Source organism: Massilia eurypsychrophila (assembly GCF_002760655.1).
Taxonomy (GTDB): domain Bacteria; phylum Pseudomonadota; class Gammaproteobacteria; order Burkholderiales; family Burkholderiaceae_D; genus JAFCUW01.
In genome coordinates, this window is record NZ_PDOC01000001.1 from 286,820 (window position 1) to 399,940 (window position 113,121).

111 protein-coding genes and 1 tRNA gene (2 of these 112 only partly in view) are annotated in these 113,121 nt (G+C 63.0%); 69 read left to right on the forward strand and 43 right to left on the reverse strand.

Annotated features, from left to right (window positions below; genetic code table 11):
• Positions 1-960 carry the 5' portion of a hypothetical protein gene (locus CR105_RS01355; protein WP_099786626.1) on the reverse strand. The gene continues 552 nt to the left of window position 1, outside the view, so the window shows 960 of its 1,512 coding nt (coding positions 1-960); the start codon lies at positions 958-960; the stop codon falls past the left edge of the window.
• Between the two features lie 282 nt (positions 961-1,242).
• Here CR105_RS01355 and CR105_RS01360 point away from each other — a divergent pair, with 282 nt between their 5' ends.
• The 3 genes from CR105_RS01360 to CR105_RS01370 all read left to right on the forward strand — a co-directional run bounded on the left by CR105_RS01360 (position 1,243) and on the right by CR105_RS01370 (position 6,388).
• Positions 1,243-4,140, forward strand: a complete 2,898-nt coding sequence (locus tag CR105_RS01360; RefSeq protein WP_099786627.1) for a type VI secretion system Vgr family protein — start codon at positions 1,243-1,245, stop codon at positions 4,138-4,140.
• A 46-nt stretch (positions 4,141-4,186) separates the two neighbouring features.
• Positions 4,187-5,392 carry a coiled-coil domain-containing protein gene (locus CR105_RS01365; protein ID WP_131021627.1) on the forward strand — a complete coding sequence of 402 codons (1,206 nt, stop codon included), beginning with the start codon at positions 4,187-4,189 and terminating at the stop codon, positions 5,390-5,392.
• Positions 5,393-5,464: 72 nt separating this feature from the next.
• Positions 5,465-6,388: a hypothetical protein gene (locus CR105_RS01370; protein WP_099786629.1), complete on the forward strand. Its 924-nt coding sequence runs from the start codon at positions 5,465-5,467 to the stop codon at positions 6,386-6,388.
• Here the strand turns inward: CR105_RS01370 and CR105_RS01375 are convergent.
• A complete protein-coding gene (locus CR105_RS01375; protein WP_180288053.1) occupies positions 6,385-7,338 on the reverse strand; it encodes a formylglycine-generating enzyme family protein in 954 nt (317 codons plus the stop codon). The genes CR105_RS01370 and CR105_RS01375 overlap by 4 nt on opposite strands.
• A 270-nt stretch (positions 7,339-7,608) precedes the next feature.
• Here CR105_RS01375 and CR105_RS01380 point away from each other — a divergent pair, with 270 nt between their 5' ends.
• A complete protein-coding gene (locus tag CR105_RS01380) occupies positions 7,609-8,370 on the forward strand; it encodes a hypothetical protein (RefSeq protein ID WP_099786631.1) in 762 nt (253 codons plus the stop codon).
• A gap of 31 nt (positions 8,371-8,401) precedes the next feature.
• Here the strand turns inward: CR105_RS01380 and CR105_RS01385 are convergent, their stop codons facing one another.
• The 7 genes from CR105_RS01385 to CR105_RS01415 all read right to left on the reverse strand — a co-directional run bounded on the left by CR105_RS01385 (position 8,402) and on the right by CR105_RS01415 (position 17,884).
• Positions 8,402-11,179, reverse strand: a complete 2,778-nt coding sequence (locus CR105_RS01385; protein WP_099786903.1) for an Hsp70 family protein — start codon at positions 11,177-11,179, stop codon at positions 8,402-8,404.
• 11 nt (positions 11,180-11,190) lie between these two features.
• Entirely contained in the window at positions 11,191-13,032 is a 1,842-nt protein-coding gene (locus CR105_RS01390; RefSeq protein WP_099786632.1) for an Hsp70 family protein, read from the reverse strand.
• Positions 13,029-13,616 (reverse strand): DUF2760 domain-containing protein, encoded by a 588-nt coding sequence (locus CR105_RS01395; RefSeq protein WP_099786633.1) that lies wholly within the window; start codon positions 13,614-13,616, stop codon positions 13,029-13,031. The genes CR105_RS01390 and CR105_RS01395 overlap by 4 nt, the downstream gene beginning before the upstream one ends.
• Before the next feature lie 338 nt (positions 13,617-13,954).
• Positions 13,955-14,407, reverse strand: coding sequence for an Xre family toxin-antitoxin system antitoxin (locus CR105_RS01400; protein ID WP_099786634.1), 453 nt, complete (start codon positions 14,405-14,407; stop codon positions 13,955-13,957).
• A 109-nt stretch (positions 14,408-14,516) separates the two neighbouring features.
• Complete coding sequence (locus CR105_RS01405; RefSeq protein ID WP_099786635.1) at positions 14,517-16,502, reverse strand: GGDEF domain-containing protein; 1,986 nt, start codon at positions 16,500-16,502, stop codon at positions 14,517-14,519.
• A 47-nt stretch (positions 16,503-16,549) separates the two neighbouring features.
• Positions 16,550-16,867 (reverse strand): hypothetical protein, encoded by a 318-nt coding sequence (locus CR105_RS01410; RefSeq protein WP_099786636.1) that lies wholly within the window; start codon positions 16,865-16,867, stop codon positions 16,550-16,552.
• Between the two features lie 132 nt (positions 16,868-16,999).
• Positions 17,000-17,884, reverse strand: a complete 885-nt coding sequence (locus tag CR105_RS01415; protein ID WP_307189600.1) for a LysR family transcriptional regulator — start codon at positions 17,882-17,884, stop codon at positions 17,000-17,002.
• A gap of 164 nt (positions 17,885-18,048) precedes the next feature.
• On the opposite strand from CR105_RS01415, the gene CR105_RS01420 reads away from it, so the two are divergent.
• Together CR105_RS01420 and CR105_RS01425 are read left to right on the forward strand one after the other, a co-directional pair.
• Positions 18,049-18,594, forward strand: coding sequence for a carboxymuconolactone decarboxylase family protein (locus tag CR105_RS01420; protein WP_099786638.1), 546 nt, complete (start codon positions 18,049-18,051; stop codon positions 18,592-18,594).
• Between the two features lie 37 nt (positions 18,595-18,631).
• Positions 18,632-20,218, forward strand: coding sequence for a 2Fe-2S iron-sulfur cluster-binding protein (locus CR105_RS01425; protein ID WP_099786639.1), 1,587 nt, complete (start codon positions 18,632-18,634; stop codon positions 20,216-20,218).
• Between the two features lies 1 nt (position 20,219).
• Here the strand turns inward: CR105_RS01425 and CR105_RS01430 are convergent, their stop codons facing one another.
• Positions 20,220-20,831, reverse strand: a complete 612-nt coding sequence (locus CR105_RS01430) for a hypothetical protein (RefSeq protein WP_099786640.1) — start codon at positions 20,829-20,831, stop codon at positions 20,220-20,222.
• A gap of 141 nt (positions 20,832-20,972) precedes the next feature.
• Here CR105_RS01430 and CR105_RS01435 point away from each other — a divergent pair, with 141 nt between their 5' ends.
• The 4 genes from CR105_RS01435 to CR105_RS01445 all read left to right on the forward strand — a co-directional run bounded on the left by CR105_RS01435 (position 20,973) and on the right by CR105_RS01445 (position 23,248).
• Entirely contained in the window at positions 20,973-21,236 is a 264-nt protein-coding gene (locus CR105_RS01435; protein ID WP_099786641.1) for a TetR/AcrR family transcriptional regulator, read from the forward strand.
• Positions 21,237-21,524 carry a hypothetical protein gene (locus CR105_RS01440; protein ID WP_099786642.1) on the forward strand — a complete coding sequence of 96 codons (288 nt, stop codon included), beginning with the start codon at positions 21,237-21,239 and terminating at the stop codon, positions 21,522-21,524. It abuts the gene before it with no gap.
• A 133-nt stretch (positions 21,525-21,657) separates the two neighbouring features.
• Positions 21,658-21,993 (forward strand): helix-turn-helix domain-containing protein, encoded by a 336-nt coding sequence (locus CR105_RS27665; RefSeq protein ID WP_131021628.1) that lies wholly within the window; start codon positions 21,658-21,660, stop codon positions 21,991-21,993.
• Positions 21,977-23,248 carry a type II toxin-antitoxin system HipA family toxin gene (locus CR105_RS01445; RefSeq protein ID WP_229413544.1) on the forward strand — a complete coding sequence of 424 codons (1,272 nt, stop codon included), beginning with the start codon at positions 21,977-21,979 and terminating at the stop codon, positions 23,246-23,248. Before CR105_RS27665 ends, CR105_RS01445 begins: the two co-directional genes overlap by 17 nt.
• Positions 23,249-23,415: 167 nt before the next feature.
• On the opposite strand, the gene glmS is transcribed toward CR105_RS01445, so the two are convergent.
• Positions 23,416-25,245 carry a glutamine--fructose-6-phosphate transaminase (isomerizing) gene (glmS, locus tag CR105_RS01450; protein ID WP_099786643.1) on the reverse strand — a complete coding sequence of 610 codons (1,830 nt, stop codon included), beginning with the start codon at positions 25,243-25,245 and terminating at the stop codon, positions 23,416-23,418.
• A gap of 185 nt (positions 25,246-25,430) precedes the next feature.
• Between glmS and CR105_RS01455 the strand changes: the two genes are divergently transcribed.
• From CR105_RS01455 to CR105_RS01465, 3 genes are all read left to right on the forward strand, one after another.
• Positions 25,431-25,883, forward strand: coding sequence for an Lrp/AsnC family transcriptional regulator (locus CR105_RS01455; protein WP_370660663.1), 453 nt, complete (start codon positions 25,431-25,433; stop codon positions 25,881-25,883).
• Positions 25,884-26,016: 133 nt separating this feature from the next.
• Positions 26,017-26,766: an ABC transporter ATP-binding protein gene (locus CR105_RS01460; RefSeq protein WP_180288054.1), complete on the forward strand. Its 750-nt coding sequence runs from the start codon at positions 26,017-26,019 to the stop codon at positions 26,764-26,766.
• Positions 26,763-27,938: an ABC transporter permease gene (locus tag CR105_RS01465; RefSeq protein ID WP_099786646.1), complete on the forward strand. Its 1,176-nt coding sequence runs from the start codon at positions 26,763-26,765 to the stop codon at positions 27,936-27,938. Before CR105_RS01460 ends, CR105_RS01465 begins: the two co-directional genes overlap by 4 nt.
• A gap of 61 nt (positions 27,939-27,999) precedes the next feature.
• Here CR105_RS01465 and glmU read toward each other — a convergent pair whose 3' ends face one another.
• Positions 28,000-29,376 (reverse strand): bifunctional UDP-N-acetylglucosamine diphosphorylase/glucosamine-1-phosphate N-acetyltransferase GlmU, encoded by a 1,377-nt coding sequence (gene glmU / locus CR105_RS01470; RefSeq protein ID WP_099786647.1) that lies wholly within the window; start codon positions 29,374-29,376, stop codon positions 28,000-28,002.
• A gap of 26 nt (positions 29,377-29,402) precedes the next feature.
• Here glmU and CR105_RS01475 point away from each other — a divergent pair, with 26 nt between their 5' ends.
• From CR105_RS01475 to CR105_RS01490, 4 genes are all read left to right on the forward strand, one after another.
• Positions 29,403-30,302: a DUF6279 family lipoprotein gene (locus CR105_RS01475; RefSeq protein WP_099786648.1), complete on the forward strand. Its 900-nt coding sequence runs from the start codon at positions 29,403-29,405 to the stop codon at positions 30,300-30,302.
• A 114-nt stretch (positions 30,303-30,416) separates the two neighbouring features.
• Complete coding sequence (gene rsmD, locus CR105_RS01480) at positions 30,417-31,061, forward strand: 16S rRNA (guanine(966)-N(2))-methyltransferase RsmD (protein WP_099786649.1); 645 nt, start codon at positions 30,417-30,419, stop codon at positions 31,059-31,061.
• Between the two features lie 112 nt (positions 31,062-31,173).
• Positions 31,174-31,671, forward strand: coding sequence for a pantetheine-phosphate adenylyltransferase (gene coaD, locus CR105_RS01485; RefSeq protein ID WP_099786650.1), 498 nt, complete (start codon positions 31,174-31,176; stop codon positions 31,669-31,671).
• Between the two features lie 10 nt (positions 31,672-31,681).
• Positions 31,682-31,948: a YfhL family 4Fe-4S dicluster ferredoxin gene (locus CR105_RS01490; RefSeq protein ID WP_099786651.1), complete on the forward strand. Its 267-nt coding sequence runs from the start codon at positions 31,682-31,684 to the stop codon at positions 31,946-31,948.
• Here CR105_RS01490 and CR105_RS01495 read toward each other — a convergent pair.
• Both CR105_RS01495 and CR105_RS01500 read right to left on the reverse strand, forming a co-directional pair.
• On the reverse strand, positions 31,937-33,127 hold the full coding sequence (locus tag CR105_RS01495; protein ID WP_099786652.1) for a sensor histidine kinase: 1,191 nt from the start codon (positions 33,125-33,127) through the stop codon (positions 31,937-31,939). The genes CR105_RS01490 and CR105_RS01495 overlap by 12 nt on opposite strands.
• The gene (locus tag CR105_RS01500) at positions 33,128-33,502 is read right to left on the reverse strand and encodes a response regulator (RefSeq protein ID WP_099786653.1); all 375 of its coding nucleotides are present in this window, start codon (positions 33,500-33,502) and stop codon (positions 33,128-33,130) included. It lies immediately after the preceding gene.
• A 292-nt stretch (positions 33,503-33,794) separates the two neighbouring features.
• Here CR105_RS01500 and CR105_RS01505 point away from each other — a divergent pair, with 292 nt between their 5' ends.
• A complete protein-coding gene (locus CR105_RS01505) occupies positions 33,795-35,432 on the forward strand; it encodes a methyl-accepting chemotaxis protein (RefSeq protein WP_099786654.1) in 1,638 nt (545 codons plus the stop codon).
• 27 nt (positions 35,433-35,459) lie between these two features.
• Here the strand turns inward: CR105_RS01505 and CR105_RS01510 are convergent, their stop codons facing one another.
• Positions 35,460-35,681: a ChaB family protein gene (locus CR105_RS01510; protein ID WP_099786655.1), complete on the reverse strand. Its 222-nt coding sequence runs from the start codon at positions 35,679-35,681 to the stop codon at positions 35,460-35,462.
• Positions 35,682-35,782: 101 nt separating this feature from the next.
• Here CR105_RS01510 and CR105_RS01515 point away from each other — a divergent pair, with 101 nt between their 5' ends.
• The gene (locus tag CR105_RS01515; protein ID WP_099786656.1) at positions 35,783-36,376 is read left to right on the forward strand and encodes a chalcone isomerase family protein; all 594 of its coding nucleotides are present in this window, start codon (positions 35,783-35,785) and stop codon (positions 36,374-36,376) included.
• Between the two features lie 67 nt (positions 36,377-36,443).
• Here the strand turns inward: CR105_RS01515 and CR105_RS01520 are convergent, their stop codons facing one another.
• Entirely contained in the window at positions 36,444-36,731 is a 288-nt protein-coding gene (locus CR105_RS01520) for a hypothetical protein (protein WP_099786657.1), read from the reverse strand.
• 162 nt (positions 36,732-36,893) lie between these two features.
• Here CR105_RS01520 and CR105_RS01525 point away from each other — a divergent pair, with 162 nt between their 5' ends.
• Complete coding sequence (locus CR105_RS01525) at positions 36,894-37,841, forward strand: LysR family transcriptional regulator (protein ID WP_099786658.1); 948 nt, start codon at positions 36,894-36,896, stop codon at positions 37,839-37,841.
• 2 nt (positions 37,842-37,843) lie between these two features.
• Here CR105_RS01525 and CR105_RS01530 read toward each other — a convergent pair whose 3' ends face one another.
• On the reverse strand, positions 37,844-39,412 hold the full coding sequence (locus tag CR105_RS01530; RefSeq protein ID WP_099786659.1) for a methyl-accepting chemotaxis protein: 1,569 nt from the start codon (positions 39,410-39,412) through the stop codon (positions 37,844-37,846).
• A gap of 175 nt (positions 39,413-39,587) precedes the next feature.
• A complete protein-coding gene (locus CR105_RS01535; protein WP_099786660.1) occupies positions 39,588-40,043 on the reverse strand; it encodes an Lrp/AsnC ligand binding domain-containing protein in 456 nt (151 codons plus the stop codon).
• A 179-nt stretch (positions 40,044-40,222) separates the two neighbouring features.
• Here CR105_RS01535 and putA point away from each other — a divergent pair, with 179 nt between their 5' ends.
• Positions 40,223-43,876, forward strand: a complete 3,654-nt coding sequence (putA, locus tag CR105_RS01540; RefSeq protein WP_099786661.1) for a trifunctional transcriptional regulator/proline dehydrogenase/L-glutamate gamma-semialdehyde dehydrogenase — start codon at positions 40,223-40,225, stop codon at positions 43,874-43,876.
• Positions 43,877-43,912: 36 nt separating this feature from the next.
• The gene (gene ald, locus CR105_RS01545) at positions 43,913-45,028 is read left to right on the forward strand and encodes an alanine dehydrogenase (RefSeq protein WP_099786662.1); all 1,116 of its coding nucleotides are present in this window, start codon (positions 43,913-43,915) and stop codon (positions 45,026-45,028) included.
• Here the strand turns inward: ald and CR105_RS01550 are convergent.
• Positions 45,025-45,798: a 5'-methylthioadenosine/adenosylhomocysteine nucleosidase gene (locus CR105_RS01550; RefSeq protein ID WP_099786663.1), complete on the reverse strand. Its 774-nt coding sequence runs from the start codon at positions 45,796-45,798 to the stop codon at positions 45,025-45,027. The genes ald and CR105_RS01550 overlap by 4 nt on opposite strands.
• A gap of 616 nt (positions 45,799-46,414) precedes the next feature.
• Here CR105_RS01550 and CR105_RS01555 point away from each other — a divergent pair.
• The 9 genes from CR105_RS01555 to CR105_RS01595 all read left to right on the forward strand — a co-directional run bounded on the left by CR105_RS01555 (position 46,415) and on the right by CR105_RS01595 (position 55,118).
• Positions 46,415-47,557, forward strand: coding sequence for an NAD(P)H-dependent flavin oxidoreductase (locus tag CR105_RS01555; RefSeq protein ID WP_307189601.1), 1,143 nt, complete (start codon positions 46,415-46,417; stop codon positions 47,555-47,557).
• 10 nt (positions 47,558-47,567) lie between these two features.
• The gene (locus CR105_RS01560) at positions 47,568-49,193 is read left to right on the forward strand and encodes a GMC family oxidoreductase (protein ID WP_099786665.1); all 1,626 of its coding nucleotides are present in this window, start codon (positions 47,568-47,570) and stop codon (positions 49,191-49,193) included.
• A gap of 109 nt (positions 49,194-49,302) precedes the next feature.
• Positions 49,303-50,073 (forward strand): ABC transporter ATP-binding protein, encoded by a 771-nt coding sequence (locus CR105_RS01565; RefSeq protein WP_099786666.1) that lies wholly within the window; start codon positions 49,303-49,305, stop codon positions 50,071-50,073.
• Positions 50,073-50,780, forward strand: coding sequence for an ABC transporter ATP-binding protein (locus CR105_RS01570; RefSeq protein WP_099786667.1), 708 nt, complete (start codon positions 50,073-50,075; stop codon positions 50,778-50,780). The genes CR105_RS01565 and CR105_RS01570 overlap by 1 nt, the downstream gene beginning before the upstream one ends.
• A 59-nt stretch (positions 50,781-50,839) precedes the next feature.
• Positions 50,840-52,048 carry an ABC transporter substrate-binding protein gene (locus CR105_RS01575; protein WP_099786668.1) on the forward strand — a complete coding sequence of 403 codons (1,209 nt, stop codon included), beginning with the start codon at positions 50,840-50,842 and terminating at the stop codon, positions 52,046-52,048.
• A 156-nt stretch (positions 52,049-52,204) separates the two neighbouring features.
• On the forward strand, positions 52,205-53,089 hold the full coding sequence (locus CR105_RS01580; protein ID WP_099786669.1) for a branched-chain amino acid ABC transporter permease: 885 nt from the start codon (positions 52,205-52,207) through the stop codon (positions 53,087-53,089).
• A gap of 24 nt (positions 53,090-53,113) precedes the next feature.
• Positions 53,114-54,097: a branched-chain amino acid ABC transporter permease gene (locus tag CR105_RS01585; RefSeq protein WP_099786670.1), complete on the forward strand. Its 984-nt coding sequence runs from the start codon at positions 53,114-53,116 to the stop codon at positions 54,095-54,097.
• Positions 54,098-54,327: 230 nt separating this feature from the next.
• Positions 54,328-54,855: an alpha/beta fold hydrolase gene (locus tag CR105_RS01590; protein WP_131021629.1), complete on the forward strand. Its 528-nt coding sequence runs from the start codon at positions 54,328-54,330 to the stop codon at positions 54,853-54,855.
• The gene (locus CR105_RS01595) at positions 54,810-55,118 is read left to right on the forward strand and encodes a DUF1272 domain-containing protein (RefSeq protein WP_099786672.1); all 309 of its coding nucleotides are present in this window, start codon (positions 54,810-54,812) and stop codon (positions 55,116-55,118) included. Before CR105_RS01590 ends, CR105_RS01595 begins: the two co-directional genes overlap by 46 nt.
• A 508-nt stretch (positions 55,119-55,626) precedes the next feature.
• Here CR105_RS01595 and CR105_RS01600 read toward each other — a convergent pair.
• Positions 55,627-56,793, reverse strand: coding sequence for an iron-containing alcohol dehydrogenase (locus tag CR105_RS01600; protein WP_099786673.1), 1,167 nt, complete (start codon positions 56,791-56,793; stop codon positions 55,627-55,629).
• A gap of 118 nt (positions 56,794-56,911) precedes the next feature.
• Between CR105_RS01600 and CR105_RS01605 the strand changes: the two genes are divergently transcribed.
• The 16 genes from CR105_RS01605 to CR105_RS01675 all read left to right on the forward strand — a co-directional run bounded on the left by CR105_RS01605 (position 56,912) and on the right by CR105_RS01675 (position 70,750).
• Complete coding sequence (locus tag CR105_RS01605) at positions 56,912-57,673, forward strand: sulfite exporter TauE/SafE family protein (protein WP_099786674.1); 762 nt, start codon at positions 56,912-56,914, stop codon at positions 57,671-57,673.
• 180 nt (positions 57,674-57,853) lie between these two features.
• Positions 57,854-59,785 (forward strand): tRNA uridine-5-carboxymethylaminomethyl(34) synthesis enzyme MnmG, encoded by a 1,932-nt coding sequence (gene mnmG / locus CR105_RS01610; protein ID WP_099786675.1) that lies wholly within the window; start codon positions 57,854-57,856, stop codon positions 59,783-59,785.
• Positions 59,782-60,438, forward strand: a complete 657-nt coding sequence (gene rsmG / locus CR105_RS01615; RefSeq protein ID WP_099786676.1) for a 16S rRNA (guanine(527)-N(7))-methyltransferase RsmG — start codon at positions 59,782-59,784, stop codon at positions 60,436-60,438. Before mnmG ends, rsmG begins: the two co-directional genes overlap by 4 nt.
• Positions 60,439-60,552: 114 nt before the next feature.
• Entirely contained in the window at positions 60,553-61,323 is a 771-nt protein-coding gene (locus tag CR105_RS01620) for a ParA family protein (RefSeq protein ID WP_099786677.1), read from the forward strand.
• Between the two features lie 23 nt (positions 61,324-61,346).
• Positions 61,347-62,231, forward strand: a complete 885-nt coding sequence (locus tag CR105_RS01625; protein ID WP_099786678.1) for a ParB/RepB/Spo0J family partition protein — start codon at positions 61,347-61,349, stop codon at positions 62,229-62,231.
• A gap of 90 nt (positions 62,232-62,321) precedes the next feature.
• Positions 62,322-62,561 carry a hypothetical protein gene (locus CR105_RS27670; protein ID WP_131021630.1) on the forward strand — a complete coding sequence of 80 codons (240 nt, stop codon included), beginning with the start codon at positions 62,322-62,324 and terminating at the stop codon, positions 62,559-62,561.
• Complete coding sequence (locus CR105_RS01630; protein WP_099786679.1) at positions 62,534-62,872, forward strand: ATP synthase subunit I; 339 nt, start codon at positions 62,534-62,536, stop codon at positions 62,870-62,872. The genes CR105_RS27670 and CR105_RS01630 overlap by 28 nt, the downstream gene beginning before the upstream one ends.
• Entirely contained in the window at positions 62,869-63,750 is an 882-nt protein-coding gene (atpB, locus tag CR105_RS01635) for a F0F1 ATP synthase subunit A (RefSeq protein WP_099786680.1), read from the forward strand. Before CR105_RS01630 ends, atpB begins: the two co-directional genes overlap by 4 nt.
• A 76-nt stretch (positions 63,751-63,826) precedes the next feature.
• Positions 63,827-64,069: a F0F1 ATP synthase subunit C gene (gene atpE / locus CR105_RS01640; protein WP_099786681.1), complete on the forward strand. Its 243-nt coding sequence runs from the start codon at positions 63,827-63,829 to the stop codon at positions 64,067-64,069.
• 71 nt (positions 64,070-64,140) lie between these two features.
• Complete coding sequence (locus tag CR105_RS01645; protein WP_099786682.1) at positions 64,141-64,611, forward strand: F0F1 ATP synthase subunit B; 471 nt, start codon at positions 64,141-64,143, stop codon at positions 64,609-64,611.
• Positions 64,612-64,613: 2 nt separating this feature from the next.
• Positions 64,614-65,147: a F0F1 ATP synthase subunit delta gene (locus tag CR105_RS01650; RefSeq protein WP_099786683.1), complete on the forward strand. Its 534-nt coding sequence runs from the start codon at positions 64,614-64,616 to the stop codon at positions 65,145-65,147.
• Positions 65,148-65,213: 66 nt separating this feature from the next.
• Positions 65,214-66,755 carry a F0F1 ATP synthase subunit alpha gene (gene atpA / locus CR105_RS01655; RefSeq protein ID WP_099786684.1) on the forward strand — a complete coding sequence of 514 codons (1,542 nt, stop codon included), beginning with the start codon at positions 65,214-65,216 and terminating at the stop codon, positions 66,753-66,755.
• Positions 66,756-66,814: 59 nt separating this feature from the next.
• Positions 66,815-67,690, forward strand: a complete 876-nt coding sequence (gene atpG / locus CR105_RS01660) for a F0F1 ATP synthase subunit gamma (protein WP_099786685.1) — start codon at positions 66,815-66,817, stop codon at positions 67,688-67,690.
• A gap of 32 nt (positions 67,691-67,722) precedes the next feature.
• Positions 67,723-69,123, forward strand: a complete 1,401-nt coding sequence (gene atpD / locus CR105_RS01665; RefSeq protein WP_099786686.1) for a F0F1 ATP synthase subunit beta — start codon at positions 67,723-67,725, stop codon at positions 69,121-69,123.
• 30 nt (positions 69,124-69,153) lie between these two features.
• Positions 69,154-69,576: a F0F1 ATP synthase subunit epsilon gene (locus CR105_RS01670; protein WP_099786687.1), complete on the forward strand. Its 423-nt coding sequence runs from the start codon at positions 69,154-69,156 to the stop codon at positions 69,574-69,576.
• A gap of 121 nt (positions 69,577-69,697) precedes the next feature.
• Positions 69,698-70,750, forward strand: coding sequence for a S41 family peptidase (locus CR105_RS01675; protein ID WP_099786688.1), 1,053 nt, complete (start codon positions 69,698-69,700; stop codon positions 70,748-70,750).
• A 52-nt stretch (positions 70,751-70,802) separates the two neighbouring features.
• Here the strand turns inward: CR105_RS01675 and CR105_RS01680 are convergent, their stop codons facing one another.
• The gene (locus tag CR105_RS01680; protein ID WP_099786689.1) at positions 70,803-71,417 is read right to left on the reverse strand and encodes a peptidoglycan recognition protein family protein; all 615 of its coding nucleotides are present in this window, start codon (positions 71,415-71,417) and stop codon (positions 70,803-70,805) included.
• A 144-nt stretch (positions 71,418-71,561) separates the two neighbouring features.
• Between CR105_RS01680 and CR105_RS01685 the strand changes: the two genes are divergently transcribed.
• Positions 71,562-71,999 (forward strand): CoA-binding protein, encoded by a 438-nt coding sequence (locus tag CR105_RS01685; RefSeq protein WP_099786690.1) that lies wholly within the window; start codon positions 71,562-71,564, stop codon positions 71,997-71,999.
• Positions 71,996-72,826, forward strand: coding sequence for a PPK2 family polyphosphate kinase (locus tag CR105_RS01690; RefSeq protein ID WP_099786691.1), 831 nt, complete (start codon positions 71,996-71,998; stop codon positions 72,824-72,826). The genes CR105_RS01685 and CR105_RS01690 overlap by 4 nt, the downstream gene beginning before the upstream one ends.
• Positions 72,827-72,908: 82 nt before the next feature.
• Here the strand turns inward: CR105_RS01690 and CR105_RS01695 are convergent, their stop codons facing one another.
• Complete coding sequence (locus CR105_RS01695) at positions 72,909-74,285, reverse strand: HD-GYP domain-containing protein (RefSeq protein WP_099786692.1); 1,377 nt, start codon at positions 74,283-74,285, stop codon at positions 72,909-72,911.
• Between the two features lie 156 nt (positions 74,286-74,441).
• Between CR105_RS01695 and CR105_RS01700 the strand changes: the two genes are divergently transcribed.
• Positions 74,442-75,035 carry a glutathione peroxidase gene (locus tag CR105_RS01700; protein WP_099786693.1) on the forward strand — a complete coding sequence of 198 codons (594 nt, stop codon included), beginning with the start codon at positions 74,442-74,444 and terminating at the stop codon, positions 75,033-75,035.
• Positions 75,036-75,075: 40 nt separating this feature from the next.
• Here CR105_RS01700 and pabB read toward each other — a convergent pair whose 3' ends face one another.
• Genes pabB through CR105_RS01715 form a run of 3 tightly spaced genes read right to left on the reverse strand, consistent with a single transcriptional unit; the run spans position 75,076 to position 78,264 of the window.
• A complete protein-coding gene (gene pabB, locus CR105_RS01705) occupies positions 75,076-76,896 on the reverse strand; it encodes an aminodeoxychorismate synthase component I (RefSeq protein WP_099786694.1) in 1,821 nt (606 codons plus the stop codon).
• A 22-nt stretch (positions 76,897-76,918) separates the two neighbouring features.
• Positions 76,919-77,497: a nucleoid occlusion factor SlmA gene (gene slmA / locus CR105_RS01710; protein ID WP_099786695.1), complete on the reverse strand. Its 579-nt coding sequence runs from the start codon at positions 77,495-77,497 to the stop codon at positions 76,919-76,921.
• Between the two features lie 38 nt (positions 77,498-77,535).
• Positions 77,536-78,264: a pyrimidine 5'-nucleotidase gene (locus tag CR105_RS01715; protein ID WP_229413546.1), complete on the reverse strand. Its 729-nt coding sequence runs from the start codon at positions 78,262-78,264 to the stop codon at positions 77,536-77,538.
• Positions 78,265-78,298: 34 nt separating this feature from the next.
• On the opposite strand from CR105_RS01715, the gene CR105_RS01720 reads away from it, so the two are divergent.
• Positions 78,299-79,177, forward strand: coding sequence for a TraB/GumN family protein (locus CR105_RS01720; protein WP_099786696.1), 879 nt, complete (start codon positions 78,299-78,301; stop codon positions 79,175-79,177).
• 15 nt (positions 79,178-79,192) lie between these two features.
• Here CR105_RS01720 and CR105_RS01725 read toward each other — a convergent pair.
• Positions 79,193-79,267: transfer RNA gene (locus tag CR105_RS01725), tRNA-Thr, on the reverse strand.
• A gap of 60 nt (positions 79,268-79,327) precedes the next feature.
• On the reverse strand, positions 79,328-80,254 hold the full coding sequence (gene argB, locus CR105_RS01730; RefSeq protein ID WP_099786697.1) for an acetylglutamate kinase: 927 nt from the start codon (positions 80,252-80,254) through the stop codon (positions 79,328-79,330).
• A 155-nt stretch (positions 80,255-80,409) separates the two neighbouring features.
• Between argB and CR105_RS01735 the strand changes: the two genes are divergently transcribed.
• Positions 80,410-80,643 (forward strand): cysteine-rich CWC family protein, encoded by a 234-nt coding sequence (locus CR105_RS01735; protein WP_099786698.1) that lies wholly within the window; start codon positions 80,410-80,412, stop codon positions 80,641-80,643.
• 18 nt (positions 80,644-80,661) lie between these two features.
• On the opposite strand, the gene CR105_RS01740 is transcribed toward CR105_RS01735, so the two are convergent.
• Both CR105_RS01740 and CR105_RS01745 read right to left on the reverse strand, forming a co-directional pair.
• Positions 80,662-81,939 carry an extracellular catalytic domain type 1 short-chain-length polyhydroxyalkanoate depolymerase gene (locus tag CR105_RS01740; RefSeq protein WP_229413547.1) on the reverse strand — a complete coding sequence of 426 codons (1,278 nt, stop codon included), beginning with the start codon at positions 81,937-81,939 and terminating at the stop codon, positions 80,662-80,664.
• A gap of 24 nt (positions 81,940-81,963) precedes the next feature.
• The gene (locus CR105_RS01745) at positions 81,964-82,377 is read right to left on the reverse strand and encodes a ribbon-helix-helix domain-containing protein (RefSeq protein ID WP_099786699.1); all 414 of its coding nucleotides are present in this window, start codon (positions 82,375-82,377) and stop codon (positions 81,964-81,966) included.
• Positions 82,378-82,488: 111 nt separating this feature from the next.
• Here CR105_RS01745 and CR105_RS01750 point away from each other — a divergent pair, with 111 nt between their 5' ends.
• From CR105_RS01750 to CR105_RS01765, 4 genes are all read left to right on the forward strand, one after another.
• Entirely contained in the window at positions 82,489-82,689 is a 201-nt protein-coding gene (locus CR105_RS01750; RefSeq protein ID WP_099786700.1) for a DUF1289 domain-containing protein, read from the forward strand.
• The gene (locus tag CR105_RS01755) at positions 82,690-83,133 is read left to right on the forward strand and encodes a hypothetical protein (RefSeq protein WP_099786701.1); all 444 of its coding nucleotides are present in this window, start codon (positions 82,690-82,692) and stop codon (positions 83,131-83,133) included.
• On the forward strand, positions 83,130-84,050 hold the full coding sequence (locus tag CR105_RS01760) for an MBL fold metallo-hydrolase (protein WP_099786702.1): 921 nt from the start codon (positions 83,130-83,132) through the stop codon (positions 84,048-84,050). Before CR105_RS01755 ends, CR105_RS01760 begins: the two co-directional genes overlap by 4 nt.
• Positions 84,051-84,126: 76 nt before the next feature.
• Entirely contained in the window at positions 84,127-85,080 is a 954-nt protein-coding gene (locus CR105_RS01765) for an NAD(P)H-dependent flavin oxidoreductase (RefSeq protein ID WP_099786703.1), read from the forward strand.
• Positions 85,081-85,124: 44 nt separating this feature from the next.
• Here CR105_RS01765 and CR105_RS01770 read toward each other — a convergent pair whose 3' ends face one another.
• The 8 genes from CR105_RS01770 to CR105_RS01805 form a co-directional block, all read right to left on the reverse strand.
• Positions 85,125-86,384, reverse strand: a complete 1,260-nt coding sequence (locus CR105_RS01770) for a phenylacetate--CoA ligase family protein (RefSeq protein ID WP_099786704.1) — start codon at positions 86,382-86,384, stop codon at positions 85,125-85,127.
• Positions 86,381-86,734, reverse strand: coding sequence for an MmcQ/YjbR family DNA-binding protein (locus tag CR105_RS01775; protein ID WP_099786705.1), 354 nt, complete (start codon positions 86,732-86,734; stop codon positions 86,381-86,383). The genes CR105_RS01770 and CR105_RS01775 overlap by 4 nt, the downstream gene beginning before the upstream one ends.
• Positions 86,735-86,742: 8 nt before the next feature.
• Positions 86,743-87,558: an ABC transporter ATP-binding protein gene (locus CR105_RS01780; RefSeq protein ID WP_099786907.1), complete on the reverse strand. Its 816-nt coding sequence runs from the start codon at positions 87,556-87,558 to the stop codon at positions 86,743-86,745.
• A gap of 80 nt (positions 87,559-87,638) precedes the next feature.
• Complete coding sequence (locus CR105_RS01785) at positions 87,639-88,940, reverse strand: ABC transporter substrate-binding protein (protein ID WP_099786706.1); 1,302 nt, start codon at positions 88,938-88,940, stop codon at positions 87,639-87,641.
• A gap of 50 nt (positions 88,941-88,990) precedes the next feature.
• Positions 88,991-90,049, reverse strand: a complete 1,059-nt coding sequence (locus CR105_RS01790; RefSeq protein ID WP_099786707.1) for a branched-chain amino acid ABC transporter permease — start codon at positions 90,047-90,049, stop codon at positions 88,991-88,993.
• Complete coding sequence (locus CR105_RS01795) at positions 90,050-90,946, reverse strand: branched-chain amino acid ABC transporter permease (protein WP_099786708.1); 897 nt, start codon at positions 90,944-90,946, stop codon at positions 90,050-90,052.
• A gap of 23 nt (positions 90,947-90,969) precedes the next feature.
• Positions 90,970-91,788: an ABC transporter ATP-binding protein gene (locus tag CR105_RS01800; protein WP_099786709.1), complete on the reverse strand. Its 819-nt coding sequence runs from the start codon at positions 91,786-91,788 to the stop codon at positions 90,970-90,972.
• Positions 91,785-93,731, reverse strand: a complete 1,947-nt coding sequence (locus CR105_RS01805) for an AMP-dependent synthetase/ligase (protein ID WP_218968647.1) — start codon at positions 93,729-93,731, stop codon at positions 91,785-91,787. Before CR105_RS01805 ends, CR105_RS01800 begins: the two co-directional genes overlap by 4 nt.
• 166 nt (positions 93,732-93,897) lie before the next feature.
• Here CR105_RS01805 and CR105_RS01810 point away from each other — a divergent pair, with 166 nt between their 5' ends.
• The 10 genes from CR105_RS01810 to CR105_RS01855 all read left to right on the forward strand — a co-directional run bounded on the left by CR105_RS01810 (position 93,898) and on the right by CR105_RS01855 (position 101,401).
• The gene (locus tag CR105_RS01810; RefSeq protein WP_099786710.1) at positions 93,898-94,584 is read left to right on the forward strand and encodes a Crp/Fnr family transcriptional regulator; all 687 of its coding nucleotides are present in this window, start codon (positions 93,898-93,900) and stop codon (positions 94,582-94,584) included.
• 64 nt (positions 94,585-94,648) lie between these two features.
• Positions 94,649-96,466, forward strand: coding sequence for an aminopeptidase P family protein (locus tag CR105_RS01815; RefSeq protein ID WP_099786711.1), 1,818 nt, complete (start codon positions 94,649-94,651; stop codon positions 96,464-96,466).
• Positions 96,467-96,730 carry a hypothetical protein gene (locus CR105_RS01820; RefSeq protein ID WP_099786712.1) on the forward strand — a complete coding sequence of 88 codons (264 nt, stop codon included), beginning with the start codon at positions 96,467-96,469 and terminating at the stop codon, positions 96,728-96,730.
• Between the two features lie 15 nt (positions 96,731-96,745).
• The gene (locus CR105_RS01825; protein WP_099786713.1) at positions 96,746-97,492 is read left to right on the forward strand and encodes an MgtC/SapB family protein; all 747 of its coding nucleotides are present in this window, start codon (positions 96,746-96,748) and stop codon (positions 97,490-97,492) included.
• A gap of 22 nt (positions 97,493-97,514) precedes the next feature.
• Positions 97,515-98,096, forward strand: coding sequence for a DUF924 family protein (locus CR105_RS01830; RefSeq protein WP_099786714.1), 582 nt, complete (start codon positions 97,515-97,517; stop codon positions 98,094-98,096).
• Between the two features lies 1 nt (position 98,097).
• The gene (locus CR105_RS01835) at positions 98,098-98,919 is read left to right on the forward strand and encodes a Rossmann-like and DUF2520 domain-containing protein (protein WP_099786715.1); all 822 of its coding nucleotides are present in this window, start codon (positions 98,098-98,100) and stop codon (positions 98,917-98,919) included.
• Positions 98,916-99,413: a GNAT family N-acetyltransferase gene (locus CR105_RS01840; protein ID WP_099786716.1), complete on the forward strand. Its 498-nt coding sequence runs from the start codon at positions 98,916-98,918 to the stop codon at positions 99,411-99,413. Before CR105_RS01835 ends, CR105_RS01840 begins: the two co-directional genes overlap by 4 nt.
• Before the next feature lie 170 nt (positions 99,414-99,583).
• Positions 99,584-99,946, forward strand: coding sequence for a hypothetical protein (locus CR105_RS01845; protein WP_099786717.1), 363 nt, complete (start codon positions 99,584-99,586; stop codon positions 99,944-99,946).
• A gap of 98 nt (positions 99,947-100,044) precedes the next feature.
• Positions 100,045-100,641, forward strand: coding sequence for an alpha-ketoglutarate-dependent dioxygenase AlkB family protein (locus CR105_RS01850; protein ID WP_099786718.1), 597 nt, complete (start codon positions 100,045-100,047; stop codon positions 100,639-100,641).
• Positions 100,642-100,834: 193 nt separating this feature from the next.
• Positions 100,835-101,401: an outer membrane beta-barrel protein gene (locus tag CR105_RS01855; protein WP_099786719.1), complete on the forward strand. Its 567-nt coding sequence runs from the start codon at positions 100,835-100,837 to the stop codon at positions 101,399-101,401.
• A 66-nt stretch (positions 101,402-101,467) separates the two neighbouring features.
• Here CR105_RS01855 and CR105_RS01860 read toward each other — a convergent pair whose 3' ends face one another.
• The 5 genes from CR105_RS01860 to CR105_RS27675 form a co-directional block, all read right to left on the reverse strand.
• Positions 101,468-101,950, reverse strand: coding sequence for an REP-associated tyrosine transposase (locus tag CR105_RS01860; RefSeq protein ID WP_229413548.1), 483 nt, complete (start codon positions 101,948-101,950; stop codon positions 101,468-101,470).
• 116 nt (positions 101,951-102,066) lie between these two features.
• Positions 102,067-103,734, reverse strand: coding sequence for an energy-dependent translational throttle protein EttA (ettA, locus tag CR105_RS01865; protein ID WP_099786721.1), 1,668 nt, complete (start codon positions 103,732-103,734; stop codon positions 102,067-102,069).
• 325 nt (positions 103,735-104,059) lie between these two features.
• A complete protein-coding gene (gene rarD, locus CR105_RS01870) occupies positions 104,060-104,953 on the reverse strand; it encodes an EamA family transporter RarD (protein WP_099786722.1) in 894 nt (297 codons plus the stop codon).
• A gap of 280 nt (positions 104,954-105,233) precedes the next feature.
• Positions 105,234-105,773 (reverse strand): hypothetical protein, encoded by a 540-nt coding sequence (locus CR105_RS01875; protein WP_099786723.1) that lies wholly within the window; start codon positions 105,771-105,773, stop codon positions 105,234-105,236.
• Between the two features lie 62 nt (positions 105,774-105,835).
• Positions 105,836-107,059, reverse strand: coding sequence for a hypothetical protein (locus CR105_RS27675; protein ID WP_131021631.1), 1,224 nt, complete (start codon positions 107,057-107,059; stop codon positions 105,836-105,838).
• Between the two features lie 660 nt (positions 107,060-107,719).
• On the opposite strand from CR105_RS27675, the gene CR105_RS01880 reads away from it, so the two are divergent.
• The 3 genes from CR105_RS01880 (at position 107,720) to CR105_RS01890 (ending at position 110,871) form a co-directional block, all read left to right on the forward strand.
• Positions 107,720-108,334, forward strand: coding sequence for an HzsA-related protein (locus tag CR105_RS01880; RefSeq protein WP_099786724.1), 615 nt, complete (start codon positions 107,720-107,722; stop codon positions 108,332-108,334).
• An 88-nt stretch (positions 108,335-108,422) separates the two neighbouring features.
• Positions 108,423-110,300 (forward strand): potassium transporter Kup, encoded by a 1,878-nt coding sequence (locus tag CR105_RS01885; RefSeq protein ID WP_099786725.1) that lies wholly within the window; start codon positions 108,423-108,425, stop codon positions 110,298-110,300.
• Between the two features lie 97 nt (positions 110,301-110,397).
• Complete coding sequence (locus CR105_RS01890; RefSeq protein ID WP_099786726.1) at positions 110,398-110,871, forward strand: FKBP-type peptidyl-prolyl cis-trans isomerase; 474 nt, start codon at positions 110,398-110,400, stop codon at positions 110,869-110,871.
• Here CR105_RS01890 and CR105_RS01895 read toward each other — a convergent pair whose 3' ends face one another.
• Positions 110,872-113,121, reverse strand: partial view of an ABC transporter permease gene (locus tag CR105_RS01895; RefSeq protein ID WP_099786727.1) — the 3' portion only. It continues 168 nt past the right edge of the window; only the last 2,250 of its 2,418 coding nucleotides appear in the window; its start codon lies off the right edge, out of view; its stop codon occupies positions 110,872-110,874. It lies immediately after the preceding gene.

Genomic DNA, 113,121 nt, shown 5'->3' on the forward strand with positions numbered 1-113,121 from the left:
GGGAACATCGAACGTCAGCACGCCCTTGTAGTCGTCGCCGCTGGTGACGCGGTGCATGCCGGCACCGCTGGCCGCGCTGGTGGCCGGCGTGCGCTCGGCAAATGCCTTGGCCTGCGCCACAAGCGATTCGCGCGCGCCCGGGTAGGTCTGCAAGTGCTTGACGATGAGGACGGCGTCGACGTTCATGCTGACCGCCGCGGTGACGGCCAGCGCGGCCACCACCCACTGTGCGCGCCGCTTGTACCAGCCGCTGATGCGGTCCATCGAATTGTTGAACCATATCTCGATGTTTTCCTTGAACTTTTCGACGTCGTTCTGGGCATCGTCGAACAGCGCCAGCAAGACCTGGCGCATGCGCTTGTCGTGCAGGCCGTCGATCATTTGCCGCACGTAGCGGCTCTGCATGCTGTCGACCAGGTGCTGGATGTCGGCCTGCGCGTCGGTCACCGTGCAGGGCGCCTTCAGCCGCTCGCCCAGCGCCATCAGGTCTCTGCTGATGGCGTCGGCCAGTTCGGCGTGCGAGTGCGCGGTGATCAGCGCGCGCACCCTTGGCAGCGACTCGGCCAGTTGCAGCCTGAGCGCCTCGACGCTGGTGCCGCCGTCGCTGGCGATGGTGACCAGATGCTGCAGCGTGCGCCGCACCTCCCGTACGCTGCCGGCGCTGTCGTGCAGCAGCGCCATCAGCACGTTGGCGAACGATCGCGAAGCGATGTACGAGGGCCCGGCCGAGCGCGCCGCGTCGGCTGCGGGCGACGGGGCGGTGGAGCCGATCAGGGGATGGGCGTACAGGTCCTGCGCCCACTTCGATCCGAGCAGCCGCTCGATGCCCAGGCGCAGCCACTTGGCGCGCGAGTGCAGCGCGCCGGCGATCAGTTCATTCGAAATCGTGACCAGCATGCTCACGAGCAGGAAGACAAAGATCAGGCCGATGATCGTGTCGAGGATTCCGGAACCAAACATAGAGCCTCCCAAGAGAAGACATCCGATTGCGTGCGCCCAAAGCCACGAATCCGATCCTACGCTTGAGCCTGGCAAGGTTCCTGTTTATCCGCCTGCTTCGCGAGAAAACGCAAAGGTCGGCGATCCGGATTGTTGGCATGCAATGAAGGTGAAGCGCTTCAGTGGATTGACTTTCATCAACGTCACGCTGCTGCCTGCACGCAACAATGCCTGTTCGGCTCTGCGCCGAGAAAACGCAAGCTCACTCGCAAAGTTTTGCACGCACACAGGAGGAGCATCAACGTGGTGCAGTCATTCGCTCGCTTCACTCAGGACACGCGCCTGCTCCGACTCACCACACCGCTCGGCTTCGATACACTGCTGGTGGAATCCATTCGCGGCGACGAAAGCCTGAGCCGCGGCTATCGCTTCGAGGTGGTCGTATTGTCCACCGACGCCACCATCCCGCTCAGGTCACTGATCGGTCAGCCGGCCCTGCTCGAATTGCTGACGGCCATGCCGGCCATGAAATGGCGCCCCATCCACGGCCACATCACCTCGGCACGGCTGGCGGGCGCCGACGGCGGCTTCGCGCGCTACGTCCTTTTCATCGAACCGTGGTCAGCATTCATGGCGTATGGCCGTGACAGCCGGATCTTTCAGGACAAGACTATTTTCGACATACTCGACGCCGTGTTCCAGGGCTGGCCGAGCCTGGGAAAACTGGTGCCAGCATGGCGCTACGATATTGCCGAGCGCGGCGTTTATCCTGTCCGTTCACTCACTTGCCAATATCAAGAATCGAACCTGGCTTTCGCCGAGCGCCTGATGCACGAGGAAGGTATGTTCTATTTTTTTGAACACACTGCCGCTCGTGACAGCGACCATCTGGGCAGCCATACCCTGGTCATCGCCGACCACAACGGCAGCTTCCAACCAAACATGCAGGCCGAGGTGCGCTTTACGCGCCCCGGCGCGGTCATGCGTGAAGACAGCATCGACCGCTGGCAGACGATGTTCCGCTCCGTTGTCGGGGAAGTTGCCATCAGCAGTTGGGATTACCGTTCCCGCGGCAGCCGTCCGGTCAATGCCAGCGCGGAACCGGTTGACGGTGTGCACCGGCTGGTGAGCAACGATGCCGCCGGCGCCTATGCCTACCCAACGTCGGCACACGGGCAGCGCATCGCCGACAGGCATCTTCAAGCGTTGTCGGTGGCGCGCGAAACCTACAACGGCGCCGGTACCGTGCGTACCTCCGCTCCCGGCTCGACATTCACGCTGCGCGATCATGCCGACTTTGACCAGGCCGACGACGACGAAGCGCGCACCTTTTTGATCATGCGGGTGCAGCACCTGGCGCACAACAATCTTAGTGCGGAGCTGCAGTCGACGATCACGCGAGCGCTGGGACCGAGCCCGGTTGCGCCGGCCGATGCCGCGAGAACCGCCATCGGCGACCGGCCACTTTATCGGAACCAGATCGACGCCATCCGCAGCGCCGTGCCTTACCGCAGCAGCAACGTCGACGGCCACGGCGTTCGCTTGCACCCGCGCCCCACTGTGATCGGGCAACAAACGGCGATCGTCGTCGGTCCGCCCGGGGCAGTCACCCATACCGACCGCGACCACCGCATCAAGGTTCAGTTCCATTGGCAGCGCAATGGCGGCAACGACGACCTCAGCCACAGCCGGCTGAACCATCCGGCGCCGGATGGCCACACCGGCGCGCCGGCCGATGATCGTGCCGGTACCTGGGTGCGCATCGCCACGCCGCTGGCGCCGGTTGCCGGCGCCAATTGGGGCGCTGTTGCCGTGCCGCGGGTGGGCAGCGAAGTCCTGGTCGATTTCATCGAGGGCAATATCGACCGCCCGGTCGTCATTGGCAGCCTGTACAACGGCAACGGCCAGGCCGACGCGCAGTACAACCAGCGCTCGCTCGGCGCCGGCGTCGCCACTGGCAACGCGCCAGCCTGGTTTCCCGGCGTGAGCGGCGCGCACGCGCATCCCGCGACGCTATCGGGCATCAAGACGCAGGCAATGAGCACCAGCCAGAATGGCGGCGGCGCCTACAACCAGCTGGTGTTCGACGACAGCGTCGGCCAGGCGCGCGTCGCGCTGCAAAGCCATGCCAGTGCGCACAGCGGCACGGCCGAGCTGAATCTCGGTACGCTGCGCCATCAAACCGACAATCAGCGGCTCGACCCGGTTGGCTTCGGCGCCGAGCTCAAGACGGCGCGCAGCGCGGCCCTGCGCGCCGGCTGCGGATTGCTGCTTTCTACCGATACGCGCCAGGGCGCCAGCGGCGGTCAGCTGGACTCGCGCGAAGCATTGGCGCAAGTCGAGCGCAGCCATCAACTCCAAATGGCCATGGCCAGCACGGCGCAAAAGCACAATGCGGCACTGAAAGACGAGCAGGGGCAAGCTGAACCCGCGCCGGAGAAACTGCTCGCGGTCAGCGCGATAGCGGCCAGCGTTGACGCTCTCAAGGGCGTTGAAGAAAAGGTCACCGCCTATTCCGAGCCCCAGCTGCAACTGTCGAGCGCGGCTGGGATCGCCGCTACGACGCCCGCTGATGCGTTTGTCGCCGCCGGCAACACCAGCAGCATCACTGCCGGGCAAGACATTAACCTTGCGGCGCAAGGCGGCAGCTTCTACGCCATCAAGGCTGGAATCAGCTTGTTCACGTATGGCAAGGCCAGCGCGAAGGATAAGCCGAACCAGGAAACCGGAATCAAGCTGCACGCCGCGAGCGGCAAAGTGAGCAGCCAAAGTCAATCGGATGAAACGCGCATCACGGCCGACAAGACGATCAGCGTTGCCAGCATCACGAAAACCGTTACCGCCGCGGCGAAAGACCATGTGCTGATGACTGCGCAGGGCGCCTACCTCAAGATTGAGGGTGGAAACATCATGCTTCATGCGCCGGGCAAGGTCGAGTTCAAGGCGACCGCAAAAGAACTCGGCGGTCCGGCCAATGGAAACATCGCTGCGCTGGCCTTGCCGAAGAACAAAGACCTCTACAACGAAGCTTTTGTCGTAGTCAACGAGGAAACAAAAGAACCGATGGCCCACGTCCGGTACCGATTGGAATCTGCAAGCGGGGTCAAGATCGAAGGAATCACCGATTCTCTGGGGCGAACGCAGCGTATTTTCACGTCGAAGAGCGAGATGCTTACATTGCATCTGCCTGACGATGAGTGATGCCGCATCTATCGCGCGTCTCTAACCTTCCAAGAACGAGGCCTGCATGAGCACACAACCGCCCCCTGTCGCGTCCGCACTCACGACGACGCCGAACAACACCTATGTCGAAGTCGCTCACACGCTGATGAACGGTGTTCTGGTCTACCGGCCGGACGACAATTCATTCATAGCGCTGTACCCCGACGAATGGCTGATATGCCGGGCAGACGGGCATGGGAACCAGACCGCTATTGAAGAGCTACAAGAAGCCAACCGTGACGTCACAGAAAAGTCCTTAAAACTGCAACATCTGCTGCAACAGCCGAACTCCGCTAAGCGCGATATCGCCCAAGCGAAAGCAGAGCTCGATGTCGCACTGAACATATTATCGATAAAAAGCGATGCCGCGAAAAAACGTGTAGCAGCGATTAAGAGTCAGAAAACGGACGCTAATAAATTAGTCGAGCTATTGCCACTGACCTTGAAGCGAATTGGCGGAAGAACCCACACTCCGGTTTATGTTAGCGGCGAACGACTGAGAACTGCATTGGCCGACAGGCGGGTCTATATGGTCGAGGGCCCCGCTGAACGAAAAAAACATCCCAAGGAAAAGCTCTTCAACGGGACCACATTGAACGCGGATCAAGTTCGAAAACGAATTTCGGACCAAGTACAAGACAAGGCGAAGTTCGAGAAAAAATGGAAACTGGCGCCGAAGGATGCCGATCAGTTCAGCGGTATTTTCACAGACTGGGCCAAGGTCATGGGCACAACCGTGACAGCGTTTTTGGAACGTGAGCAAAAGGAAATTATCGAGGGGATCATCAAAGCCGACAATCTTGATCCCAAGAATCCGTACAGAACAATCGACATGAAGCCGGAGGCCCAGTTCATGCGCTGGTCGGCCGGCGCAGGCGCCGAAGCAACCTTCACGCCATTCCAAGGCAGCCTTTATGACGCACGCGACAGAAACTGGGGACAACGCTTCAAACGCGCCGCGAAGTCGGCGCAGTTTGGCATCAAGGCAAATGCCGAGGCATCGTTTGCGGTCGGTGAAGCCAAGGTTGAAACGACTCTCTACATGCCCCACGCCGCAGGTTGGCATCTGGATCCGACATTTGTAGGTCAACCGTTCGATTTCGGCTATTTTCGCTTTCGCGCCGACCTGACGCTTTACGCGCTCGCAGGCGCGAGCGTCGCGATGGAAGCTGGTGCCGCCCTGTTGATCACCGGCGACAAGCAGGGGGTGCACGGTACGCCACGCAACTAGACGGGTGCGAAAGCGAAGATCGGAGCGAAGGGAGAAGCAAAAGTATTCGCGGGCCTAAAGGAAGGGATTGATTTGGCTGGCGCTTTGCAATGGCTAAACCCGGAAGGGTTCATTGACCCGAAAACTCCCAAAAAAGCCGATGCCAGCAAGGCCATTGCCGCCTACACGGACGTTGCTAGTGTCAGCGCGGGTGTCGCTCTGATTCAAGGCCTAGCAGCGACGTTGGGCTTCGAATGCGATTACCGCCAGGGAAATTTCGTGGTCGCCGCCAAAGCCGGGGCATGCCTAGGTTTGGGTGGCTCGGGAAGCGTTGCAGGCAAGGTGGGCGCTGCACAAATTGGCCAATTTTTCATGTGCATCGCTCATCAGCTGAAGCAAGCAGACTATAAGAAAATGAGTGGATTAATGAAATTGCAAGCGTTCGATACGCTCAATCAGATCTATTACCTTGTTGTCGCAGCTGAACGGCCGCTTGAAAGTTTCGCTGGCGCTAACGCGTTGGAGATCGCGAGGCAGTTTGCAAATGTAAGCCGCTCTATACATCAAGGTGGGGAACAATTCATTCGACAGGTAGAGAAGCAACTGCGATTCGGATGGGGATGGTACTCCTACATGCCGCCAGAATCGCGTGGTGCAATGATAAGAACTGTTATTGATGCCTTCAAGCAGAATGAACAAGGCGGAAATTACGATTTGCGTCAGTTGGCCGCTTATGCCATCAATGAGTTGCTTGCGACCACCCAATCTATCCGGCACTTAGACAACACTTTAGACAGAATAACCGCAGCATTAGGGGAACAGCCAGGGCGCAACCAAGGTGTGCAAATGATCAGCGCAATTGTCGAAGGAACGGCATTTTCGGCTTGCATTAATCGATGCGAAATGCAACTCGCAAGCGCAACGCCTCTGCTGGGCCGGCCATTTCTTCGTAATGACGAGCCGGCCTTCCAACGCGCACAGTTACCTTTGCATCATTCCGGCTATCCACTCGCCTAACGCGCAATGGGTACAGCGCTAACAACACAGCGAAAGTTGTCAACCAGATGGCTTGAATAGCCTGGAAATGGGACCGTAACCCTTTTGTCGTAACTAACTCCGTTTGGATAAGTATCTTCAAGCGGCTGCGGCAGCCGTTTTTCCCGCATAAAAACCATTGCCGCGATTTCGGCCCTTCCCCCAACGCTACCACGCTGCACTTTTCGGATGCCCGTATCGGGGCCTGTGGGATTTCTCTGTGGTGATACCTTGTAGTAATTTTCAACAAACCAGTCATTTACCCACTCGCCGGTGTTCTCCGACATGCCATATAGACCAGCGCGGTTCGGTGGAAAACTACCGACATCAGGCAAGGGCGGTTCCTTTTCACCGTGCTGCCATTCGCGCGGGAAATTTCTTGGCCTTTCGATCTTGCCGTTATCGGTCGCGAACAGCACTTTCCTCCCACCCGACCTAGCCGCATACTCCCACTGCGCCTCGGTTGGCAAATCGAACCGACGATTGGTTAGTTCCTTAAGCCATTGGCAGTACGCCTTGGCGCCGTGCCAGCTTACGCCGGCTGGACGATTTGGCGCCCGTGCCAATATCCCAAAAGGGTCCATGTCGATTCGTTCATTACCCGAAGCGTCGGTAAAAGTGTCAAAATCGTCATACGTTACCTTGTACGCCATCATCGAAAATGCGTCTAACGTCACTTTGTGAACAGGCCGTGAATCCGCCTCAATATCGTAAGGAGCGCCAGAGTCAGTGCCCCAATCCCCCATCACGAAGGTTCCACCTTTAAAGGCGCGAAGAGTGCGCTGCACCTTGTCTAATAACGTCTTCACTCGACGGGACGAATCCGAATCTGCCGCTGGCATAGCCACTGGTGCGCCCGTTTCACCACTCGACGCTGCTGTATGCACAATCGCGGACAGGAAAATTGGGGCGACGAATTTAAGTGTCTGCATTTGGTCAAAACCTTTCATAGCTGCGGAGGCCAGCTGGCGGCCTATGCGTGGTTCTGATGCGCAGGGCAGGCTGGTTATGACTGGACAAAAGACACATTAAATCGTGTCGTCGCTCTACTGCGATGACGCAGCGCAAGACTCCTGCTTAAGAAAGGCCCTTCCAACTATTACTATTACCCGAACCTCCTAAGCTCACGATGGCTGTCTTACGTCAATTCTTCACTGCTGCTGGCAAGCAACAATCGATCTGTCTTTTAATGGAGGGTCGACATGAATAGCGAAGAAGAGAGCCTGATGTTCACGGTGGATGGAGCTATACAAGGATTCCACATTGCTCCCGCCGTTGCGAATTTGTTTTCAGTTATTCAGACAAACAAGAATTTTAATGAAGCAATTTCTGAACTAACGGATACATCCGGTGCTATGTCGAACTCGACAAGAGCGGCTATGTACGACGGCGAGTATGTTGAACATATCGCGTTGCTGATCAATGGCAAACTTGCTATTGGTACATTTGAGTGGTTGCGGGACCTAGAGGTCGGTGACGATGTGACACTTGTCGTCACGACTATTAGCGATGGGCCTCTATTGGTACATGCGATTCTTCGAAAGAATGATCAGCTCCTTTGGACTCCCCATTCCGTCGCTCACACTTGCGAAGGGTTGAAAATCCAAAGCATTAAAATGGGCGATACAGGCTTGGTGTTTTCATGGTCGATGTTCGGTCTCTTTTCCATGATAAGCGAAAGCAGTGGTCCGCATGGACAACAGTTGTTTTGGATAATCGTCGGATCGATAGCAATGATCGCATTTGTAATGACCATGAGTCTAAGAGACATAAACCATTTAGGCGAGAAAGCCGAAAACATTTTTTGTGCGCTCGGCGTTCCAAAGTGGGAACGATTTCGAATAAAGCCATTCTCAATTAGCAACGTACATACTCAATCGGACCCGAATTGGTTAAGAAAGGGGTATATATTTAAATTTGCCGATGCCATGGCGGCGCATAAGAAGAAATACAACTTGCAATAAGACTGTCCCACGTGTCACTCGCCGCGATGAGCTAAGACTTCAAGGTTTCGCCGATCAGCTTCAGCCCTGGCGGCAGCGTTTCGCCCAGCACGCGCCGTTCGGTCGCCTCGTCCAGCGCCACTACTTCTTCCACCATGCGGATCCAGATGGCCGGCGCGGCGACCTGGCGCAGGCGCGCGGCGATGGTCTCGCGCAGCGCCAGAGGCAGGTCGCGCGCGCGGTCGCCCGTCATGCGCGCGAGGTAGGCGGCGGCGAATGCGGCCGGCTCGAGGCGACGCCAGTCGAGTGCGAGGATGGCGTCCAGCCAGGTGGCGACGACATCGGCCGGCACCAGGTCGTCGAGATTGCCGTAGAACGGCTGGCGCGCGCCGATGCGGCCCAGCGCCCACAAGGTGAGGGCGTCGTTCGCCTTGCCCAGGCGCGCCAGCAGCCACTCGCCGATTTCCACCTTGAAGGCCGGCGGTATGCGCTCGAGCGAGGCGCCCAGACGCAGCATGTCGTCGTCGCTGCCGCGCACCAGCGCGCCGGTGTCGTCATCGCCGCCCTCATTGATTTGCAGGTTGGCGGCGAAGTCGTCGAGCAGGCGCCGCTGCTGCTCCGCATCGAGGCCGCCAGCCACGCGCCGCCACAAGGTCCACCATTCGGCCTGCACCTGCTTGTCGGCGCCGTGCGCCACGCCGGCTTCGAACAAGGTCCACAGCTGCTGTAGCCGCCAGTCGTCGAGCGCGAAGCCGAAGCCGGGACGCAGGCAGAAGCCGGCCAGGTTCAGCCACAGGCGTTCGTGTTCGGGCGAGCGGCGCCGCGCCTTGGCACGCAGCCATAAGGCGTCGAACAACTGGCGCAGCAGCGGCGTGCTCCAATTGGCGCGCTCGCCCAGCACCTGTTCGAGCTGCGCGCGCAGCTGCTTCACTTCCTTGGCCGGAACCTGCTGCGCCTTGGCGCCGAAGATGCGCTCGATGTTCGGCAGCGCCAGCGCCAGACGTGCCGCGGCGCCGCCGTCGTCCAATGCTTCATCGCCCACGTCATCGTGTTGGCGCAGGTCGAACTCGAGCAGCCAGCGTTCTGCCGCATCGTCGACGCTAACGCAGTGCATCTCGAGCGTGCCCACTTCGGTCAGCGCACTTGCCAGCTGCACCGGCACTTCGCGGCGCGTGCGTCCAGGCGCCCGCAGCACCATCGCAATGGGCGGCAGGCGGGCGAAGTCGCCATCGTCAAGGTCGACCAGTTCACCCAGCGCGAATGGCGCGCGGCCGGCAGCGTCGGCATTTGATGTGAACAAGTGGAAGCGTACCGGTTCGCCGACACGCAGCGCGAAGTTTTGGGCGTCGAGGCGCAGTTCGTGGCCCGCTTCACTCCCGCGCGGAAGGATGCAGATGGCGCGCCGGGCGCCGCGCTTGCCTTCGTCGAGCAGCAGGAAATAGCTGCGCGCGGCGCCGCCGCCGATCTTCGGCGTGCCGCTGACGCCGGCCAGCGCGTACGCCACCGCGCCGCGCGCCACGGCGACATCCGGATCGTCGTTGTGCAGCACCCGCAGCGGCGCGCCGCGCCATGCGCCGAGGGTTTGCTCGAGCCGCTCGGCCAATGCGCTGGCGCGAAATACGCCGCCGTTGAGCAGCAAGGTGTCAGGCACCGGAGCTGCGCCGGCAGTGGCCTCGCGCACCGCGTCGGCATGCCGGCGCAGGAAGTCGGCGACGTGGCGCGTGATGGCCGGGTCGCGCGCGTACGGCAGGCCGAATTCGACGATGCCGGCGCGCCGCTGCAGCAGCGGCGCGCCGGCATCGACCTGCGGCAGGAAGCCGTCGACGATCAGCCGCTCGACTTCTTCGCGCGTCAATGTGGCCGAGCGCGCGCCACCGATCAGCCGCGCGCCGGCGCCCAGCAGCGTGACGTTGACCTGGTCCGGCGCATCGGCGGCCAGCAGCTGTTCCTTGGCGGCGCGGCAGCGCTCCACCAGCTGCGACAGGCGGCTGGCCGACAGGCGCCCGGCGCTGTCGCCGGCGAGCCGCGATTCGGCCAGGTGCGCCAGCGCCGTGTCCATGTTGTCGCCGCCCAGCATGAGGTGGTTGCCGACGCCGATGCGGGTAACACTGGCATGCCCATCGCGCAGTTCGACCTTGATGAGGCTGAGGTCCGTGGTGCCGCCGCCGACGTCGCACACCAGCACCAGGCGCGTGCCGGCCAGCTCGCTGGCCAGCGTGGCGCGGTGGCGCTGCAGCCAGTCGTAGAACACTGCCTGCGGCTCTTCCAGCAGCCGCAGCGCGGGCAGGCCAGCCGCGCGCGCTGCCGCCAGCGTGAGGGCGCGCGCCGCTTCGTCGAACGAGGCGGGCACGGTCAGCACCAGGTCCTGCTGCTCGAGCGGATCGTCGGGGAAGCGATGGTTCCAGGCCGACCTCAGGTGGCGCAGGTAACTGGCGCTGGCGTCGACCGGCGACACCTTCGGCACGTCCGGCGCGCTACCCCACGGCAGGATCGACGCCATGCGGTCGACGCCCGCATGCGACAGCCAGCTCTTGGCGCTGGCCACCAGGCGCCCCGGCACCTGCGCGCCGAGCTTGCGCGCCAGTGTGCCCACTACCATCGGCTCCGCGGCTGCCCACGGCAGCTGCAGGTCGGCGTCGGCCAGCTCGCCCGCGCCGGCCTGGTAGCGCACCGATGGCAGCAGCGGCAGCGCCGCCACTTCGCCTGGCGCGATCAGCTGATCGACATCGAACAGCGTCACCGGCCCGGCCTGCCCATCGGCGCCCAACGCGGCGTAGGCGAGCACGGTGTTGCTGGTGCCCAGATCGATGCCGACGGCGTACCTGGCCACGCGCGCCGCCACTAGCCGTTGCTGCGCACGTCGAACTCGATCTTCCAGCGGCCGTCCCCGTTGACGGCAGCAGCGGTCAGTTCGAGCGTGCCGGTGTCGGTGGCGACCGCGCGCAGGCGCACCTGTACGACGTCGCCGTCGCTGCGCCCTTCAGGCGGCAAGGTGGCGCGGATTTCGCCGAGCTCCTGCAGCTCGTCAGGCTGCCAGAAGTCGAGCAGGTCGCCAAGCTGGTCCTGGCGCCGCACCGACGAGCCGAAAAAGCGCAGCTGGATCGGTTCGCCGACGACCAGCCCGAATTGCTGGCTTTGCAGCTCGGCCTCGGCGCCTTCCTCCATGCCGAACGGCGCCACGCACAGCGCCTGCATCGGCGGCTCCATGCCGGGTATGGCCGGCATCGCCGACTCGATGGCGACATAGTACGCGCGCGCCGTGCCGCCGCGGATGCGTACACCGTGGCCGCGCCGCACGTAGCCGTAGTAGGCGGCGCCGCGCGCCACCGCCAAATCGAGGTCGGCGCCTGCCAGTGCGCGCGCCGGCGCAGCGCCTTCGGCCGTCAGCCAGCCGTTCAGCGTGGCCAGCGTGCGCTCGGCCAGCAGGGTCGACTTGAACACGCCGCCGTTGAACAGCACCGCGCTCGGATGCAGGAAAGTGGCGTCGGGCGCGTTGGTTCGCACGAAGCCTGCCAGTTCGGTCGTCGCGTCGCGCTGTCGGCCAAGCAGCGCGGCCAGGTGGCGCGTCACGCCGGCGTCCTGCGCATACGGCAGGCCGACTTGCGTCAGGCCGCCGCGCACACGCGTGGCCGGCCGGGTCGACGCCGGCACGTCCGGGAAGAAGCCTTCGACGATGGTGGTGCGCACCTCGTCGGCGGTCAGTTCGGTGCGGATTGCGCCGCCGATCAGCTTCGAGCCGCGGCTCGGCACGACGATCGGCTGCGCCGTCAGTTCGGCGTCACCGAGCAGGCGCTCCTTGGCGGTGCGGCAGGCGTAGCCGAGCGCGCGCATCTGCCACGCGTCGAGCGTGGTGCCGGCGGCGGCCAGCTTGCGCGCCACCAGGTGCGCCAAGGTCAGGTCCATGTTGTCGCCGCCGAGCAGGATATGGTCGCCCACCGCGATGCGGTGCAGCTCCAGCTTGCCCTCGTGTTCGAGCACGGCGATCAGCGAAAAGTCGCTGGTGCCGCCGCCGACGTCGACCACCAGGATGATGTCGCCCGGCTGGACGTCGCGGCGCCAGTTGCCGCCGCTGTTCTGGATCCAGTTATACAGCGCGGCCTGCGGCTCCTCGAGCAGCGTCAGTTCCTGGTAGCCGGCGGCCTTGGCCGCTTCCACCGTCAACTCGCGCGCGGCGGGGTCGAACGAGGCCGGGATCGTCACCGTGATGTCCTGCTGCTGGAAGGGCGCCTCGCGATGGGCGTGGTCCCAGGCCTGGCGCAGGTGCGTCAGGTAGCGGGTCGACGCCTCCAGCGGCGAGACGCGCTGCACTTCCGGCGGCGCGTCGCTCGGCAGGATGGCGCCGCGGCGATCGGCGCCGGCGTGGCCCAGCCAGCTTTTCGCGCTCGACACCAGCCGGATCGGCGTGGTGGCGCCGCGCGCGCGCGCCATTTCGCCGACGACGAAATCGGCCGGCGACGGCCACGGCAAATCGAGTTCGCCTGGCGCCAGTTCGTCGGCGTGCGGCAGGTACAGGAACGACGGCAGCAGCCCGGACGACTCGACCGTGCCTGGTGCGCTCAGCTGAGGTATCTCCAGCACGCCGTGGCGCGTGGCTTCGCCGTCGCTGGCCTCGAGGTCGACGTAGGCCAGCGCGCAGTGCGTGGTGCCGAGGTCAATGCCGATCGAATAGCGTGGCGCGTTCATAGTTCCACCTCGGCCTGCGCCAGCACGGTGGCGTCGTGGCCGCTCGCCAGCTTCGGCAGGCGCACGTCGGTGACGCGCCAGCCGCGGTGACTGAGGTTGCCCTTGAACGGCGCGCTGCCGACGACGTTGCCGGTCAGACGGATGGCGCCGGCGTCGAAGCCGGCGTCGATGATGACGCGGCTGCCCTCCGCTTCGGTGCGCACCGGCGCGATGGTGAAGTGCTCGCGCAGCACCTTGCGGCAGCCTTCGTGGACGATGCGGGCGGCCGCGCCGATGTCGGCGTCGGCATAGCTGGCCAGGTTTTCTTCGGTGAAGTCGATCAGGCGCGCGTCGCGCTGCAACAGCGCCAGCAACTGCAGCGCGGCGTCGGGGGTGGCTACGCGCAGCGGCGCCGGCGCGGGCGCCGCTGCGACTGGCGCCACTGGCGCAGCCGGCGCGGCGGGCGCTTCGTCACGCTTCAGGCGATCCACGCGCGCGGCCACAGCCGCGTTCGAGAGGACGCTGAAGAACACGCCGAAGGCAAGCGGAATACGTTGCAGCAGAGATGGCTGCGAAGTCGGGTGGTCCGGTGTTGCGTTGTTCATTTCTTGTTGCTCCTGGATCGTTAGGCATCGGCCGATTCACGGACCGCGGCGGCGCGCGCGTCTTGTCGTGTCGGAGGTCCATCGCCGGCTGGAAGCGGAATGGCTACTCGGGATGCTGCGTTGCAGTATAAATCATTGATACCGCCGGTGCAGTTCGGATACTAATTGCGAAACGGAGCGGCTCCGATGTGGACGAGTTTTTCCAGAGCGCAGATAGCGACTGATGTTCCGCAGTAAAAGCGCCGGCACGCCAACCGGGTTCCAACGCCCACCGAACTGCGCGGCGCCAGCGCACAATTTATCCAGTGCAAATCTGCGTTGCGAGATGCGCCAAAACCTCACGCAACGCCGCCGCTGCCGATCGCATTCAATACTTGGCGCACTGCATTGGCGCCCGGCTCGGTGTCTAAGAAGTCCATTGGCGCCACGTCGTGGAAAGCGCGATTTGGCGTACGCAGCCATTCCTTGGCGGCCTCGTCATTTTCGAACACATCGCTGGCCATGGCAGCCAGATCGGCCAGACGCCAGATTCGTCCCGACGCCGCTGCATCGAGGTTGGCGCGCTTCTTGACGAGGGTATGGGCCGTGGTTTCGGGCAGGCCAACGATGCCGCGAATCCGGTTGGTCGGCACCTCAAAGTACGCGCACGTGTCATTGATGACGCTGGCTGGCAACCCGGCTCTAATGGCATCTATCGCGCGGTACCGGTCCGCAACAACATCGAGCAAGATGACTTCGAATAAGTTCGCTTTGGTGGCGACAGCGTTTTTTAGGAGGATCTCGCTTGGCATTGCAGCTCTCTCTATCCCATCAACGACTTCCGTTCTGAAGTTCAGAATACGCCGTTCAGGAGGAAGATTCAATGCTCCACCGGGCAGATTTGAGCGAAGTTGACCTGTGCTAGGCAACTCGCAAAGCCCCGTTCACCTGCAGCAGCTGGACTTTCCCCTCGGCCCAATTGATCCGCAGGCCGCGCGCCATTTCTGCCGAGCTGGCCATGACCGCGGCAGTCAGCGCGTACGCCATGTTCCTGCCGTTCTGCTTGGCCATGTACAGGGCCTGGTCGGCCATCAGCACGACTTCCTCCCATTTCATTTCGCGGTCGGACAGGTCCAGCCTCAGCCGGCAGATGCCGACCGACACGGTGACTTCGACCGCCACGCCATCGATGACGATCGGCTTGGCCGAGATGGCGCCAAGGATTCTTGCGGCGATCCCGGCGGCCTCGCTGGCATGGGCGGCCGGCAGCAGCGCCATGAATTCCTCCCCGCCCCAGCGGACAATGACATCGTCGCTGCGAAACAGCGCAGTCAGGCGCGCCGCGGTCGATTGCAGCACCTGGTCGCCGACCGCGTGGCCATAGGTATCGTTGAGCCGCTTGAAGTGGTCGATATCCATCAACATGACCAAGCCGCGTCCCACCGGCGAGTGATAATCGGCCTGGCTCGGCGCCGGGCCGCCAACATAATTTTCGACATAACGGCGATTAAACAGCCCGGTCAGGGAATCGCGATTACTTGTGGTGTAGAGCAGGCGATTGCTCGTTTCCAGAAGCCGGCTGCTGACGCGCAGGCGCTTATATAAAAACAGCATCCCGATCATGCCGGATGCCGAAAGCAGCGCCGCGATGAGCCAGACATTGCGCTGTGCGCGGTCATTCAACGCCTCCAGCGTTTTTACTTCACTCAGTCTGGACAGCGAGGCGATTTTGCCTTTCGCTTTCTCGTCTTCTTTGGCGCGATACAGCGCTTCCGCCGATTCCAGCTGCTGGTGCAGCGCGCCGGCCTGGACGGCTCCGTCGACGTCGCCGGCGTGGGCCAGGACGGAGGCGTAGCGCGGCAAGTAGGCGAGCAGCTGATCGCGCTTGAGCTTCGATGCAAACAGGCGCTCTACCTCCGCTTTGCCCTCGGCGACTTTGCCGGAATAGATGGTCGCCAATGCGTGATTGAAATGGGCGCGTCCTGCCAATTGCGCATCGGCCAACACGGATTCGAGGCCAAGCGCCTCTTCGGACAATGCCGCCGCTTCAGCGTAACGTTTGCTCTTTAATTGCAGGGCGGCGTACTGCACCAGGGTGCGGCCGAGACTCTCGACCAGGCCCAATTCGCGCATCAGCCGGATGCGTTCGGCCATGGCGTCGCTGGCGCGCGTCGTCAGTCCCGCCGCCGAGGCCACCGTATATTCCGTGTCCTTGGCGCGTACCAGCCGCTCTCGATACGGCGAACGCGCGCCAATCAGCAGCAGCCGGTCCACGGCCGCCAGCGCGAGCGGGATGTCGTGTGCGGTAACCGCGACGGCCGCCTGCATCTTTAATACCATGAACACCAGCGCATCGTCGCCGCTGGTGCGCGCCACGCGAAACGCCTCATCCACCGCGATGAGTGCCGCGCCATACTGATGCTCTTCCGATTCCGCTTGTGCTGTCGCTAACAGTGATTTGATTCGTGCGGTGGCGCTGATGTTGGACGGCGAGAATTGGCCGGCACGCCGCACAAACCCATACGCGGCGGCGATTTTTCCCATCCCCCAGTTGCCGTAGACTTGAGAAAGCAGGCCAAGGCACTCGATGCTTTTATCGTGCGTCTGCTTGCCTAGCGCTTCGAGCAACTTGGCATCCTGCAGCGCGCCGCCCGGATCGCCCGCGTAGAATTTTGCGGAGCTTAGCTGCTCGTAGACGACGGCCTGGTGGCGCACCGACAGCGGCGCGTGGGCCGCCTGGATCTTGGCAAGGGTGTAGAGCGCTTCGCGCGGGGCGAGGTAGGCCCGTTCGGTGACAGCGGAAAGTTCACTTTCCAGCGCCGGCAGCGACGAGGCGGTCGCGGACAGAAACGCGCCGGCATACGCCACGGTTGCAACGCAAACTTTGAACCACGCTGGCCGCGGCATACAACCTCGAAGGGCACAATTATTCGACTATTATATCCTTACGGCAACTATTTAAGTCGTGTATTTCGCTCAGCTGTGGACAATAGCGACGCTACGTGGGGCCTTGCACGGTCTGCATTGCCGAAGACGGGCGCGTGGAGTGCATGGGTGAATAGCGCGGTCCAGTTCAGCTTGGCCGAGTATTTTCTTGCATCTAACGCCATGTCGGCGAAGTTGAAAGTGCCGCTTTGCACGTGCGACCGGACAGGAAAGATGTAGCAGGCGAGGCCACGCAGCCGTGGCGTCACGCGGATGCAACGTACCCGGCCGAGTGCAATCGGTCCAAGCAGCGCAAGCATCGCAGTCATCATAAAAAAAAGTTCCATGCCAATCTCCAGTCCAATAAATCCAGGATAGTGAGTTAGGCAAGCCAGGTCCGTGCGGTACAGCGCATACCGTCGGGCGATTGCAGCGACGGGGCACAAGCGTTGCTGTGATCCGACAATTCGTCGTCTACCTTATTGGGTCACTGCGTCCCCGCCGCGCAATTGCTCGACCGCGAGGTCGAGAAAGGCGCGCACCTTGCGTGCATCGTGACGACCTTCGTGATGCATGACGTGAACTGGAACCACGTCAGTCTGATGTGTATCCAGGACCTCGACCAGTCTGCCGTCCGACAGGTGGGGCGCGACCATATACGACAACAGGCACGTAATACCAAAGCCATCGACGGCCGCGATAATCGCTGCGCCATTTGACAGCATGGTCAGCTTCGGCGCCGCGCGGACGACCGTTAACGCGTCGCCATTGGCAAACCGCCAGTTTGGCGAAGGCGTGACGCCATTGGCCGAGATGATTATGTGATGCTGCAAATCGTCCGGGACGGCGGGCGTTCCATGTTCTTTCAAATACGCCGGCGCCGCGCAAACGACGCGGCGGACATGTCCCACGCGGATGGCCTGGTAACTGGAATCCTGCAGTTGGCCGATGCGAACGGCGACATCGACACCTTCATCGAGCATGTTGACAACGCGGTCGTTGAACCTGCATTCCACCTCGGCCTCGGGATAGGCGCGCAGATATTTGAGCACGATCGGGGTCAGGTACATCTGGCCAAACAGGGCCGGTGCCGTGATGACCAGCCGGCCGCGAACGGCGCCGTGCGCGCCGGACGCTTGATCTTCAATCTCGGCAATATCGGCCAGTACGCGGCGGCAGTCTGCCGCATAGCGCGCCCCGACGTCGGTCACGCGCACGACGCGCGTTGTACGCGTCAACAAGCGAACTCCCATGGATGCTTCCAGCTCGCTGATCGCGCGCGTCACCGCTGGCGGTGAGATCTTCATTTTGCGCCCGGCGGCCGCAAAGCCGCCCTCGTCAACGACGGCGACAAACAGGGCCATTGACTCCAATCGGTCCATATTATTCCTGATCCGTTAATAGTTAATTGCGTTTTGAGCTCATTCCCTTTGACGATGCGCTCAATGATACTGCAATCACTCCTTCGCGAAGACGCTGAAACCAGAAGGAGTTTTAACCCCACCCATTCAATCAATCAGGAGTACATATGTCCCGAATCAAAATGATCGATCGCACCACCGCAGACGCAGAGCAAGCAGAGCTGCTTGACGCCATTCAAGCCCAACTCGGCATGGTGCCCAATTTCCTGAAGGTTTTCGCCAATTCGCCGGTGGCCCTGCGTTCATTTCTTGGCCTGTGTGGCGTTGCCAATGGCGGCGCCCTGGATCACCTGACACGCGAGCGGATCGCATTGGCGCTGGCCCAGCAAAACGGCTGCGACTACTGCGTCGCCGCCCACACCGCGATCGGCCGCAAAACCGGCCTGTCGCCGGAAGAAGTACTGGCCGCCCGTGCCGGCACCAGCGAAGACGCACAAGCCGCCGTCGCCGTGAGGTTTGCGCGCAGCCTGATGGAGAAAACAGGAGCGATCGGCGCGCTGGAACTGGCGGAAGTGCGCGGCGCCGGTTACAGCGACGCCGAAATCGTCGAGATCATCATGCACGTCGGCCTGAACTTCCTGACCAATGTGTTGGGCAAATCGAGCCAGGTCGATATCGATTTTCCAAAAGTCGACCTCAAGCTTGCCGCCTGAAGAAATTCCCGCTTAATCGAATTCGGAGGAGCTGAACATGGGCTACGCATATTCCGACATCGCGTTCACCAGCCAGGTGCGCGATATCCAGACCCAGCAGGGCAGTCGCGAACAATATGCCTTCATGGACCGGATGTCCGAGCGTGGCGATCACCTCGGCGGCCGCGAGCAATCCTTCATCGAGCAAGCGGATCATTTTTTTCAGGCTACCACCAGCGCCTCCGGTTGGCCCTACGTCCAGCATCGCGGCGGGCCAGCCGGATTTTTGAAAGTGATCGACGATAAAACACTCGGCTTTGCCGACTTTGTCGGCAACCGTCAGTACCTCAGCGTCGGCAATCTCAAAACCGACGATCGCATTTCGCTGATCGTGATGGACTACGCCAATCAGCGGCGCCTGAAGATCCTGGGACGCGCACACACGACGGAGGCTGTCGATGCGCCCGAACTTGCCGCGCAGCTTGCCGTGCCCGGCTACCGAGGCCGGGTCGAACGCGTCTTCCTCATCGACGTGGAAGGGTACGATTGGAACTGCCCGCAGCACATTACGCCGCGTTTTACGGAGGCGGAAATCGGCACCATGACCGCGCCGCTGCATATTCAGATCAAGCGCTTGAAAGAGCTGTTTGCCAAACCCGTCAAGACGGACGTGCCGGCAGAACTCGGCGCAGGGCCGCTTGGCCTGAAAATTACCGGTGTCCGCCAGCTCGCAAACAATATCCGCGGGTTTGAACTGCGCGCGGTGAATGGCGATGACCTGCCGGCCGTTTCGGCCGGTGCACACCTGGAAGTACCGGTTCGACTGGCCGATGGCTCCTTGGGCACGCGAACCTATTCAATCTCATCGCATTCCGCCCAGCGCAAATATTATGAATTCGCGGTGCTGCGCCAGGCTGATGGCCGGGGCGGATCGGTCGCCGCATATGACGATTTCCGCTTTGGGATGACGCTCAATTGCGCGCTGCCGGTAAATCAGTTCGTGCTCGACGACAGCGACGCTGCCGCGGTCTTTATCGCCGGCGGCATCGGCATTACGCCGATTCGCAGCATGATGCATGAAGCGAAAAGCAAAAACAAATCGTTCGAGTTGCATTACGCCGTGAAGTCGCGGCAAGACGCGGCTTTTCTCGAACAGCTGGAAGCGGAGTTTGCAGGCCACATCAGCGTCTATGCGGCCGATGAGGGCAAGCGCCTCGATATCAAAGCGCTGCTGCAAAACAAGCATGGCGAGCAGATCTACGTTTGCGGCCCGGAACGTTTGATCGACGCGGTGGTGAACGCCGCAAGTGCGCTATCACTACCGCGCAAGAACGTTCACTTCGAACGATTCTCCGCCAAGGCAGTCGCCACCGGCAAAGCGCCGCTTTTCGTGACGCTGAAACGAAGCGGCGTGCTCGTGAATGTCCCGGCCGACAGCACCATTCTCGAAGCCGTCGAGCGGGAAGGCATCAAGGCCGCTTATTCGTGCCGTACCGGCAATTGCGGAATGTGCGCAGTCAAGGTCCTGGAAGGCGACCCCGATCATCGCGACGAAGCGTTAACTGCGGCACAGCGCAATGAAGACAAGTTGATGTGCATTTGCATTTCACGCAGCAAGGGCGAATCGCTGACGCTGGATCTTTAGATCAGCGGGTTCGGCTGTACTGAAACATCAAGCCGGCCACTGCCACATTCCACAACGCGTGAACGCCGAAAATCGCCATGAGACTTGAGGGGGTTAGCAGCACGTTGCCGAGCAGGAGGAACAACCCTGAACCGAGGCCGCCGACGGCGCCAATTGCTGCGCACCACCGCGCCCCTGTCCAACCTGGCGTTGCCGCGAGAGCGTATGACCAGGCCAGCAAGGCAACGCACATTGCCAGCAGCCCCGCTTTCGTCAACACCTGGATGACCGTCCCAATAATGCGCAGGAAAGCATAGGCAATCTGGACCTCGGAATCCGGCGCCGACGCGAACTTCGCCGCAACTTGAGGAACCACGAAGCCATCGAGGAGCATTGCGGCCACGACCAGGCAGCATCCCAGACCATACGCCGTCAACGCCAGCACTACCGCAGGCCGCTTCAGCCCGAGGACTACGCTGAAGGTGGCAAAGCCCGCCGCGAGCATGGCAAGCATGATTGTCAGCACGCCGTGCACCAGGCCATCGGTGAACTGCAGCTCGGCGATCACTGCGAGCGTCTGCTGAACCGATGACGCCTTGATCGCCACCGGGTGATGCGACAAAGCCAGCAACACTAAACCGGTCGTGCCCCCCCACGGCTAGCGCGGCGCGGCGGCAGGCCGATGCGGACGGGAGGTTGGCTGGCAAATACATGGGATTCCTAGCGTTATCCGTTAGCGGACATAACCCTGGGTTTGTCCGTCAAAAAGGACCATATGATCGAAGAATCGCTCGACCGCAGGAGTCAGCGCACGCGCGCGGCGTTGCAGGCGGCGTTCGTGCAGCTTTTACTTAAAGATGGATACGACGAGTTGAAGATTGGCGCGGTCGCCAAGACCGCCAACGTTGGCCGTTCGACGTTGTACGAGCACTATCGGACCAAGCAGGACCTGTTGCGGGGAACCCTGGACGGGCCGTTTTCAATTCTGGCAGCGTTGGTGGAGCCGGATGGTTCGCTCGACGCCGTCGTCAGCTTGTGAATGCATTTTCGCGAGCATCAGCAGGTTGCGCGAGTTTTGCTGACGTGGCCGACGCGGCCCGTGCTCGGTCAGGCGCTCGCCGCGCTGATCCTTGATCGACTCCAATGCGTGGACGCAAGTCCGACCTTGATCCCTCTGGAAATAGCAGCGCGGCAGATCGCTGACGCGCAATTGGTGCTGGTGGTGTGTTGGGTGCCGGGCCGGCCGGTGTGCGACGTGGACGCTATCGCACAGGCATTGAAGGCGACGGCGCGAGCGCTCGCCGCTGCCGCCCGCCCATGGGAATGACGTGCAAGTGACGTGCACATAGATACATCGTTATGCGCCATAAGGTCGCATCTATGCGACATGCTAGAGCACGGCTACGTTCATAGATAAGATCTTATAATATATAATAACCTATCTATGAACGGAGCAAAAGATGCCGAAGAAACTCTCAGGGTCTGAAGCCTGGCCGACACTCGTGCAGGAACGCCTCACTACGTGGGGTAAATGTATCAACACGCAGCGCCTACGTCAGCGTGTTAATGTCGCCGATTTGTCTGCTCGACTGGGTATCTCCCGTACGACGCTGATTCGACTAGAAAAAGGGGACCCAGGTGCGGGGGCCGGAGCATATTTGACAGCTCTTCTTGCGCTAGGCGTCATCGACCAGGCGGCGCCTGCCCCGCCTGCCGAGCTGTGGCAAGGTGACTATGGCCAGCGTGTCAAGTTGAGCCTGCAGGAAAAGGGAGCCGACGATGATGAGTATTTCTAAGCCAGTCTACGTCTATCTGCAGCGGCCAGATAGCGGCGAGTGGGTCACGGTTGGCCGGTACAAGGCAGGCAGACCCGGAGAAGGTTTCTTTAAATATGCCCCCTCTTACATTGATGCAGGGCTTGCTTGGGGCATTGATCCACGAAACTTACCGTTTTTGCCGGGCACTGACTTGACAGCGCCAAGGTATCAAGGCTTGCATGACGTTTTACGGGATGCATGTCCTGATGCATGGGGGCAGGCTTTGCTGCGCCAAGAACACAATCTTCCAGAAGGTGGTCCGCCGTTGCAGTACTTGCTCAAGGCCAGCAATCTCGACCGCTGGGGGGCGCTCGCCGTGGGTTCGAGCCCCAAGCCTCCGGACGCGAAAATGAACAATCCTGGCCTGCCTCAGCTCAATGACGTGGTTGAAGAATTGGTGGCACTCGCAGCGCGTCGTCCAGCCATTCGGCCAAATGTTCGTGCTCGGCTGGTTCGGACCGCTAGCGTTGGTGGTGCCCGGCCGAAAGCCACAGTGCGCGGCGAGCTGGGTCAGTTTTGGCTGGTTAAGCCGGAAATTGCGACAGACCCAGCCAATATTCCCTTGCTCGAACACGCGGCCCAGCAATGGGGAGCAGCAAGTGGATTGAATTTTGCCAAGACTGTCTATCACCCTGCAGAAAGGGGCTGGAGCGCTGTACGGGTTCTACGGTTTGACAGAACTGACCGGCAGCGACACATGTGCGTGAGTGCCGCGTCCTTGTTGCAGGCCGAATATCCCGGGCTCCTGCAGACGGACCGCTGGAGCTACCCGCGATTGGCAGAAGAGCTGCGCTTGGCAGGTGCACCCGTGGAAGACCGTATCGAACTGTTTGGGCGCATGGTATTTAATGCGGTATGCGGTAACGACGATGACCATGTGCGCAATCACGCAATTGTCTATGACGCTGACGAACGCCGCTGGCGGCTCGCTCCAGCGTTTGACGTCGTACCTAACCCGGTTGAAACACCAATGCGCCTTCAGATGCAGCTATCTCAGGGGCGATTCGACATTACTCGGGACGCGGTGTTGACTGACGCACATCGTTTCGGATTCACGGGCGCACCGGAGGCGATAGCCTATCTCGATGACCTGCTGAAGCGCATCACGGCTGGGTTTGATGGAGCGGCACAATGGCTCGACCATGACTGGAAGCAGGTGCTGCAGGAACGTCTGTCTCACCAAGTTTCAATCCTGAGCCGGGGGCAGTCGACTAACGACAGACAGGGAGTCTAGACGAGCTATCGACGATCGCCATCTCCCCGCCGCGTATTACGCAAACATGCCGTCACCCATCACGTCGACCATCCGCTCGCTCACTCATCGAGCGCTATGTGAGAACGAAATAAAGTCGAAGTTAAACGGATCTCCGGCACTGGACTGACGGGCAAGCCACGCTGAACTTACTCGACCGTCACCGACTTGGCCAGGTTACGCGGCTTGTCGACGTCGGTGCCGCGTGCCAGGGCCGTGTGGTAGGCCAGCAACTGCAGCGCCGCCACGTGCAGGATCGGCGACAGCAGGCCGTAGTGTTCCGGCAAGCGGATCACGTGCACGCCATCGCCCGAGGTGATGCGCGAATCGACATCGGCGAACACATACAGCTGGCCGCCGCGCGCCCGCACTTCCTGCATGTTCGACTTCAATTTTTCCAGCAGCGCGTCGTTAGGCGCGATCGTGACGACCGGCATTTCTTCAGTCACCAGCGCCAGCGGGCCGTGTTTCAGCTCGCCGGCCGGGTAGGCTTCGGCGTGGATGTACGAAATTTCTTTCAGCTTCAGCGCGCCTTCGAGGGCGATCGGGTAGTGGATGCCGCGGCCGAGGAATAGGGCGTTTTCCTTGCGCGCGAAGTCGTCGGCCCAAGCCATGATCTGCGGCTCGAGCGCCAGTACGGCGGCCAGCGCGACCGGCAGGTGGCGCATCTGCTTGAGGTACATTGCTTCTTCGTCGTCGGACAGGCGGCCGTTTACTTGCGCCAGGGTCAAGGTCAGCAAGAACAGCGCGGCCAGCTGAGTGGTGAAAGCCTTGGTCGATGCCACACCGACTTCAACGCCGGCGCGGGTGATGTAAGCAAGCGCACACTCTCGCACCATGGCGCTGGTGGCAACGTTACAGATCGTCAGGGTGTGCTGCATGCCGAGGCTGCGCGCGTGCTTCAGCGCGGCCAAGGTGTCGGCCGTTTCGCCGCTTTGGGTGATGGTGACGACCAAGGTGTTTGGATGCGGCACGCTGTCGCGGTAGCGGTATTCGCTGGCGATCTCGACATTGACGGGCACTTTGGCGACCGACTCGATCCAGTACTTGGCGGTCAGACCCGCGTAGTAACTGGTGCCGCAGGCAAGAATCAGCACGCGGTCGATCTGCTTGAAGACTTTGTAGGCGTTGTCGCCGAACAGCTCCGGCATGATGCCGGTGACGCCTTCGAGCGTGTCGCCGATGACGCGCGGCTGCTCGAAAATTTCCTTCTGCATATAGTGGCGGTACGGGCCGAGCTCGGCGGCGCCGGTGTGGGCGTGCACCGTCTTGACTTCGCGCGTGACCGGACGGCCGTCGATGTCGACGATCCAGTAGCGGCCCAGCTGCAGGTCGACCACGTCGCCTTCTTCCAGGTAGATGATCTGGTCGGTGGTGCCGGCCAGTGCCATCGCGTCGGAGGCGACGAAGTTCTCGCCCTGGCCGACGCCGACGATCAGCGGCGAACCCTGGCGCGCGGCCACCACGCGGTGCGGCTCCTCGCGGCAGAAGACGGCGATGGCGTAGGCGCCGTGCAGGCGCTTGACGGCTTGCTGGACGGTATCGAACAGGTCGCCGTTATACATATGGTCGACCAGGTGGGCGATCACTTCGGTGTCGGTCTGGCTGGTGAACACGTAGCCGAGCGCGGTCAGTTCGGCGCGCAGTTCGTCGTGGTTCTCGATGATGCCGTTGTGGACCAGCGCGATGCGGGCCAGTTCTTCGGTCGGCGAAAAGTGCGGGTGGGCATTGTGCGACAGCGGGGCGCCATGGGTCGCCCAGCGCGTGTGGGCGATGCCGGTGAAGCCTTCCAGGCTGGCGTTGCCCATCTGCGTCTCGAGGTCGGCCACGCGCGAGGTGCTGCGCGAACGCTGCAGCTTGCCGTTGACGTGCAGCGCCACGCCGCAGGAATCGTACCCTCGGTACTCGAGGCGCTTGAGGCCTTCGATCAGGATCGGGGTGATATTACGCTGCGCTACTGCTCCGACGATGCCGCACATAGTGACCTCATTTGAAAGATTGACAATGGATGTATCCTAGATGAATCTCTTTGAAATTAGCTGTCTAAATCTGGCATAATATGGAATATTATTTCATCACTTAGTCGTCATGAAATTTAATTTCATTTGATGGCGAATATTTAACGGATAATGTATTTTCAGCCATCGATGATAGATTTATGACAATGGATGACGTGGACCGCCGCATCCTGAATGCGCTGCAGCTTGATTCTTCGCATACCAACGCCGAGCTGGCGGAACTGGTGCACGTGTCGCCGCCAACCTGCCTGCGCCGCGTCAAGTTGCTGACCGAGGCCGGCGTCATCGCGCGCCAGGTCGCCATCGTGTCGCCCGACAAGGTCGGCGCGCGGCTCACTGCGATCGTCGAGATCTCGCTCGACGTCCAGGCGGCCGAGCGCATGGACGAGTTCGAATCGCTGGTGGCCGGCGAGGCGGCCGTGCTGCAATGCTACCGCGTGGCGCCGGGCCCGGATTTCGTGCTGATCGTGCAAGTGGCCGACATGCCGGCCTACCATGCGCTGGCGCACCGGCTGTTCGCCACCCACGCCAATGTGCGCAACGTAAAGACCTACTTCTCCACCTTCCGCAGTAAATTCGAGACCCGCATCGCCGTCTGAACGTTGCTCTTGAGCATCATCAATCGATTCCGGGGCGAAATAGCTTCTACTGTCAGCACTGCGCGGCGGCCATCCTGGACGCCTTCCGCAGGCCAGACAGGGGCCGGCAATGGATGCGATGGTGATAAGCGGCTTGAACACTGGCGGGGCGCGGCCTGGGGGCGAACTGGTCAGGCTGTCGGGTGTGCACAAAGTGTATGGCCGCGGCCTGAACGCCGTGCACGCGCTCAACGATATCAACATGCAGGTGGCCAGCGGCGAAATGGTGGCGATCTGCGGCCCGTCCGGCCACGGCAAGACGAGCGTGCTGAACCTGATCGGCATGCTCGAAACGGCCACCGAGGGCAGCGTGGTGGTGGCCAACCTGCTCGTTTCCAAACTGTCCGAACAGGCGCGCGCCGACCTGCGTAGCGAACTGATCGGTTACGTGTTCCAGTCGTTCAGCCTGATTCCGGTGCTGACGGCGCTGGAAAACGTGATGCTGCCGCTGATGCTGCGCGGGCGCGTCGCCGCGCCGGCGCAGGCCGAAGCGCGCGGCTACGGCGCCGAACTGCTGGCCCGGCTCGGCCTCAAGACCCAGACCCATCGCTATCCGGCGCGGCTCGACGCCAGCCAGTGCCAGCGCATCGCCATCGCCCGCGCGCTGCTCACGCAGCCGCGCCTGGTGGTGGCGGACGAGGCCACGTCGCGCCTCGACAACGGCAGCGTCCGCCTCGTCATGGACCTGTTCGCCTCGCTGCAGCGCGACCATGGCACCACCTTCGTCGTCTCGACCCGCGACCAGCGCCAGCTGAGCCGGGCAACGCGCACCTTGCAACTGAACGAGGGGCGGCTGTCGAGCACGCCGTCGGACACGCGCCGCACCCTGCGGGTGCAAGGATGAGCCCGCATCGACTGGCGCTGCGCACCGTAATGCTGGGGCGCCCGCGCAGCGTGCTGACGATCCTGCTGATCGCCGCCTGCCTGTGCCTGCTCGACCTGTTCGGCGGCAACATCGCCAGCAGCCGCGCGCGGCTCGAGCACCAGGCCACGATCGGCGAGCGGCTCGGCCACCTGACCGTCACCCGCGCCGCCGCCGCCGGCAGCACCTCGTTCGCGCCGGCCGAGGCCAAGCGGATCAAGGCGATGATCGAAACGGTGGCCGGCGTGGCGCTGGTGGCGCCGCAGATGAGCGTCTCCGGCATCGCCTCGACTGGCGAGCGCTCGGCGCTGTTTCACGGCGAAGGCATCAGCGGCAAGGGATCGGCCCAGTACGGCAAGCTGGCGCCCGGCCAGGCCAACGGCATCGCGATCAGCAGCGGCCACGCGCGGGCGCTTGGATTGCGCCCCGGCAGCAGCGTGACCCTGACCGGCGCGGCGGCCGACGCGCCGGCCGCACCGGCCAAGGCGGAGGTCGTCGACGTCTTCAGCGTGACCGAGTTCAACAGCAGCGCGCGCTCGCTGCTGATGCCGTTCGACATGGCGCAGAACCTGCTCGACACCGGGCGCACCGAGCGGCTGGTGGTGACCTTGGCCGACCCCAAGCAGCTCGACCCGATGCGCGCGACCTTGCTGCGGCACCTGCGCGGCGCCGGCCTGGCCGTCGACGTCCACACGTGGCACGAACTGTCGCCCAGCTATATCCATCTGCGCAGCGCGTCGGACCTGACGTTCGACAGCGTGGCCGGCATGGTGTTCGCGGTGATTGCGGCCGCGATCGCCGCGACGATCACGATGAACGCGCTCGAGCGCCGGCGCGAAGTGGCGACCTTGCGCGCGCTGGGCATGCACAGCACCGGCGTGTTTTTCATGTTTGCCGCCGAAGCGCTGTGGATGGCCGCGTTTGCGGTCGTGCTCAGCCTGGTGGCGAGCGGGCTGATCGCGTGGGTGGTGAACCGGGCGGCGCTGTCGTACGCCACCCAGCAGGTGCTGAAACACTCGCCGATGCTCGTCGAGCTCGACTTCCACCGGATGATGATGACGGTGGTGACCGTGATGGCGGTGGCGCTGCTGGCAGCGCTGGCGCCGGCCTTCAAGGCCGCGCGCGGCGAAGTGGCCGAAGGCCTGGCCGCCTAGCACCACGCCCGTCATTCAATTGCACCCGTCATCCCCGCTGCGCGAGAACGACGGGTGTGGCTTACTTCTTGATCTTCACCGGCCGCTGCCACGCGTCGATCGTCATCTGCCTGGCGCGCGAGATGGTCAGCTTGCCGGCCGGCGCATCCTTGGTCAGCGTCGTGCCCGCACCCAGGGTCGCGCCTTTGCCCACCGTGACCGGCGCCACCAGCTGGCTGTCGCTGCCGATGAAGGCGTCGTCCTCGATCACCGTGCGGTACTTGTTGACGCCGTCGTAATTGCAGGTAATCGTGCCGGCGCCGATATTGACGCGCGAACCAACCGTTGCATCGCCCACATAGCTCAGGTGGTTGGCCTTGCTGTGCGCGGCAATCGTGCTGTTCTTCACTTCGACGAAGTTACCGATATGGACGTCTTCGGCCAGGTCCGCGCCAGGGCGCAGGCGGGCGTACGGCCCGATCATCGATTTCGGCCCGACCTTGGCGCCTTCGATATGGCAGAACGGCTTGATCTGGGCGCCGGCCGCGATGCTGGCGTTGACGATGACGTTGTGCGCGCCGACGGTCACGCCATCGGCCAGCTCGACGCGCCCTTCGAACACGCAGCCGACATCGATCGTCACGTCGCGTCCGCACACCAGGGTGCCGCGGATGTCGATGCGCGCCGGATCCATCAAGGTCACGCCTTGTTCCAGCAGTACATTTGCCTTGTTCAACTGGTGACGGCGCTCGAGCTCGGCCAGCTGGACCTTGCTGTTGACGCCGGCCACTTCCCATTCGGCCGAGGGATGCGCCGATACCACCGGCACGCCGTCGGCCACCGCCTTGGCGACGATGTCGGTCAGGTAGTACTCGCCCTGGGCATTGTTGTTCGACAGCGAGCCGAGCCATTCTTTCAGCTGGCGCGTCGGCGCGACGATGATGCCGCTGTTGATCTCGCGAATGGCGCGCTCGGCTTCGCTGGCGTCTTTCTCTTCGACGATGCGCACGATATTGCCGCCTTCGCGCACGATGCGGCCCAGCCCGAACGGGTTGGCCTGCTCGACCGTGAGAATCGCCAGCTTGTCGCTGCCGGCCGCCTCGACCAGGCGGCGCAGCGAAGCCGACGTGGTCAGCGGCACGTCGCCGTACAGGATCAGCGTCGGAGCGTTATCGTCGAGCTGCGGCGCCGCTTGCATCACGGCGTGGCCGGTGCCCAGCTGCGGCTCCTGCAGCGCCGTATCGATGGTTGCGTGCTCGCCATTGTTCTGCAGTTTCACCATCTCCGGCACCGCTGCGCCGCCGTGCCCGTAAATAACGCATAATTTGCTCGGCGCAAGTTCCCGTGCAGTGTCGATCACATGTTGCAGCAACGGCTTGCCCGCTAACGGATGCAAGACTTTTGGCAGCGCGGATTGCATCCGCTTTCCCATGCCGGCGGCGAGAATCACTACATTCATATGCGGTATTTGAAAGAGTTGAATAGATGAAAAAGTTTAACACGAGCGGCACTGTCGCAACCCGCCTTCGCGCGCTGTTTCTGGTTGCCCTGATGGTCACGGCAGCCGGCTGCAGCAGCATCCGGTTTACCTACAACCACGGCGACACGCTGCTGTACTGGTGGCTGAACAACTATCTCGACCTCGATTCGGACCAGTCCGGCTGGGTAAAGAAGGATATCGACAACCTGTTCCAGTGGCACCGCAAGACCCAGCTGAAGGATTACGTCCAGCTGCTGCAAAATGGTCAGCGCCAGCTTGCCGGCAACATTACCCAGGCCGACCTGGCCGGTGACTACCATGACATCAAGGCGCGTACCGAACTGCTGGCCTACAAGGCGCTGCCTGAACTGGCGGACCTGGCGCGGTCGGTGCGGCCCAGCCAGATCGCGCAGATGGAGAAGAAATTTGCCAAGAACAACGAGGACTACCGCAAGAAGTTCATGCGCGGCGACCTCGAAGCCCGGCAGAAGGCGCGTTTCAAGAAGTCGATGGAGCAGTTCGACCTGTGGTTCGGCAACTTCAGCTCCGAGCAGGAAGCGGTGCTGCGCAAGGCGTCCGACGCGCGGGTGCTCGACAACGATGTCTGGCTGGACGAGCGGATCCGCCGCCAGAAGCAGATCGTCGCCGCGCTGCGCAAGATCCAGACCGAAAAGCTGGGCAAGGACGCCACTGTGTCGGTGCTGCACAACCTGGTCAAGGAATTGTTCGGCCGCTTCGAGGCGCCGGAACGCAAGGCCTTCTTCGATACCTATACCGACCAGACCATCCAGCTGATTTTGACGGCGGTGAAGATTGCCACGCCGGCGCAGAAAGCGCACGCGCACAAGCGCATGCAGGGCTGGATAGAGGACTTCAACGTCCTTGCGGCTGACGCGCGGCGATAGCCTGAACGCTGGTGTCAGGTCTGACATTCGTACATTTCAATTGTGAAATGTACGAATGTCAGACCTGACACCGGCATTGTTGCCGCGGTCTACCCCCATGCTATAGTGCCGCCCATGCAAAAAAAGCCAGCCAAAGTCCCGGTCCACCGGCCGCCTCCGCCACAGCACGTGCGCATCATCGGCGGCGCATGGAAACGCACCCAGCTTCCCGTGCTCGACGCCCTCGGCCTGCGCCCGACCCCCGACCGCGTGCGCGAAACCGTGTTCAACTGGATCAGCCACCAGTGGGGCAACGACTGGAGCGCCGCCAACGTGCTCGACCTGTTCGCCGGCAGCGGCGCGCTCGGGCTCGAAGCGGCCAGCCGCGGCGCCCGCTCGGTCGTCATGATCGACACCCACACCCCGGTCATCCGCCAGCTCGACACCATCAAGCAAAAGCTGCACGCCGACACGGTCACCCTGCTGCGTGCCGACGCCCTCGTCAGCGCGCAGTCGATGGCGCTGCGCGGCCAGCGTTTCGACTTGGTCTTCCTCGATCCGCCTTACCAGCAAGACATGCTGTCGAAAACCCTGCCGCTGTGCGTGGGCCTGCTCGCCGCCGATGGCCTGGTTTATGTCGAGTCCGGCGCGCCGCTGCCGTTTGCTGAAGAAGACGGCGACGACACCCCGGACTGGCTGGCGCCGTGGGAAGCAATCCGCGCCGACAAGGCCGGCATCGTGTTCTACCATCTGCTGCGCTTGCGGTCTCAGCCGGCGTAACAACTTGTAAAGACGCTCGCCTAAATGTGCAGACCTTGGTCTGCTCTGGGGCAGATGACCGGTTTTGAGGCATAATGCGCGTTCTATATTGGTGCATCTCTAGGGAGCCGCAATGGTTGTAGCTGTTTATCCAGGAACCTTTGATCCGCTCACGCGAGGCCACGAAGATCTGGTACGCCGCGCGTCCGGACTTTTCGACGGCCTGATCGTCGGCGTTGCCGACAGCAAGAACAAGCGGCCGTTCTTCTCGCTTGAAGAACGCCTCGAAATCGCCAATGAAGTGCTGGGCCACTATCCGAACGTGAAGGTCGAAAGTTTTTCCGGCCTGCTCAAGGACTTCGTGCGCAAGCATGATGCCCGCGTCATCGTGCGCGGCCTGCGCGCCGTGTCCGACTTCGAATACGAATTCCAGATGGCCGGCATGAACCGCTATCTGCTGCCGGACGTCGAAACCTTGTTCCTGACGCCATCGGACCAGTACCAGTTCATCTCCGGCACGATCGTGCGCGAAATCGCCATCCTCGGCGGCGACGTGTCGAAGTTCGTGTTCCCGTCGGTCGACCGCTGGCTGCAGAAGAAAATCGCGTCGATGGCGCCGCCCACGGAGTAGTCGGAACATCATGGCGTTGCTGATCACCGACGAATGCATCAATTGCGACATCTGCGAGCCCGAGTGCCCGAATGACGCGATCTACATGGGCGTCGAGATATACGAAATCGACCCCAACAAGTGCACCGAATGCGTCGGCCACTTCGACGAGCCGCAATGCCAGCAGGTATGCCCGGTCAGCTGCATCCCCCTCAATCCGGCGTGGAGCGAAACGCCGGAGCAGCTGCGCGCCAAATACGACCGCCTGATGTCCGCCAAGGTCGACTCAACTCGCTGAACGGCGGCCTTTGACGGCCAACAGCGACTCGTGGCCGTTCCTGCGGCTCGGCGTCAGGCGCGGCAGCACTACCGAAAACTTCACGCCCGTCTCCTCGTTGGAAACGACCGAAATCTGCCCGCCGTGGGCCCTGACGATTTCTTTCACGACATACAGGCCGAGACCCAGGTTCTGCACCCGCGACATCTTGCGCTCGCTCGGCGGCCGGATTGCAAAGCTTTTAACGGGATCGAACAGCGTCCGCAATTTCGCCACTGGTATGACTTCCGCGTCGTTCCTTACCTCGACCAGCACCTCAGGCTCGCCACCATTAATGGCGACGTGGATGGTTCCTTCCGGCTTGCCATGTTGAATGGCGTTCGAGATCAGGTTGGCAAACGCCTGTGCCAGGCGTGGTCCATCCCAGCTGCCAACCAGTTTGCCCTCGGAAACGTATTCGATCTTGCGGTCGGGGTGGAACGTGCGGGCTTCCTCCACCACGTTCAGGCAGATGTCCTCGAGGTCGACCGTGTAGGGGTCGATGGGAATGCCGTCGCCCAGGTGTGACGTCGAAAAATCGAGCAGGTCGCGCACGATTTCGTCCACGCGTTGCGTGCTGTTGAAAATTCTCAGGCCGACCTTGAGCACTTTCGCCGGCAACGTCTGGTCTTGCAGCAGCACCTGCGCGCCCATGCTGACGGCGCCCAGCGGCGAGCGCACGTCGTGGCCGAGAATGGCCAGGAACAAGCTTTGCGCATCGCGCAGCAGCTTCGTATAGCGGGCCATCGATTCGCTTTGCGCCTGGTCGATCGCTTCGTTAAAGCGCACCATGTCCTCGATCTGGGCAGGCGTCGTGATCGTCACATTGTGCGTCCACAGGCGCAGCACGCTCGACCTGAGGGCCCTGAACTCGGCCATCACCTGGTCGCTATTCAAGCCCGACGACATGCGCGCCGCGGCATGCACTTCGGCCGGCGTGTCGATCGCCGCCACTGGCGCCTGGCCCTTGGACTTGGCGATACTCTCGCTCTCGCCCTGCGCTGTTTCGAGATCGGTCGCGATGACCTTCAGCACAGCTGTCGCATGGTCGCGCAGTTCGGTCCTGTCGGCATCTTCAAGCGGTGCAAGCGTCGCCGCAAAATCTTCCCACTCGGCGAGAATGGCGTCCAGATTGTCTAGAATAAAAAGAGATAATCGCATTTATACCTGCTCGTAACTGTCAGCGGAAGCGCCCAGCAGCTTGCGAACTTCGACCAGAAGGTTCTCCGCCAAAAAAGGTTTTCGCAAGAACGCATCGTAACTCGAACTATTCGCAATTTCACAGCGCAGCGAAGCACTCATGAGCAGAATGGGGAGCGTTGCCGTCGACGGATCGCCCCTGAGTTTTTCGCTCAGCTCCACGCCGCTCATGCCGGGCATGGCGCAGTCCGATATGATCAGCTGGTGCGACTTGCCTTGGATCCGTGCAAGCGCTTCCGCGCCACTGGCCGCGACGCTCACGTCGAACCCATGCGCCTCCAGAAACATCGAGCAGGTTTCCGCCATGCTCTCATCGTCGTCAATTATCAAAATCATTGTTGCTCCCTGTGCCGCCTGGGGTTGTCCGCCGAGGCGTCGGCAGGGGGCCGGTAGTGACCCAGTACAAGTATGTCGATTGCTCAGCAGGAGATCGGTCGGATACCGAACATTGGGACCTGTTCGATCAACGGGCGCGCGCCAGACACCACAGCCGGGCCGCTGTTGCAAATTGAGATTTCTTCGCAGAAATTACCTTCTTCTGAAAGTACTAGGAGGAAAGTAGTGATATATTTACCCAAAGCAACAAATCGCTTGCACCACTTCATTATAAAAACGAGAGACAGCCGCAATGAATATTCGAAACATGGGAATAGGCCAACGCCTGGCGGTCGGCTTCGGCGTCGTGATTGCTCTTTTGATCATGCTCGCCGCTTTGTCCTACCTGCGCATCGGCAGCCTGAATACGGAAGTGACGACGATGGTCAAGGAACGTTATCCGAAGACCGTCATGGCCAACGCCATCAAGGCCGATGTCAACGAGGCCACCCGCAGCATGCTCAACGTGCTGGTCATGAGCGATCCGGACCATATCGGCACGGAGCTGGCCATCATGGACAAGAAGAACGCCAGCGCCACTGCGGCCCTGGCCGCACTGACCAAAAGCACCACTGACCCGCGCGGCCAGGAAATCCTCAAAGGCATCGCCACCATCCGCGCCAAGTTCATTCCCGCCCAGGCCGACTTCATCGCCACGATCAAGGAGGACAAGAAGGAAAGCGCGATGGTGAACTTCATGTATTCGCTGCGTCCCCTGCAGGCAAAGTACTTTGACGAGCTCGACAAGTTCACCGCCTACCAGAATGCCGCCATGGTCGAATCGGGCGACGCCGCAACGGCCGTGTCGAGCCGCACCCAGCTGTTGATCCTGGTGCTGGCCTTGTGCGCGAGCGTCCTGTCGGTGGCCGTGGCGTTCTTCGCCACCCGCAGCATCACCCGGCCGCTGGTCGCCGCGGTCGATATCGCCAAGCGCGTCGCCGACGGTGACCTCAGCAGTGTTATCGACGTCAACAGCACCGACGAGACCGGCCAGATGATGGGCGCACTCAAGTACATGAACGACAGCCTGATCCGCATCGTCGCCGAAGTGCGCTCCGGCACCGAGTCGATCGCCTCGGCCTCGAGCGAGATCGCCAGCGGCAACCTCGACCTGTCGAGCCGCACCGAGCAGCAGGCCGCCTCGCTGGGCCAGACCTCCGGCTCGATGCGCGACCTCACCGCCACCGTCCAGCAGAACGCCGACAATGCGCGCCAGGCCAACACGCTCGCCGCCAAGGCGTCCGAAGTGGCGTTGCGCGGCGGCTCGGTGGTGTCGCACGTGATCGACACGATGGGCTCGATTACGGCGTCGTCGAAAAAGATCGTCGACATCATCGGCGTCATCGACGGCATTGCGTTCCAGACCAACATCCTCGCGCTCAACGCCGCCGTGGAAGCGGCCCGTGCCGGCGAGCAGGGCCGCGGCTTTGCGGTGGTGGCGGCGGAGGTGCGCAGCCTGGCGCAGCGCTCGGCCGCGGCGGCAAAAGAAATCAAGCTGCTGATCGGCGACTCGGTTGACAAGGTGCGCGAAGGCAGCACCCTGGTCGAGCAAGCCGGCGTGACGATGGAAGAAGTGGTGGCCAGCGTACGCCGGGTGACCGACATCATGGGTGAAATCACCTCCGCCAGCCAGGAACAGAGCGTCGGCATTGCCAACGTCAACAACACGATCCTGGAGATGGACGAGACGACGCAGCAAAACGCCGCGCTGGTGGAAGAGGCGGCAGCGGCTGCCGCATCGATGCAGGAGCAGGCGGCCAACCTGGCGCGGGTGGTCAGCGTGTTCAAGCTGGAACCTGGTGTTGCGCTGGCGAAGGTGGCCGTGGATGTGCCCGCTCAGCGCCCGGCGCGCCCGGCACGGCACGAGCTTCGCGCTATCGAGGCGGCCTGAGCGCAGGGTTGCCAGCACGCAGGCCGCTCACCCGGCCTCGTGCCACTTCCCGCTCGCCTCATCCTTCTTGTACTTTTTCTTCACCGCCGTCCACGGCACCTTGTGGGCGGTCACTTCCCGCCCTTCAGCGCCGCGCTCGGCGTATTCGTCGAAAGCACTGTTGAACGCTTCCTTGTAGATCTGCTGTGCATGCTTCGGCAAATTGTCGCGCACGCTGTCGGGCAGGTCGGCGATGGATGAATAAGGCATCTTTGCTCCCTCCTTTTAGTTGGGTTCCTGCGGGAAAGTAGTGATATATTCGTCACAGACTCTTTCGCAGGTCACTTTGATAAAAACATGGAGATAACAATATGGTAACGACGAAACACGGTTTCAAGGGTTTGCTGGCCGGCTTGCTGCTGGCATGCTTCTGTGTGCAGGGCGCCATCGCCGCCGACGTGAACGGCGTCAAGTTTGACGACACCGCCAAAGTGGCCGGCAAGGATCTTGTGCTGAACGGCGCCGGCATGCGCACCAAGTTCATCATCAAGGTGTACGCCGCCGGCCTGTACCTGACGGAGAAAAAGAACACGGTCGCCGACATCGCCAGGCTGGAAGGACCGCGCCGCCTGACGCTCGTCATGGTGCGCGATGTGAGCTCCGAGGACTTCGGCCAGTCCTTCATGTCTGGTATTAACAGCAATGTCGGCGACGCCGAGAAAGCGAAGTACGCCAGCCAGATCAGCAAGTTCGGCGAGATGTTCGGCGCGATCCCTGGACTCAAGAAGGGCGACGTGCTGCACCTGGACTGGATCCCAGGCAGCGGCACCGTGACCGAACTGAACGGCAAGAAGATCGGGGAAGTCGTGCCGGACCTGGGCTACTACAACGCCGTGCTGCGCATCTGGATCGGCGACAAGCCGGCCGACGGCTCGCTCAAGCCGGCGCTGCTTGGCGCGCGTTAAGCGGCTGGACACAAAAAAACGCGGCGCCGGACTAGCCCGGCGCCGCGTTTTTTTTAAGCGGTAGAATCTAGGCGCGTGCCGACAGTGCCCGCAGCTCAGCTGCCTGGCTCGGATCTTGCGATGCATTCAGGATTCGCTGGAATTGGCGCGCATTACTCAGCTGTCTGCGTGCAAGACGCTCTTCTTTGGTGCGGCGCGGACGCACCGTCAACACCAGTGCGCGAGCGATGCCCATCAGCAGTGGCTTGAAGAACATGAGCAAGCCGGCGAGGGCGGACAAGCCCAGCGCTGCACGAAGCAGTGTCAGCACCTGGACGTTGGCGGTGGCTTGAAGGAGAGTGGCAGTAGTAGACAAAATGTTCCAATTGCAATTAAGTGTTGTTGATAGGAACTATAGTGCAACGCAACATATAAAGCTAATTCCAATTTCTGATACCGATTATATTGTTCATGAATGAAGTGATGTACTATTTGACGTCGTACCGACCCCTCCCGCCCACCTACTTATTAGCTGATCATGAGTTTCCTGACGCTTGACCTGAACCTGCTGCGCGTGTTCGACGCGGTGATGACTGAGCAAAACCTGACGCGCGCGGCCGGCCACCTGGCGATGACGCAGCCGGCCGTGTCGAACGCCATCAAGCGGCTGCGCGAAAGCCTCGGCGACGACTTGCTTATCCGCACCGCCTACGGCGTCAAGCCGACGCCGCGCGCCGAATCGCTGTGGCCGGCCGTGCGCCAGGCGCTGGCCGGACTGGAGGCTGCCGTCACGCCCGGCACGTTCGATGTGTCCAAGGCCAACGCAACGTTTCGCATGGCGATGGCCGACGCCACCGCCGCCTTCTGGCTGCCCTCGCTGATGCGCTCGATCGAAACCGAGGCCCCTGGCGTGAATGTGCGCATGGTGCCGCTGACCACGCGCGAGCCGCGGCCGATGCTGCTGCGCGGCGACATCGACCTGGCCGTCGGCTTTTTCCCCGGCGTGGCGGCGCAACTGTCGTCCGACACCAGTTCACCGATCCGCCACGAGCGCTTGTATTCAGGCCGCTATGTCTGCGTGATGCGCAAGAATCATCCGCTCGCCAAGGTCGAGCTCACCTTGGACAACTACGTCGCCGCCAATCACTTGCTGGTGAGTTTTTCCGGCCGCGCCCACGGCCTGTCCGATGAGGCGCTGGCGCAACTGGGCCGCGAGCGGCGCATCCTGCTGACGGTCAACCAGTTCTTCACGGCCGGCCGCGTGGTTGCCAATTCCGATCTGATCACCGTGCTGCCGAAACACCTGATCGCCTCGACCGGCATGACCGATGCGCTGGTGTGGCGCGAACTGCCGTTCACCTTGCCGGCGGTGCACCTGGACATGCTGTGGCACGAGCGCGACGCCCGCAGCCCGGCGCACATGTGGCTGCGCAAGCACCTCGAATCGATGAATACCAGCGCGATCACGGCCGCGACGGCGGACTGAACTTAAGCGGCGCTGGAGCGGTAGCCGACCCGAAAGCCGCCCCAGTGCTGGCCGTCGACGTAGATCGGCGCCGACAGGTCGTGCATCACTTCGCCGGTATCGCGCTTGTAGGTCTGCAGCAGGAACGAGCGCGTATTCGAGCCGCAGCGCGCACCAGTACGGTCGTTGAAGATGCGCTTGGTGCGGTTGTGGATGATGTCGACGTCGTAGTCGCCCGTCAGCGGCTGCGAAAACTTCTTGTTGTGAGTCGGGAAATAGCCCTTGCTGTCGACCGCGCCGGCGTACGCCAGTTGCGGCATGCTGCTCAATAATGCTTCCTGCAAATCCGGCAGCGCGCGGTCGGTGAAGGCGTCGAAGCGGCTGTTGTGCTTGGGCGGATTGGTGTTCGGAATCGCCTTGTAGCGGCGGTCGAACAGCGCTTCGCGGCTGATGGCGCCGGAGCGGATTGCCGCGCTGAACAGGCGGCCGACCTGGTCGGCGGCGCCTTGGGCGGCGATGCGGATCGGGTCGTGCGGCGTCTGCACCGCCGAGTCGCCGAGCGCGCTGACGATCGATTCGGCCTGTTCGGCCAGCGCCATCGCCGAGCGCGCCGCGCGCGGCAATTCGGCATCGGTCGACAGCATGCTGTCGCGAATCTTCGCCAGCGATTCGGTGATCATGCCGGTGGTACCGACGTGCACCCGCGCCGCCGCCGCGATCTGGCCGATTTCCCGTTCCGACACCGCGGCCGACTGCTCGATGCTGCCAAGCAGCGCATGGACGCGCTCGACGTTGCCGGCCGCCAGGCCCACCACCTCGGTCAGCGACACCATGCCGCCGGTCGCCGTCGTCGTCTGCTCGTTAATGACGCGCACCATCACGCTGATCTCGTCGGTCGCTTCCTTGGTGCGCAGCGCCAGCTGGCGCACTTCGCTGGCCACCACCGCGAAGCCGCGGCCGTGTTCACCGGCGCGCGCCGCCTCGATCGCCGCATTCAGTGCCAGCAAGTTGGTGCGCGCTGAAATCTCGCTGATCACTTCGGTGAAGCCGGCGATGCGGCGCGCGCGCTCTTGCAGCTCGGCCATGGTGGCGGCGCCCTGGCGCGCGTCGGTGCGGGCGCTGCTGATGCGCTGCAAGCCCTGCTCGATTTCCGCGCGCCCGGCCACGCTTTCGCTGCGCACCTTCGCCGCCACGGTCGCCGCCTGCTGCGCATTGGCGGCAATCTGGCGCGTGCTGAGGGCGACTTCTTGCGCGCTGGCAGCCACTTCGGCGGCGGTGCGCACGTCGAGTTCAACTTTCTTCTTGACCGAATCGACGAAGTACGATGTTTCCGCCGCGCCGATCATCATGTCGTCGATCGCATGGCCGACCACGTCGATGAAAGCGCGGCTGCGCGCCGCTTCGCTGCCATTGCCGCTGCCGGCGAGCCGGACCAGTGCCAGGCTGGCGGTGCTGGCCAGCAGCGCCGCCGCCACCGGACCGAGCGCGCCTGGCACGGCCTGGTTGATCAGAAAGATGATGAGTGTGCTGGCGCCGGCGGCGCCGGCGAGCACCAGCGCAGGGCGCGCCTTTGCCAATGTCGAATAGTCCATATTCCCCCCGGGTTGTCGCCCAGGGTTGATGCGGGCATGTGCCCATGCCTCTCGCAGCCGCGTAGCGGTAGAGTCACCCTGGTGTCAGATATCCGTTAACGTACAGCATTGCCTGAACAAGCTCAACAGAATTTTCTTAAGGGAAATCTATTTGTGCACGTAAGGCTGCAGCAAGCTATTTGATCGGCAACTTGGTCGTGTTCTTCACTTCTTCCATTACGGCGTAGGTATGCGTTTCACGCACGCCTTTTTGCAGTAAGGTCTTGCCGAGGAATTCGCGGTATGCCGCCATGTCCTTCACGCGCGCCTTGACCAGGTAATCGAAACCGCCGGCCACCATGTGGCATTCGAGCACCTCGGGGATCAGTTGCACGCTATTCTTGAAAGCATCGAACACTTCCGGCGTGGTGCGATCGAGCACCACCTCGATGAATACCAGCAGCGACACGTCGAGCAACTGCGGATTGAGCTGGGCGGTGTAGCCCATGATGTAGCCTGACTCATGCAGCTTGCGCACCCGCTCCAGGCAGGCCGCCGGCGACAGGTTGACTCGGGAGGCCAGTTCGACATTGCTGATGCGTCCGTCGTTCTGCAACTCCGCGAGGATCTTCTTGCTAATCTTGTCCAGCATGTCAGCCTACCCCCAAGATAAATTTAATTTGGTTAAATTGTCTCACCAAAAACTATCTATTGCTAGTCTTCGTTAATACCAGAATAAATCCAGAAGAATCCGCACTACAATCGAATCAATTTTTTGCGCCCCTGATTTTTCGTGCGGCGCTGTTTCCTTCTTCTGATTAAAGAGTTTCCATGCAAAATCCCGCCCCGTCCGCCCCGTCCGCCCCGTCCGCCCCGTTCGCCTCGCTTCAGGCAGAAATCAAGCCTGAACAAACGCCGCTGCGCGCGGCGGTAACCGCGGCCTACCGCCGCGACGAGGCCGGCGCGGTGGAGTCGCTGCTGGCGCAGGGCGCGCGCGCCAACGCCGACGCCGGCGCGCTGGCGCACAAGCTGGTGTCGCAGGTGCGCGAAAAGCGCACGCGCTCGTCCGGCGTGGACGCGTTGATGCATGAGTTTTCGCTGTCGTCGGAAGAAGGCGTGGCCCTGATGTGCCTGGCCGAAGCGCTGCTGCGCATCCCCGACAGCCAGACCGCCGACCGTCTGATCGCCGACAAGATCAGCAAGGGCGACTGGCGCAAGCACCTGGGCGAATCGCCGTCACTGTTCGTCAATGCCGCCACCTGGGGCCTGCTCATCACCGGCAAGCTCGTTGGCACCAGCAGCGAGACGGGCCTGGGTTCCGCGCTGACCAAATTGATCGGCAAGGGCGGCGAGCCACTGATCCGCAAAGGCGTCGACCTGGCCATGCGCATGCTCGGCAATCAGTTCGTCACCGGCCAGACCATCGACGAAGCACTGAAAAACAGCCGCGACAACGAAGCACGCGGCTACCGCTATTCGTACGACATGCTGGGCGAAGCGGCACTGACCGAACTCGATGCGCAGAACTACTACGCGTCGTACGAAACGGCGATCCACGCGATCGGCAAGGCGTCCAATGGGCGCGGCATCAAGGACGGTCCCGGCATCTCGGTCAAGCTGTCGGCGCTGCACCCGCGCTACAGCCGTGCGCAGCATGCGCGCGTGATGGCCGAACTGCTGCCGCGCGTGCGCACCCTGGTACTGCTGGCCAAGCACTACAACATCGGCCTGAACATCGACGCCGAAGAAGCCGACCGCCTCGAGATCTCGCTCGACCTGATGGAAGCGATGGCGTTCGATCCGGAACTGGCCGGCTTTGACGGCATCGGCTTCGTCGTGCAGGCCTACCAGAAGCGCTGCCCGTTCGTCATCGACTACCTGGCCGACCTGGCCAAACGCAGTGGCCGCAAGTTCATGGTGCGGCTGGTGAAGGGCGCCTACTGGGACGCCGAAATCAAGCGCGCGCAGGTCGACGGCATGCCCGGCTATCCGGTCTACACGCGCAAGGTCTACACCGACGTGTCGTACCTGACGTGCGCGAAAAAACTGCTGGCCGCCAGCGAACTGCTGTACCCGCAGTTCGCCACCCACAACGCGCACTCGCTGGCGGTGATCTATACCTGGGCCAGGCAGGACGGCATCAGCAACTACGAATTCCAGTGCCTGCACGGCATGGGCGAAACGCTGTACGACCAGGTCGTCGGCAAGGAAAACCTCGACAAGCCCTGCCGCATCTATGCGCCGGTCGGCTCGCACGAAACGCTGCTGGCCTACTTGGTGCGCCGGCTGCTGGAAAACGGCGCCAACTCGTCGTTCGTCAACCAGATCGTCGACCAGAAGGTATCCATCGAGTCGCTGATCGCCGATCCGTTCGACGTCGCGCGCGTGCAGGGCGGCGTGCCGCATCCGGGCATCGCACTGCCGGTCCACCTGTTCGGCGCCGAGCGCAAGAATTCGTCCGGCATCGACCTCACCAACGAGAATGTGCTGACCGACCTGGCGGCATCGCTGGCCGCGCGCCGCGTGTACGACGCGGCGCCATTGATCGATGGACCTCTGGCGTCATCGGCATGGGGAGAGATCACCAACCCGGCCAACCACGCGGACGTCGTCGGCCATGTGCAGGAAGCAACCAGCGCCGACGTCGAAACCGCGCTCGCCGGCGCCACCGCGTTTGCGATGGACTGGCAGACCACCGAGCCGTCGATCCGCGCCGATACGCTCGCCCGCGTGGCCGACCTGTTCGAGGAAAACTGCCAGGAGCTGATGGCGCTGGCCGTGCGCGAAGCCGGCAAATCGCTGCCGAACGCGATCGCCGAAGTGCGCGAAGCGGTCGACTTCCTGCGCTACTACGCCGCGCAAGTACACGGTTCCGCCAATACGCTGGCGCTGGGCCCGGTCGCCTGCATCAGCCCATGGAACTTCCCGCTGGCGATCTTCACCGGCCAGGTCGCCGCTGCGCTGGCCGCCGGTAACGTGGTGCTGGCCAAGCCGGCCGAACAAACGCCGCTGATCGCGCACCGCGCGGTGCAGCTGTTCCACCAGGCCGGCATCCCGAAGGGCGCCTTGCAGTTCCTGCCGGGCCGCGGCGAAGTGGTCGGCGCGGCACTGACGGCCGACGCGCGCGTGCGCGGCGTGATCTTTACCGGCTCGACCGAAGTGGCGCAGCTGATCAACCGCACGCTGGCCAAGCGCTCGCTCGACGAGTCGAACGAGATCCCGCTGATCGCCGAAACGGGCGGCCAGAACGCGCTGATCGTCGATTCGTCGGCGCTGCCCGAACAGGTGGTGCAGGATGCCCTCAGCTCCGCCTTCGACAGCGCCGGCCAGCGCTGCTCGGCGCTGCGGGTGCTGTTCCTGCAGGAAGAAATCGCCGACAAGACGATCCGCATGCTCAAGGGCGCGATGCAGGAACTGCGCGTCGGCGTGCCGGACCGCCTGTCGACCGACATCGGCCCGGTGATCGACGCAGAAGCGCGCGACAACCTGCTGGCGCACATCGCGCGCACCAAGCTCAAGGCGAAATCGTTCTATTCGCTGCCGCTGCCGGAAGGCCTCGAGGCGCAGGGCACGTTCGTCGCGCCGACGCTGCTGGAAATCGGCGCGCTGTCGGAGCTGACGCAGGAAGTATTCGGGCCGGTGCTGCACATCATCCGCTACAAGCGCGCCGCGCTGCCGCAGCTGATCGACTCGATCAACACCAGCGGCTTTGGCCTGACGCTCGGCGTCCATTCGCGCATCGACGAGACGATCGACTTCATCGCCTCGCACGCCCACGTCGGCAACATCTACGTCAACCGAAATATCGTCGGCGCCGTGGTCGGCGTGCAGCCGTTCGGCGGCGAAGGCAAGTCCGGCACCGGCCCGAAAGCGGGCGGTCCGCTGTACATCAAGCGCCTGCAGCGCGCCGCGCCGCCGCTGCTGCGCCACGAACGCCAGGCCACGCCGGGACTCGACGCGCTGATGGTGTGGGCGCGCACGCACGGCCAGCAGCGCGTGGTGGCATTGGCCGAACAGTACATGCGCACGACCTTGCTCGGCACCACGCTGGCGCTGCCGGGGCCGACGGGCGAGCGCAACACGCTGTCGTTCGCCAACCGCGGCACGGTGCTGTGCGCCGCCAAGCACATCGGCGTGCTGCTCAACCAGCTGGCCGCAGTGCTGGCGACCGGCAACCGCGCGGTGGTGATGGCCGGTTCCGGCCACCTGCTGCCGGAAGGCTTGCCGCCGGAGGTGCGCGACCGCATCCAGGTCATCGCCAATCTCGACGAATGCACTTCTGCGTTCCAGGTGGCGCTGGTGGAGGCGTCCGTCGCCGACGCCCTGCGCACGAAACTTGCCGGCCGGGACGGTGCAATCATCGGCATCGTCGACACCACCGAAGAAGGTGCGATCCCGTTGTGGCGCCTGGTCGCCGAGCGCGCGCTGTGTGTCAACACGACCGCCGCTGGCGGTAACGCAAGCCTCATGACACTGGGTCTGTAATGATGCAGATGTTCGTTTTACAACTTGGAGGAAGACATGATAGTCGGGGTCCCAAAAGAAATTAAGAACAATGAGTACCGGGTCGGCCTGACGCCGCCCAGCGTGCGCGAACTGACCTCGCGGGGTCACCAGGTGCTGGTGCAAAAGAACGCCGGCGCCGAGATCGGCTTGCCTGACGAACAGTACGTTGCGGCGGGCGCGTCGATTGTTGCTACGGCGAAGGAAATCTTTGCCCGCGCGGAAATGATAGTCAAGGTCAAGGAGCCGCAGCCGGGCGAGTGCGCCATGCTCGGCAAAGGCCAGATCCTGTACACCTACCTGCACCTGGCGCCGGATCCGGAACAGACGGCGGCGCTGGTGCGCTCGGGCGCAGTCTGTATCGCCTACGAGACCATCACCGGCGCCGGCGGCGGCTTGCCGCTGCTCGCGCCGATGAGCGAAGTGGCCGGCCGCATGGCCATCCAGGCCGGCGCGGCCCACCTCGAGAAATCCAAGGGCGGCATGGGCTTGCTGCTCGGCGGCGTGCCTGGCGTGGCTGCCGGCCACATCGTCATCATCGGCGCCGGCGTGGTCGGCAGCAATGCGCTGCAGATGGCGGTGGGCACCGGCGCGCGCGTCACCGTGCTCGACAAGAACATGGACCGCCTGCGCCAGCTCGACCTGATTTTCGGCAACCGCATCTCGACCTTGTACTCGAACGCCCACGCGATTGAGGAAGCGGTGCTGTCGGCCGACCTGGTGATCGGCGGCGTGCTGGTACCTGGCGCCGCGGCGCCGAAGCTGGTCACGCGCGACATGATTTCGCGCATGAAGCCGGGCGCGGTGGTGGTCGACGTCGCCATCGACCAGGGCGGTTGCTTCGAGACCTCGCACGCGACGACGCACGCCGATCCGACCTTCGTGATCGATGGCGTGGTGCACTACTGCGTGGCCAACATGCCAGGCGCCGTGGCCCGCACCTCGACCTTTGCGCTCAACAACGCCACCATCGGCCACGCAGTGGCATTGGCGGCCAAAGGCTGGCAGCAGGCCATGCGCGACGACCCGCACCTGAAAAACGGCCTGAACGTTTGCATGGGCAAGGTCACCTATGCGGCGGTGGCCGAAGCGCTTGACTACGCCTACGTGCCGGCGGACTCGATGCTGGGCTAGACCGATTGGCGGCAAAAGCGCCTGACGATATGAAACGCGTAACAAGCGGCGACCGATTTCACGAAACGTAGAAAATCGGTCGCCGCGTCTTCGTTGGCGTTGTCAGAAATAGTCCGGATCACGGCGAACGGCACACCCAGCTCGAAGCACACCTGCGCCACCGCCGCCCCCTCCATCTCGACCGCTAGCAGGCCCGGATGGGACGTGTTCAACCGTTCGATATGGCCGCGGCTGGTGACGAACTGGTCGCCGCTGGCAATCAGGCCGCGGTGCACCTGAGGCTTCCCGAGTCCGAATACCTGGCGGTCTTCCAGGCCGATCACTTCCAAAAAGTCCGATTCCAGGAAACCGAGCGCCGCTCCAGCCAGCTGGGTTGACATCCGCGCATCGGAAGCAAAGTTGGCAATGCCGGTCAATGGCACCTCGTAACGGGGAAAGAGAGGACTGGCGTCCAGATCGTGCTGAACCAGCGACTCGCCGATCACGATGTCGCCCACGCGCACGCCGGCATCACCTGAACCTGCCACACCGGTGACCAGGATGTGGGTAACTCCAAACTTCTCCACAAGCATGGCGGCCGTCATCGATGCCGCGACCTTGCCAATACGCGACAGGACGCACACAGCGTCGATTCCCCACAACTGGCCGACAGAGTAGTCGCGCATGCCGTGGATGACCGTGGCGGCCCCATGCATGGCTTGCACGAGTCCTTCCTGTTCTTCATGAAGGGCGCTGATGATCCCCAAGCGCTTGATTTTGTGGTGATTCATATTTCTGGAACACGGTTTTTCAGGGCTTGTCCACATTGTTCGCCGCGTTTACTGTTTTATACAAAGATATATATATAAATTTAGTAGTAATAGTAAACGGCGATTTTTTTGTGGATAAGTCGGATTTTATCAACAGGCTCAACGGCTTACAGCGTTTACAAGTACGCTTAAAAACATTGTATCCAGTTGGGATCATTGTTGGATAAAAAATCGGCTGCGTACAAATGCATGAGTTCTGCACATTGAACCCTGTGGATATCCAACAGCTTATCCACAGCTGCCAACGCCCTTGCCGTCATCATCGCGAAAGCAGGGATCCATGCTGAGCTGTCAAAAATTTAAAGTTATCAAAAGAGCTTGCTCATCGATTTGCGAATTTCAAAACAGCCTGCACAAAAAATAGTCATCAACTTCCGCGTCGTTTTTGACCGCCGAAGGTCTAACAAGAGAGGTTTTCGCGACTTTCGGCCTCGCTTTTCGCATGCTTGTTTACTTAAACAAGTAAGAATATAACCTTAGTAGTAGTAGTTAACGTAGGCCATTTTCTGTGGATAAGCTGTTATTTCCCTTTGTAATCAATAGCTTGCGCGATGTATAAACTGGTTAACGACTTTGTATGCGGCTGGTAGCAATTCTGGACAAATTCCAGGGTGTGAATAAAATAGGGTTTATCCACAAACCGTACCTGTGGATATTCATAGACTTATCCACAGGAGGCCGTATGGACGTGTTGTCGCTAATGGAATTTCCAATCGTTCAAGGCCCGATGGCCGGGGGCTCATGCACTCCTGCCCTGGTGGCCGGTGTCTCCAACGCTGGCGGACTGGGCAGCTTGCCCGGGTCCTTGCTGTCCCCCGCGGCGATCCGTGACCAGGTCGGCCAGATCCGCACGATGACCGATCGGCCATTCCAGCTCAACTTCTTCGTGCAGCCCACGCCAGCGCCAAGCGAACAGGAAGTCAGCGCCGGCGTCGAGTTGTTGCGCCCCATCTGGCAAAGCCTGGGCTGGACGGACCTGCCGGTTCCCGCGCAATGGTGTCAGGACTTCAGCGCCCAGTTCGAAACCCTGCTCGAGCTAAGGCCCGCCGCCGCCAGCTTTACCTTTGACATCCTGAGCGCGAGCCAGGTCGAGCGGCTGCACTCAGCCGGCATCGCCGTCATCGGCACCATCACCACTGTCGACGAAGCGCGGGCCTGGGAGGCGATCGGCGCCGATGCGGTGGTGGCTTCCGGCGTCGAGGCGGGCGGCCATCGAGGCACTTTCCTCGGTCCGCAAGAGGAAGCGACGCTGTCGGCGCGCCAGCTGTGGCCGCTGGTTGCAGAGGCTGTGCGCATTCCCGTCATCGCCGCCGGCGGCATCATGACCGGGGTCGACATCAGGGAAGCTCTGTCGCTGGGCGCCAAGGCAGTGCAGATGGGCACCGCCTTCCTCGTCACCGACGAATCCGGCATCCATCCGGCCTACAAGCAAAAGCTGCTGTCGGGCCACGGTCTGACGACCCGGCTGACCCGCAGCTTCTCAGGTCGCTACGCCCGCGGCGTAGAAAATCGTTTCATGGAGCAAATGGAGAGTGTGGAGACGCAAGTTCCAGCGTATCCTGTGCAAAATGCATTGACAGCAAGCATACGAGCGGCTGCGGCCAAAAGCGGCGACACCGAACTGATGTCGCTGTGGGCCGGCGCCGAAGTCGGCCGCGCCCGCGCGCTGTCGGTCGCACAACTGATGCAAACGCTGGTGGCGGAGATGCGCCCAACTTGAGGAGCCTTGATTGGAATCGGCAGGACAATACGACTACATTATCGTGGGCGCCGGCACTGCCGGCTGCCTGCTGGCAAACCGCCTCACGCGCAAGAAAGACACCACCGTCCTGCTGATCGAGGCCGGCGGCAAGGACGATTACCTGTGGATTCACATCCCGGTCGGCTATCTGCATTGCATTGGCAATCCGCGCACCGACTGGCTCTACAAGACTGAAGCGGACGCCGGCATCGGCGGCCGCTCGCTGATTTATCCGCGCGGCAAAGTGCTGGGTGGCAGTTCGTCGATCAACGGCATGATCTACATGCGCGGCCAGTCCGGCGACTACGATCGCTGGGCCGAGCTGACCGGCGACCCGGGTTGGGCGTGGGACAAGGTGCTGCCGCTGTTCATGAAAACCGAGGACCACCACGGCGGCGCCAACGCCAATCACGGCGGCGGCGGCGAGTGGCGCGTCGAGAAACAGCGGCTGTCGTGGCAGATCCTCGACGCCTTCCGCGATGCCGCCGATGAGACTGGCATCCCGAAAGTCGACGATTTCAATACCGGCGACAACGAAGGCTGCTCGTATTTCGAGGTCAACCAGCGCCGCGGCATCCGCTGGAATACCGCGAAAGCGTTCCTGAAACCGATCGCCGGGCGCGAAAACCTGACCATCATGACCGGCTGCCATGTCGAGCGCTTGATCATCGAGCACACGGAAAAGGGCGCCGTATGCCGCGGCGTCGAGTTTTTCGGCGGCGGCAGGAAATTTCGCGCCGATGCAGTGCAGGAAACCTTGCTGGCAGCGGGCGCGATCGGCTCGCCGCAGATCCTGCAGCTGTCCGGCATCGGGCCGGCGGCCGCCTTGCAGCAGGTCGGCATCACGCCGATGGTCGACGCCCCCGGGGTTGGCGAAAACCTGCAGGACCACCTGCAATTGCGGATGATCTTCAAGATCAACGGCGCCAAGACGCTCAACACCAGCGCCGCAAGCTGGTTCGGCAAGATGAAAATCGGCCTCGAATACGCCGTGCGCCAGAGCGGACCGATGTCGATGGCGCCGTCGCAGCTGGGCGCGTTCGCCAGGTCCGACGCCGGCCAGGCCAGCGCCAACCTGCAATATCACGTGCAGCCGCTGTCGCTGGAAAAGTTCGGCGATCCGCTGCATCCGTTCCCGGCGTTTACCGCCAGCGTCTGCAATCTGCGCCCAACCTCGCGCGGACACGTACGCATTGCCAGCAACGACAGCTACGCGCCGCCGAAGATTTCACCGAATTACCTGAGCACGGCGGCGGACCGCAAGACCGCGGCCGCGGCGCTGACGCTCACGCGCAAGATTGTTACGGCGCCGGCACTGTCCAAATACAAGCCGGAAGAATTCAAGCCGGGCATTCATTACCGCACCGAAGACGAGCTGGCCGAAGCGGCCGGCCTGATCGGCACGACGATCTTCCACCCGGTCGGCACCTGCAAGATGGGCAAGGTTGACGACCCGATGTCGGTGGTCGACAGTGAATTGCGCGTCATCGGAGTGGGGGGCTTGCGCGTTATTGATGCATCGATCATGCCGAACATCACTTCTGGCAACACGAATTCGCCGACGTTAATGATCGCCGAGCGGGCTGCGGAGCTCATCGCGGCAACACCGAGGTGAGGCGATTCGGGGCGAAATGGTAGTTATACCGTATTGTGACGAAATTTTATTGTGTGTATTATCGTGAAAAAAATACATAGCAGTATGATAAAAATATCTCGGAGACCCAATGACGGATGTCATATTACAGACGAAAAACCTGACCAAAGAGTTCAAAGGTTTCACAGCGGTAAGTGACGTCAATCTCAGCGTCGAGCGTGGGCATATCCATGCGCTGATCGGCCCGAACGGCGCCGGCAAGACCACCTGTTTCAACCTGCTGACCAAGTTCCTGGTGCCGACGTCGGGCCATATCCTGTTCAACGGCAAGGACATCACCGCTGCCAAGCCGGCGCAGATCGCCCGCATGGGCATCATCCGCTCGTTCCAGATTTCGGCCGTGTTCCCGCACCTGACGGTGCTGCAGAATGTGCGCATCGGCTTGCAGCGCGAACTGGGCACGTCGTTCAATTTCTGGCAGAGCGAGCGCTCACTGTCGCGCCTCGACGACCGCGCCATGCAGTTGCTGGCCGAGGTCGACCTGACCGAATTCGCCGACACCATCACCGTCGACATGCCGTACGGGCGCAAGCGCGCGCTGGAAATTGCCACCACCCTGGCGATGCAGCCCGAGCTGATGCTGCTCGACGAGCCGACCCAGGGCATGGGCCACGAAGACGTCCACCGCGTCACCGAGCTGATCAAAAAAGTATCGGCCGGCCGCACCATCCTGATGGTCGAACATAATATGAACGTGGTTTCCGGTATTTGCGACAAGATTTCAGTGCTGCAGCGCGGCGCCATGCTGGCCGAAGGCACCTATGCCGAGGTATCGCGCAACCCGCAGGTGATGGAAGCCTACATGGGCACCACCAGCGCCGACCTGGAAGGAGCGCACTGATGGCCGCCGCTCTCGAGATCAGCAATTTGCAGGCGTGGTACGGCGAATCGCACATCCTGCACGACGTCAACCTGACGGTGAACCAGGGCGAAGTGGTGACCTTGCTGGGCCGTAACGGCGCCGGCCGCACCACCACCTTGCGCGCCATCATGGGCCTGACGGGCAAGCGTACCGGCTCGATCAAGGTCAATGGCGTCGAGGCAATCAGCCTGCCGACCCACAAGATTGCCCACCTCGGCATCGGCTACTGCCCCGAGGAACGCGGCATCTTCTCGTCGCTGTCGACCGAGGAAAACCTGATGCTGCCGCCGGCCCTGTCCGGCAGCGAAAAAGGCATGTCGGTACAGGAAATCTATCAGATGTTCCCCAACCTGTACGAGCGCCGCAACAGCCAGGGCACGCGCTTGTCGGGCGGCGAACAGCAGATGCTGGCAGTGGCGCGCATCCTGCGCACCGGCGCGCGCTTGCTGCTGCTCGACGAAATTTCCGAAGGCCTGGCGCCGGTCATCGTGCAGGGCCTGGCCCGCATGATCACGGAACTGAAGGCCAAGGGCTACACCATCGTCATGGTGGAACAGAATTTCCGCTTCGCCGCTCCATTGGCGGATCGGTTTTACGTGGTGGAGCACGGTCAGATCGTCGAGACCTTCGCTTCGTCGGAATTAAACGCGAAGATGCCGGTTCTGACCGAACTCCTCGGCGTATAAGCAGCACCCCAGGCAACAACGTTGAGCACAACAAACAACTATCCTAACGGAGACAAGAAATGAAACGTAAAGCTATCGCCATCGCAGCTACCGCAGCATGCGCACTCGGCCTGTCCTTCTCGGCGCAAGCGCAAGTGTCGGGCGACACCATCAAGATCGGCTTCATCACCGACCTGTCCGGCACCTACTCCGACATCGACGGCAACGGCGGCGCGGAAGCGATCAAGATGGCGATCGCCGACATGGGCGGCATGGTCAACGGCAAGAAAGTCGAATTCGTCGTCGCCGACCACCAGAACAAGGCCGACATCGCCGCCAGCAAGGCGCGCGAGTGGTTCGACCAGCAGGGCGTCGACATGCTGATCGGCGGCACCAACTCCGGCACCAATCTGGCCATGGCCAAACTGGCGGCGGAAAAGAAAAAGGTCTTCATCTCGATCGGCGCCGGCTCGGCCCGCCTGACGAACGAAGAGTGCACCCCGTACACCGTGCACTACGCCTACGACACCATCGCCCTGGCGCGCGGCACCGGCTCGACCATCGTCAAGCAGGGCGGCAAGTCGTGGTACTTCATGACGGCTGACTACGCATTTGGCCAGTCGCTGCAGAACGACACGTCCGACGTCATCAAGTCGAACGGCGGTACCGTGCTGGGCGCATCGAAGCACCCGCTGGCAGCGTCGGACTTCTCGTCCTTCCTGCTGCAGGCGCAAGCGTCGAAGGCGCAGATCCTGGGCCTGGCCAATGCCGGCGGCGACACCATCAACACCATCAAGGCGGCCAACGAGTTCGGCATCACCAAGACGATGAAGCTGGCCGGCCTGCTGATGTTCATCAACGACGTCCACTCGCTGGGCCTGAAGCTGACCCAGGGCATGTACCTGACCGACGGCTGGTACTGGGACCAGAACGCGGAATCGCGCGCCTGGGCCAAGCGCTACTTCGCCAAGATGAAGAAAGAGCCGTCGATGCTGCAGGCAGCTGACTACTCGGCAACGATGACGTACCTGAACGCCGTCAAGGCCACCGGTACCGACGACGCCGACAAGGTCATGGCGCAGCTGAAAAAGACCAAGGTCAACGACATGTTTGCCAAGAACGGCGAAATCCGTCCGGACGGCCGCATGGTCCACGACATGTACCTGATGCAGGTGAAGACGCCGGCCGAGTCGAAGTATCCATGGGATTACTACAAGGTCATCGCGACCATCCCTGGTGCCCAGGCTTACGCCACCAAGGCCGAGACCAAGTGCGCGCTCTGGAAGTAATCCGCAGTAGCTAGTACGTGGTTGACGAAGAAGCGGGTCGCGTACCCGCTTCTTTTGTAATTGCACTGCATTGTCGTTGGCGCAGGCCCGGTTCCCGGGCAAGCGTTTTCTTTTGTCTACACCGGTGCGATGCCGGTGCTTTTGTACTGTGATGCCATGGAAATCTTCGGCGTTCCTCTCCAGGCCATGATGAGCCAGCTCCTGCTGGGACTGGTCAACGGCTCGTTCTACGCCATGCTGTCGCTTGGCCTTGCCGTCATCTTCGGTTTGCTCAACGTTATCAATTTCTCGCACGGTGCGCTGTACATGATGGGCGCTTTCCTCGCCTACATCGGCGTCACCACGTTCGGCCTGAATTACTGGGCGATGCTGCTGATCGCCCCGCTCGTAGTCGGCATCTTCGGCATCATCGTCGAAAAGACCATGCTGCGCTGGCTCTACAAGCTCGACCACCTGTACGGGCTGCTGCTGACGTTCGGCATCACCTTGCTGCTCGAAGGCGTGTTCCGCTCCTTCTTCGGCGTGTCCGGCCAGTCGATCGACGTTCCCGAGCTGCTCACGGGCGCCACCGACCTCGGCTTCATGGTGCTGCCGAACTACCGCGCCTGGGTCGTCGTCGCTTCGCTTGGCGTGTGCCTGGTCACCTGGTACGTGATTGAAAAAACCAAGCTCGGCTCCTACCTGCGTGCCGGCACGGAGAATCCGAAGCTGGTCGAGGCGTTTGGCGTCAACGTGCCGCTGATGGTCACCTTGACCTACGGCTTCGGCGTCGCGCTGGCCGCGTTTGCCGGCGTGCTGGCGGCGCCGATCATCAACGTCACCCCGCTGATGGGCTCGAACCTGATCATCGTCGTGTTCGCCGTGGTCGTCATCGGCGGCATGGGCTCGATCATGGGCTCGATCCTCACCGGCCTGGGCCTGGGCATCATCGAAGGCTTCACCCGGGTGTTCTATCCGGAAGGCTCGGAAGTGGTGGTGTTCGTCGTGATGGTGATCGTGCTGATGATCCGTCCTGCCGGCCTGTTCGGCAAAGAGAAGTAAGCGTCAATCGAAACGGAGCATTGAATGAACAAGAACATCGGCTATTCTCTAGCGTTGGCCATCGCGCTGATCGCCCCCTTTGTCGGCTACCCCGTCTTCCTGATGAAGCTGTTGTGCTTCGGGCTGTTCGCCTGTGCCTTCAACTTGCTGATCGGCTATACCGGCCTGCTGTCGTTCGGCCACGCGGCCTTCTTCGGCACCGCCGGCTACGTTACCGGCTATGCCTTGGGCACGCTGGGCCTGCCGACCGAGCTCGGCATCCTGGCCGGCGTGGTTGCCGGCGCGCTGATCGGCCTGGTCATGGGCAAGCTGGCGATCCGTCGCCAGGGTATTTATTTCTCGATGATCACGCTGGCGCTGGCGCAGATGGTGTACTTCGTCATGCTGAAGGCGCCGTTTACGCACGGCGAGGACGGCCTGCAGGGTGTGCCGCGCGGTAAGCTGTTCGGCTTCATCGACCTGTCGGACGACGTCACCATGTACTACGTGGTGCTGGCGATCTTCGTCGGCGGCTTCGCGCTGATCATGCGCACTGTCCATTCGCCGTTCGGCCAGGTGCTGCGGGCGATCAAGGAAAACGAGCCGCGCGCCGTCTCGCTCGGTTACGACGTCGACAAGTACAAGCTGATGGCCTTCGTGCTGTCGGCCGCGCTGGCCGCGTTGGCTGGCGGCACCAAGACCGTCGTGCTCGGTTTCGAGACACTGACCAACGTGCACTGGACGATGTCGGGCCTGGTGATCCTGATGACCTTGGTAGGGGGCATGGGCACCTTGGTTGGTCCCATCCTCGGCGCCGTCATCATCATCACGCTGGAAAACAAGCTGAGCGACGTCGGCGCCTTCCTGGTGCGCACCACCGGCGTCGAGTGGTTTTCGACGCTGGGCGAGTCGGTCGGCATGGTCACCGGCCTGATCTTCATTGTCTGCGTGCTGCTGTTCCGCCGTGGTATTGTCGGCGAGATCGGCGCGGCGTTCGCCGCCGCCAACCGCAAGAAGAAAGCGGCCTGATCACGGCGCTTGCCGAATGCTACGAAAACGCCGCGCTCGAAACGCGGCGTTTTTTTTGGGGGATACCATGCAGGGGCAGAGGCAGGTGCAGACGCAGACGCTGAAGGTGAACGGCCTCGGGATGCTGTGGCCACGGCCGGCGTCGGCCCGCCGGTATTACTGCTGCACGGCTTTCCCGACAGCCACTCGGTGTGGCGCCATTGGGTGCAGCGCTCGCCTGGCAGGTCGCCATGCATGCCCCAGAACGTGTCGAGCGGCTCGTGGCGCTGTCCGTCGGGCATCCGACTGCCTTCGGTACTGCCGGGCTTGCACAGCGCCTGAGGTCGTTCTACATGGCCTTGTTCATGGTGCGCGGCCTGGCCGGACGGATACTGACGATGGGCGACTGGTTCTTCATGCCGCTATCCACCAGCAACCGTGAACTGGTGGCGCAATGGCGCGCCGATTTTGCCGTGCACGGTCGCCGGCCCGCGGCCCTCAACTACTACCGCGCTGCCGCGCGCATTGGCGGTGCGTTCCGGCTGCAATCGGTCACCATGCCGGTGCTGGGCATGTGGAGCAGCGGCGACACGGCGTTGGCGGAAGGGCAGATGCGCAACTGGGCACGCTACGTCGATGCGCCGTTCCGTTACGAGCGCATTGACGGCGCCGACCATTGGCTGCAACTGGGCGCGCCGGCGTTAACCAGTAAGCCAGTAAGGACGATAAAACGATGCTCCAACTACGACCGAGCTGCGAGAACTGCAACAAGCCACTAGCGCCGGCATCCGAAGATGCCCGCATCTGCAGCTACGAATGCACCTTCTGCGTCCAATGCGTGGAGCGGGTGCTGCACAACGTCTGCCCGAACTGCGGCGGCGGCTTCGTTGCGCGGCCGATCCGTCCAGCGCGCAACTGGAAAAACGCCAATTTCCTCGGCGCCGACCCGGCCAGCACGAAGGTCGTCTACAGGCCGATTGATGCGCAGGCGTTCGAGGAATTTGCAGCGCAGCTGAAGGCGATTGCGCCGGCAAGCCGCTAGAGGCGGCGAAATTGACTCGGTGCACGCCGGCTCTGCGTTCGTCTGAAGTGTCCCACCTGAAACCAGGCGCGATGGCGGCGGTGCGCTGTGCGCCCAGAGGTCATACGGCATCGTGTCTCTTTTTTCCTGCGCATCTTGTCGAATTTTGTCTATTTCTGTCTAATTAACCGGCAGTATCGGTTCAGTTGGCGAAACAGACAGAATTCGACAGAATTAGACACGATGCGCAGTGTGGAATAGACAGCTTGCCGCATGACCTCGCTCGCTTACCCTGGAACGGTTCAGCAGCGCCTGGAGCCTCTGCAGCAAGGTGGGTCAGCAACGGGCCAGGCGCGACTTGCCGGGCCCGCTACGGTCGGCTACTAGACCTTGAAGCAGTCGTGGATGTGCGACAAAATGGGATTTCCGCGCAGGTGGACGACCCTACAACATCAGATCAGTGACGGCGTCGGCACCAGTGCCGATGGGGCCGACTGCGAGCATCTGCGCTGCCGGCTTTCGAACACCGTTACAGCGCGGCGGCGTAGATGGCGCGGGCATCGGCGCGTGTCATTTCGCGCGGATTGTTGCCGAGCAGTCGGGTCTGCTTCATCGCGTCGTCCGCCAGCCGGTCGAGGTCGCCTTCGGTGATGCCCACTTGCTGCAGCGTCGTCTCGACGCCGGTGACTGTGGCGATTTGCTGCATCGCAGCAATCAATGCCTCCGCCCGCGCTTCCTGGCTGCCTTCGACGTGCGGTGCGACGATGCCGGCGATCTCGGCGTAATGGTCGACCGCCTCCGGCATATTAAAGCGCAGCACATGCGGCAACACCAGCGAATTCGACAGCCCGTGGGGGACGTGGAAGATGCCGCCGATCGGGTAGGCCAGCGCGTGCACCGCCGCCACCGGGGCGTTTGAAAACGCCTGGCCGGCAAAATACGCGCCCAACAGCATCGCCTGCCGTGCCTGCAGGTTGGCGCCGTTTTGGCACGCCGTGACCAGGTTTTTCGACAGCAGTGACAGCGCCTGCCTGGCCAGCATGTCCGACATCGGGTTTTTCTTGTGCTTGCTGGTGAACGCCTCGATCGCATGCACCATGGCGTCGATGCCGGTCGCCGCGGTGACCAGCGGCGGCAAGCCGAGCGTCAACTCCGCATCGAGCACCGCCAAGTCCGCATACAGCTGCGGCGCCACTACGCCCATCTTGGTCGTCGCGCCGGTGGTGACGATGGCGATGTTGGTCACCTCCGAACCGGTGCCGGCGGTGGTGGGCACCTGCACCAGCGGCAAGCGTTCGCCCGTCACGTTGCCGATGCCGTAGGCCTGGCTGAGCGCCTGGCCGCTGCCGGCCAGTACCGCGATCAGCTTGGCGACGTCCATCGAACTGCCGCCGCCGAAGCCGATGACGATATCAATCGCGTGCTGTCGCGCAAACTCGACCGCGCTAAGCACGATGTGCTCGGGCGGGTCGGCCACCACGTCGGAGTAGATCAGCACCGTCAGGTTGTGCTGTTCCAGGTCGCGCGCCGAAGCATCGATCAGGCCGGTTCGCAGGAAGCCCGGGTCGGTGACGATTAGCGCGCGGCGTGCGCTGGGAAATTGCGCGCGGATGTGCTGCCCGAGTTGCGCGGCGGCGCCAGGTTGGGAGATCAGGTGCGGAACGGTGCTGAAGCTGAAAGAGGCGAAGGTGGACATGAGGCAGTCGGGCAGTGGTCGATGAAGCAAGCTTACACCAACGGGCCACTGCTGAGGAGTGCGGGTCATGTGTTTCTTCCGTACAATTACGGCTGGTGATTGCGGAGCGGCGGTGAACATGGATTTTGTGTTGTTGGGATGCGCGGCGTTTCTGGCCGGCCTGGTCGATGCGGTCGTGGGCGGAGGCGGGCTGATCCAGATCCCGGTGATGTTCTCCGTGTTCCCGAAAGAGGTGCCGGCGACCTTGCTCGGCACCAGCAAGCTGGCCGGCTTTTGTGGCACCAGCGCGGCGGCCGTCAATTACGTGCGGCGTGTAAAGGTGGCGTGGAGTGCGGTGGTGCCGGCGGCCTTGGCCGCGTTCGCGCTGTCGTTCGCCGGCGCCTACACCGTGACCAAGGTGCCGGGCGACTTCATCCGTTCCTTGCTGCCGCTGGTATTGCTGGCTGTGGCCATCTACACGTTCAAAAAGAAGGATTTCGGTGCTGTGCACGCACCGGTGCACAGCGGCATGACGGAACGCATGATCGCGATAGGGACGGGCGCCTGCATCGGTTTCTATGATGGCTTTTTCGGTCCCGGTACCGGCAGCTTCCTGATGTTCCTGTTCGTGCGCTTTTTCGGCTTCGATTTCCTCAGTGCGTCGGCCGCGGCGAAGGTCGTCAACGTCGCCTGCAATATCTCGGCGCTGATGTGGTTCGGCTACAGCGGCCATCTGCTCTGGCAGCTCGGCCTGCTGATGGCCCTGTGCCAGGTAGCTGGATCGCTGGTTGGCACCAAGCTGGCGATCAAGCACGGCAGCGCATTCGTGCGCAAATTGTTCCTCGTCGTGGTTTCGCTCCTGATCCTCAAAACCACCTACGACGCCTTCGTCCGCTGGTGACGCAATATCGCCTTCGGAATCGAAGGTTTGTTCCACGTGGAACATTGGTAAGCACCCGGATCGCCATTGTTTCACGTGGAACGTAGTTGCGCCGCCAATCGCTAATCCTTCCAAAAAGAGTCGTCGAGGCAAAAAGACTCTATAATCTGGCCTCACACTCCCTCGCTTTACGCTTCCAACATGCTATTTCCTACTGAATTCGACGTTATCGTTGTCGGCGGCGGCCATGCCGGCACCGAAGCGGCCCTCGCTTCTGCCCGCATGGGCCAGAAGACTTTGTTGCTTACGCATAACATCGAGACGCTCGGGCAGATGTCCTGCAATCCGTCGATTGGCGGCATCGGCAAGGGTCACCTAGTCAAGGAAGTCGACGCCATGGGCGGCGCCATGGCCATCGCCACCGACGAGGCGGGCATCCAGTTCCGTATCCTGAACTCGTCCAAGGGCCCGGCCGTGCGCGCTACCCGCGCCCAGGCCGACCGCATCCTGTACAAGGCGGCAATCCGTGCACGCCTGGAAAACCAGCCGAACCTGTGGCTGTTCCAGCAAGCCGTGGATGACCTGATCATCGAGGGCGACCGCGTGGTTGGCGCCGTCACCCAGATTGGCCTGCGCTTTCGCGCGCGCGCCGTGGTGCTGACGGCCGGCACTTTCCTCGACGGTAAGATCCACGTCGGCCTGCAGTCGCACTCGGCGGGCCGCGCCGGTGACCCGCCGGCCATCTCGCTGTCTGCGCGCCTGAAGGAACTGAAGCTGGGGCAGGGGCGCCTGAAGACCGGCACACCGCCGCGCATCGACGGGCGCAGCATCGATTTTTCCGTGCTGTCCGTGCAGCCGGGCGACCTCGATCCGGTGCCGGTTTTCTCGGTGATGGGCAACGCCGCGATGCATCCGCGCCAGGTGCCGTGCTGGATGACGCATACCAACGCCCGCACCCACGACATCATCCGCGCCGGCCTCGACCGCAGCCCGATGTTTACCGGCGTCATCGAAGGGGTAGGGCCGCGCTACTGTCCGTCGATCGAAGACAAGATCCACCGCTTCGCCGGCAAGGATTCGCACCAGATCTTCCTCGAGCCGGAAGGGTTGACGACCAACGAATACTATCCGAACGGCATCTCGACAAGCTTGCCGTTCGACGTACAGATCGACCTGGTGCGCTCGATGAAAGGCATGGAAAACGCCTTCATCCTGCGCCCCGGCTATGCCATCGAATACGATTATTTCGACCCGCGCGGCCTGAAAACGTCGCTTGAAACCAAGGCCATCGGCGGCCTGTTCTTTGCCGGCCAGATCAATGGCACCACCGGCTACGAGGAAGCGGCGGCGCAGGGCATGCTGGCCGGGCTGAACGCGGCGCTGCTGACGCAAGGGCGCGACGCCTGGGTGCCGGGCCGCTCGGAAGCCTACATTGGCGTGCTGGTCGACGACCTGACCACTCAGGGCGTGGCCGAACCGTACCGCATGTTCACCAGCCGCGCCGAGTTCCGCCTGAGCCTGCGTGAAGACAACGCCGACATGCGCCTGACCGAAATCGGCCGCCAGCTCGGCTGTGTCGGCGACATCCAGTGGGCCGCGTTTGAGGCCAAGCGCGAGTCGGTGGCGCGCGAACTCGAGCGCCTGCGCTCTACCTGGGTCAACCCGCGCATCCTCGCCGCGGCCGAGTCCGAGCGCGTCATCGGCCAGGCCATCGAGCGCGAGTATTCGCTGGCCGACCTGCTGCGGCGTCCCGGCGTCGAGTACGACAAGCTGATGAGCATGGCCGGCATCGACGGCCAGGAGCTGGCCGGGCCGGGCGTGGTCGACGCCGCCGTGCGCGAGCAGGTCGAGATCCAGCTCAAGTACGCCGGCTACATCGACCGCCAGGCCAAGGAAGTCGAGCGCCACGATCACTACGAAAACCTGAAGCTGCCGGAAGGCTTTAACTACCTCGATATACCGGCGTTGTCGATCGAAGTGCGCCAGAAGCTCGACAAGCAGCGGCCGGAAACACTTGGTCAAGCATCAAGAATTTCCGGTGTGACACCTGCCGCAATCTCCTTATTGCTGGTACATTTGAAGAAACGCGGCGCGAAGGGCTTCGCCACACTCAACGAGGAACTGGCCCAATGAAGTTTTTCGACCGTGCAGCACTATCGAATGTATTAGCAGACGGTACAAAAAAGTTGGCGCTGGACCTGGACGACAAGCAGCATGAGCTGCTGCTGGACTACCTGGCGCTGCTGTTCAAGTGGAATTCAGTCTACAACCTGACGTCGTTGCGCGACCCGCTGCAGATGGTGACCTTACACCTGCTCGATTCGCTGGCCGCGGTGCCTGCCTTTGCCCAGGCGCATAACGTGCTCGATGTCGGCGCAGGTGGCGGTCTGCCTGGGATCGTGCTGGCGATCACCCGCCCCGACGTCAAGGTGTCGCTGATCGACACGGTGCATAAGAAAACAGCGTTTCTCAAGCAGGTGAAGGCCGAGCTGGAACTGGCGAATGTAACGGTCTACACCGCCAAGGTGCAGCAATTGCAGGTGCAGCAGCCGTTCGACGTCATCACATCGCGCGCCTTTGCAGACCTGTCCGATTTCGTCACCTGGTCGGGGCACCTGCTGGCCGAGGGTGGGCAATTCATCGCCCTCAAAGGCGTCGCGCCCGCGGACGAGCGGGAAAACCTGCCGGCGCCGTGGAAAGCGAGCGATTTGCAGCCTTTGCGGGTGCCGGGCCTGGAAGCGGAGCGGCACCTGGTATTCATCACCAGATCGCAACAAACAGAGTAAATAATATAAACCGTATAAATGGTTTATACCGCATATACAGAATAAATCGTTAATACGATTTTGATAGTATAAATGGTATAAATCGATATCGTTGCGTCGACTATAAGAGCGTTCATGGCCAAGATTTTTTGCGTAGCAAACCAAAAGGGCGGGGTAGGCAAGACCACCACCAGCGTCAACCTGTCCGCCGGACTGGCCAAGCTCGATCAACGGGTACTGCTGGTCGACCTCGACCCGCAGGGCAATGCAACGATGGGGGCCGGCATCAACAAGGCCGGCCTGAAAGCGTCGACCTACGAAGTGCTGCTCGGCGAGGCCGATGTCGCCACCGCGCGCCAGCGCTCCGAGTCTGGCCGCTTTGACGTGCTGCCGTCGAACCGCGAGCTGGCCGGCGCCGAAGTCGAGATGGTCGAACTCGACCATCGCGAACGGCGCCTGAAGGATGCGCTGGCCGCGGTCGACGGCGAATACGATTTCATCCTGATCGACTGCCCGCCGGCGCTGTCGATGCTCACGCTAAACGGCCTGTGCGCCGCGCACGGCGTGATCATCCCGATGCAGTGCGAGTACTACGCGCTCGAGGGCCTGTCCGACCTGGTCAACACGATCAAGAAGGTGCACGCCAACCTGAACCACGACCTGAAGATCATCGGCCTGCTGCGGGTGATGTTCGATCCGCGCATGACCTTGTCGCAGCAGGTCTCGGCGCAGCTCGAGCAGCACTTCGGCGACAAGGTCTTCAAGACCATCATTCCGCGCAACGTGCGCCTGGCCGAAGCGCCGTCGTACGGCGTGCCGGGCGTGGTGTTCGATCCGGCCTCGAAGGGCGCGCAAGCCTACATCGCGTTCGGCGCCGAAATGGTCGATCGCATCAAGACAATGTAACTACAATTCTGACGAAGACAATCATGGCAACCAAAAAACTCAAAGGCCTCGGCCGCGGCCTCGAAGCACTGCTCGGCGGCGACGGCGACTTCAGCCAGCAGCCGGCCGACGCCGGCGCCCCGTCGTCGCTGCCGGTGACGCAGCTGCAGCCCGGCAAATACCAGCCGCGTACCCGCATGGACGAAGGCGCGCTCAACGAACTGGCGGCGTCGATCAAGTCGCAGGGCGTGATGCAGCCGGTGCTGGTACGCCCGGTCGGCCAGCAGGACGGCGCGATGCGCTACGAGATCATCGCCGGCGAGCGCCGTTTCCGCGCCGCGCAGCTGGCAGGCCTTGACACCATTCCGGTGCTGGTGCGCGACGTCGACGACCAGGCCGCCGCGGCGATGGCGCTGATCGAGAACATCCAGCGCGAAGACCTCAACCCGCTGGAAGAAGCCCAGGGCATCCACCGCCTGATCGACGACTTCCATTTCACGCACGAGCAGGCCGCCAACGCCGTCGGCCGTTCGCGCAGCGCCGTGTCGAACCTGCTGCGCCTGATGAACCTGGCCCAGCCGGTGCAGACGATGCTGATGGCCGGCGACATCGACATGGGCCACGCGCGCGCGCTGCTGGCCGTCGACGCCGCCAGCCAGATCACGCTGGCCAGCCAGGTCGTCGCCAGGCGGTTGTCGGTACGCGAGACCGAAAAGCTGGTCACCCGCACGATGGAGCAGGGCACGGAGTCCCCTGCGCGGCCAACTCGCGACAAGTCGGGCGACATCATGCGCCTGGAAGAAGAGCTGTCGGACAAGCTGGCCACGCCGGTGCTGTTCAAGATGGGTGCCAAGGGCCGCGGCCAGATGATCATCGACTTTGCCGACCTCGACATCCTCGACGGCGTCCTCGCCCGCCTGCGCGCCTGACCTTCCAAGCGGGGTCAGTGCCGGCAATCGTACACAAGCTCAGCGCTGAACTGCCCGGTCAACTCGTGCTACAGCTGGGCACGTGTACGATTGCCGGCACTGACCCCGCAGTTGGCTGTTGTTGCGCCGCAACGCAATGTTGCCCGCACCACAATGGTTCATCCGTGGTTTTTGATGAAGATTGGGGTCGATCAAGGTGCAGCAACGTTTGACGCCTATCTGCATAAACCTTATAATCCCGTTGATTCACGTAATCCACCACCCGCACCACAGCTTTTTAAGCCCTGCGCGAAGAAGAAAAAATGTTGCGCATCGTCTCCCTGCAATTGATGGCCACAGTGGTCGCCGGCGTCATCGCCGCGCTACTCGGGGGAAAGGCTGCGATGTTTTCGGCTGTGCTCGGTGGATTGTGTTGTGTTGTGCCGAACGGCCTGTTCGCGTTGCGCCTGTTTGCCAGCGCGAAGCGGGGCGCGGCAAACCCGATGTCGTTCATGATCGGTGAATTTATAAAGATTGCTTTAACGTTGGCGCTGCTTGGCGCCATCGCTTGGCTGTACCGCGATTTGAACTGGCTCGCACTGATTTGCGGCTTCATCGTGGCACTCAAAAGTTACATCATCTTATTGTTTAGGCAGAAATGACAACTGAAATTGCAGCGGGTGCAGCCCCAACAGCCGAGCACACGGTCACGGCAGGCCAATACATCACTCACCACCTTGGCCACAATGCGTCGGCCAAGCAAGTCGACATCATCGACTTCAGCATCATTCACTACGACACCATCATCGTGTCGGTGATCCTGGCCGCATTGGCCTGCATCTTCCTCGTCATCGCCGCGCGCCGCGCCACCGCCGGCGTGCCGACCCGCTTCCAGGCGGCCGTCGAATTCGTCGTCGAGCTGGTCGAAGACCAGTCGAAAGCCATCGTCCACGGCAACCGCTCGTTCATCGCGCCGGTCGCACTGGCCGTGTTCGTCTGGGTATTGCTGATGAACTCGATGGACTTCCTGCCGGTCGACACCTTCGCCGGCATCTTCCGCGCGCTCGGCATCCACGGCGCCGACGGCCACGAGCCGTATTTCCGCGCCGTCCCGACGGCCGACCTGAACGGCACCTTCGGCATGGCGCTGGTCGTGCTGACCCTGATGCTGTACTACAACATCAAGATCAAGGGCCTCGGCGGCTTCATCAAGGAACTGTTCACTGCGCCGTTCGGCGCCCATCCAGCGCTGTGGATCTTCAACTTCGGCCTGAACCTCATTGAATTCGCTGCAAAAACGGTGTCGCTGGCAATGCGACTGTTCGGCAACATGTTTGCCGGCGAACTGATCTTCCTGTTGATCGCCCTGCTCGGCGCGCAGTGGGTAGGCTTCACGGCTCAGAGCGTGGCGTTGTCCGGCCTGCATATCGTTGCTGGCTCGATATGGGCAATCTTCCACATCCTGATCGTGTTGTTGCAGGCTTTTATTTTCATGATGCTGACGCTGGTGTATATCGGCCAGGCGCATGAGGGTCACTAAGAACGCAGCATTGGTAGTAAGCAGGTTTGCAGTATCTCGATTTTCAATTTTTTAATTTTTATATTTAGGAGTTTTCATGACTAACGTCGCTTTTGTAGCTTTGGCTTGCGGTTTGATCATTGGTTTGGGCGCGATCGGCGCATGTATCGGTATCGGTATCATGGGCGGCAAGTTCATCGAAGCTTCGGCTCGTCAGCCTGAACTGATGAACACCCTGCAAACCAAGATGTTCCTGCTGGCAGGTCTGATCGACGCGGCGTTCCTGATCGGTGTTGGTATCGCGATGATGTTCGCGTTCGCTAGCCCATTCCCTGCCTAATAGCTGATTCTCAATAGCCGGGCCAGCGATTTTGCCGGCCCGGCGTATGTCATTCTGAGAAGGAAATTGCTGTGAATTTAAACGCAACGATGTTCGTGCAGTACATTGTGTTTTTCATCCTGTGCTATGTCATCGCGAAATTCGTGTGGCCGCCAGTGGTGGGTGCACTCGACGCACGGGCTAAAAAAATCGCTGAAGGTCTGGCCGCGGCCGACCAGGGCAAATTGGCCATGGTTGCCGCTGAGAAGCGCATCCAGACCGAACTGGCAGGTGCACGTGACGAAGGCCAGAAGCGTATCGCTGACGCCGAGAAGCGCGCCCAGATGGTCGCCGACGAAATCAAGGCAAACGCTACTGCTGAAGCTGGCCGTATTGTGGCGCAAGCCAAAGCAGATGCCGACCAGCAAGTGAACAAGGCACGTGAAGAACTGCGTTCCCAGGTTGCCGCACTGGCCGTCAAAGGCGCCGAGCAGATCCTCAAGCGCGAAGTGAACGCAACGGCTCACGCCGACCTGCTGTCGCAACTGGCTACCGAGCTGTAATTATGGCCGAACTCGCAACCGTCGCCCGTCCTTACGCCGAAGCGTTGTTCCGTGTCGCCCAAACCGGCGACATGGCCGCCTGGTCCGAGTTAGTTTCCGAATTGGGCCGCATCGGCGCCAATCCGGACGTCCAGGATTTCGCCCGCAACCCCAACGTGACGGCGCCACAAGTGGCCGAAACGCTGCTGTCGCTGGTGCGCTCGCCGATGCCGGCTGAAGTCAAAAACTTCATCAACGTGCTGATCGAGAACCGTCGCGTGTCGCTGTTGCCGGAAATCGGCGAGCAGTTCCATGTGCTCAAGAACGCCCAGGAAGGCGCCGCCGACGCGGCCATCACCAGCGCGTTCGAGATCGACGGCACGCAGGTCGCGCAGCTGGTATCGACGCTGGAAAAGAAATTTGGCCGCAAGCTCAACCCAACGGTGACAGTGGATCCATCGCTGATCGGTGGTGTGCGCGTGGTCGTCGGTGATGAAGTGCTCGACACTTCGGTACGCGCCAAGCTGCAACAGATGCATGTTGCGCTCGCTTCGTAACGAACAACTCGCACACGCCGGCGTCTCGCCCTTGCCCTACGCATCAAGAAACTATTAGGAGTTAGCATGCAACTTAACCCATCTGAAATCAGCGAACTGATCAAGAGCCGCATCCAGGGCCTCGAAGGTTCCGCTGAAGTTCGCAATCAAGGCACGGTTATTTCCGTCGCCGACGGTATCTGCCGTATCCACGGTCTGTCGGACGTGATGCAGGGCGAGATGCTGGAATTCCCGGGCAACACGTTTGGCCTGGCGATGAACCTCGAGCGCGACTCGGTCGGCGCCGTGATTCTGGGTGCTTACGAGCACATCTCGGAAGGCGACACCGTCAAGACCACCGGCCGTATCCTGGAAGTGCCGATCGGTCCTGAACTGAAAGGCCGCGTCGTCAATGCGCTGGGCCAGCCGATCGACGGCAAGGGTCCGGTCAACGCCAAGCTGACCGCGCCTATCGAAAAGATCGCACCGGGCGTGATCGCCCGTCAGTCCGTGTCGCAGCCTATGCAGACCGGCCTGAAGTCGATCGACTCGATGGTGCCGATCGGCCGTGGCCAGCGCGAGCTGATCATTGGTGACCGCCAGACCGGTAAGTCAGCTGTCGCGATCGATGCGATCATCAACCAGAAGGGCCAGGACATGACGTGTATCTACGTCGCGATCGGCCAGAAGGCTTCGACCATTAAGAACATCGTGCGCTCGCTCGAAACGCACGGCGCGATGGAGTACACCATCGTCGTCGCCGCGTCGGCTTCCGAGTCGGCCGCGATGCAGTACATCAGCCCGTACTCGGGTTGCGCCATGGGCGAATACTTCCGTGACCGCGGCGAAGACGCACTGATCGTCTACGACGACCTGTCCAAGCAAGCTGTTGCGTATCGCCAGATCTCGCTGCTGCTGCGCCGTCCACCAGGCCGCGAAGCGTACCCTGGCGACGTGTTCTACCTGCACAGCCGCCTGCTCGAGCGCGCAGCACGCGTGAACCCCGACTACGTCGAGAAGTTCACCAACGGCGCCGTCAAAGGCAAGACCGGTTCGCTGACCGCACTGCCGATCATTGAAACGCAAGCTGGCGACGTTTCCGCCTTCGTGCCGACCAACGTCATTTCGATTACCGACGGCCAGATCTTCCTGGACACCTCGCTGTTTAACGCCGGTATCCGTCCTGCGATTAACGCCGGTATCTCGGTATCGCGCGTCGGTGGCGCCGCCCAGACCAAGGTCATCAAAAACCTGTCCGGCGGTATCCGTACCGACCTGGCGCAGTACCGTGAGCTCGCTGCGTTCGCGCAGTTCGCATCGGACCTCGATGAGTCGACCCGCAAGCAGCTCGACCGTGGCGCGCGCGTCACCGAACTGCTCAAGCAGGCACAGTACTCGCCGCTGTCGATCTCGCTGATGGCCGTGTCGCTGTTCGCAGTGAACAAGGGCTACTTCGACGACATCGAAGTGAAGAAGGTACTGGCGTTCGAAGCTGGCCTTCACGGCTACATGAAGACCAAGCAAGCTGCGCTCCTGTCCAAGATCGAAGAGACCAAGCAGCTCGACAAAGATGGCGAAGCTGCCATGGCTGCCGCTGTTGCTGACTTCAAGAAATCCGGCGCATATTAATTGGTTTTCCGGCGCTGAGTAGTTGGCGGCGCCGGATAGCGCAAAAGGAGTAAGGACTCATGGCATCAGGCAAAGAGATACGAGGCAAGATCAAGAGCGTAGAGAATACGAAGAAGATCACCAAGGCGATGGAAATGGTCGCCGCATCGAAAATGCGCAAAGCGCAGGATCGCATGCGGGCCGCCCGTCCCTACAGTGACAAGATTCGTAATATCGCCGCCAACCTTGCCTCTGCAAATCCGGAATACACGCACCCGTTCATGGCGCAAGCCAAGAACGTCGAGGCGAAGGCTGTTGGCTTCATCGTTGTCACGACCGACAAGGGTCTGTGCGGCGGCATGAACACCAACATCCTGCGGATGATGACGCAGAAAACGCGCGAGCTGGAAACAGCTGGCAACAAGATTGAAGCCGTTGCCATTGGCAACAAGGGTTTGGGTTTTTTGAATCGGGTAGGTATTCGGGTCGTGTCGCATGCGGTCCAGATTGGCGATACGCCGCACCTGGAAAAGTTGATCGGACCTGTCAAGGTCATGCTCGACGAATACCAGGAAGGCAAGCTCGACGCCGTCTACCTGTGCTACACCAAGTTCATTAACACGATGAAGCAAGAGCCGATGGTGGAGCAGTTGCTGCCGCTGGCCGCTGACAAGCTCGAAGGCGACAAGGGTAATCACTCTTGGGACTACATCTACGAGCCGGAAGCGCAAACCGTGATCGATGAACTGCTGGTGCGCTATGTAGAGGCGCTGGTCTACCAGGCGGTCGCTGAAAACCTCGCATCCGAGCAATCGGCGCGTATGGTCGCGATGAAAGCGGCAAGCGACAATGCCGGTAGCGTCATTGGCGAGCTGAAACTGGTCTACAACAAGACCCGCCAGGCAGCGATTACCAAAGAACTCTCCGAGATCGTCGCCGGTGCGGCAGCGGTCTAACCCGTTTTTAAATATATATAGAAGGAACGAACATGGCTGATGGCAAAATCGTTCAGTGTATTGGCGCTGTTGTTGACGTTGAGTTTCCACGCAACGCAATGCCTAAGGTTTTTGACGCACTGAAAATGGCGGGCTCCGAACTGACCCTGGAAGTACAACAGCAGCTCGGCGACGGCATTGTCCGTACCATTGCGCTGGGTACCTCCGACGGTCTGCGTCGCGGTATGGCAATCCAGAACACCGGCAAGCCAATCATGGTACCGGTCGGCAAAGCTACGCTTGGCCGCATTCTGGACGTGCTGGGCAATCCGATCGACGAGTGCGGTCCTGTCTCGCACGAGCAGACCGCATCGATCCACCGCGTCGCTCCTGCATACGACGAACTGTCGCCATCGCAAGAGCTGCTGGAAACCGGCATCAAGGTGATCGACCTGGTGTGCCCGTTTGCAAAAGGCGGTAAAGTCGGCCTGTTCGGCGGCGCCGGCGTCGGCAAGACCGTCAACATGATGGAACTGATCAACAACATCGCTAAGGCGCACTCGGGTGTTTCCGTGTTTGCCGGTGTGGGTGAGCGTACTCGTGAAGGTAACGACTTCTACCACGAGATGGCTGATGCCAAGGTTGTCGATCTGGAAAATCCAGAGAACTCGAAAGTGGCGATGGTCTACGGCCAGATGAACGAGCCGCCAGGTAACCGTCTGCGCGTTGCGCTGACCGGCCTGACGATCGCCGAGTCGTTCCGTGACGAAGGCAAGGACGTTCTGTTCTTCGTGGACAACATCTACCGCTTCACCCTGGCAGGTACCGAAGTATCCGCACTGCTGGGCCGTATGCCATCGGCCGTGGGTTACCAGCCAACGCTGGCCGAAGAGATGGGCCGTCTGCAAGAGCGCATCACGTCGACCAAGACCGGTTCGATCACCTCGGTGCAGGCCGTGTACGTGCCAGCGGACGATTACACCGATCCGTCGCCAGCGACCACCTTTGCTCACCTGGACTCGACCGTTGCTCTGTCGCGTGACATCGCCTCGCTGGGTATCTACCCTGCGGTCGATCCACTCGACTCGACCTCGCGCCAGCTGGACCCGCTCGTCGTCGGCCAGGAACACTACGACACCGCGCGCGCTGTCCAAGGCACCCTGCAGCGCTACAAGGAATTGCGTGACATTATCGCGATTCTGGGTATGGATGAGCTGGCTCCTGAAGACAAGCTGCTGGTTTCGCGCGCACGTAAGATGCAGCGTTTCCTGTCGCAGCCGTTCTTCGTCGCTGAAGTGTTTACCGGCGCGCCAGGCAAGTACGTTTCGCTGAAAGACACGATCAAGGGCTTCAAGATGATCGCATCGGGCGAGCTGGACCACCTGCCAGAGCAAGCGTTCTACATGGTTGGCACGATCGAAGAAGCAATCGAAAAAGCCAAGAAGCTCGGTTAATCGCGCTCCTTCACACCGATAGGACAACACATGGCAAACACAATTCACGTTGACGTTGTATCGGCTGAGTCCCTGATTTTTTCGGGCGAAGCCGAGTTCGTCGCGTTGCCGGGTGAAGCGGGTGAGCTGGGGATTTATCCCAAGCACACCCCGCTGATCACGCGCATCAGGCCGGGTGCTGTACGGATCAAGGTAGTTGGCCGCGAAGAAGAAGAGTTCGTCTTCGTCGCGGGCGGCATCCTGGAAGTGCAGCCGAACGGCGTGACGGTTCTGGCCGATACCGCGATCCGCGGTCACGACCTTGACGAAGCAAAAGCGATGGAAGCCAAGAAACTGGCCGAAGAGCAGCTGGTCAACAAGGAATCGAAGATCGACTACGCCAAGGCGCAGTCCGAGCTGGCCACCGCCATCGCCCAGCTGGCGGCAATCGCCCGCTTGCGCAAGGCGCGGTAACGCAACTCATGCATCACTGGAAAGGCAGCTTCGGCTGCCTTTTTTTATGGCCGACGCCCCTATACTTGCCAATTGGAATGATCTATAGTTGGCTTCATTGCAACCATAGAAAGTCAGCCACATGCGCAAACTCTCCGCCGCCTGCATCGCCGCCGCGCTGTTGTTGCAGGTGCCAGCCGGCATGGCGCAAACCGCGATCGACACCGCCAGCCGTGCCCAGCTCATCGACAATCTGGTCCGCGAGCTGAACGCCAACTACGTCTTTCCTGAAGTTGCCGGCAAGCTGGAGGCTGCCTTGCGCGCCAAGCAGAAGCGGGGCGATTACGACCGTGCGGCCGACGCACAGGGGCTCGCGGTGTTGCTGACGAGCGAACTGCAAGCCGTCAGCGGCGACCTGCACCTGAACGTGCGCTACAGCGACACGCCGGCGCCGCCTCGGCCAACCGGCCCCCGTCCGGCGCCCACGGCCGAAGACGAGGCGCGCTTTCACGCGCGCGCCAAGTCGATGAATTACGGCCTCGGCAAGGTCGAAAAACTGCCTGGCAATATCGGCTACCTCGAAACGCAGGGCTTCGGCCCGGTAAAGTACGTCGACAAGGCGTTCACCGCGGCGATGACGCAGCTGGCCGACAGCGACGCCCTGATCATCGACATGCGCGGCAACGGCGGCGGCAGCCCGGACAGCATCGCCTTCCTCAGCAGCTATCTGTTCGACAAGCGCACCCACCTGAACAATCTGTACTGGCGCGAAGGCAACCGCACCGAGGAGTTCTGGACAACCGAAGACGTGCCCGGGAAAAAGTATGGCGAGCAGAAGCCGGTCTACGTGCTGACTGGCCCGCGCACTTTTTCCGGCGCCGAAGAGTTCAGCTACAACTTGCAGCAGCTCAAGCGGGCGACGCTGGTCGGCGAGAAAACGCGCGGCGGCGCCAATCCTGGCGGCATCCGGCAGCTTACACCCCATTTCAGCGTATTCGTGCCGAGCGGCAGAGCGATCAATCCGATCAGCAAGACCAACTGGGAAGGCACGGGAGTGACGCCGGATGTGAAAGTGGCTGCGGCCGACGCGCTGGTCAGCGCGCAGAAAATGGCGCTTGAAAAGCTTGCCGCCGATGAGCGCGATCCGCAAAAGGCACAACTGCTGCGCACCCGCCTGGCCGAACTCGCAAAATAGCTAAGTTAATCCAATAGTTAGCTGTTTATACGGTAACGGTTGCGGAGAACAGTTACTGCTCTCGGGCTAGGCGCAGCGCGACTTTGTGGCGGAAGTAGCCATCCTGCAAATAGTGGTACAGGTTCGCGCCAGGGCACACCGTGCTCGCCGAGTGATCCTTGTGCCCGGCAATCGTGTCGATCGACACCTTGTGTTTTGCCGCCAGCAGCGCCATCAGGTCGACCGTTGCGTCGAGCTGCTTCTGGTTCGGCTGCACGTCTTCGAAATTGCCCACCACCTCGATCAGCGCGTGCCCGGTCGGGTTGTATTCTGTATTGGTGTCGCCGGCGTACTCGATCTTGCGGCCCTCATAGATGCGGCCGTCCAGGTCGATGATGTAGTGGTACGGAATGTCGAGCCAGCGCTTGGTCGCGCGCGACCAGGTCTGCAGGTTGCGCAGGTACTGCACCGGATCCTTGCCGACCGGGAACGGCTCGCCCTGGTGGTGCAGCGTGATGTGCGTGATCGCGTGCTTGCGCGCCAGCGCCGCGTCGGCCGGCGTGCCGCCCCAGCCGGCCACCGGGACGATGCGCCGCTCGACATCGGCCAGCGTCTCGGCCGGCACCGCGCCGGCGAGCAGGGCGCCGGCGGCGAACAAAGCGTGGGCCAGGCAAATTTTGAATGTCATTTCACGCACTCCATAGCTGAGAGCGCTATCTTTTCACATTTGCCGCCGGAAAGCCACGCCGTCACAGGCGCCGCCACACTGTGGCGACATTCGCCCGCGCGAACTGTTACGCTTCTGGCATCCCAACTGACCAGTCGACCCGCCATGAAGACCATCCGCCAGATCCTCGAAGACGCCCATACCATCGCCGTGGTCGGCCTGTCGCCCAAGCCCGAGCGCGCCAGCCACGAGGTGGCCGCCTTCCTGCAAGGCCACGGCTACCGTATCGTGCCGGTCAACCCGACCTGCGCCGGCCAGCAGATACTTGGCGAGCCGGTGTATGCCAACCTGCGCGATGCCGCCACCGCGCTCGGCGCCGAGGGCCTGCGGATCGACGTCGTCGATTGCTTCCGCAAATCCGAAGAGATCCCCGAGATCGCGCGGGACGCCATCGCGATTCGCGCCAGCTGCTTGTGGATGCAGCTTGGCATCGAAAACCAGGTAGCGGCCGACATGTCCTCGGCCGCCGGGCTCGACGTGGTGATGAACCGCTGCATGAAAATCGAGCACGCCGCGCTGGACGCCGCCACGGAGCAACCGTGAAAGCGCGCGAACGTTTCCGCGCCGGCAAGAATTTCAAGTTGCTTGAGGACGATGCCGACGACAAGCCTCTGCGCGACGGCAACACTGGCGACAGCAAGGGCGAGACCAAGCAACAAGAGCGCGATCAGACTGCCCAGCTGACCAGCCAGATCGCGCGCCTGCAAGAAATGCTGTACGCGCAGCGCACTCACAAGTTGCTGCTGGTGCTGCAGGGGATGGATACGTCCGGCAAGGACGGCACCATCACGTCCCTGTTTCACGGCATCAATCCGATGGGCCTGCGGGCGGTCGGCTTCAAGGCGCCGACCAGCACCGAGCTGGCGCACGATTTCCTTTGGCGCATCCACTCGCATGTGCCGGTGGCGGGCGAGATCGTCATCTTCAACCGCAGCCATTACGAGGACGTGCTGATCACCGTGGTGCAGGGCATGATCGATGAGAAAGAGTGCAAGCGGCGCTACGCCCAGATCCTCGACTTCGAGCGCATGCTGGCCGAGTCCGGCACCATCATCGTCAAGGTATTCCTGCACATTTCCAACGACGAGCAGCGCCAGCGGCTGCAAGAGCGCTTGATCGACCCCGACAAACAATGGAAGTTCGATCAGAACGACGTCGTGCAGCGCAAGAAGTGGGATGAGTACCAGCAGGCGTACCAGCGGGCGATCGTCGCGACCGATACTGACCACGCGCCGTGGTACGTGATACCGGCCAATTCAAAGACGCACCGCAACCTGCTGATTTCGACTTTGCTGCTCGAAATCCTCGAAGACCTGAAGCTGAGTTTTCCCAAGTTCGACCCGGAGCTGGCGAAACTGAAGATCGAGTAACTTCGGACCTGGCCGGATGCGCGAACACTGAACCGAGGTTAGATAATTCTGGCGATGATTTTCTTGCGCGGCTGCGAACGCGTCAGCTCGCGTACGGCAGGCTGCCGGCGAACGATTTCTGCGACAGCGCCGCCAGCTTCGGCAGCGCCACTGTCGCTTCGTGCGCCAGCGCCCGGTCGGAGTCGTCGTCGAGCAGCTCGATCAGGCTGGCGAATGCCACCGTCTCGTCCGGCGAGCTTGCCGTGTGCAGCGCCAGGTCACGAGCGATGTCGCGCAGGCGCCACTGGATCTCGCGCGTGGCGACGGCTTTTTCGAACATCAGCGTGCTATCCGATGTCTGACCGAGGCCATGGTCGGCGTTCAGGTAAGCATCGAGCCCGGTGCCGACGAACGCGCGCTGGATGGTCAGGATGCGCTCCACCGTCCGGCCCAGCAGCTCGCGCGTATGCGGCGACCTGGCACCGGGGCCATTGACCATTCCCGCGCTAAGGTCGAGCACTGCGCATATGCGCCGGAACAGCAGCGGCGTGTCCTCGCGCCCGGCGATGTCCGCCTGCGCGGCCGGCCGAACAGGCGATTCGCGCTTGAGCACGCCGGAGATGGCCGACACCAGCTCGCGCGCGTGCTCGCCCGGCACCAGCTTCAGTGCCAGCTCGGCGCGTTCGAGCGGGTTGTCCTTGCCTATCACGCCAGCGATCATCTCCGCCACCGCCACCGCCTGGCCGGCAGCGCTGATGCGCTTGCCTGATGACTGGCGCGGATAGCCGGTGCCGTCGCAGCGCTCGTGATGCTCGGCCACCGCGCGCCCGACCGCCGGCGGGTAGGGCGCCAGTTCGTCGACCAGCATCTGGCCCAGGCGCGGATGGATCACCAGCTGCGCCCACTCGCGCGGCAGCAGGCGCTTGCCGGGCGCCAGCCAGGCCGGTGCGATGTACAGTTCGCCGATGTCGTGCAGCAGCCCGGCCAGCGCGGCGACGTTCTGCTCGTCGTCGGCCAGCTGCAGCGTGCTGGCCATGCACAGCGACAGCAGGCTGACGCTGACGGCGTGTTCGAGCGCATGGGCGTTGTCATCGTGCGCCAGCGTCAGCAGCATGCGCAGGGAGTCGCTCAGGGCGATCTTCGACAGGTAGACCAGCGGGATCGCGGCGCTGCCGCCGGTGGCGAGCAAAATCCGCCTGATCGGCGCGCTGCTGTCGAGGACACGCCGGGCGGTACTGACCACCAGCGCGGTGTCGACCGCGTCTTCCACCCGGATCGACGATTCGATGCTCCTTTGCAGCTTCGCGCCGCGCAAGAGGTTGAAATGCCCGTCCCCCAGCAGGGCCCCGCGTGCCACCAGCTTCACCCCGTGCACATCAACGATTTCCTGGGTTGCCATCACCGGCCTGGCGCCGGCGAGCCGCACCAGCTTGTCGAGAAAATGCTTGTTGACTGCGGTATTGAGGCGAGGGTCGGACATGGGTGGTTTCCTTTAAGATAGGCCATCATACCAAATATTGCCAATAGGAATTTTATTTGGGCCATTTGTCGTGGACAAACCGGGCGCGCCTGCGGCACAGGCAGCCGCTGTCAAATTGACATAGAATGGATTTCCCTCTCCCCACCTGGAAAAACAATGTCCAAGACTTCGCTTGCCCTGCTGTCCCTGTCGGCTGCCTTGCTGTCGGTTTCGCCCGGCGCCGTGATGGCCCAGGCGCCTGCCGTGGCCGCGCCGGCGGTCGCGTGTCCTGCGATCCTGAAGCAGACCTTTACCCGGCTGCAGGACGAGGTGCCGCAGAATCTTTGCCAGTACGCCGGCAAGGTGGTGCTGGTGGTGAACACGGCGAGCTATTGCGGCTTTACCAGCCAGTACGAGGGACTCGAGAAGATGTACGCCAAGTACGGCAAGCAGGGGCTGGTGGTGCTCGGCTTCCCGTCGAACGACTTCGGCAAGCAGGAACCGGGCAACTCGAAAGAGATTGCCGACTTCTGCTACAACACCTACGGCGTCAAGTTCCCGATGTTCTCGAAGTCGTCGGTAACCGGCGCCGCCGCCAATCCGCTGCACGCAAGCCTGATCAAGCAGACCGGCAAGGAGCCGAAGTGGAATTTCACCAAGTACCTGATTGGCCGCGACGGCAAGGTGCTGGAGTATTTCCCGAGCAAGGTCACGCCGGACGACAAGCAGATGGTGACAAAGATCGAGCAGGCGCTGGCCGGCCAATCGTAGTAAGCACTCACCCACTTCCGCTGGACCGTCGAACCGGAGGTTAATGCATCAGGTAAGCGCGCAGCGGTCCGCGCAGTGCGTTGCAGACGACGATGTCGTCCGCCGCCAATAGCATGGCGCGCGTGATGATGCCTTCGCGCGCCTTCCACGCTGGCGCCGACAACAGCACGCCACGCATCACCCCCGGCAGCACGCCGCTCGCCAGCGGCGGCGTGATCCAGCGCCCACCAATGCGCACAAACACATTCGAACGGCCACCCTCGGCCAGCTCGCCGCGCTCGTTGAAGAACAGCGTGTCGAAGCCACCTTGCTGCTCGGCGGCGCGCCAGCCGGCGTCGTAGCGCGACCGGATGCTGGTCTTGTGACGCAGGAACAGGTCGTCGGCCACGGTCGCATCGTCGGCCAGCAGCAGGCCGACCGGTTCGGCGATCGGCGCCAGCGGCGCGCTCTGGACGGTGAACTGGCCGTCGGCGCCGAGCGCCAGGCGCAGCCGGTAGCGCAATTCCGGCGCAAAGGCGGCGCACGCCTCGTCAAGCGCGGCGGCGGCCGCGCCGGCATCGAAGGCAAAGCCAAAGTAGCGCGCCGATGCCGCCATCCGCGCGAGGTGCAGTTCCTGGTAGCGGCAGCCTTCGTCGCGGCTGGCGCGCAGCGTCTCGAACAGCTCGAACTGGTTTTCCAGCCCGGTCAGGAAGCGCGCCTTCAGCCGGCACTCGGCGTATTCGTCGGCGGCGTCGCTGTCGAAGACGATGCCGGCACCGACGCCAAGTTCGCCCGCGCGCACGCCGCCCGCTTGCGGCTGCAGCGCCAGCGTGCGGATCGGCACCGACAGGCAGAAGTCGCCGATCGCCACGTCGCCGGCGGGCGGATCGAACCAGCCGATCGCGCCGGTGTAGATGCCGCGCGCCGCAGGTTCGAGTTCGCCAATGATCTCCATCGTGCGCCGCTTCGGCGCGCCGGTGATCGAGCCGCACGGGTACAGCGCGGTGAAGATGTCGGCCAGCGTGGCGTCGGTGCGCAGCTTGGCCGTCACCGTCGACGTCATTTGCAGCACGCTGCTGTAGCGCTGGACGTCGAACAGCGCCGGCACCGCCACGCTGCCGGTGGCCGCCACGCGTCCCAGGTCGTTGCGCAGCAGGTCGACGATCATCAGGTTTTCGGCGCGGTTCTTGCTGTCGGCCGCCAGCGCGCGTGCGCGTTGCGCGTTGTCGGCGTCGTCGTCACCGGCGCTCGCCGTGCCTTTCATCGGCCGCGCCAGAAGTTCGCCGCCGGCGTGACGGACGAACAGCTCGGGCGACAACGACAGCACCGCGTCGCCGCCGGGCAGGGCGATCAGCGCGCCGTACGGCACCGGCTGGCGCGCGCGCAGTCTCGCATACAGCGCCGGCAGCGAACCGAAGGCGTCGAAGCGCAGCCGGTAGGTGTAGTTGACCTGGTAGGTGTCGCCGGCCTCGATGTACGCGTGGATGCGCGCCAGCGCGTCGGTGAACTGCGCTTCGTCGACGTTGGCGCGGACGGCGCCGATGCCGGCAGGGCCTGCGCCGTGATCGGCGCGCGCGGCCAGCCACGCGGCCACCTGCGGCTGCGACAGGTGCTCGCAGCGCTCGAACAGCAGCACCTGCGCCAGCGGCCGGTCCAGCGGGTGGGCGCCGGTGCCGAGCAGGTGGCCACCGAGTTCGTACGTCAGCAGCGCCACCGCGTGCAGGCCGCGGCCAAGCGCGTCCTGCATATTGGCCAGCAGCTGCGGCCATTGCGCGGCGTCGGCGCAGGCGAGGGTGCCGGCGTATTGCGTGTACAGACGCGAGAGCGCGGCCGCGGAGTCGCTGGCGTCGTCGAGCAGGGCGTAACAGTCGGCAGTGTTCATGCGGTACGAACGGCGCTTCGAATCAGGCCGCCAGCAGCAGCGCGATCTGCACGGTGGTGCCTTCGGTCGGATTTTGCCTGAAGCCGCTCTTGGCGTAGCGGTGCCAGCGGCCCACCACATAGCTCACCAGCAGGCTGGCGCGCGCGGCGACATCGGCTTCGGCGCCATGTCCCTGGGTGACCGCCAGGCGCAGCGACTGCTTGCACGCCAGCTCCACCTTGTCGTAGAACTGGTTCATGCGCAGCTGCAGGCGGTCGTCTTCATTGACTAGCGCGTCGCCGATCAGCACCCGCGTCATGCCCGGGTTATTCGCCGCGAAACCGAGCAGCATCTGCAGGATCGCGTGAGCCTGGTCGACGCCGCCATCCTCGCGTTCGGCGATCTGGTTAATCAGGCCGAACACGCTCGTCTCGATGAAATCGATCAGGCCTTCGAACATCTGCGCCTTGCTGGCGAAGTGGCGGTACAGCGCCGCCTCCGACACGTCGAGCCGCGCCGCCAGCGCCGCGGTGGTGATCTTTTCGCCTTTCGGCTGTTCGAGCATTCCGGCCAGGGCCTGGAGGATCTGCAGTTTGCGCTGGCCCGGCTTGGTGCTTGCCATGTGTTCTCGATGAAGGTGGAGGGTTGGACTGAATCGGATCAGCGCAGCTGGTGCAGGCGGGCGGGCAGCTGTCGGACAGATTTTACTTTGACATCGACGTAAGCGGGGCGTTTTAGCATCCGCGGCAGCGGCGCGGTGCCGATCGGATCACTCATGCGCAGGTACTGCGTGATCCACACGGTGCGCACGCCAAGCTGGCGCGCGGTGCGCAGGTTCGCCAGCGTGTCCTCGACCAGGATGCAGCGGTGTGCCGCAACGCCGTGCCGGCGCAGCAGGCGGCGCAGCATCAGCTTCGACGGCTTCGGCCGCAGCTGGCCATGCACGTGCATGTTCTCGATGGCGATGTGGTGGCTGAAGTGGCGCTGCAAGCCGAGGTGGCGCATGACGTCGCGCGAGTACACCGTCGGCGCGTTCGTCAGCAGGATCTTGCGCCCCGGCAGGCTGCGCAGCATGCGCGCCAGGCCCCGTTCGGCGCGGATCATCTGCGCCAGGTCGGCCAGGTCGTGCGTCTCGGCCAGGAAGTGGGGGGCGCTGACCTCGTGGTGGCGGATCATGCCGAGCAAGGTGGCGCCGTAGCGCTTCCAGTAGCCCAGGCGCGCGGCGTTGACCTGCTCGATCGTCGCCGGCGTGCTACCGTCGCCCAGCACGCGGGCGATGTAGGTGTTCATGTTGGCGCTGATCAAGGGGAAGATCGCGTGCGATGCGTCATGCAGCGTGTTGTCAAGATCGAACAGCCACAGGGGCGCCGACGGGTTATGATTTGGCACGGGAAACTTTATTAAAATGTCAACAAGGAAAGCGATGAGACGTCAGATTATAGTGGTCTTCTTCAGTCTGTTCTGGCTGGCCTCCGGCGCGGCGTTCGGCGCCGACCGCGGCGCGCTGTTCAAGGTAACCGGCAAGGGACACACGATGCACTTGTTCGGCACCATGCATCTGGGGGTGCCCGAATTCTATCCGCTCGAGCCGCGCATCACGCGGGCGGTGGCGGAAGCGGCGACGCTGGCGCTGGAAATCGACCCGGCAATGGCGCCGGCGGAAGCGGCGGCGGCAATGCGCGAATACGGCCTGGCCAGCCCGGGTGCGTCGCTGCCGCCGCCACTGGCGGCGCGCCTGGCGCCGCTGCTGCAAAAGGCGGGCATGGATCCGGCCGCGCTGGCGCCGCTCAAGCCGTGGGTAGTGGCGATCGTGCTGGCGGTGCATGAATTCGGCGTGCAGGGCTTCCGCCCCGATCTCGGCGTCGACGCGCACCTGGCCACGCTGGCGCTGGCGGGCAAGGCGAAAGTGGTCGGACTTGAATCGGCGGGTAGCCAGATGGCGCTGTTCAGCAAGCTGACCGAGGCCGAGCAGCTGCGCTACCTGGAGGACGCGGTCACCCTGGTCGAATCGGGCAAGCACCGCGCCGATATCACCGAGCTCACCGACGCCTGGCGCAAGGCCGACCGGGCCGCGCTCGACGCGCTGGCGCTGCGCCTAGACACCGATGCGACCTTTTCCGGGCGCTTCACGCGCGACGTGCTGCTGGCCGGCCGCAACGTCGGCATGACCGACAAGCTGGCGCAATTGCTGGAGCGGGAAAACAAGGCAGTGGCGGCGATCGGATTGCTGCACCTGATCGGCAAAGGCAGTGTGCCCGAGCTGTTGCGTGCGAAGGGATTGACGGTGGAGCGGGTGTACTGAGGTGCTGCGGGGAGGTGGTGCCCTTTACGTGGATTGAACACGTGGCCTCTCCCTTACCAAGGGAGTGCTCTACCACTGAGCTAAAAGGGCGACTGCTTTGGTGGCGCAGGAAGTTGCTCGGCTTGCCGAGCATTGCGTCACCAAAAAATTTTAGTGCGACCGGATCATAGTGCCAAACGCTTGTTCGGTCAAGACTTCGAGCAGCAAAGAGTGCTCGATGCGCCCGTCGATGATGTGCACCGTATTCACGCCGGACTTGGCCGCGTCCAGCGCCGACGAAATCTTCGGCAGCATGCCGCCGGAGATGGTGCCGTCGGCGAACATCTCGTCGATTTCGCGCGCCGACAGGTCCGTCACGAGGTTGCCCTTCTTGTCCTGCACGCCGGCGATGTTGGTCATCATGATCAGCTTTTCGGCCTTCAGGATTTCCGCGATTTTTCCGGCGACGACGTCGGCGTTGATGTTGTACGCCTGGCCATCCTGGCCGAAGCCGATCGGCGAAATGATCGGGATGAAGGCGTCGTCCTGCAGCGCCTTGACCACCGCCGGGTTGATGGCGTCGATTTCGCCGACAAAGCCGATGTCGAGGAACTCGCCCGGCTTTTCGCGGTCCGGCATCGACATCTTGCGCGCGCGGATCAGGCCGCCGTCCTTGCCGGTCAGGCCGACAGCCTGGCCGCCGTAGTGATTGATCAGCATGACGATGTCCTGCTGCACTTCGCCGCCCAGCACCCACTCGACCACTTCCATGGTTTCTTCGTCGGTGATGCGCATGCCTTGCACGAAGGTGCCTTGCTTGCCGATTTTCTTGAGCGCATTGTCGATCTGCGGGCCGCCGCCGTGCACCACCACCGGATTCATGCCGACCAGCTTGAGCAGGATGACGTCGCGCGCGAAGCCGTGCTTGAGGCGCTCGTCGGTCATGGCGTTGCCGCCGTATTTGATGACGATGGTCTTGCCGTGGAAGTTACGGATATACGGCAGCGCTTCCGCCAGGATCTGCGCCTTGATTTGCGGCGATACCTTGGCCAGGTCATCTTGAAGGTCGGTAGGAAGCTTGGGAATGGCAGCGGTCATGGCGGGTCCAAATGAATTTTGACGAGATTTTACAGGAACAAGCGGGTTTGGGCTGTGGCCATTATATGGCGATCTTGTTGTATTTTAATTCCTGTTCCGCTACTGTAGGCCGATATGAGTTCCACGCCCACACTCCACGCCTGCCGGGAGGCCGCATGAGCACCTGCACCCGCTGCGGCGCCGCGTTCGCCTGCGCGATGGCCGACGGCGGCGACGCGCCGTGCTGGTGCACCGCGCTGCCGGCGGTAGTGCCGGTGCCCGGCGAGCCGGCCGCGTGCTGGTGCCCCGCCTGCCTGCAGCAGCACATCGCCGAATCAGAGCGTGCGTCGCGTCCGGGGTCTGACCCCGAGAGGCCAGACCCCGGTGTGGCCGCCGGCTTGCACCAATAAACTACACAACGAGCCGGCTTAGCGCTTGGTCTGGAAAAACCGCATCATCTCGCGGCTCGCGTCCGGACCCTTGCCATCGGTATAGCTGCCGCGCGAACTGCCGCCCGACCACGCGTGCCCGGCGCCGTGAATTAGCCATTGCTCCGCGTGCGGCGTGCCGTCCGGATGCTGGTGCACCGTGCGCGTATAGGCGTGCCCATCCGGCACGCGGCCCGGCTCGACGACCATGTCGTTGGCCGCCTGGTGCTTGCCCCTGGCGATCAATTCGTCGCCATTGGCAGGGTGCACCGTGGTGTCCTTGTCGCCGTGGAACACGATGATCGGAATCGCCTTGCCCTGCGATTGCGGCCGGCGGAAGTTGCCCTTCATCGCCGCCAGCGCCGACGGCAGGTCCTGGGCCGACGCGAACGGCAGCCCCGAGTGCACGCCAACGGCCGCATACAGGTCCGGATACAGCGTGCCCATGATGGTTGCCATCGCGCCGCCGGCCGACAGGCCGGCGACATACACCTCGCTGGCATCGACGTTATGGCTGGCCATGACCTCGCGCGTGATGCCGGCGATGATAGACGGCTCACCCTGGTCGCGCGTCTGGTCGACCGCGCTGAACCAGTTCCAGCAGCGCTGCGCATTGGCCTGCTGCGACTGGGCCGGATACACCACCAGGCACTGCAGCTCTTCGGCCAGCTGGTTCATCTGCGTGCCGCTGGCGAAGTCGAGCGGATCCTGGGTGCAGCCGTGCAGCATCACCAGCAGCGGCGCCGCTTTCTCGCCGGAATAGGTGCTCGGCACGTACAGCTTGTAGCTGCGGGTGCCGGCCGGCGTCGTGTGGCTGCCGTCGATAAACTTGCCCGGCAGCGCTTCAGCCGGGCCGTGCGCGCCACCCATGGCGCCGCCCATCGCGCCGAGGTCGAACGCCGGCATGTCGAAATTGGGCATCTTGAAGTTGCCCATGCCGGCGCCGCCGACACGGTCGAGGTTGGCCATCAGATCCGGCATGAAGCGGCTCATTATTTCGGCCGCGTCGGTCATCGGCGTCGGCGACGGTTGTGCCTCTTGCTGAGGAGGAGGCGGCGGCGGCGGCGCGGCCGATTTGGCGGCGTGCGGGGGCGGCGGATTGATGTCGCGCATCGCCTGTTGCTGGCCGGCCGGCCGGTGGGCGTTGGTGGTATCGGCGGCGGCAGCGCCGCCGTTCAGTGCTCTCTGGATCGCCGAGGTCGCTGCGGCCGGGCCCTGCCCAAGCAGGGTGCGTGTTGCTGTACGGATGTGCGCAAACATTTTGTCGTTCAGTTTCATTGGGCGTTCCTTAATTTGTGTGCATCACAAGATGCGAGCTGCCAGCGCCGTCTTGACTGCGGCGCTGGCGTGCAAGGTGCCAAGCACAAATATCGATTCAATCGTCGCCAGGGCCAGTTCGGCCGGTACGTCGCTGGCGATGCTGGCCATGCCAAGCACCTGGATCTGCAGCCGTTCACCGGCCGCCAGTGCCACTTCCAGGTCCGCTTTCGAGTAGTGATGCATGCCGAGCACCAGGCTCCTGCGCGCAACGGTCTGCTTCACCACGTCGGCATGGGTGTTCAACTGGTTCCGGATCGCCGTGCGGATCAAGTCCGTCCGATTAGAATAAAACCCTTCGTTCACCAGCAGGTCTATCTGACCCAGGTCGATGAGACCGAGATTGATCGTAATTTTTTCCGAATCGTACGTCTTCGGCTTGACTTCGCGTGGTTCCATCGTCCCCATAACATCCTCGTAGCATCCATGTACCATCTGTATGGATGGTATTTTACAGAAGCATCGTCGCCGGTCAAGCGCGATTCAATTGAATGCGCTAATCTTCTGGCCATGAGTCCACAACAACAACAGCAGTCCCCGGTGCCGTCGCCCTGCATCAGCCTGTGCGAGATGGCGCCCGACACCGGCTTGTGCCGCGGCTGCCTGCGCACGATCGATGAAATCGTCCAGTGGGGCAGCGCCGACGACGATTACAAACGCGCCGTGTGGGCCGAGATTCGGCGCCGCGAAGCCGACATGGAGTTTCGCTAGATGCAGTTTTACCAACCTGCCGGCACCATCGCCGGGCCGGCCTACGGCGCCGGCTTCAAGACCTTCGCCAGTTTGCTGACCGTAGCTTTACTGGCCTACGGCGTCAGCATCACGCTGCGCTACCCGGTGATGTCGTACGGCTTCGGCGTCAAGGCCATGCTGATATGCGCCGCGGCGCTGCTGATGGTCAGCTATTACTGGTTCCTGCGCTCGGTGACGACCATCGACGCCGCCGGCATCCGCCAGAGCTTCGTGGTCGACAAGCGGGTCGAATGGCGCGACGTGCGCGGCGCCAAGATGATCGGCATCCCGTATCTGAGCTGGCTGTTCCCGCCGCGGATGGTGGTTCGGACCGGCACCTCGTTCACCACCTTTAACGGCGGCTCGCGCGAGCTGCTGATCGAGTTCGCCAAGATATCGCTGGCGTTCCAGATGAAGAAATGAGCGCCGCGTTCACCTTGCCGGCGTCGATGCGCATCTTCGAGCGCGGCTGGCTGTCGGCTAATAACATCTTGTTTACAGGCCGCGACGACACCGCGCTGATCGACACCGGCTACCTGACGCACGCGCCGCAAACGCTGGCGCTGGTGCGCCACGCGCTCGGCGAGCGCCGGCTCGACCGCGTCATCAACACCCACCTGCATTCCGACCACTGCGGCGGCAACGCGGCGCTGCAGGCGCACTACGGCTGCTCCACCGCGATTCCCGCCGCCGAAGCCGAAGCGGTGCGCGGCTGGGACGAAGATGCCCTCAGCTACAAGGCCACCGGCCAGCAGTGCGCGCGCTTTTCGTTCGACGCCACCGTGGCGCCGGGCGACCAACTGCTGCTCGGCGGCCAGCACTGGCAGGCGCTGGCCGCGCCGGGCCACGATCCGCGCTCGCTGATTTTCTACTGCGCCGCCGAAGGCATCCTGATCTCCGCCGACGCGCTGTGGGAGAACGGCTTCGGCGTCATCTTCCCCGAGCTCGACGGCGAATCGGGTTTTGCCGAAGCGCGCGCCACGCTCGTGCTGATCGCCGGCCTGGATCTGCGCCTGGTCATTCCCGGTCACGGCGCGCCGTTCGCCGATGCGAAAGCCGCGCTGGCGCGCGCCGGCACCCGTCTCGACTACCTCGAAGCGGACCCGAAGCGCAACGCCGAAAACGCCGTCAAGGTGATGCTCAAGTTCCTGCTGCTCGAGCGCCAGCAGATTGCGCTCGCCGACGTGCCGGCGATGTTCGACGCGATCCCGATCCTGGCCGGCGCGCGCCGGCGCTTCCTGCACAAGGAGCCGTCCGAACTGGCCGACTGGGCGATCGCCGCGCTGGTGCGCGCCGGCGCCGCCCGCATCGACGGCGCCATGCTGGTCAATCGCGACTAGATTCCAGCACGACCGTTCTTTTTTGGTTCATAATGGCATGGCCGTTCCGATCAATCCTTCCGCTCGAAAGTCCGTCATGGCGCTGCCCGTCGCATTGCAAAACCTGTCCCTTCCCGTCATTGGTTCGCCGATGTTCATCGCCAGCGGACCTGCGCTCGTCGCGGCCCAGTGCAAGGCCGGCATCGTCGGTTCCTTCCCGTCGCTGAACGCCCGCCCGGCCGAACTGCTCGACACCTGGCTGACCGACCTGAAGACCGAACTCGATGCGTACCGTGAAGCCAATCCGGGCGCCCGGGTCGGCCCGATCGCGGTGAACCAGATCGTCCACCAGTCGAACGACCGCCTGGCGCACGATGTGGAAGTGTGCGTGCGCCACCAGGTCCCGATCATCATCTCGTCGCTGCGCGCGCCGCCGAAGGAGATGCTCGACGCGATCCACAGCTACGGCGGCATCGTGCTGCACGACGTCATCTCGATCCGCCACGCCAAGAAGGCGCTGGAGGCCGGCGTCGATGGGTTGATCCTGGTCGCCGCCGGTGCGGGTGGTCACGCCGGCGCACTGTCGCCGTTCGCGCTGGTGGGCGAAGTACGCAAATTCTTCAGTGGCCCGCTGGCGCTGTCAGGCTCGATCGCCACCGGCGACGCGATTCTTGCGGCGCAGGCGATGGGCGCCGACTTTGCCTACATCGGCTCGCGCTGGCTGGCCACCAAGGAATCGAACGTCAGCGACGCGTACCGCGATGCGATCGTCGAATCGGCCGCGGCCGACGTCGTCTACACCAACCTGTTTACCGGCGTGCACGGCAACTACCTGAAGAAGTCGATCGTCAACGCCGGCCTCGATCCGGAAGCCTTGCCCGAATCTGACAAGAGCAAGATGAGTTTCGGTTCCGGCAGCGCCAAGGCGTGGCGCGACATCTGGGGCGCGGGGCAGGGCGTTGGCCTGATGGACGACGTGCCGACGGTGGCCGACATGGTTGCGCGCCTGAAAGCCGAATACGACGCCGCCAGGGCCCGCCTGTCCCTTTGAGGTAGCGTGCGGGGCCGGACGGGGACGCCGGGTCCCCGGTGCGGCTAACTGTAATCGCGCTGGTCGTCGATCAGCTTGCCGTCGTCCGGCAGCGCGCCTGGCGACTCCAGCTTCACCTCGCCGCGCAGCTTGGTCACGTCGCGGATCGACGCCACGATCGCTTCGACCTCTTCGGCCGCCGGCGCCTGCGCCACTTCGCAATGCAGGGTCATCTCGTCGTTCGCCATGCGGCCCGACACCACCAGCCGCGCCTTGAGGATGCACGGATGGCGGCGCGTGATGTTGGCCACCTGCGCCGGATGGACGAACATCGCGCGCACCTTGGTGGTCTGGTCGGCGCGGCCCATCCAGCCCTTGATGCGCACGTTGGTGCGCCCGCAGCCGGGCGCCGGCGCATCGACCAGCAGCGCCGACATGTCGCCGGTGGCAAAGCGGATCAGCGGATAGTCGTGGTTAAACAGCGTGACGACGATTTCGCCGGTGTCGCCGGGCGTCACCGGTTCGCCCGTGCCCGGGCGGACGATCTCGATGATCACATCCTCGTCGACCATCATGCCGGGATTGAGCACGCCGCCGCTGGCGGTTTCGTACGCGACGCTGCCGATGTCGGCCGACGCGTAGGTCTGGAACACATTCGGCACGCCGTTCTGGTGAAACCACGTGCGCAGCGATTCGGGCAGCGCTTCGGCGCCCATCAGCGCGTTCTGCACGCTGCTGATGTCGGCGCCCATCTCGCGCGCTTTTTCGATGATGATGCGCAGGAACGACGGCGTGCCCACATAGGTATCCGGGCGCAGGTCGACCATCGCCTGCACCTGCATTTCGGTCTGGCCGGCGCCGGCGGGAATCACCGTGCAGCCGATGCGCGCGGCGCCGCCTTCGACCATGAAGGCGGCCGGCGTGAAGTGGTAGGAGAAGCAGTTCTGCAGCAGGCCGCCGGCACGCACGCCGGCCGCGTACATCGGCCGCGAAAAGCGCCACCAGTCGCGCCCGCGCCCCTCCGGATCGTAGATCGGGCCGGGCGACATGTAGATATGGCGCAGCTGGCCGCTTGGCGTGGCGGCCAGCCCGCCGAACGGCAGGGCGCGCTGCTGCAGCGTCTTCAGGTCCGACTTGCGGGTGATCGGCAACGCGGCCAGCGCGGCGCGGCTGTCGACCGCGGCGGCGTCGACGCCGGCCAGGATGCCTTCCCAACCCGGCGCCTGCTGGGCGCGGGCGATCAGCTGCGGCAAGCGCGCCATCAGGTCGCGTTCGCGCACCTGCGGGTCGCGCGCTTCCAGTTCGTCCAGCGTGTGTCCGGTCATTCGGTATCTCCCAGCTCGCGCTGCAGCTTCCTGGTCAGTTTGGCAAATACGAGTTCATACGAGCGGCGCACCAGCGCAGCCGCTTCGCCGTCGTCGAGCGCATCGGCGCGTTCGACGCAGACCCACTTGGCGCGCGCCAGGTAGGGCGCCGGGATGATGCCGGGCCGGTCGGTCAGTTCGAGGAAGCGCTCGTCCTCGACCTTGAAGCTCATGCCGGTGGCTGGCACCGCGCTGCCGGTCACGGCAAACATCCTGGTGCCGACCGAGAAGACCGCGTCGGCGCCCCATTTGATGTCTTCGGTGCAGCCCGGGAAGGTGCGGCACAGCGCCTTCGCTTTTTCGAAATCCATGGTGTTCCTCAAGCCAGCCAGCGTTTGCGGCGGCGATAAAATTTCATGTCCCTGAAGCTCTTGCGTCCGGCCCCGGACACGCCGAGGTAGAACTCCTTGACGTCTTCATTGGCGGCCAGGTCGGCGGCCGCGCCTTCCATCACCACGCGGCCGTTCTCGAGGATGTAGCCGAAGTCGGCGTAGCGCAGCGCCACCGTGGTGTTCTGCTCGGCCAGCAGGAACGACACGCCTTCCTTCTGGTTCAGGTCCTTGACGATGTCGAAGATCTCCGCGACGATCTGCGGCGCGATGCCCATCGACGGCTCGTCGAGCAGGATCATCGACGGCTTGGCCATCAGCGCGCGGCCGATCGCGCACATCTGCTGCTCGCCGCCGGACGTGTAGCCGGCCTGGCTGCCGCGGCGCTCTTTGAGGCGCGGAAAATAGTGGTACACCGCGTCGAGCGAGTCCTTCAGTTCGGCGCGCGAAATCGAGCGCGTGTAGGCGCCGGTCAGCAGGTTTTCCTCGATGGTCAGGTGGCCGAAGCAGTGGCGGCCCTCCATCACCTGCGACAGGCCGCGCTTGACCAGCGCATTCGGTGTCAGCTGGTCGATGCGTTCACCGTTGAAGTGAACCTCGCCCTTGGTGACGTCGCCGCGCTCGCCGCGCAGCAAGGTCGAAATGGTTTTCAGCGTGGTCGACTTGCCGGCCCCGTTGGCCCCCAGCAGGGCGACGATTTTCCCTTTCGGGACTTGCAGCGACACGCCCTTCAGGACCAGGATGACGTGGTCGTAGATGACTTCGATGTTATTCACCGACAGGTAGGGCTGGCTGGCGTTTGTCATGGCTTCTTCAGTATTCGACATTAACCGCCTCCCGCATCGATTGGCGCGGGAGGCGAGGGTACATCAGGTCACATCGTCAGTTACATGCACGCTGGCGTGATCTTCTTTTCGGCGGCATACGCCATCGAGGAGTCGTTGATCAGCTTGCGCGTCAGCGCCTTGTCGCCGACGATCCAGTTCGGCGTGATCGCCTTCCACTTGGCGCCGTCCCACTGCTGAACCTTGACCGCGCCCGAACCTTCATGGTCGTCGCAGCTGGTCTTCACGGTCGGGAACATGCCGAACGCACCGAGTGCCTTCTGGCGCGCCGCGTCGATGTTCAGGTTCTCCAGGCCCCAGCGAATCTGCTCGCCGGTCATGACTTTGCCCTTGCCGAATTTTTCCTGCGCGGTGCGGATTGCCTCGACCCACAGGATCCCCATCGTCATGCCGCGCATGTGGTAGACCGAGCCGATACGGGCCTGGTCGGCCAGGTTGCCCTTGCCGGCCGCGTACACCTTCTTGCGGATGTCGTCGATCAGCGGGTAGTTACCCGGCGTGTTGAAGGTCATCGCCGTATAACCCTTGGCGGCGTCGCCCGACGGGATGGTGTCCTCTTCGGAACCGGCCCACCACACGCCCAGCATCTTCTCGCGCGGGAAGCCGTTGCGCTGCGCGGTCTTGATGGCGACCGAATTCATCACGCCCCAGCCCCACAGGATCACGTGGTCAGGCTTGGCCTGGCGGATCTGCAGCCACTGCGACTGCTGCTCGTTGCCCGGCGGCGCCACCGCGATCTTCAGCAGTTCGAAGCCATGCTGCGCCGCCAGCGCGTCCAGCACCGGCATCGCTTCCTTGCCGAACGGCGAATCGTGGTACAGGTAGGCGATCTTCTTGCCCTTCAGTTTGGCGTAGCCGCCTTCCTTGTCGCCCAGGTACTTGATCATGCCGGCGGCCTGGTTGTAGTAGCTGGTGATGAGCGGGAAAATGTAAGGGAACACCTTGCCGTTGGCGGCATCCGAGCGGCCGTAGCCGAGCGTCGTCATCGGGATCTTGTCGACCGCGACGCGGTCAAGGATGCCGTAGGCGATACCGGTCGACAGCGGCTCGACCAAGGTGGCGCCGCCGTTCTTGGTTTTCAGGCGCTCGTAGCACTCGACGCCGCGCGACGGGTTGTACTCGGTCTCGCACTCTTCCCACAGGATCTTGACGCCGTTGACGCCGCCGTTGGCGTTGACCAGGTTGAAGTAGTCGATGGCGCCGCCGTAAAAGCCGGAGCCGCCGGCCGCATATGCGCCGACGCGGTACGACGGCAGCGCCACGAACTGGTCGGCCGCCTGCGCCACCTGGGTAAAGGCGCCCGACAGCGCCGCGCACAGCATGATTGTTTTAAAGCCCTTCATTATCGTCTCCTCTTTTCACTACGTTGACTGCGATTGCGTGCCTTCAGCCTTTAATGCGGGAACGGCCACAGGCGCAACTTCTCTTTACCCACTTGCCACAAGCGCGCGAGGCCGTGCGGCTCCACGATCAGGAAAAATATGATCAACGCGCCAAACACCATTAATTCGAGATTCGATGCAAAACTGGTCGGCAGGCCGAGGAAGTGGCCGAAGATGTTCAGCCCCACCGGCAGCAGCACGATGAAGGCGGCGCCCAGGAACGATCCCAGGATCGAGCCGACTCCGCCGATGATGATCATGAACAGGATGCGGAACGACAGGTCGAGGTTGTACGCTTCCGGCTCCACCGTGCCGAGATAGGCAAAAGCGTACAGCGCGCCGGCCACGCCGCAGTAGAACGAACTGACGGCGAACGCCAGCAGCTTGGTGCGCAGCGGCCGAAAGCCGATCACCTCGGCCGCCATGTCCATGTCGCGAATCGCCATCCAGGAGCGCCCCACGTTCGAGCGGATCATGTTCTTGGCCAGCAGCGCGAGGAAGGCGACGATCCCCAGCACCAGCAGGTATTTGCTGGCCGGCGAATTGAACTCGTAGCCGAAGATCTGCATCTTCTGCACCGTCACCACGCCCGAGGAGCTGTAGTTGGTCAGGTACGGGATCTTGGTCAGGCACCAGACGACGAAGAACTGGGTCGCCAGGGTGGAGGCGGCCAGGTAGAAGCCGCGCACCCGCAGCGACGGCAGGCCGAAGACGATGCCCACCAGCGCCGCGCACAGGCCGCCGAGCACGAAGGCGACCAGCAGCGGCAGGCCAGGCACGCGGGCGATGAAGTTGAACGCGGCGTACGCGCCGACCGCCATGAAGGCGGCGGTGCCGAGCGAAAGCTGGCCGGCGTAACCGGTCAGGATGTTCAGGCCAAGCGCCGCCAGAGCGAAGATCAGGAACGGGATCAGGATCGCCGACAGCATGTAGGGCGTGGCGAACAGCGGCACCAGCACCGCTGCGGCCAGCACCACGGTAGCGATGGCGATGCGGTCCTGCCGGATCGGAAAAATCTGATTGTCGGCCTGATAGGAGGTCTTGAACTGCCCCGCTTCACGATACAGCATCTATATTCTCCGGATGATTTTTTCGCCGAACAGCCCCTCGGGGCGCACCAGCAGGAACAGCAGCGCAAGCACATACGGGAACCAGCCCTCGATGCCGCCACCGACCATCGGGCCGATATAGACTTCCGCCAGTTTTTCGGACGCGCCGATAATCAGGCCGCCGACGATCGCGCCAGGCACCGAGGTAAAGCCGCCGAGGATCAGCACCGGCAGCGCTTTCAGCGCGATGAAGGTCAGCGCGAACTGCACGCCGTTGCGGGCGCCCCACAGCAGGCCCGCCACCAGCGCGACCAGCCCGGCCACCGCCCACACCACGCCCCAGATCTGCTGCAGCGGGATGCCGACCGCTTGCGCGGCCTGGTGGTCGTCGGCGACCGCGCGCAGGGCGCGGCCGATTTTCGTCTTCGAGAACAGCAGCGCCAGGCCGGTCACCATCAGCGCGCAGATGGCCGCGGCGGTGACGTCGAACTTGGACACCATGATGTTGTAGCTGTCGAGCAGCCACGGAATCGGCACGTCCTCGATCGGCAGGGTCAGCTTGTGCACCTGCGAGCCCCAGATCAGCTGCGCCAGGCCCTCGATGAAGAACGCCAGGCCGATGGTGGCCATGAACAACGTGATCTCCGGCTGGTTCACCAGCGGCCGCAAGACGACCTTCTCGATCGCCAGGCCAAGCACCACCATCACCACCATCGTCAGCAGGATGGCCAGCCACATCGGCACGCCGAACTTGTCGACCATGCCGACGCAGGTGAGGGCGGCGAAGAACACCATCGCGCCCTGGGCGAAGTTGAACACGCCGGACGCCTTGTAGATCAGGACGAAGCCGATCGCCACCAGCGCATACATGATGCCGGAGAGGAGGCCGCCTATCAGCACTTCAAAGAAAAAGCTCATGGTAAGGTTCCCATCGATTCGTCCTAGTGTTCGGCGCCCAGGTAGGCGCGGATGACCTCCTGGTTGGCGCGTACTTCGTCGGGGGTGCCGTCGGCGATCTTCTTGCCGTAGTCGAGCACCACGACGCGGTCGGAGATATCCATCACCACGCCCATGTCGTGCTCGATCAGCACGATCGTCGTGCCGAACTGGTCGTTGACGTCGAGGATGAAGCGGCACATGTCCTGCTTCTCTTCGACGTTCATGCCGGCCATCGGCTCGTCCAGCAGCAGGATGTCCGGTTCGGCCGCCAGCGCGCGTCCCAGCTCGACGCGCTTTTGCAGGCCGTACGGCAGGCGTCCGACCGGCGTCTTGCGGATCGCCTGAATCTCGAGGAAGTCGATGATCTCCTCGACTTTTTCGCGGTGTTCGATTTCCTCGCGCCGCGCCGGGCCCCAGTACAGCGCCTGCAGCAGGAAGTTCGACTTCATCTTCAGGTTACGGCCGGTCATGATGTTGTCCAACACCGACATGCCCTTGAACAGCGCGATGTTCTGGAACGTGCGCGCGATGCCGGCCTTGGCGGCGCTGTAGCAATCCATGTTGGTGCGGTGCTCGCCGCGCAGCACGATCTCGCCTTTTTGCGGGCGGTAGACGCCATTGATCACGTTCAGCATCGAGCTCTTGCCGGCGCCGTTCGGGCCAATGATGGCGCGGATCTCGTGCTGCCTGACGTCGAACGAGATGTCGGTCAGCGCCTTGACGCCGCCGAACGCCAGCGAGATGTTGTTCAGGTCCAGCACCACCGGGCCGATCTTGCGCGCGGCGCCGCCCAGCATGGTGCTCTGGCTCATATCGGTCATGCTGCTGCCTCTACTTGGGGAAAAGTCTTCGCTTCGGCGATGCGCAGGTCGGCGCTGGCCACGCCGGTGCGGCCGTCCTCGAACTTGACCTGGGTGCTGATGAACTGCGACGTCTTGCCGGTGTAAAGCGCCTCGATCAGCACCGCATATTTTTCGGCGATGAACTTGCGCCGCACCTTGCGCGTGCGCGTCAGCTCGTCGTCGTCGGGATCGAGCTCCTTGTGCAGCACCAGGAAGCGGTGGATCTGGGTGGCGCCCATGCCCGGCTCGGACGCCAGGTCGGCGTTGACCTTCTCGACGCAGTCGCGCACCAGTTCATAGGTCTGCGCATGGCAGGCCAGGTCGGTGTAGCCGGAGTAGGCGATGTTGCGCCGCTCGGCCCAGTTGCCGACCGCTTCCATGTCGATGTTGATGAAGGCGCAGACCTGGTCGCGGCCATTGCCGAACGCGACCGCCTCCTTGATGAACGGGAAGAACTTCAGTTTGTTTTCGATGTAGTTCGGCGCGAAGATGGCGCCGTCGTTGAGCTTGCCGACGTCGGCGGCGCGGTCGATGATCTTCAGGTGGCCGTCGCGGTCGAACATGCCGGCGTCGCCGGTGTGGAAGTAGCCGTCGGCGTCGATCACCTCGGCGGTGGCGTCGGGACGCTTGAAGTAGCCGGCCATCGTCGCCACCGACTTGACCAGCACTTCGCCGTTATCGGCCAGCTTGACCTCGACGCCAGGCGCCGGCAGGCCGACGCTGTCGAACTTGATGTTCCCGTCCGGCTGCAGGCAGACGTAGGCGCACGTTTCGGTGGAGCCGTACAGCTGCTTGAGGTTGACGCCGATCGAGCGGTAGAAGCGGAACAGGTCGGGGCCGATCGCCGCGCCCGCGGTGTAGGCCACGCGCACGCGCGACAGGCCCAGCACGTTCTTCAGCGGGCCGTACACCAGCGCCTGGCCGATCGCGTACTGCAGGCGGTCGCCCGCCGCCACCGGTTTGCCGTCGAGGATATTCGAGCCGCAGCGGCGCGCCACCGCCATGAAGTGATGGAACATGCGGCGCTTGATGGCGCTGGCGTCTTCCATCCGGATCATCACGCTGGTGAGCATGTTCTCGAACACGCGCGGCGGCGCAAAATAATAGGTCGGGCCGATTTCGCGCAGGTCGGTCAGCACGGTGTCGCCCGACTCCGGGCAGTTGACGGTGAAGCCGGCCACCATTGCCTGCGCCAGCGAGAACAGGCAGTCGCCCACCCACGCCATCGGCAGGTAGGACAGGATGTCTTCGCGGTCGGTCAGCTTGTCGAAGGCGACGCCGCCGGTGCCGGCCGACAGCAGCGCGGCGTGCGACTGCACCACGCCCTTTGGTTTACCGGTGGTGCCGGAGGTGTACAGGATGATGGCCGGGTCGAACGCCTGGCCGGCTTCCACCGCCGCGTCGAACGCGCCCGGATTGGCCTTGTCCCAGGCGCGCCCGAGTTCCTGCAGCTGCGCCAGCGCGATCACGCCGGCCTGCTTGTAGTGGCGCATGCCGCGCTCGTCCTCGAAGGCGATGTGCCTGATCTGCGGGCACAGCGCCGCCAGTTCGAGCAGCTTGTCGACCTGTTCCTGGTCTTCGACGATGGCAAAGGCGATGTCGGCGTCGTTCAATACGTAGGCCATGTCGGCCGCCGGCGCGTCCTGGTACAGCGGCACCGGCACGCCGCCGATGCTCTGCGCGGCCAGCATCGCCCAGTACAGGCGCGGGCGGTTGTCGCCGACGATGGCCAGGTTCATGCCGCGCTCGAAGCCCAGCGAAGCCAGGCCGCAGGCCATCGCGCGTACTTCGTGGTTGACCTCGAGCCAGCTCCAGGTCTGCCATATGCCGAGGTGCTTTTCGCGGAAGGCCGGCCGCGCCGGGCGCAGCTCGCCGTGCGCCCGCAGGCGCCGCGGAAAGGTCTGCAGATTGGTCTGCAGAATCGCGCTGTCCGATGTGTTCACTTCGTCCCCTCCTGTAATTGCGCCTCGCCCGCTCTGTCCAAAAAGCCGGGCCGGTACATTTTTGTGTGATGATATTAGCTTGCGGTTGATTCCCATGTTGTCTTTTGGGTGACAATTGCGTGACTTTCGATGGTGCGACGCACAAATGAACATAGCCACACAAACGTTGACCGAACACCTGCGCCAGACTATCTGGGCGCAGTCGCTGTCGGCCGCCGAAATGGTGAAGGTAGAGGCCGCTTGCCACGAACAGTTCGTGCCCAAGGGCGGCTTCGTCTGCCACAAGGGCGAGCCGCTGGAAAGCTGGATCGGCATCATCGAAGGCTTGGTCAAAATCAACAATTTTTCGGCGGGCGGCAAGAGCGTGACGTTTGCCGGCGTGCCCACCGGCGGCTGGTTCGGCGAAGGTTCGCTGCTCAAGGACCAGGCCCGCAAGTACGACGTGATGGCGCTGCGCGACACGCGGGTGGCGCGCATGCCGCGCGAGACGTTCGAGTGGCTGCTCGAAACGAGCCTGCCGTTCAACCGCTTCTTGCTCATGCAGCTCAACGAGCGGCTCGGCCAGTTCATCGGCCTGGTCGAAAACGACCGCACGCTCGACATCGACACGCGGGTGGCACGCTGCCTGGCGGCGATGTTCAACTCGCACCTGTATCCGGGGCTCGAGAAGATGGTGCACATCTCGCAGGAGGAGATCGGCTACCTGTCGGGCGCCTCGCGCCAGCGCGCCAACCAGTCCTTGCAGCTGCTGGAAAAGGAAGGGCTGCTGCGGCTCGATTACGGCGGCATCCGCGTGCTCGACCTCGAAGGCCTGCGCCACTTCCGGGCCTAGGATCAAGACACAGCTTCAAGACCGCGAGGACGACAGGCGCGCTCTGTCGGGGTATCATAGTACTATGCAAAATCCACCTACCACTTCCGAGCGCGCCGCGGCCCTGGCGCAGCTGCGTGCCGTCATGCAGCGCGAGCACGTCGACGCCATCCTGGTGCCGTCGGCCGACCCGCACCTGTCCGAATACCTGCCCGGCCGCTGGCAGGGGCGCGAATGGCTGTCCGGCTTTACCGGCTCGGTCGGCACCTTCATCGCCACTGCCGCTTTCGCCGGCGTCTGGACTGACGCGCGCTACTGGACCCAGGCCGAAGCCGAACTTGCCGGCAGCGACATCGCCCTGATGAAGATCCCGTCCGGCGCCAGCCTGCTGTACATCGACTGGCTGGCCGCCAGCCTGCACAGCGGCCAGACGGTGGCGGTCGACGCCCGCGTGCTTGGCCTGTCGACCGCGCGCCTGCTGGCCGACGCGCTGCGCGAGCGCGGCATCGTGCTGCGCACCGACATCGACCTGCTCGACGAAGTCTGGAGCGGGCGCCCGGCGCTGCCGACGGCGCCCGTGTTCGAGCACGCCGCGCCGTACGCGTCGACCACGCGCGCCGACAAGCTGGCCGAGGTGCGCGCGGCGATGGCGAAAATCGGCGCCAGCCGCCACTTCATCTCGACCCTGGACGACATCGCCTGGCTGTTCAACCTGCGCGGCGCCGACGTCAACTACAACCCGGTGTTCCTGGCGCACGCGCTCCTCAAGCCCGATAGCGCGACGCTGTTCGTCGCCGACGGCAAGGTGCCGGCCGATGTCGCCGAACGGCTGCGCCTCGATCGCGTCGAGCTGGCGCCTTACGGCCAGGCCGAAGCGGCGCTGGCGCAGCTCGGCGAGGGCGAAGTGCTGCTGGTCGACCCGCGCCGCATCACCGCCGGCATGCGCGCCGCGGTGGCGGCCGCGGTGAAGGTGGTCGAATCGGTCAACCCGAGCACCTTCGCCAAATCGAAAAAGACCGCGCAGGATGCCGATCACGTGCGCGCCACGATGGAGCAGGACGGCGCCGCCTTGTGCGAGTTCTTCGCCTGGCTCGACGTGCGCCTGGCCGACAAGCGCCGCGGCCCGCCGACCGAACTCGATATCGACACCCACATCTGCGCCGCGCGCGCGCGCCGGCCCGGCTTTGTCAGCCCGAGTTTCGGCACCATTGCCGGCTTCAACGCAAACGGCGCGATCATGCACTACCGCGCCACCGAGGACTCGCACGCCGACATCGAAGGCGATGGCCTGCTGCTGATCGACTCCGGCGGGCAGTACCTCGGCGGCACCACCGACATCACCCGCGTGGTCCCGATCGGCACGTCGTCCGCCGCGCAAAAGCGCGACTTCACCTTGGTGCTCAAGGGCGTCATCGCGCTGTCGTCGGCGCAGTTCCCGCGCGGGACCAGGTCGCCGATGCTCGACGCGCTGGCGCGCGCGCCGATCTGGGCCGCCGGTAACGAGTACGGCCACGGCACCGGCCACGGCGTCGGCTACTTCCTCAACGTGCACGAGGGGCCGCAGTCGATCTCCGCCACCAGCATGCCCGAGCCGCACACGGCGATGGAGCCGGGCATGATCACCTCGGTCGAACCGGGCATCTACCGGCCCGGCCGCTGGGGCATCCGGATCGAGAACCTGGTGCTCAACCGCAGCGCCGAAACCACCGAGTTCGGCGAATTCCTCAACTTCGAGACATTGACGTTGTGCCCGATCGACACCCGCCTGCTCGACCTGGAGCTGCTGCGCGCCGACGAGGTCAAGTGGCTCAACGACTATCACGCGACGGTGCGCGCGCGCCTGGCGCCCCACGTCGATGGCGCCGCCCGCGCCTGGCTCGACGAGCGCACCAAGGAGATCTGAATGAAGGGTCTACGTTCCACCCGCGGCAGCAATGCCGTCGACCGGCTCAAGCTACGCAGCGGTAACGCCGGCTACACGATGTCGGTGACCGGCGACGGCCTGTTTTTCCTGTCCGAGAAGCCGGGCGGGCCGCCGTTGTGCGCCCCGCTCGAACTGGCCGAATTTGCCGCCTTCGTCAACAGCCTGGGGCCACAGACGCCGAAGCGCGTCAGCAAGCTCGATGTCGCGTTCGAAAAACAGCTGGTCAAGAAAAAACCGTCGTAAGCCGAAAGAAGCCGAATGCCGACATTTGAAATGCTGGCCGCCTACTGGACCCAGCGCGAGCTCGCCACCAATGGCCTGATCCTGCTGAACCTGTTGGGCGCGCTGCTGCTTGGCCTGCTGGTCGGCTACGAGCGCTCGTACCACGGCCGCGCCGCCGGCATGCGCACCTATGGCCTGGTGTGCATGGCGTCGGCCGCGCTGACCATCATCGGCGGCTACCCGGACTTCTGGTACGGCGGCCATGGCGGCGCGCTGGTCGGCGTGGCCGACCCGACCCGCATCATCCAGGGCGTGGTGACCGGCATCGGCTTTCTCGGCGCCGGCGTGATCATGCGCGAAGGCTTCAACATCAGCGGCCTGACCACGGCGGCGTCGATCTGGGCGTCGTCGGTGATCGGCATCCTGGTCGGCGTCGGCTTCTACCTGGCGGCGATGGGGCTGGCGTTCATGGCGTCGATGATCATGATCTACCTGCACAAGATCGAGGCGTTCCTGCCGTCGCGCCATGCGCTGGCCGTCATGATGCGCTTCAAGCACGACTTTGTGCCGCTCGAATCGACACTGCGCCGCGTGGCGCTTGAACGCGGCTACGAAATCGCCGGCGGCACCATGGCGATCGGCGGCAGCGACGGCTGCCAGGAGTGGCGCTTCGTGGTGCTGGCGCTGTCGCGCAAGAGCGGCATGCCGCTGTCGATGCTGGCGGCCGAATTGGCCAGGTTCGAGGGCATCGACACCTTCCAGTTATCGCACGCCCGCAATTAAACTCCACACGAAGGAAATCTCGATGAGTCCAAAAGAAGTACTCGATTTCTGGTTCCTGCCGGCCGGCGCGCAAGGCCACGGCAAGCCGCGCGTTGAATGGTTCAAGAAGGACGAGCGCTTCGACGCCGCCATCGCGGAGCGTTTCGGCACCGTCATCGGCCAGGCGGTGGCAGGCGGCTTGCGCGAATGGGACCGCGAGGGCGCACACGGCACGCTGGCGCGCATCCTCGTGCTCGACCAGTTCACCCGCAACGCCTATCGCGGCACCAGCGCGTCGTTTGCCGGCGACGCGCTGGCGCTGGCCGCCGCCACCGAGCTGGTCGAATCGGACGATCACCAGGGCTTGACGCCGCTGCAGCGCGCCTTTGCCTACATGCCGTTCGAGCACGCCGAAGACGCCGGCATGCAGGAAAAGGCGGTGGCGCTGTTCGCCGCGCTGGCCGCCGACAACCACCAGGACTTCGATGCGATGCTCGATTACGCCCACCGCCACCGCGGCGTGATCGCGCGCTTCGGCCGCTTCCCGCATCGCAACGCGATCCTTGGCCGCGCTTCGACGCCGGCCGAACTGGAGTACCTGAGCCAGCCCGGCTCGGGATTCTGACATGCCGCATACGCTCAACATCGTCGGCGCCGGCCATCTGGGCCGCGTGCTGGGGCGCCTGTTCGCCGCCAGCGGCGCCTTTGCCGTGCAGGACGTGCTGACCCGTTCCGCCGCCAGCGCGGCCGACGCGGTCGGCTTCATCGGCGCCGGCCGCGCAGTGGGCGAACTGGCCGGGCTGCGGCGCGCCGACGCGGTCATGCTGGCGGTGGGCGACGACCAGATCGAAGCGGTGTGCGCGGCGCTGGCGAATGCCGGCATGCTCGGCGGCGCGCTGGTGTTTCACTGCAGCGGCGCCAAGTCGTCGGCGGCGCTGCAGGCGGCTGCCGCCCGGGGCGCGCTGACGGCCAGCGTGCACCCGGTGCGCAGTTTCGCCGACCCGGAAGGCGTGGCGCGCGACTTTGCCGGCACCTTCTGCGGCATCGAAGGCGACGCGCGCGCGCTGGCGCTGCTCGAGCCGCCGCTCGCGCTGATCGGCGCGCGCCTGGTGCCGCTCGACGCCGCCGCCAAGACGGTCTATCACGCCGCCTCGGTGATGGCCTCGAACTACCTCGTCACGCTGATGGATGCGGCGCTGCGCGCCTACCAGGCGGCCGGCATCCCGGAGCAGGTGGCGCGCGAACTGGCGCGCCCGCTGGCGACCGAAACGCTGGAGAACGTGTTTCGTCTCGGCGCGCGGCCATCGCTGATGGGGCCGATCGCCCGCGGCGACGTCGCCACCGTGGCGCGCCAGCAGGCGGCGCTGGACGGCTGGGATGCGCCGACCGGTGAGCTGTACCGGGCGCTGGCCGTGGCCACCACCCGCCTGGCGCGGCGCGACCGATGATCAGGAAGGCTGTCGCGCGCGACCACGCGCAACTGGTCGCGCTGTACCGGCTGGTGGCGGCAACGCCCGACGGCATCGCGCGCACGCCGGGCGAAGTGACCGACGATTACGTCGGCGGCTTCATGCGCCGGGCGGCCGCCGACGGCATCGAGCTGGTGTGGGAGGAGGGCGGCCGCATCCTCGGCGAGATCCACGCATCCGGTCCGGGCATCGCCGCGCTGTCGCACCTGCTGGCCGACCTGACCATCGCGGTGGCGCCACAGGCGCAGGGGCGCGGGGTCGGCCGCGCGCTGTTCCAGGCGCTGCTCGATGAAGTGATCCGTCGCATGCCGCACATTGCCCGCGTCGAACTGTTCGCGCGGGTGTCGAACGAGCGGGCGCGCGGCCTGTACCGCTCGCTCGGCTTCGTCGAAGAGGGCCGCCTGCGCGCTCGCGTCAACAATTCGCTCGGCGTGGCGGAGGACGATACCGTCATGGCCTGGCTGCGGCCATGACGGTGTTGCCGTCCTGCAAAAAAGATGCAGTCAAGCATCGACAAACGTGGAAATTCGCAATAAGCTTGTCTGTCTGGGTGTTTTAATTGAGAAAATTACCGACGGTTTGCAGGCCCGGGGTCAACAGAACGAGGCGCGACATTGCGTAACAATATCAACAAGGAAACATCATGCTGTTTTTGAAGAGTACCGCCGTGACCAAGGCGCCCGGCATCTACGAGCTGGACATCGCCGCCAAGCCACCGGGCAAGACCTTCGGCGTTTTCATGGCCACCGATCCGGATCACCCGCCGACCGAGGTGCTGACGGCATTGGCAAAGCTGGGTTTCCAGAATACCTATCAGCAAAGCTACACCCACAAGGACAAGGGTAAAGTGCTGGACATGCACTTCGAGAAAAACGGCACCGACCTGTTCAACGGCTGGAAAACCGAAGAATGCGCCGTCAACATGGCCGCCATTGAAGAGTTGTTCAAAGATATCGGCCTGACCATCGCACCGCGCGTGATGACCCTGGCCGAAGCCTACGCCTGATTCCCTCCCCGCGGGCTCAAGCCTGCACCTCAATGTGATACAGCCCCCACGGACATTCGCCGCAGCGCTCGGCTCGCGCCTGATATGATCGGGCCATCATGGATTTGTTCGACTCCACAGCAACATTGACGCCGATCCCGGTCGAGGGTGGCGAATTGTCCTTCCTGGCCCAGCTCGCCCTGCCGATCGCCAATGACGAGGTGCTGGCGCGCCTGATTACCGAGACTGCCTGGCGCAGCGAAGTGATCACCCTCTGGGGCAAACAATACCCGCAACCGCGGCTGACCGCTTGGCATGGCGAGAAGGCGTATTCCTACTCCGGTCTGACGCTCGAACCGCTGCCGTTCACCGCCTTGCAGCTGGACATCCTCGCGGCGGTCCAGGCGGCGACCGGGCGGCGCTTCAACAGCGTGCTGCTGAATTACTACCGGGACGGCCGCGACAGCATGGGCATGCACAGCGATAACGAACCCGAACTGGGGTCCGAGCCGGCCATCGCTTCGGTCACTTTTGGCGCCACTCGGACGTTTATCCTGCAAAACAAGCTGAACAAACGGCGCTTACAACTCGCCTTGAACGACGGCAGTTTGCTGCTCATGGCCGGAAGTTTGCAAACTAACTGGTCGCACGGAATTAACAAATCGGCAAAGGTTTTAGGTCCCCGGGTGAATCTAACTTTTCGCTTGATCTTGTAACTTCGCCCAACATCGTCTTATTTTCTCATGCATATAACTGAACGGCTGGTCAGTTATCTGTCTAGACGGCTTACATCTCATTACATTTCTTACGAAATCGCCAACGACGTGGGCTGTTGTCTTTGTTATCTTGACCCTCTCGCAATTCATTGGGAATTGTGGGACAGACGAATAACTCAACAAAGGATTCCACATGAAAAAGCTCATTTTTGCAGTGATCGCGGCGGCAGCCACTATGGGCGCTGCCCAGGCAGCGGGTCCAGGTCCTTACGTCGGCGTCGGCGTCGCCAGCGCTGACCATAGCTACAAGCTGCCAGGCACCGTCGGCGGCGACACCGATGGCTACAAGGCGTCCGGCAAGATCTTCGGCGGCTACGAGTTCGACCAGCGTTTTGGCGTCGAGGTCGGCTACACCGACTTTAAGAAATCGAGCCACAGTTACACCCTGAACGGCGTGAATGGCCGCGCTGAGTCGGAAGGTGATTCGTTCTACGTCGCCGGCAAGGCAACCCACCCGATCACCGAGCAGGTTTCGCTGTTCGGCAAGCTGGGCGCGGCGCGCAACAAGTCGGACCTGAGCTCGACCAACGGCGTGTTCAACCGCAGCGAAAGCAAGACTGAGCTGTATGGCGCGCTGGGCGTCCAGTACAACCTGAACCAGAAAGTCGCACTGACCGCTGAATACGAGCGCTACGGCAAGAGCAAGGACTTTGGCGCCAAGGCTGACGTTCTGACCGTTGCCGCGAAATACGCATTCTGATAACGGCGGGGCAGCATGCCCTGTCCTGCCGCTTAGAAAAGAGCCCTTCGGGGCTCTTTTTTCGTTCTAGGCACGCACGGCACTGTCCGTGCGCGCCAGCCCAGTGGCGATGAAGCGGTGCAGCGACGACCACTGCCAGTCGACGGCCTGCTCGCACAGGCCGTGCCGCATCGGGTTGGCGTGGACATAGTCGACCAGGCGGTCGTATTCGGCGTCGCTGGCGACGCGGCGGTCCCGGTAGTGCGGCTCCCAGATGACGCTGTCGGGCGCGGCGGTCGACTTGCGCAGCGCCTTGGAGAAAGCAATCTTGACCGCGCGCCAGCGGCTGGCGCAGTCGTGGTCGCCCGGCGGCAAGGTCCAGATCGCGTGCGCATGGTCGGGCAGGACCACCCACGCATCGACGTGGAAAGGGCGCTTGCTGCGGGCCTGGCGCATGGCTTCGCCGAACGCCGAAAAGTGATCGGTCAGCAGCGTGCTGCCGGGCTCGACCAGGCGGACCGTGAAGAAGGATGTTCCACCCGGAACCCGGTTGTGGCGGTAGTCATTCATGAGCATAGTGTGCCAAGCTGATCGTCGATTCATGTCGAATCGCGCAAACGAGCGGCGCATTGAGGCCCATGATAAAAGCTCCCCGCGGGGAGCTTTTATTGATGCGATGAAACTGCTTACACCGTGAGCGGCTTGTAGCGGATGCGTTTCGGCTTGGCGCCTTCTTCGCCGAGGCGCTTTTTCTTGTCCGCCTCGTATTCCTGATAATTGCCGTCGAAGAAGGTGACTTGCGAATTGCCTTCGAACGCCAGGATGTGGGTGGCGATGCGGTCGAGGAACCAGCGATCGTGCGAGATCACCATCACGCTGCCGGCGAACTCGAGCAGGGCATCTTCCAGCGCGCGCAAGGTTTCGACGTCGAGGTCGTTAGACGGCTCGTCCAGCAGCAACACGTTGCCGCCTTGCAGCAGCGTCTTGGCCAAGTGCAGGCGGCCGCGTTCGCCACCGGACAGGTTGCCGACGATCTTCTGCTGGTCCGATCCCTTGAAGTTGAAGCGGCCGAGGTAGGCGCGCGACGGCATGTCGAAGCGGCCCACCGTCAGCGTGTCGGCGCCGCCGGCGACGTCGTCGAACACCGTCTTGGTGTTGGCCAGGTCGTCGCGGTTCTGGTCGACGATCGACACGCGCGCGGTCTGGCCGATCGCCACTTCGCCGCTGTCGGGCTGCTCTTTGCCGGTGATCATCTTGAACAGGGTCGACTTGCCGGCGCCGTTCGGGCCGATGATGCCGACGATGGCGCCAGGCGGCACGGTGAACGACAGGTTGTCGATCAGCAAGCGGTCGCCGAAGGCTTTCGACACGTTCTTAAATTCGATCACTTCGTTACCGAGGCGCTCGGCGACCGGGATGAAGATTTCGGACGTTTCGTTGCGCTTCTGGTATTCGTGCTCGGACAGCTCGTTGAAGCGCGCCAGGCGCGCCTTGCTCTTGGCCTGGCGGCCCTTCGGATTCTGGCGCACCCACTCGAGTTCCTTGGCGATGGTTTTCTGGCGCGACGATTCGGTGGCTTCTTCCTGCTTCAGGCGGTTGCCCTTCTGCTCGAGCCACGAGCTGTAGTTGCCTTTCCACGGGATGCCGTGGCCGCGGTCCAGTTCCAGGATCCACTCGGCGGCATTGTCGAGGAAGTAGCGATCGTGGGTAATGCCGACGACGGTGCCGGGAAAGCGCAGCAGGAATTGCTCGAGCCACTCGACCGATTCGGCGTCGAGGTGGTTGGTCGGCTCGTCGAGCAGCAGCATGTCCGGCTTCGACAGCAGCAGGCGGCACAGCGCGACGCGGCGCTTCTCGCCGCCAGAGAGGATGCCGATCTTGGCGTCCCATGGCGGCAGGCGCAGCGCATCGGCGGCCATTTCCAGCTGCAAATTCAGGTTGCCGCCATCGGACGTCGAGATGATCGCCTCGAGGCGCGCCTGCTCGGTGGCGAGCGCGTCGAAGTCGGCGTCCTCGTCGGCGTAGGCGGCGTACACGGCCTCCAGTTTCGCTTGCGCCTCGAACACTTCGCCGAGGCCCGATTCGACGATCTGGCGCACCGTCATGTCCGGGTCGAGCTGGGGTTCCTGCGGCAGGTAGCCGATGTTCAGGCCTGGCATCGGCACGGCTTCGCCCTGGATATCGGTATCGATGCCTGCCATAATTTTCAGCAACGTCGACTTGCCGGAGCCGTTCAGGCCCAGCACGCCGATCTTAGCGCCCGGAAAGAACGACAGCGAAATATCCTTCAGGATCTGGCGTTTCGGCGGGACGATTTTGCCCACCTTGTTCATGGTGTAGACGTAATTTGCCATTGCAATATTCTCAGGTGTGACGGAAGGTGCACAGCATACCGGAAATCCGGCGTCGAATCTGACCCGGCAGGCCAAGCCGCCTCTTTTTGCTAGCTGCCGGCAGCCGCGGCAGCGCCGGCTCCCCAAAAAAATCGGGGTCAGACCCGTTTATCGTTTGGCAAGAAGCGACTTTCGACGTTGATCAAACGGGTCTGACCCCATTTGTTCACGCAGCATGTTTTGCGTACGCCGCAAGGTGCCGGCGTCGGTTTGAGCCAGCTCTCGGTGCCTGAAAAATCGGGGTCAGACCTGCTTTTTGGATCGCGAAGATCGTCTTTTTGTGAATTTAAAACGGGTCTGACCCCAATTTATTCTGGCGGTTGCGCCACAGGCCTTCGGCGGCGTACAGCGCCAGCGCGCTCCAGATCAGCACGAAGCCAACCAGTCGCTCGGCCGTGAATGCCTCGTGGAATAGCCAGACGCCGAGCAGGAACTGGATCGTCGGCGAAATGTATTGCAGCATGCCGAGCACCGCCAGCGGGATCTTGCGCGCGCCCGATGCAAACAGCAGCAGCGGGATCGCCGTGATCGGCCCGGCAGCCACCAGCAGCCAGCGCGTGTCGTCGGAAGCGGCGTTGATGAAGCCGTTCTGGCCCAGCACGCCGAGCCACGCGAGGTAGCCCAGCGCCAGCGGAAACAACACCATCGTCTCGAACGACAAGCCTTCCAGCGCACCGAGCGCGGCCGTTTTGCGCATCAGCCCGTAGGCGCCGAACGAGCTGGCCAGGATCAGCGCGATCCACGGCACCGACCCGGTCTGCCATGTCAGCCACGCCACGCCAAGCGCGGCCAGCGCAATCGCCATCCACTGGACCGACCGCAGCCGCTCCTTCAGGATCAGGTAGCCGAACATGATGTTGACCAGCGGATTGATGAAGTAGCCGAGGCTGCCCTCGATGACGTGGCCATTGTTGACCGCCCAGATGTACACCAGCCAATTGACGCTGAGCAGGAAGGCGCTGGCAACGAAGCTGCCGATGACGCGCGGCCTGCGCAACACCGCCGGCAGCCAGCTCCATTGCCGCCGGAACGTCAGCACGATGGCCAGGAACAGCAGCGACCACACCACGCGGTGCGCCAGGATCTGGCCCGGCGGCACGTCCTTCAATGCGTTGAAATAGAGGGGAAACAGGCCCCAGCACAGAAACGCCAGGGTTGCGGAGATGATGCCGGTGCGCATGGAGGACAGTCAGGTTTGCCAAGCCGACATTATCCTCCAATTGCCAGGGCACCGCTGAGCACGGCCAGCGTCTACTTGCCCACCGCGAACAGCACTGCATTGTTGATCGCGTACACCAGTCGACCGCTGGTGTTATCACACATACGAATCCGCGGAACTTCGCAAAGCATTAACCGCGATAGCTCCAGATTGTGAGCGCGCACTACTCGCCGCGTTGGAAGGGATTTATGGAGTCGTCGAAAATAGACCGGGCGGCGCTGCGCCCGCGCCAATGCGCCCGTTATGCCAGCGTGGGGAACCCGGCGAACGACGCTGGGTAAAGGTCTTTCAGCATTTCCAACACGATAGCGCCGACATCCATTGCTGCCGCATCGCCGCCGCGTTCAGCGAGGTCCGCAGCGGCTACCCTGCGGACCGCCACTCGGCGCAATATCCGCTTATCGCCGCCCCTTTCGACAATCTCTAGCTCTAGCGCTTCCGCTGCCGGGTCCAGGCTAAGCATTAAATGCGTGGACATCAGCGCGTTTTCGTCTACCACTCCAACCGCACTGCCGTGTGTAATTATTTGTGTGGCTGGTGTTATCGGCCCGACCGCGTGGCGGCTCATTACTTCGGGTGAGCTATATTGCATCATCATCAGCGTTAACAACCCGATTAGGCGGCGCGTATAGTCACGGCCTTCCCGGTCCAAGTCTTCGAAATAGGAATAGCTGAGCATACTTTCGATTTGCTGGCCGGGTCGGTCATTCATCACAAATTCAGCAACCAAGGCGACGCCTTGCCGGTCAATGCCGAATGTCATATAGGTCTGTCGATACATCGCGATATCTCCCAAAAATAGAAGCCGCTCCGGTTTTCCGTGCGCGGTCTGTTATATTGCTGTTATCTGCCGTACCAATTACCATACTGCGCGTTCGCTATGGCGACGCAGGCCGTTTGTTTATTGATTACGTGTTCGAAGCAAATGCCCCATTTATCGTCGTCCCACCCCGCACTTGCCGCCATCTTGTTGCATAATTTTTCCCCGTCGTCCGCTTGCTTGTTGCACTGCTTGACAGCGGCATTCCATTTATCTCGAGCGTTTTCGGGCAAGTTATCGGCGGGCGGCGCATTTGTAATAGGCCCGCTAGGCGGGAACCACCCGGACCCATCGCCCCCAATCGGGCCGCCCACGGGGGGAATGCCGCCAATCGGGGGAATCCCGCCAGTTGGCGCTGGGCGGTTTGCCGTACTATAGCAAATCGTGGGAATCGTTACGGTACAGACCCACCCGGTGCTAGTCGGAACAGGCTCGCCGCCTGATCCGCTTCCACTGGGCCAATTTGGCGCAGCGCCACCGTCCGGGATGGGCCCGGTTTCGGGGGGCGGAAAGCCAGGGAGTTCGACCGGTCCGCCTTCCTCCGGATAGCCTGGGTCATATTCCGGCGCGCCATAGTCGCCGCCGCCGCCGCCGCCTTCGTAACCATCGGCGGGCGTAGTGCAAAACCCACCGCCATCCTCATCTGAACCGCAGCCGCCGCTACCTGGGACCATGACCGCCGACGCTTGCAAACCCGGCGTGGCCTTTTTTAATGCTGTGGGCGCGGTTGATGACAATAGACGTTTATCAGCGATCTTTTGCAAACCGACTGCAGCGCGCCCAAATTCAACTGTGAATTGGCGCAGATCGGCCAATTCGTTTTTATTCGCTATCACGTTCGGTTTGCGCTTGAATACAAGGGCGTGAACCCCGTTGACGTTCACGGGCATGATGTCGAAATTTGGTAGTGGCTTGGCGTTTGCCACTCCTTTGCACGTTGTTTCGCGCTGCCTTTTCCAGTTAACGCCGGTAAAACAAAGACTGTCCCGCGCCTTGCCGCGTATCAACGCGACGTGTTCCGCCCCTTTGATTAGCCCGACGATGGCAACGGGGCGTTTATCTTTGCTGGCGCTCGCGGGCATTTTCGGGAACGGTTCACAGCCTTTAAACTTACTTGTGCTGGGACCGCCATCGGGGCAGTAAAACGGCGGCGGATTGTCTTTGATAACGGTCGGGGTCGAACCTTGCGCGGCAAACGCTGCGAATACAAGCCACAATGGAAGCGCGCGTATTTGGAGTACTTTCATGATTAGCTTTCTTTCGGTTAACGCAAAAACCAAAACTGCCGATAAAGAACGGCTGAGCTAAATTTTCGCAGTCTTGTCGAGCTGAACATTGATGGATCACAAAAACGAGGCAAATTAATAACTTCTATTGAGCGGCAGAAATAACGGTGGAAAAGAAAAGAGCGGGCCAAAAGCCCGCTTCTAGATCAAGCGTACTCTAATTAGCGGCGGCTTCCTTGGTCGGGTTGTTGGCTTCGGCAATGGAGTTTTTACCAACGAGGCCGTTAATATTTATCCGGCCGGAACAGACGTTGTGATTGCAAGACCCGCTTGGTCATATGTAATGAGAATGGGCCACGCCGTCAACGGTCATTGGGCCGCCGCAATAGCTGCACTTAAAGATGCCATTATGCCGCGCCAGGATAGACGGGCGCGGATCCGGCCGACGCCGTCGCGGGCGGGCGCTTCCGCAATCCGCTGCCGCTGCCGGATGGGCGCCTAGCGGCCAGCCACACCAGCGCCGAGCCCCCGCCCGAGCAGGGCACGCCGCTGCCCGACCAGCGGCTGCGCCTGCTGGTACGCGGCGCCGGCGGACTGTACCGCGCCGGCGCGCGCAGTTTCAGCGGGGCGTAGTGGGAGCTCGATGCGGTCGAACTGCGCCCGCGCCTGGCCGGCAAGCCGGTGCGCGCGGCCACCGGGCTCGAAGCGCCCGAGCGCGCCGTGCTGCGCGAGGAGCAGGTCAGCGAAGCGGCGCTGCGCGCCTGGCTGCTGCGGCGCGACTTGGCGCTGATCGTCACGCGCGACCAGAGCAGCCGCGATCGGGCAGACTTGCAACAGCCGTTCAACTTGCAGGTTCCTGGTGGCGTCAAAACCGTGTCGAAGGCGTCGCCAAGCGGCAAGGTCTACGAGGTCGCGCACTTCCAGATTTTCCAGGGCGACCAGGTGCGCGCCTATCCCGGCCGGCCCGGCCGTCGCGTGATCGCCCAGCCGCTGCACGATGGCGCCGGCGCCAACCCGGCCAATCCGGCTGGTCCCGCCGGCAGTGTCCGTATCGCTGCCGATGGCTCCACCGCGGCATTCGTGCCGGCGCGGCGCGCACTGACGTGGCAGACCACCGACCGCGCCGGCAGCGCGATCGTGCGCGAACGCAACTGGATCACCTTCCAGGCCGGCGAGATGCGCACCTGCGCCTCTTGTCATGGCAGCAACACGGCCAACCAGGCAGGACTGGTGCCGCTGAACAAGCCACAAGCGCTGCGGGAACTGCTGCGATATTGGAAGACTTTGCCGCCGTAAAGCAGTGCTGATTCGTAATGAATTGTCCTTGCAATTTTCTAGGCCCTAACTTATTGTGCAATGCACAAAACAACAATATGGTGCAATCTTGACGTTGGAACACAAAAAGAGCAGGGTCGCCGCCTTGACGCTGGCGGCGGTCGGCATCGTCTACGGCGATATCGGCACCAGCCCTCTGTACACGCTGAAAACCATTTTCGACGACGAGCACGGCCTCGCCCTCAACACCTTCAATCTCCTCGGCGTCATCTCCCTGATCTTCTGGGGCCTGACCATGATCGTCTCGCTCAAGTACGTCGCCCTGATTCTGCGCGCCGACAACCGCGGCGAGGGCGGCGTCATGGCGCTGATGGCGCTGGCGCTCAATTCGGTCACCAAGTCGTCCGGCTGGTATGTGCCGCTGATGATGATCGGCGTGTTCGGCGCCACCATGTTCTACGGCGACAGCGTGATCACCCCCGCCATCTCGGTGCTCGGTGCGATCGAAGGCCTGGAAGTGGCGGCGCCGGCCCTGCACCAGTACGTGGTGCCGCTGACGATCGTTGTGCTGGTGGCGCTGTATTCGGTGCAGCGGCGCGGCACCGCCGGCATTGGCCGCTGGTTCGGCCCGATCATGATGGTGTGGTTCGCCGCGCTGGCCGTCATGGGTGTGATCAACATCGTCCAGGCGCCGCAGATCCTCGCCGCCCTCAATCCGTATTACGCCTTTGCCTTCATGCTGGAAAACCGCTTCATCGCCTTCGTCGCACTGGGCGCGGTGGTGCTGGCGTTCACCGGCGCCGAAGCGCTGTACGCCGACATGGGCCACTTCGGCAAGAAGCCGATCCGCGCCGCCTGGTTCCTGATCGTGTTCCCTTCGCTCGCACTCAACTACCTCGGCCAGGGCGGCCTGCTGATCACCCATCCCGAGGCCGTGTCGAACCCGTTCTTCCACCAGCTCGGCGCCTGGAGCATCTACCCGCTGGTGGTGTTGTCGACCATGGCCGCGGTGATCGCGTCGCAGGCCACCATCTCCGGCACCTTCTCGATGACCAAGCAGGCCATCGCGCTTGGCCTGTTGCCGCGCATGCGCGTCAAGCACACGTCGGAAAGCGAGATCGGCCAGATCTACATCCCGGCGGTCAACTGGCTGCAGCTGATCGTCGTGCTGATCGCGGTGATCAGTTTCGGCTCGTCCGACAAGCTGGCCGGCGCCTACGGCATCGCGGTTACCGCCACCATGCTGTGCACCACCTTGCTGACCTTCTTCGTGACCCGCTACCGCTGGCACCTGCCGCTGGCGCTGTGCTTCGGCGCCACCGGCTTTTTCATCATCATGGACATCATGCTGTTCTCGGCCAGCACGCTCAAGCTGTTCCACGGCGGCTGGTTCCCGCTGCTGCTTGGCGCGGTGCTGTTTACGGTGATGATGACGTGGCGGCGCGGCCGCGAACTGGTGTTCGAGAACCTGCAGAAGCACGCCATTCCGCTTGACGACTTCCTGCAGTCGCTGTTCGTCGCGCCGCCCACCCGCGTGCCGGGCACCGCCATTTTCCTGCGCGGCGAAAGCGACGGCGTGCCGCACGCGCTGCTGCACAACCTGTCGCACAACAAGGTGCTGCATGACCGCGTGGTGTTCCTGACGGTGCACATGCACGAGGTGCCGTGGATGCCGATCAAGGAGCAGGTGGCGGTGGTCGAACTGGGCCACAACTGCTTCCAGCTCAATATCCAGTACGGCTTCAAGGACGAACCGGACATCCCGAAAGTGCTGGCCGAGTGCCACCAGCAAGGGCTGCCGTTCGAGATGATGGAGACCTCGTTCTTCATCGCCCGCCAGACCGTGATCTCGGCGCCCGGCGGCGGCATGGCGCCGTGGCGCGAGCACCTGTACGTGGCGATGTCGCGCAATGCGCGCGGCGCCGCCGACTACTACCAGATCCCGCCCAACCGGGTCATCGAGCTCGGTACCCAGGTCGAGATCTGATACAAACAAATACAACTTTCAGACAGTTTGGCGGAGGATCGGGCGCGGCTCGCTCTGCTAAACTCTGGACACTTTTTACCTTGTCGAGGATTTACCCATGAAATTCAAGCTGACCCTGATCGCCGTACTCGTCGCCGCAACCGCCTTGACCGCATGTGGCGGAAGCGATTCGGGAAGCTCCGGCGGCGTCGCCGTCAGCAGCCCGTCGGCACTGACCAAGACCGACACCGTACTGGGCACCGGCGCGGTCGCCGCCGTCGGCACCATCCCGACCGTCAAGTACACCGGCTGGCTGTACAACTCGGCGGCGGCCGATTTCAAGGGCTCCCAGTTCGACAGCGGCACCATCAACGCGGCCGGCACTCCCGCCGCCTCTACGTTCCGCCTCGGCGCCACCAGCGGCAACATGCTCATCGCCGGTTTCGACCAGGGCGTCACCGGCATGAAGGTCGGCGGCAAGCGCACCATCCTGATCCCGAGCAGCCTCGGATACGGCGCATCCGGTTCGGCCGGCGGCATCCCGCCCAATTCGGGCCTGGTATTCGAAGTCGAAGTCACCGCCGTCAACTAATCAGTCGCGCAGCACCCGCGCCGGCGCCATGTTCAGGGCGCCGAGCGTGTGGCGCAAGGTCGACAGCACCGTCACCAGCGCCGCCAGCCCCAGCGCCGCCGCCAGCGGCCAGGCGCCCATCGGCGCCTTCTCCACGAATCCAGCCAGGTAGCGCGCAATCACCACCGCGGCAAGCGGCAGCGCGATCGCCGCGCCCAGCGCCAGCAGGCCGGCGAACTCGCGGCCGACCAGCCGCAATATCGCGCTGCGTCCTGCCCCGTACAACTTGCGCAGCACGATCTGGCGCGCCATCCGCTGCACGCTGTAGGTCGCCAGCACGTAGATGCCGAAGGCGGCAATCGCAATCGCCACAACGCTGGCCAGTCCCAGCAGCTTGGCCAGCCGCACGTCCTCGGCGTAATTTGCGGACAGGTAGGTTTGCGCACGCTCGATGCGGAATGTCTGGTCCGGCGCCTGGCGATGCAGCAGTTCTTCGATGGCGCCTTGCAGCGCGGCGATATCGCCTTCGCCGCGAACCAGCAGCATGACCCCGCGTGGGCGGATTCGCCACACCACCGGCCTTGCCGCTTCACGCAGCGACTGGATCCGCAGCGCCGGGGCGATGCCGATGACCTGACCTGCCACCGAGCTGTTCGCCATGGTGGAAGTGATGACCTGACCCACCGCCATCGCCGGATCGGTGTAGCCCAACGCGAGCGCTGCGTTGGCGTCGATCACCAGCCTGTCGGCCGTGGTGTCGGTGTCGCGCGCGCTGTCGAACAGGCGACCCGAGACCGCCTTCAAGCCGATCACCTCGAAGAAGTTGGCGCTGATGTCGCGCGTGAGCAGGGTAGCCGCACTGCCGGATGGCGTGAGGTAAGGGATGTGGTTGCCGACGATCGGCTCGCCGATGGCATTCTGCGCGATGGCGACGCCTTTCACTCCCGCCATGCGCGCCACCTGCGCGCGCATGGCCTGCGCCGGTTCGCCGCGCATTGCCTGCGGCAGTGCGACCGCCAGCATGCCCGAGGGGTCGAACCCGGCGTCGACTCGACTGGCAAAATTGGCCTGCCAGGCGATCGCCAGGGTGACGGCAGCCAGCCCCATCGCGGTCGAGAACTGCGCCACCGTCAGCACGCGCCGCAGCCACAGCCCGCCGCCCGTCTCGGCGCTGCCGCGGCCGGTGAGCGTACGCTGCGGACGCACGCCCAGCGCCACCCAAGCAGGGTAGAGCCCGGCCAGCAGCCCGGTGACGACGCCAAGGCCCAGTGCCGCCAGCACATTGACGGCGCCGAACATGTCCTTCAGCTGGCGGTCGACCAGTTCGGCGAACACGGGCAGAAGCAGCCACGCGATCAGCAGCCCGAACGCAGTGGCGATCAGCGCCACCAGCATCGACTCGGTGATGAACTGTGCGGCCAACCGGCCCGCCGGCGCGCCCAGCACCTTGCGCACCGCGATCTCGCGCTGGCGCCGCACTGTGCGCACTGTCGCCAGGTTGACGTAGTTGGTGGCGGCCAGCAGCAGGATCACCACCGCGACGGCGCCCAGGCTGCCGATCACGCGCGCATCGCCATGCTCGCTGCTGCCCGGAACATTAGCGGTGTCGGCGTCGAAGTACATCGACGGCAGGGCACCCAGGCGGATGTCGACTGGGTTGCGTCCGCGCAGTTTGGCGAACGCCTCGGCCCCCATCATGCTGATCAGCGGCGAACCGTTGGCGGCAGCCTGCAAGGCCTGCGCTAGCGTTGCGGCTGACGCGCCTTTCTTGAGTTTGACGTATACCTTGGCGTCTAGCCCGCCCCAGGAATCGAGCAGGGACTTGCGATAGCCGTCCGGCCAGGCCATCGTACCTTGGCCGGCCAGCGCCTCATAGACGATGGTGCTGTTGGGCGGCGGGTCGGGCAGGATGGCGCCGATGCGAAACGTCGCGCCGTGGATGGCGACGGTTTGTCCCAGCACGCTGGCGCGCCCGAACAGGCGCCTGGCCGTGCTGACGGTCAGCGCGAGGCTGGCTGGTTCGACGAGCACTGCGCGCAGGTCGCCCTCGAGCGGGCGCACTCCGAACATGGCGCCAAACCCCTCGTTGACGGCGACCAGCTGGATCGGCATCACCTGCGCGCCCGCCTTCATCGGCACCCCGAGCGGGAACAGCATGGTGGCGTCGTCCACCAGCGGATTGCGCCGGGCTTCCGCAAGGTAGGGCAGCGGCGCCAATTCGAACCACTTGGTGTCGCCGACGATATTGAACCGCGTCTTGACCAGGTAGAC

Bases quoted from the DNA above. Each gene is read 5' to 3' on its own strand.
- CR105_RS01580 (WP_099786669.1), top strand. From the start codon at position 52,205: ATGGAAATCTTCGGCGTTCCTCTCCAGGCCATGATGAGCCAGCTCCTG.
- CR105_RS01475 (WP_099786648.1), top strand. From the start codon at position 29,403: ATGAAAAAGTTTAACACGAGCGGCACTGTCGCAACCCGCCTTCGCGCG.
- CR105_RS01800 (WP_099786709.1), bottom strand. From the start codon at position 91,788: ATGACCGATATGAGCCAGAGCACCATGCTGGGCGGCGCCGCGCGCAAG.
- CR105_RS01785 (WP_099786706.1), bottom strand. From the start codon at position 88,940: ATGAAGGGCTTTAAAACAATCATGCTGTGCGCGGCGCTGTCGGGCGCC.
- atpB (WP_099786680.1), top strand. From the start codon at position 62,869: ATGACAACTGAAATTGCAGCGGGTGCAGCCCCAACAGCCGAGCACACG.
- CR105_RS01840 (WP_099786716.1), top strand. From the start codon at position 98,916: ATGATCAGGAAGGCTGTCGCGCGCGACCACGCGCAACTGGTCGCGCTG.
- CR105_RS01440 (WP_099786642.1), top strand. From the start codon at position 21,237: ATGCATTTTCGCGAGCATCAGCAGGTTGCGCGAGTTTTGCTGACGTGG.
- CR105_RS01570 (WP_099786667.1), top strand. From the start codon at position 50,073: ATGGCCGCCGCTCTCGAGATCAGCAATTTGCAGGCGTGGTACGGCGAA.
- CR105_RS01620 (WP_099786677.1), top strand. From the start codon at position 60,553: ATGGCCAAGATTTTTTGCGTAGCAAACCAAAAGGGCGGGGTAGGCAAG.
- CR105_RS01405 (WP_099786635.1), bottom strand. From the start codon at position 16,502: ATGCCGCGGCCAGCGTGGTTCAAAGTTTGCGTTGCAACCGTGGCGTAT.
- CR105_RS01595 (WP_099786672.1), top strand. From the start codon at position 54,810: ATGCTCCAACTACGACCGAGCTGCGAGAACTGCAACAAGCCACTAGCG.
- CR105_RS01575 (WP_099786668.1), top strand. From the start codon at position 50,840: ATGAAACGTAAAGCTATCGCCATCGCAGCTACCGCAGCATGCGCACTC.
- CR105_RS01770 (WP_099786704.1), bottom strand. From the start codon at position 86,384: ATGACCGGACACACGCTGGACGAACTGGAAGCGCGCGACCCGCAGGTG.
- CR105_RS01395 (WP_099786633.1), bottom strand. From the start codon at position 13,616: ATGAACAACGCAACACCGGACCACCCGACTTCGCAGCCATCTCTGCTG.
- CR105_RS01740 (WP_229413547.1), bottom strand. From the start codon at position 81,939: ATGAAACTGAACGACAAAATGTTTGCGCACATCCGTACAGCAACACGC.
- CR105_RS01795 (WP_099786708.1), bottom strand. From the start codon at position 90,946: ATGAGCTTTTTCTTTGAAGTGCTGATAGGCGGCCTCCTCTCCGGCATC.
- CR105_RS01775 (WP_099786705.1), bottom strand. From the start codon at position 86,734: ATGGATTTCGAAAAAGCGAAGGCGCTGTGCCGCACCTTCCCGGGCTGC.
- CR105_RS01390 (WP_099786632.1), bottom strand. From the start codon at position 13,032: ATGAACGCGCCACGCTATTCGATCGGCATTGACCTCGGCACCACGCAC.
- CR105_RS01790 (WP_099786707.1), bottom strand. From the start codon at position 90,049: ATGCTGTATCGTGAAGCGGGGCAGTTCAAGACCTCCTATCAGGCCGAC.
- argB (WP_099786697.1), bottom strand. From the start codon at position 80,254: ATGACCGCTGCCATTCCCAAGCTTCCTACCGACCTTCAAGATGACCTG.
- CR105_RS01830 (WP_099786714.1), top strand. From the start codon at position 97,515: ATGAGTCCAAAAGAAGTACTCGATTTCTGGTTCCTGCCGGCCGGCGCG.
- CR105_RS01875 (WP_099786723.1), bottom strand. From the start codon at position 105,773: ATGTATCGACAGACCTATATGACATTCGGCATTGACCGGCAAGGCGTC.
- CR105_RS01600 (WP_099786673.1), bottom strand. From the start codon at position 56,793: ATGTCCACCTTCGCCTCTTTCAGCTTCAGCACCGTTCCGCACCTGATC.
- CR105_RS01375 (WP_180288053.1), bottom strand. From the start codon at position 7,338: ATGCAGACACTTAAATTCGTCGCCCCAATTTTCCTGTCCGCGATTGTG.
- CR105_RS01750 (WP_099786700.1), top strand. From the start codon at position 82,489: ATGAGTCCACAACAACAACAGCAGTCCCCGGTGCCGTCGCCCTGCATC.
- coaD (WP_099786650.1), top strand. From the start codon at position 31,174: ATGGTTGTAGCTGTTTATCCAGGAACCTTTGATCCGCTCACGCGAGGC.
- CR105_RS01550 (WP_099786663.1), bottom strand. From the start codon at position 45,798: ATGAATCACCACAAAATCAAGCGCTTGGGGATCATCAGCGCCCTTCAT.
- CR105_RS01555 (WP_307189601.1), top strand. From the start codon at position 46,415: ATGCGGCTGGTAGCAATTCTGGACAAATTCCAGGGTGTGAATAAAATA.
- CR105_RS01490 (WP_099786651.1), top strand. From the start codon at position 31,682: ATGGCGTTGCTGATCACCGACGAATGCATCAATTGCGACATCTGCGAG.
- CR105_RS01425 (WP_099786639.1), top strand. From the start codon at position 18,632: ATGGGCTACGCATATTCCGACATCGCGTTCACCAGCCAGGTGCGCGAT.
- CR105_RS01420 (WP_099786638.1), top strand. From the start codon at position 18,049: ATGTCCCGAATCAAAATGATCGATCGCACCACCGCAGACGCAGAGCAA.
- CR105_RS01850 (WP_099786718.1), top strand. From the start codon at position 100,045: ATGGATTTGTTCGACTCCACAGCAACATTGACGCCGATCCCGGTCGAG.
- ald (WP_099786662.1), top strand. From the start codon at position 43,913: ATGATAGTCGGGGTCCCAAAAGAAATTAAGAACAATGAGTACCGGGTC.
- CR105_RS27675 (WP_131021631.1), bottom strand. From the start codon at position 107,059: ATGAAAGTACTCCAAATACGCGCGCTTCCATTGTGGCTTGTATTCGCA.
- rsmD (WP_099786649.1), top strand. From the start codon at position 30,417: ATGCAAAAAAAGCCAGCCAAAGTCCCGGTCCACCGGCCGCCTCCGCCA.
- CR105_RS01765 (WP_099786703.1), top strand. From the start codon at position 84,127: ATGGCGCTGCCCGTCGCATTGCAAAACCTGTCCCTTCCCGTCATTGGT.
- CR105_RS01670 (WP_099786687.1), top strand. From the start codon at position 69,154: ATGGCAAACACAATTCACGTTGACGTTGTATCGGCTGAGTCCCTGATT.
- CR105_RS01820 (WP_099786712.1), top strand. From the start codon at position 96,467: ATGAAGGGTCTACGTTCCACCCGCGGCAGCAATGCCGTCGACCGGCTC.
- CR105_RS01400 (WP_099786634.1), bottom strand. From the start codon at position 14,407: ATGCCAAGCGAGATCCTCCTAAAAAACGCTGTCGCCACCAAAGCGAAC.
- CR105_RS01565 (WP_099786666.1), top strand. From the start codon at position 49,303: ATGACGGATGTCATATTACAGACGAAAAACCTGACCAAAGAGTTCAAA.
- CR105_RS01695 (WP_099786692.1), bottom strand. From the start codon at position 74,285: ATGTCCGACCCTCGCCTCAATACCGCAGTCAACAAGCATTTTCTCGAC.
- CR105_RS01515 (WP_099786656.1), top strand. From the start codon at position 35,783: ATGGTAACGACGAAACACGGTTTCAAGGGTTTGCTGGCCGGCTTGCTG.
- putA (WP_099786661.1), top strand. From the start codon at position 40,223: ATGCAAAATCCCGCCCCGTCCGCCCCGTCCGCCCCGTCCGCCCCGTTC.
- CR105_RS01535 (WP_099786660.1), bottom strand. From the start codon at position 40,043: ATGCTGGACAAGATTAGCAAGAAGATCCTCGCGGAGTTGCAGAACGAC.
- CR105_RS01845 (WP_099786717.1), top strand. From the start codon at position 99,584: ATGCTGTTTTTGAAGAGTACCGCCGTGACCAAGGCGCCCGGCATCTAC.
- mnmG (WP_099786675.1), top strand. From the start codon at position 57,854: ATGCTATTTCCTACTGAATTCGACGTTATCGTTGTCGGCGGCGGCCAT.
- atpG (WP_099786685.1), top strand. From the start codon at position 66,815: ATGGCATCAGGCAAAGAGATACGAGGCAAGATCAAGAGCGTAGAGAAT.
- CR105_RS01810 (WP_099786710.1), top strand. From the start codon at position 93,898: ATGAACATAGCCACACAAACGTTGACCGAACACCTGCGCCAGACTATC.
- CR105_RS27665 (WP_131021628.1), top strand. From the start codon at position 21,658: ATGCCGAAGAAACTCTCAGGGTCTGAAGCCTGGCCGACACTCGTGCAG.
- atpA (WP_099786684.1), top strand. From the start codon at position 65,214: ATGCAACTTAACCCATCTGAAATCAGCGAACTGATCAAGAGCCGCATC.
- ettA (WP_099786721.1), bottom strand. From the start codon at position 103,734: ATGGCAAATTACGTCTACACCATGAACAAGGTGGGCAAAATCGTCCCG.
- CR105_RS01650 (WP_099786683.1), top strand. From the start codon at position 64,614: ATGGCCGAACTCGCAACCGTCGCCCGTCCTTACGCCGAAGCGTTGTTC.
- atpD (WP_099786686.1), top strand. From the start codon at position 67,723: ATGGCTGATGGCAAAATCGTTCAGTGTATTGGCGCTGTTGTTGACGTT.
- CR105_RS01815 (WP_099786711.1), top strand. From the start codon at position 94,649: ATGCAAAATCCACCTACCACTTCCGAGCGCGCCGCGGCCCTGGCGCAG.
- rsmG (WP_099786676.1), top strand. From the start codon at position 59,782: ATGAAGTTTTTCGACCGTGCAGCACTATCGAATGTATTAGCAGACGGT.
- CR105_RS01605 (WP_099786674.1), top strand. From the start codon at position 56,912: ATGGATTTTGTGTTGTTGGGATGCGCGGCGTTTCTGGCCGGCCTGGTC.
- CR105_RS01855 (WP_099786719.1), top strand. From the start codon at position 100,835: ATGAAAAAGCTCATTTTTGCAGTGATCGCGGCGGCAGCCACTATGGGC.
- CR105_RS01435 (WP_099786641.1), top strand. From the start codon at position 20,973: ATGATCGAAGAATCGCTCGACCGCAGGAGTCAGCGCACGCGCGCGGCG.
- CR105_RS01510 (WP_099786655.1), bottom strand. From the start codon at position 35,681: ATGCCTTATTCATCCATCGCCGACCTGCCCGACAGCGTGCGCGACAAT.
- CR105_RS01835 (WP_099786715.1), top strand. From the start codon at position 98,098: ATGCCGCATACGCTCAACATCGTCGGCGCCGGCCATCTGGGCCGCGTG.
- slmA (WP_099786695.1), bottom strand. From the start codon at position 77,497: ATGGCAAGCACCAAGCCGGGCCAGCGCAAACTGCAGATCCTCCAGGCC.
- CR105_RS01700 (WP_099786693.1), top strand. From the start codon at position 74,442: ATGTCCAAGACTTCGCTTGCCCTGCTGTCCCTGTCGGCTGCCTTGCTG.
- CR105_RS01525 (WP_099786658.1), top strand. From the start codon at position 36,894: ATGAGTTTCCTGACGCTTGACCTGAACCTGCTGCGCGTGTTCGACGCG.
- CR105_RS01760 (WP_099786702.1), top strand. From the start codon at position 83,130: ATGAGCGCCGCGTTCACCTTGCCGGCGTCGATGCGCATCTTCGAGCGC.
- rarD (WP_099786722.1), bottom strand. From the start codon at position 104,953: ATGCGCACCGGCATCATCTCCGCAACCCTGGCGTTTCTGTGCTGGGGC.
- CR105_RS01415 (WP_307189600.1), bottom strand. From the start codon at position 17,884: ATGGCCCTGTTTGTCGCCGTCGTTGACGAGGGCGGCTTTGCGGCCGCC.
- CR105_RS01630 (WP_099786679.1), top strand. From the start codon at position 62,534: ATGTTGCGCATCGTCTCCCTGCAATTGATGGCCACAGTGGTCGCCGGC.
- CR105_RS01860 (WP_229413548.1), bottom strand. From the start codon at position 101,950: ATGAATGACTACCGCCACAACCGGGTTCCGGGTGGAACATCCTTCTTC.
- CR105_RS01505 (WP_099786654.1), top strand. From the start codon at position 33,795: ATGAATATTCGAAACATGGGAATAGGCCAACGCCTGGCGGTCGGCTTC.
- CR105_RS01680 (WP_099786689.1), bottom strand. From the start codon at position 71,417: ATGACATTCAAAATTTGCCTGGCCCACGCTTTGTTCGCCGCCGGCGCC.
- CR105_RS01445 (WP_229413544.1), top strand. From the start codon at position 21,977: ATGATGAGTATTTCTAAGCCAGTCTACGTCTATCTGCAGCGGCCAGAT.
- CR105_RS01500 (WP_099786653.1), bottom strand. From the start codon at position 33,502: ATGATTTTGATAATTGACGACGATGAGAGCATGGCGGAAACCTGCTCG.
- glmS (WP_099786643.1), bottom strand. From the start codon at position 25,245: ATGTGCGGCATCGTCGGAGCAGTAGCGCAGCGTAATATCACCCCGATC.
- CR105_RS01685 (WP_099786690.1), top strand. From the start codon at position 71,562: ATGAAGACCATCCGCCAGATCCTCGAAGACGCCCATACCATCGCCGTG.
- CR105_RS01530 (WP_099786659.1), bottom strand. From the start codon at position 39,412: ATGGACTATTCGACATTGGCAAAGGCGCGCCCTGCGCTGGTGCTCGCC.
- CR105_RS01735 (WP_099786698.1), top strand. From the start codon at position 80,410: ATGAGCACCTGCACCCGCTGCGGCGCCGCGTTCGCCTGCGCGATGGCC.
- CR105_RS01755 (WP_099786701.1), top strand. From the start codon at position 82,690: ATGCAGTTTTACCAACCTGCCGGCACCATCGCCGGGCCGGCCTACGGC.
- atpE (WP_099786681.1), top strand. From the start codon at position 63,827: ATGACTAACGTCGCTTTTGTAGCTTTGGCTTGCGGTTTGATCATTGGT.
- CR105_RS01780 (WP_099786907.1), bottom strand. From the start codon at position 87,558: ATGACAAACGCCAGCCAGCCCTACCTGTCGGTGAATAACATCGAAGTC.
- glmU (WP_099786647.1), bottom strand. From the start codon at position 29,376: ATGAATGTAGTGATTCTCGCCGCCGGCATGGGAAAGCGGATGCAATCC.
- CR105_RS01720 (WP_099786696.1), top strand. From the start codon at position 78,299: ATGAGACGTCAGATTATAGTGGTCTTCTTCAGTCTGTTCTGGCTGGCC.
- CR105_RS01495 (WP_099786652.1), bottom strand. From the start codon at position 33,127: ATGCGATTATCTCTTTTTATTCTAGACAATCTGGACGCCATTCTCGCC.
- pabB (WP_099786694.1), bottom strand. From the start codon at position 76,896: ATGAACACTGCCGACTGTTACGCCCTGCTCGACGACGCCAGCGACTCC.
- CR105_RS01365 (WP_131021627.1), top strand. From the start codon at position 4,187: ATGAGCACACAACCGCCCCCTGTCGCGTCCGCACTCACGACGACGCCG.
- CR105_RS01380 (WP_099786631.1), top strand. From the start codon at position 7,609: ATGAATAGCGAAGAAGAGAGCCTGATGTTCACGGTGGATGGAGCTATA.
- CR105_RS01675 (WP_099786688.1), top strand. From the start codon at position 69,698: ATGCGCAAACTCTCCGCCGCCTGCATCGCCGCCGCGCTGTTGTTGCAG.
- CR105_RS01410 (WP_099786636.1), bottom strand. From the start codon at position 16,867: ATGGAACTTTTTTTTATGATGACTGCGATGCTTGCGCTGCTTGGACCG.
- CR105_RS01745 (WP_099786699.1), bottom strand. From the start codon at position 82,377: ATGGAACCACGCGAAGTCAAGCCGAAGACGTACGATTCGGAAAAAATT.
- CR105_RS01465 (WP_099786646.1), top strand. From the start codon at position 26,763: ATGAGCCCGCATCGACTGGCGCTGCGCACCGTAATGCTGGGGCGCCCG.
- CR105_RS01825 (WP_099786713.1), top strand. From the start codon at position 96,746: ATGCCGACATTTGAAATGCTGGCCGCCTACTGGACCCAGCGCGAGCTC.
- CR105_RS01455 (WP_370660663.1), top strand. From the start codon at position 25,431: ATGGATGACGTGGACCGCCGCATCCTGAATGCGCTGCAGCTTGATTCT.
- CR105_RS01625 (WP_099786678.1), top strand. From the start codon at position 61,347: ATGGCAACCAAAAAACTCAAAGGCCTCGGCCGCGGCCTCGAAGCACTG.
- CR105_RS01590 (WP_131021629.1), top strand. From the start codon at position 54,328: ATGCATGCCCCAGAACGTGTCGAGCGGCTCGTGGCGCTGTCCGTCGGG.
- CR105_RS01890 (WP_099786726.1), top strand. From the start codon at position 110,398: ATGAAATTCAAGCTGACCCTGATCGCCGTACTCGTCGCCGCAACCGCC.
- CR105_RS01585 (WP_099786670.1), top strand. From the start codon at position 53,114: ATGAACAAGAACATCGGCTATTCTCTAGCGTTGGCCATCGCGCTGATC.